Origin of the sequence: Ralstonia sp. UNC404CL21Col (assembly GCF_000620465.1) — a bacterium.
GTDB classification, from domain to species: Bacteria; Pseudomonadota; Gammaproteobacteria; order Burkholderiales; family Burkholderiaceae; genus Ralstonia; species Ralstonia flatus.
This window is the reverse complement of the sequence record NZ_JIBE01000007.1, coordinates 55278-168528: the sequence shown is the minus strand read 5'-3', so window position 1 is coordinate 168528 and position 113251 is coordinate 55278. Positions and strand designations below refer to the sequence as shown.

Below are 113251 nucleotides of genomic sequence, written 5' to 3'. Positions count from 1 at the left end.
CGAGCTGGTGAAGAAGCTGGTGGAAGCCGGCGCGGAAGCCGAAGCCAAGTAAGTGCAGGTCTCGCGTGCCGCATCCGGTACGCGATAGAGGCTGGCAAAGGGAGATTTCCCGGCGCCAGCCTTTTTGCGCTTGTGGGACCGGTTGTTGAGCGATCCCGAAATCACGCTGTAAGTATTGTTGAAGTCTCTTTGCCGGGTTTTCCGGCAGCCGGCCTGGACAAGGCCAGCAGAGGTCAAACATCAGTGGCACACTAGGCAGTTCGCAGTCCGCTGATGTTTGTCTTCTGAACCGACTGCAGAAGGCAAGTTTGGTCGGGTACTCCCCCGTCCGTAGCATGGGCTCCATGGGCCCATGTGCGGGCGGCGCGCGCAGTACCGTCAGCCAGAGGTTGGTAGCGGCCAACCGCCAAATCCCGTCACCAGTCGCTGAACACCTCAAGTGTCAGGCGTGCCTTATCGCCTTAAGTCCGTCGCGCGCACTTGCGATGATTCGGAGATCCCATGGCGTACAGCTTTACCGAGAAAAAGCGTATTCGCAAGAGTTTCGCGAAACGCGCAACGGTTCATCAGGTTCCCTTCCTGCTTGCCACCCAGATTCAATCGTATGCCCAGTTCTTGCAGGAGAACGCTCCTGTTGCACAACGCAAGAGCGAAGGTCTGCAAGCGGCGTTCAACGCCATTTTCCCCATCGTGTCGCACAATGGTTTGGCACGCATGGAGTTCGTGTCGTACCACCTGTCCAACCCGCCGTTTGACGTCAAGGAATGTCAGCAGCGTGGTCTGACCTTCCACTCGGCGCTGCGCGCAAAAGTGCGCTTGATCATCAACGACCGCGAGAATCCCACCAAGGTCAAGGAGATCAAGGAGCAGGAAGTCTACATGGGCGAAATTCCGCTCATGACGTCCACCGGTTCGTTCGTGATCAACGGTACGGAACGTGTGATCGTGTCCCAGCTGCACCGTTCGCCTGGCGTGTTCTTCGAACACGACAAGGGCAAGACGCACAGCTCGGGCAAGCTGCTGTTCTCGGCGCGGATCATTCCGTACCGCGGCTCGTGGCTCGACTTTGAATTCGACCCGAAGGACATCCTGTACTTCCGCGTTGACCGCCGCCGCAAGATGCCGGTGACGATCCTGCTGAAGTCGATCGGCCTGACGCCGGAACAGATCCTGGCGCACTTCTTCGTGTTCGATAACTTCACGCTGAAGACCGAAGGCGCACTGATGGAATTCGTGCCCGAGCGTCTGCGCGGTGAAGTCGCTCGCTTCGACATTTCCGACAAGAACGGCAAGGTCGTCGTCGAGAAGGACAAGCGCATCAACGCCAAGCACATCCGCGACCTGGACTCGGCTGGCACCAAGCTGATCAGCGTGCCGGAAGACTACCTGCTGGGCCGCGTGCTGGCGAAGAACATCGTCGATCCGGATACCGGTGAAGTCCTGGCCAACGCCAACGACGAACTGACCGAAGGCGTGCTCGAGAAGCTGCGCGACGCCGGCGTGAAGGAAATCCAGACGCTGTACACGAACGACCTGGATCAAGGTCCGTACATGTCGGCCACGCTGCGCACGGACGACACGGCCGACCAGACCGCCGCGCGTATCGCGATCTACCGCATGATGCGCCCGGGCGAGCCGCCGACCGAAGACGCCGTCGAAGCGCTGTTCCAACGTCTGTTCTACAGCGAAGACTCGTACGACCTGTCGCGCGTTGGCCGCATGAAGGTCAACAGCCGCCTGAACCGCTCGACCGGTACCGGCCCGATGGTGCTGACCGACGAGGACATCCTCGACACGATCAAGCTGCTCGTGAACCTGCGTAACGGCAAGGGCGAAGTGGACGATATCGACCACCTCGGCAACCGTCGTGTGCGTTGCGTCGGCGAACTGGCGGAAAACCAATTCCGCGCCGGTCTGTCGCGCGTTGAGCGTGCCGTGAAGGAACGTCTGGGCCAGGCCGAAACGGAAAACCTGATGCCGCACGACCTGATCAACTCGAAGCCGATTTCGTCGGCGATTCGCGAGTTTTTCGGTTCGTCGCAGCTGTCGCAGTTCATGGACCAGACCAACCCGCTGTCGGAAGTCACGCACAAGCGTCGTATTTCGGCACTGGGCCCGGGCGGTCTGACGCGCGAGCGTGCGGGCTTTGAAGTCCGTGACGTGCACCCGACCCACTATGGCCGCGTGTGCCCGATCGAAACGCCGGAAGGTCCGAACATTGGTCTGATCAACTCGCTGGCGCTGTATGCACAGCTGAACGACTACGGCTTCCTCGAAACGCCGTACCGCAAGGTTGAAAACGGCAAGCTGACCGACCAGGTGGATTACCTGTCGGCCATCGAGGAAGGCAAGTACGTGGTGGCGCAGGCCAACGCGACGCTGGACAAGGACGGCAACCTGATCGACGAACTGGTCTCCGCGCGTGAAGGCAGCGAGCGTGAAACCCGTATGGTCACGCCGGACCGCGTGCAGTACATCGACGTGGCACCGTCGCAGATCGTGTCGGCTGCAGCATCGCTGGTGCCGTTCCTCGAGCACGATGATGCAAACCGTGCACTGATGGGCGCAAACATGCAGCGTCAGGCCGTGCCTTGCCTGCGTGCGGACAAGCCGCTCGTGGGTACGGGCGTCGAGCGCACCGTGGCAGTGGACTCGGGTACCGCCGTGCAGGCAACCCGTGGCGGCGTGGTCGACTATGTTGACGCGAACCGCGTGGTGATCCGAGTGAACGACGACGAAGCCGTGACCGGTGAAGTCGGCGTGGACATCTACAACCTGATCAAGTACACGCGTTCGAACCAGAACACGAACATCAATCAGCGTCCGATGGTGAAGGTGGGCGACATCGTTGCCCGCGGCGACGTGATTGCCGACGGCGCCTCGACCGACATGGGCGAGCTGGCGCTCGGCCAGAACATGCTGGTCGCGTTCATGCCCTGGAACGGCTACAACTTCGAAGATTCGATCCTGATCTCGGAGCGTGTCGTGGCTGAAGACCGCTACACCTCGATCCACATCGAGGAGCTGTCGGTCGTTGCCCGTGACACCAAGCTCGGACCGGAAGAAATCACGCGCGACATCTCGAACCTGGCCGAAGCCCAGCTGGCCCGCCTGGACGAGTCGGGCATCACGTACATCGGCGCCGAAGTAGAAGCCGGTGACGTGCTGGTCGGCAAGGTCACGCCCAAGGGCGAGACCCAGCTGACGCCGGAAGAGAAGCTGCTGCGTGCGATCTTCGGTGAGAAGGCGTCCGACGTGAAGGACACCTCGCTGCGCGTGCCGTCGGGCATGAGCGGTACCGTGATCGACGTGCAGGTCTTCACGCGTGAAGGCGTGGTGCGTGACAAGCGCGCCCAGTCGATCATCGACGAAGAGCTGAAGCGTTACCGCCTGGACCTGAACGACCAGCTGCGTATCGTGGAAGGCGATGCCTTCCAGCGTCTGGAGCGTCTGCTGGTGGGCAAGGTTGCCAACGGCGGCCCGAAGAAGCTGGCCAAGGGCACCGCGCTCACGAAGGAATACCTGGCCGATCTGGACAAGTGGCACTGGTTCGACATCCGCCCGGCAGAAGACGAAGTCGCACTGCAGCTGGAAGCCGTGAAGGTCGCCATCGAGCAGAAGCGCCACGACTTCGACCTCGCGTTCGAAGAGAAGCGCAAGAAGCTCACGCAAGGCGACGAACTGCCGCCGGGCGTGATCAAGATGGTCAAGGTGTACCTGGCCGTGAAGCGTCGTCTGCAGCCTGGCGACAAGATGGCTGGTCGTCACGGTAACAAGGGTGTTGTGTCGAAGATCACCCCGATCGAAGACATGCCCTACATGGCCGACGGCACACCTGCTGACATCGTGCTGAACCCGCTGGGCGTGCCTTCGCGGATGAACGTGGGTCAGATTCTCGAAACCCACCTGGGCTGGGCCGCGCGCGGTCTGGGCGAGCGCATCGGCAACATGCTCAAGGCGCAAGCCAAGGCTGCCGAGATCCGCAAGCTGCTGGAGCAGATCTACAACGAAAGCGGCAAGGTTGAAGATCTGGATAGCCTGTCCGACGCTGAAATCCTCGAGCTGGCCGAGAACCTGAAGAAGGGCGTGCCGTTCGCGACGCCGGTGTTCGATGGTGCGCATGAGGATGAAATCCGCCGCATGCTGGACCTCGCCTATCCGGAAGACATCGCGAAGGAGAAGGGCCTGACCGCTTCCAAGCAGCAGGTCACGCTGTTCGATGGTCGCACCGGTGAAGCCTTCGAGCGTCCGGTCACGCTGGGCGTGATGCACATGCTGAAGCTGCACCACTTGGTCGACGACAAGATGCACGCGCGTTCGACCGGTCCGTACTCGCTGGTGACGCAGCAGCCGTTGGGCGGTAAGGCCCAGTTCGGTGGCCAGCGTTTCGGTGAAATGGAAGTGTGGGCACTCGAAGCGTACGGCGCGTCCTACGTGCTGCAGGAAATGCTGACCGTGAAGTCGGATGACGTGAACGGCCGGACCAAGGTGTACGAGAACATCGTCAAGGGCGAGCACTCGATCGATGCCGGCATGCCGGAATCGTTCAACGTGCTGGTGAAGGAAATCCGCTCGCTGGGTATCGACATCGACCTCGAGCGCAACTAAGCGCCGATGCGGTGAGGGCGTGGCGGCAACATCGCCATGCCCTGGTAACAGCAGCCATTGACGAAGATTTAGGGCTGGCGCCTTTGGGTCACACCAAGGCGCCAGCCTCAAACTCAAGGAGTTTGGAATGAAAGCATTGCTCGACCTATTCCGTCAGGTACAGCAAGAAGAGCAGTTTGACGCGATCAAGATCGGCCTCGCGTCGCCTGAGAAAATCCGTTCGTGGTCGTTCGGCGAAGTCAAGAAGCCTGAGACCATCAACTACCGTACGTTCAAGCCCGAGCGTGACGGTCTGTTCTGCGCCAAGATCTTCGGCCCGATCAAGGACTACGAGTGCCTGTGCGGCAAGTACAAGCGCCTGAAGCACCGTGGCGTGATCTGCGAGAAGTGCGGCGTTGAAGTGACGCTGGCCAAGGTGCGCCGTGAGCGCATGGGCCACATTGAACTGGCTGCGCCGACCGCGCACATCTGGTTCCTGAAGTCGCTGCCGTCGCGTCTGGGCATGGTGCTCGACATGACGCTGCGCGACATCGAGCGCGTGCTGTACTTCGAAGCATTCGTCGTGGTGGAGCCGGGCATGACCGCGCTCAAGAAGAGCCAGATCATGTCGGAAGACGACTACCTGGCCAAGTGCGACGAGTACGGTGAAGGCGAATTCGTCGCCATGATGGGCGCCGAAGGCATTCGCGAGCTGCTGCGCGGCATCGACATCGAGAAGCAGATCGAGACGATCCGCGCCGAGCTGCAAGCTACGGGCTCGGAAGCCAAGATCAAGAAGTTCGCCAAGCGCCTGAAGGTGCTCGAGGCATTCCAGCGTTCGGGCATCAAGCCGGACTGGATGATCCTCGAAGTGCTGCCGGTGCTGCCGCCCGAGCTGCGTCCGCTGGTGCCGCTGGACGGCGGCCGTTTCGCCACGTCGGACCTGAACGACCTGTATCGCCGCGTGATCAACCGGAACAATCGTCTGAAGCGTCTGCTCGAGCTGAAGGCGCCGGAGATCATCGTGCGCAACGAAAAGCGCATGCTGCAGGAAGCGGTGGACTCGCTGCTGGACAACGGCCGTCGCGGCAAGGCGATGACCGGCGCCAACAAGCGTCCGCTGAAGTCGCTGGCTGAAATGATCAAGGGTAAGGGCGGCCGTTTCCGTCAGAACCTGCTGGGCAAGCGCGTGGACTACTCGGGCCGTTCGGTCATCGTGGTGGGCCCGACGCTGAAGCTGCACCAGTGCGGCCTGCCCAAGCTGATGGCGCTCGAGCTGTTCAAGCCGTTCATCTTCCACAAGCTCGAAACGATGGGCATCGCCACCACGATCAAGGCGGCGAAGAAGGAAGTGGAAAGCCAGACGCCGGTGGTGTGGGACATCCTCGAAGAGGTGATCCGCGAACACCCGGTGATGCTGAACCGTGCGCCGACGCTGCACCGTCTGGGTATCCAGGCGTTCGAGCCGGTGCTGATCGAAGGCAAGGCCATCCAGCTGCACCCGCTGGTCTGCGCGGCGTTCAACGCCGACTTCGACGGTGACCAGATGGCTGTTCACGTTCCGCTGTCGCTCGAAGCGCAGATGGAAGCGCGCACGCTGATGCTGGCGTCGAACAACGTGCTGTTCCCGGCCAACGGCGATCCGTCGATCGTGCCGTCGCAAGACGTGGTGCTGGGTCTGTACTACACGACCCGCGACAAGATCAACGGCAAGGGCGAGGGCATGACCTTCGCTGACATCTCGGAAGTGATCCGCGCCTACGAGAACAAGGAAGTCGAACTGGCTTCGCGCGTGAACGTGCGGATCACCGAGTATGAGCTGGTGAACCCGGAAGCCGACGGCGACGCCCGTTTTGCACCGAAGATCACGCTGCAATCGACCACGGTCGGCCGCGCGATCCTGTCGGAGATCCTGCCGAAGGGTCTGCCGTTCTCGGTGCTGAACAAGCCGCTGAAGAAGAAGGAAATTTCGCGCCTGATCAACACGGCATTCCGCAAGTGCGGTCTGCGCGAAACCGTGATCTTCGCCGACAAGCTGCTGCAGTCGGGCTTCCGCCTGGCAACGCGCGCCGGTATCTCGATCGCCATCGACGACATGCTGGTGCCGCCGGCCAAGGAGAAGATCATCTCCGAGGCAGCCGCCAAGGTGAAGGAATACGACAAGCAGTACATGTCGGGTCTGGTGACGGACCAGGAGCGTTACAACAACGTCGTGGACATCTGGGGCGCCGCCGGCGACCAGGTGGGCAAGGCGATGATGGAGCAGCTCCAGACCGAAGACGTGGTCGACCGCAACGGCAACACCGTCAAGCAAGAGTCGTTCAACTCCATCTACATGATGGCCGACTCGGGCGCACGGGGTTCCGCAGCGCAGATCCGTCAGCTCGCCGGTATGCGTGGCCTGATGGCCAAGCCGGACGGCTCGATTATCGAGACGCCGATTACCGCGAACTTCCGCGAAGGCCTGAACGTTCTGCAGTACTTCATCTCGACCCACGGTGCACGTAAGGGTCTGGCGGATACGGCACTGAAGACCGCGAACTCGGGTTACCTGACCCGTCGTCTGGTCGACGTGACGCAGGATCTGGTGGTGGTGGAAGACGATTGCGGCACCTCCAACGGCGTGGCCATGAAGGCCCTGGTCGAAGGCGGTGAAGTGATCGAAGCCCTGCGCGACCGTATCCTGGGCCGCGTGGTCGTCAACGACGTGGTGAACCCGGAAACGCAGGAAACCGCGATCGAAGCCGGCACGCTGCTCGACGAAGACATGGTGGACCTGATCGACGCGCTCGGCGTGGACGAGGTGAAGGTCCGCACGCCGCTGTCCTGCGACACGCGTTACGGCCTGTGCGCCAAGTGCTACGGTCGCGACCTCGGCCGCGGTGTGCTGGTGAACTCCGGTGAAGCAGTCGGTGTGATCGCTGCTCAGTCGATCGGTGAGCCGGGCACGCAGCTGACGATGCGTACGTTCCACATCGGTGGTGCGGCATCGCGTGCGGCAGTGGCATCGAGCGTGGAAGCGAAGGCAACCGGTACCGTGCGTTTCACGGCGACCATGCGTTACGTCACCAACGCGAAGGGCGAGCAGATCGTCATCTCGCGTTCGGGCGAAGCCCTGATCACCGACGACCACGGCCGTGAGCGTGAGCGCCACAAGATCACGTACGGCGCGACGCTGCTGGTCAAGGATGGTCAGTCCATCAAGGCCGGCACGCAGCTCGCCACGTGGGATCCGCTGACGCGTCCGATCATTTCGGAGTACTCGGGCACCATCAAGTTCGAGAACGTCGAAGAAGGCGTGACCGTCGCCAAGCAGATGGACGAAGTGACCGGTCTGTCGACGCTGGTGGTGATCGATGCGAAGCGTCGTACCGCTGCCACGAAGGGCATCCGGCCGCAGGTGAAGCTGCTCGACTCGTCGGGCGCCGAAGTGAAGATCCCGGGCACGGACCACTCCGTGACCATCGGCTTCCAGGTGGGCGCGCTGATCACCGTGAAGGACGGTCAGCAAGTGCACGTGGGTGAAGTGCTTGCACGTATCCCGACCGAATCGCAGAAGACGCGTGACATTACCGGTGGTCTGCCGCGTGTGGCCGAACTGTTCGAAGCCCGTTCGCCGAAGGACGCCGCCGTGCTGGCGGAAGTCACCGGTACGGTTTCGTTCGGTAAGGACACCAAGGGCAAGCAGCGCCTGGTGATTACGGATCTCGACGGCAATGCCCACGAGTTCCTGATCGCCAAGGAAAAGCAGGTGCTGGTGCACGACGGCCAGGTGGTCAACAAGGGCGAAATGATCGTCGAAGGCCCGGCCGACCCGCACGACATCCTGCGTCTGAAGGGCGTGGAAGAGCTGGCGACCTACATCGTCGACGAAGTGCAGGACGTGTACCGTCTGCAAGGCGTGAAGATCAACGACAAGCACATCGAAGTGATTGTTCGTCAGATGCTGCGCCGCGTGCAGATCGTCGATACCGGCGACACCCGCTTCATCCCGGGTGAACAGGTGGAGCGTTCGGACCTGCTCGACGAGAACGACAAGGTGATCGCGCTGGGCAAGCGTCCGGCGACCTACGAAAACCTGTTGCTGGGTATTACGAAGGCATCGTTGTCGACCGACAGCTTCATCTCGGCGGCGTCGTTCCAGGAAACCACGCGCGTGCTGACCGAAGCCGCCATCATGGGCAAGGTCGACGACCTGCGTGGTCTGAAGGAAAACGTCATCGTCGGCCGTCTGATCCCGGCCGGTACCGGCTTGGCCTACCACCGCGCCCGCAAGGCGAAGGAAGTGGCCGACCGCGACCGCGCTGCAGCGATTGCCGAAGAGGAAGCCGCTTCGATCTTCGAAACGCCTGCTGTTCAGCAAGAAGGCGACGCGTAAGCGATCGCTTGCAACACCATCAAAGCCCGGCCACGTGCCGGGCTTTTTTTTTGCCCGTATTTTGGCTAGGCGCTGTGTGCAGACGCTACGCAACACCGGCGTCGCCCGATTCGTATTTTCTTGAGACGTTAACCCGCCTTAACATGCCAACCGCTATGATTTCGCGGTTATAGACCGGCACTTTTTACAATCTGCGCGCCCTCCAGCGGAGCAGGTTCCTGCAAGTCGCCGGCCCCTCCAGTCTTGCCGACGATTCCTCCATGAAGCTCACACGCAAGCAGATCGCCGTTGGTGCGGTCGCCCTGGTCGTTGCCGGCGCGGCGGTGGTGCAGATGGTCTGGCACCCATTTGGCCGCACGCGCGCGCTGCACGCCCGCCAGGTCCAGCTCGACCTCACCTATCCCGACGCCCTGATCGACAGCCAGAGCCTGTCGCAACTGCCGCGCGACGTGCTGCGTGTGCCGCTGCTGCGCGACGTGCTGACCGAAGATTTCGTCGCCTATTACGAAGGCAACGAAGACCGCCTCTCGGTGGCCGGTGCGCTGCGCCGCCTGGCGTACGAGCAGAAGCTCGACCTGGCCGAGACGGTGCTCAAGCACGTGTTTGACGAGCCCGCGCGCGTCATGCTGTGGCGTGGCCCGGACGACAAGCTGCGCTACTGGGTGCTCTCGATGCAGCGCAACGGCCTGGCCAAGGCGCTGGAAGCCGTCGCCACCGTGGCGACGAGCGATGCGCAGCTCAGCAAGGTCGCCGATGGACTGGGTGATTCGGGCGCGCCGGTCTATGCGCTCAGGCTTTCAGCCACGCGTTCGATCCTGATTGCCAGCAAGGGCGACCGGCTGATCGCGCTGTCCGAGCCGGGCATGCTGCTGGACAAGGACGGCAAGCCGATTTCCAAGCAGGCGAACGCGCTGGCGGCGCTGTTCTCTGACGATGCCGGCAAGCGCAATGTGCAAGGCACGGCGTACGCACTGCCCGCGCAGGAGCCGACGGGCCATCACGTCGTGGTGAGCGCCAACTATCTGTCTTTCGGTTATCAGCAGTATTTCCCCGGCATTGAAGCGTTGCGTTTCGACTTCGGTACGGCCAAGGACGGCGCGGGCAACGGCTGGCAGAGCGCCGCGCTCATCGACCCGGCCCGGCTTTCTGCCAAGTGGGACAACGCCGGGCTCTGGCGTGCCCTGCCGTCTGACCCTGCCGCGTGCGCGACGCTGCCGGTTGACTGGAAAGCCGCTGGCACGCTGCTGAAGTCCGTGGCCGGCGATGCCAAGGAGATCAGCGAAGCCGCCGCGCATGTCGGCGATGCATTTGCGGGCCCGGCGGCTGCGTGCTGGTACGGCAAGTCGTCGCTGGTGGCGCCGTTGTTCGTGGCGAAGCTGTCGTCGGCGTCGCAGGCTGAGGCGGTCAAGCCGGCGCTGGGCGCGCTGTTCGGCCAGATTGTCGGTTCGTACGAAGCCAAGGCGCAGGCGGACGACAAGTCCGGTCCGTACAAGCGCCTGCCGGTGACGACAAAGCAGGGGCCCGCCAACGCCACGCTGTGGCAGCGCCCGGTCAGCGCGCGCTACGGTACGGCGCAATCGGCCGGAGCCCCGTTTGCGGCGCAGCTGTCGGCCGATCGCTACTTCCCCGTCACGCTGGCGATTGCGGGCGATGTGGTGGTGTTTTCGCCGGACGCGCGTCTCGTCGAAGACGCCCTGGCGGTGCTCGCCAAACGCTTCCCCGCCGTGGCCGATAGCCTGCCGAAGGACAAGACCGATCGCATCGTCCTGACGATGACGCCCGCGTCGCTCGCGCCGCTCGTTCGCCGCGAAGCCGGGGCCGCGCTGCCCGCCGATCAGGAAGCGGTGTTCCTGAACGCCGCGCAGACGCATCTGTTCCCGAAACTCAAGGCGTTGTCGCGATATGCGCCGGTATCGCTGGCGCTGGACGGCGGTGTGCCGTCGGCGCGCGGTTGGGTGCCGGTGACGTGGCTTTCCAGCGGACGCGGCCTGCCTGCCGGTGGAGACGGAACGCCGCCGCCGGCTGACGCAACGGCAGCGCAAGCCCCTGCGGCGCTCGCCTCCGAAGACAACACCAGCACGCAGCAATGACCTTGCGCGCCCAGGCCGCCGCGTTGAACCGCCGCCGTTGGTTGACGGCGGCGGGCGCCTGCCTGCTCGCTCCGTCTGTACATGCGCTGTCGGGCTGGGCCGACACGGCGCCCGCCGATACCGATGCCCTTACTGCGGACCAATCGAGCGTGTTTCGCGCGTGGTTCGTGCGCATCGTCAACGAGCAGCTCCGCCAAGGCCCGACCCCGCGCTGGACGCACCGTGACTGCGCCGGCCTCGTACGCTTTGCCGCCGGCGAGGCGCTGCGCCCGCACGACACCCGCTGGCTGCGCGCCAACGGCATGCGCGACGCGGAATCCACACGGCAACTGCCGCCCGAGCTGAATCTCACGCCCGCCCAGCGCACGCTCACGCAGCGGTGGGCACGCTTCGATGGCAGCACCGGTGCGTATGTCTCGGCGCTTGGGCTCATCCAGCAGAACAGCCGCTTCGTCGCCAAGGACGTCAACCAGGCGCTCCCGGGCGATCTGCTCTTCTTCGATCAAGGCGACGACCAGCATCTGATGATCTGGATGGATCGCTACATCGCTTACCACACCGGCACCGTCACCCGCACCGACAACGGCCTGCGCGCGGTCCCGGTTTCTGAACTGATGCAATGGAAAGACTCGCGCTGGCAGCCGCAGAGCGGCAACCCCAACTTCATCGGCGTGTTTCGTCTGGCCTTTTTGACACGGTAGAAAAACTCATGCGCAACCGTTGGCTGTCGTTCAATCTCGTTGCCGCCGTCTGCGTGACGGTGCTGGCGTTGGTCACTTCGGTGCCCGCAGCGCACGCGGCTGACGCGCCGGAAGCGCCGAACCCAACGCTGTTCGACGTACCGGGCAGCGGCTACGAGCCGATCAAGGGGCAGCCGTTCTTCCTGCTGTCGGATGCGAGCTACGGCACCGATCAGGAAGCGCTGGTCCGCCTCGAAGCCCCGGGCCGCGAATACAAGGACGAACTCTCCCGCTACGGCGGCGCAGACATCCTCGTCTACCGCGTGCCGCAGCCGCTGGAGTTTCTGAAGGCGCAGAAGAACCTGCACCGCATCGACGTCAAGGCCAACTACACGGGCGAAGGCCTGGCCAACACGCTCGCCTATCTGTGGGACAACTGGACGCGCCAGGCCCGCCGTGCCTGGCAGCGCGTGTTGTCGTTCGCCACACGCAGCAAGGCCGTGGAGACCGCGCCGCAGTTCAGCATGGGCGACCAGATGACCGCGCCCACGCGCTTCTCGAACAACCCGCAATACGCGCCGCTCAAGGGCTACGAGCTGCTGGGCCGCTTCCGCTACCCGATCTGGGATGCCAAGCCGATCGCGCCGCCCAAGGACGTGAAGCTCGAAGGCAGCAGCAGCGAATGGATGCCGCAGAACGCCGGCAACGTGATGATCCCGGTCGGCAAGCTGCCAGCGGGTCTGTACATCGTTGAAGCCGTGATTGGCGCGTACCGTGCGCATACGCTGCTGTTCGTGTCGGACACCGTGGCCGTCACCAAGGGCACGTCGCAAGGGATGATGGTGTGGACGGCCGAGCGCAAGAGCGGCAAGCCGGTCAGCGGTGCATCGGTGAACTGGACAGACGGCGTAGGCGTGCTGGCCTCAGGCACCACCGAAGCGGACGGCACGGCCGACCTGCGCCACGTGTCGCCTGAACGCAGCTACGTGATCGGCAGCGACCGCGCGGGCGGCGTGTTCATCTCCGAGAATTTCTATTACGACAGCGAGATCTACAACACCAAGCTGTACGCCTTCACCGATCGCCCGCTGTATCGCCCGGGCGACGAAGTCAGCGTCAAGTTCATCGGTCGCAACTTCAAGAACGCAACCGAGTCGACCGCGCCGGCGGCCGGCGACATCAAGCTGCAAGTGCTCGACCCGAATGGTGCGCCGGTGGCTACGACGACCACGCGCCTGACGGGCGAGACGGGCGCTGACGCGCGCTTTACGCTGCCGTCCAACGCGCCGGCCGGCGGCTACTCGCTGCGCTTCGACTACAACGGCGGCACATACGGCGGCGCCTTCCGCGTGGCCGAATACATCAAGCCGCACTTTGACGTGAACCTGTCGCTCGACAAGGCCAGCTACGGCACGGGCGAAGCGGTCAAGGGCAAGATCAGCCTGCGCTATCCGGACGGCAAGCCGGTCAAGAACGGCAAGGTGTCGGTCAGCCTGCGCGCGCAACAGGTGACGATGGTGGAAGGCGAGCTGCGTTACGCGGGCCTGTTCCCCGTCAAGCTGGAGCAGCAGGAGCTTGTCACCGATGGCGACGGCAACGCCAAGCTGGAACTGCCCGCCGCCAAGGAACCGAGCCGCTACGTCGTGACCGTGTTTGCCAACGATGGCGCGGCGTACCGCGTGAAGGTCACGCGCGAATTGCTGATCGCCCGTGGCGCAACGCCGTACAAGCTGTCGACCACGTCGAACTTCACCACGCCGGGGCAGAACGTGTCGTTCACGCTCACGCCGATGCCGGTGGTGGGTGGCGCAAGCGGTGCCAGCGCGCCGCCCGCCAAGTGGGACCTGGTGCGCCTGGAAACGCGTACCCGCACCGAAGGCACGCTCGCGCCGGATGCCAAGGGCAACGCCACGTTCCCGGTCAAGTTTGACCAGCCGGGTTCGTACACGCTGTCGGTGCGTGATGCTGCTGGCAACCTGCTCGCTGCATCGAGCCACTGGGTGGCGGGCGACGGCGTGCAGACCGTGCCCGGCAACATCGAGATGGTGTTCGACCGCGATCGCTACCAGATTGGCGACACGGCCGAGGCGCTGATCACGTTCCCCCTGCCGGTGGACGACGCGCTGCTCACGCTCGAGCGCGACAAGGTCGAGCGCCACGCGCTGCTCACGCGCGGCGGCGAATGGCTGAGCCTGCAGAAGGTCACGCCGTCGCAGTACCGCGCGCGCATCAAGATCGGTGCAGAGTTCGCGCCCAACATGACGTTCTCGGTGCTGTACGTGCGCGACGGCGACATGGTGTTCCAGAACGCCGGCATCGTCGTCACGCAACCGACGCTGGACCTGGGCGTGCATGCGGACAAGGCCGTCTACGCGCCGGGCGAGACCGTCACGCTGGACCTGACCAGCGCGCTGGCGGGCAAGCCTGTGCCGGCCAACCTGACTGTCTCGGTGGTCGACGAAATGATCTACGTGCTGCAGCCTGAAGTGGCGCCCAGCATCGTCGACTTCTTCTATCACCCGCGCCGCAACAGCGTGCGCACCACGTCGAGCCAGAGTTTCATCAGCTATGACCTCGCGCTCGCCTCGCTGCCGGGCAAGCCGGGCGGCACGTACGGCCGTCACAACGAGCGTGGCGTGAAGGTGCTCGAACGCCCGCGCCGCGACGAGAAGGACACCGCTGCCTGGGTCGCCAACCTGCAGACCGGCGCCGATGGCCGTGCGCGCATGACCTTCAAAATGCCGGATTCGCTGGCGCGCTGGCGCATCACGGTGCGCGCGGTGTCCACGACCGGCGCATCGGACGGCATCGTTGGCCAGCGCACGGCGAGCATCCGCTCCGACAAGCCGCTGTACCTGAAGTGGACCGGCCCGCAGCGCTTCCGCGAAAGCGATCAGCCGCGCCTGGACATGGTCGCCTTTAACCAGACCGACAAGGACATCACCGCCGACTGGATCGTCTCGGGTGCTGGCCTGAACATCAACCAGCGCGTGACGCTCAAGCGCGGCGCCAACTACCTGCACGCGCCCGTCACGGCGCTGCAGGCGGGTGTGGTGAATGCCGAGCTGAAGCAGGACGACAAGGTTTCGGACCGCCTGCAGACCACGCTCAAGCTGGATGCGACCGGCTGGCTGGCGGACCGCGAAAACGTCGTCCCGCTCACGCAGCTGCAAGGCACGCACCTCCCGCTGGGCCTGCCCGCCGATGCGCGCGACGTGCGTCTGCGCGTGGTCGGCAACACGGCCAGCCAGTTTGCTCGTGTGGCCGATGACCTCATCGAATATCCGTACGGTTGCGCCGAGCAGACCGCCAGCCGCCTGATCCCGCTGGCACTGGCCCAACAGAGTCTGGCGGCCACCGGCACGCGCCTCGGCGACGGCGGCCCAGCCGGCACACAAGGCGTCGACGCGCTGCTGCGCACGCAACGCCAGCGTCTGGCACTGCTGGCCGGCACCAACGGCACCTTCGGCTGGTGGGGCGAGCTGACCACCAGTAGCGCGCTGATCACGTCGTATGCGTATTACGCGGATTGGCTTGCCAGCCGCTCGGTCGGCATCAGCCTGCCGGCAGACAACTGGAAGCAGGTGCTCGAAGCCTACAAGCGCACCAGCCAGAACGAGCCGCTGCTGCACCGCGCGCTGGCGCTGTGGTTTGCCAACGAGATGGGCTTGCCCGTGGCGACGCCGCTGTCGGGCGTGGCGAACGAGCTTGCACCCAGCGGCGGCAAGGCCGCCAAGGCGTCGGCCGACGCCGACCCCGCCGCGGGCGACAGCCTGATCTTCGTGGCGCCGGATTCGCCGCGCGGCCGTCAGGTGGCGACGGTGCTGACGGCACAGCTGATGCGCCAAGTCGGCCAGCCGGTGCCGGAAGCGCTGGTCTCCGCTGACATCGCGGCGCGCAATGCGTTGGCTGCCGACAATTCCCCGCTGGTGCAAAGCCTGCTGCTGATGGGCGGTGGCCGCTCGGCTGCCGACCCGGCACCGCTGCTGGCCCGCGCCAGCGCCGCCATGCCGACGATGGATCGCGCGGTGGCGCTGGTCTGGCTGCAGAAGGGTTTGGGCGGCCTGCAAGGCGCCAGCGTTGCGACCCTCCAGCCGGCCGTCTCGGCGGGCGGCTGGCAGGCGACGCGCTCGCCGGTCGGTGTGCCGACGTGGCGCTGGACCGGCGCGCAAGCCCCCGCCGCGCTGGACCTGACGACGGCGCCGACCGATGTGACCACGCAATCGGCCATCGTGTCGTACCGCAGCCGCGCCGCCGAGGCCTCCAAGCTGCCGATCACGGTGGAGCGCAAGCTGTACCGTCTGGAGCCGATCGATTCGGCACCGGCCAAGCCGGACCCGAAGGCGCCCAAGCAGCCGGCGGCCGACACCAGCAGCAGCGGCATCGCCTTTACCGCCAAGCCGGTCAAGCCGGGCGACACGCTCGACAGCAACGCGCTCTACGTCGACGAGGTCGTGCTGACGCCGCGCCAGGGCACGTACCGCTACGGCCTGGTCGAGGTGCCGCTGCCGCCGGGCGCCGAAGTGGAAGCCACCACGTGGGGCATCCAGATCGACGGGCTGAAGGGTGAGCCGAACGAAGGCAACGGCGCGCAGGCGTTCGAGCGCAAGGCCGCGTATGAAATGGGCCAGCTCTCGTACAACCAGCCGGTGCCCGCCCTGGAGCGCCCGACCGTGCTGCGCCAGCTGGTGCGCTTCTCGCTGCCGGGCCGCTTTGCGCTGCCGCCGGTGCGCTACTTCCGCATGTACCAGCCGGAAGCCAAGGCGTTCCAGGGCGACGGCAAGACGGCCAGCTATCCGTTCAAGGTGGAGTGATCGGCGATGCTTTCCCGCCTGCTCGCGCGTGGTGTGCTGACCGGCCTGCTCTGGGCTGCCGGCGCCTGCGCGCTTGGCGGGCAGGCTGGGCACGCTGTCGCCGCGCCGGTTGGCCAGCCGATTCCGCCACTGAAATATGCCGCGTTGCAGGGCGATGACGCCAAGCTCTGGCAGTTCAGCGCTGACCCTGCCGGCGGCGTGCCGCAAGCCACCGCGTTGCCGCGCGACACCGAAACACCGCTCGGCAGCGTCTGGAAGCTTTTCGTCTACAGCTACCTCGTCTCGCGCCGCCTCAGCACGCCCGACTACACGTGCCACGGTAACGACCCCGAAGAGGTCTACTGCTGCACCGCCGGCAACAGCATCGACCGCGAGCGCGCGCTCATCCAGTCGTGCGGACGCTATTTCGAACCGGCGCGTCTCGGGCTGGACCGCGCGGATTGGCGGCGCTTCTGGCAGCAAGCCGGGTCGCCAACGTGGCTGCGCGAGCTGCGTGCCATGCAGCCGACGCATCGCGTGCCGGTCGCCGATCTGCTCACCGCGCTGCGCAGCGTTCCGGCCGATGGGCGCGAAACGGCTGCGCAAACGCTCGTCTCTGTGCTGACCGTGGGGCGTGGCGAGGGCACGGTGTCGGACTTCGGCGGGCTGCTGCGCGCCAAGACCTGGACGATGCCCGACCCGCAGCGGCCCGGCGCGTCGATCGGCGGGGCAGCAGGCTGGCTGGCCGACGGCACGCCCGTCTGGCTCGGCGGTGCCGGGTCGAGCAACCAGGTGCTGGCCGCTGCCGCACCGCGCTTGACGCCGCTGATCGAACAGACGCCCGTGCCCGACGACGATGCCTGTGTCGTGGTGGACTTCTTTGCGCGCTATCCGATTCGCGAGGTGCGCGACGCCAGCGGCAAGCCGGTCGCCGCCGGTCGCCTGGAAGGCCGCTACGCCGTGCGCTTCGTCAACGGCAACACGTTGCCGATCGAGAGCCGGGGCGAGTTGACGCTCGCGCGCCCGAACAACGTGCCTGTCATCACTGGCCGCCTGGGCATGAACGACTACGTGGCGCGTGTGGTCGAGCGCGAAGGCGAGCTTGCCGAGCCCCAGGCCGCGCGTGCGTTGGCCGTGGCGGCGCGCAGCTACCTCGTGCAGCACGCCTCGCGTGACAAGGGCTGCTACCGCATCGCCGACAGCTCGCGCACGCAGCGCGTGCTGCCGCGCCCGCCGCAGGCCGCTGCGCGCAACGCAGCCGAATTTACCGATGCGCTGGTGCTGACCGGCCAGTCCGTGCAGTACCACGGCACCATCAGCGCGCGCGGCCAGATGAGCTGGACCGCGGCGCGCGCCGCCGCGCAACGCGGCCAGGGGTTCGACGCGATCCTCGCGCAGTGGTGGCCGCAGGCGACGCTCACGTCGTTCCAGAGCCCGGTGGCCGGCGATTGCTCGCCGGTGGCGGGTGCGCAGCAGTGGCTGCAGGCGCGCGCGCCGGGTTGGTCGGCCCGCCTGGCTGCCGAGCCAGGCTACGAGGCACCGCCGCTGCCCGCCGTGTGCGTCGTGCATGAGGGCCGGCCGTACGCTGATGCACGCCGCAATCGGCTCTACGTGCACCGGCTCGCGACCGAGGAAGACCGCATCGCGCTGACGCACGAATATCTGCACCTTGCCTTTGCGCGCCACCCGCGCGGGCAGGACGAACAGTTTGTCGAGGCGATGGCGCGTCGCCTGATCCGAGGGGAGGGTTTGCTGTGAAGAGTGGGATGACGCGCTTGGCGCTGGGCACCATTGCGCTGCTGCTGGCCGCTTCGGCACTGGCTGAGCCGGTGGCCGATCTGGAAGGGCCGATCGGCGGATGGCGCAACAGCAAGCTGACCAACGAGCTGGAGCAATACACCGCGGCGTATCCAAAACCGCCCGTGGACCGCGGCGCGCAAAAGTACCGCACGCTCATCGCCGGACGCATTCGCGCGGCCGGCAGGCAGCGCCGCCCGCCGGTGCTTGTCGTCAACGGCAACGCCATGCCGCTGTATGGCGATGGCGAAGGCCGCTTCGCCCGTCCCTGGGCGTTCGGCCCCGGCTCGAACAGCGTCGAAATCGTCAGTGCCGACGGCCAGTCGCGCCAACGCCTGCAGTTCTACGAGGCCGACACCACCAAGACGTCGGCCAAGCTGCGCGCCGTCCTCACGTGGGACGACCCGCGCGCCGAGGTCGACATGCACGTCATTTCGCCGATTGGCGATCACGCGTTCTGGGCGCAACCGCTGCTGTCCGACGGCGGCGGCCTTGACGTGGACAGCGTCGACGGCGCCGGGCCGGAGATTTTCTCGACCGCCGCGCCGCGCCCCGGCGTCTGGCTGTTCTACGTGAACTACTGGGGCAACTTCAACGCCGGCGGCTACAACTTCGACGAAAAAGCGCACGACCGCGATCTCATCACCGCGCAACTGACGCTGATCTATAACGAGAACACGCCCAACGAGCGGCGCGAGTTCGTCAGCGTGCCGCTGCGCAAGATCGGCGAGCTGGCGCTGATGAAATCGATCCGCTTCTGACGTGACCCACATGACGCCTTCCACTTTCCGTCTCGCCGTCGCCATTGCGCTGGCCACGTTTGCGGCCGCGGGCAGCGTGCTCGCGCAAACCGACACCGGCAATGTCGAGATCGCCGCGCCGCTCAACGGCTGGCGCAATTCGGCGGGCGACGAATCCCGCTACACGCAGGACGTGCATTACCCGGCGGTGTCGGTGTCCGCGCCGCAAGGGCAGGGCGTTGCGTCGATGATCGCCGGGCGCATCCGCAACCAGCCGAAGGCGGCCGCAGCAACCGACGAGAACAAGCCGCGTCGCCGCCGTGGCGCCGATGGCTCGTCGGTCGGTACGCTGATCGTCAACGGCGTGGCCATGCCCCAACGCATCGAGGCCGACGGCGCGTTCTCGCGTCCGTACGCATTTGGCGCGGGCAGCAACAGCGTCGAGGTGCGCAGCGCGCGCGGCGACGCCAAGCGCGTGCAGTTCTACGACAGCTACACCGGCAAGCAGCGTCCGCGTTTGCGCGTGGTCCTTGCGTGGGACACCGACGCCACTGATCTCGACCTGCATGTCATCTCGCCCGACGGTCAGCACGCCTGGTACGGCAACCGCGTGGTTGAAAACGGCGGCGCGCTCGACGTGGACGTCACCACCGGCTACGGGCCGGAGATCTATTCGAACCCGGCGCCGGTGCCCGGCACGTACCTCGTCTACGTGAACTATTACGGCAGCGGCAACGACCGCAGCGCAATCACCACCGCCACCGTCACCATCATCACCGACGAGAACACGCCGTCCGAACGCCAGCAGACGTTTGTTGTGCCGATGCGCAAGGCCGGCGATCTGACGCTGCTACGCAGTTTCACGATGAAGTAGCCCACACGACCGGAGTCGCCATGGACACGCAGACCGTTGCCGCCTACGACGCGCTCGCCGAAACCTTCGCGCAGGAATGGCGCGACCAGCCGGCGCCTGAAGACCTGTACGCGCTGCTGCGCCGCGAGTTCAAGGCAGGCGGTGCCACCGCCGACATCGGCTGCGGCGCGGGGCGCGAGGTGGCGTGGCTCAACGCCAACGGTTACCCGGCGGTCGGCTACGACGCGTCCGCCGCGCTGCTGGAAGCGGCACGCGAGCAATATCCGGGGCTGTCGTTCCGGCAGGCGCTCTTGCCTGAATTGGTCGGCATTGCCGAAGGCGCGTTCGACAACGTCATCTGCGAGACCGTCATCATGCATCTGCCGCCCGAGCAGATTGGTGCGGCGGTGCAGCGGCTGGTGTCGTTGCTGCGCCCGGGCGGCACGCTGTATCTGAGCTGGCGCGTCACGCCCGACGCCGACCAGCGCGATGGGCGCGGCCGGCTGTTCACGTCCTTCGATGCGGCGCCCGTGCGCGAGGCGCTGGCCGGCACTGAAGTGGTTTTCGACGAAGCGGCCGTTAGCCAATCGTCGGGGCGGACAATCCATCGCATCGTTGCGCGCAAGGTCTGAGCGCAGCGTTTCCGACAATCCGACTGTCCTGATTGACCGCCCCTCGGCGGGGTTTGTCACAATAGCGGTTTCGCCCAGCCCGCGCGTGACACCGCGCGCACCCGCCGTCCCGATGTACGACTCTCCCGCCATAGACCACGCGCTGCAGGCGCTGCCCGAAGACACCGCCGCCGCCACGCACGCGGTGCTGCACGATGTGTTCGGCTACAGCGCCTTCCGCGGCCCGCAGGCGGAAATCGTCGCGCACGTCGCCGACGGCGGCGATTGCCTCGTGCTGATGCCGACCGGCGGCGGCAAATCGCTCTGTTACCAGATTCCGGCGCTCGTGCGGCACCGCCGCGGGCAGGGCGCCGGCATCGTCGTGTCGCCGCTGATTGCGCTGATGCAGGACCAGGTGGCCGCGCTGGAAGAGGCGGGCGTGCGCGCCGCGTACCTCAACTCCGCGCTGACGGGCGCCGAGGCCGCGCAGGTCGAGCGCGATCTGGCGGCCGGGCGGCTGGACCTCGTCTACGTGGCGCCCGAGCGGTTGATGACGCCGCGCTTCCTCGAGTTGCTTGAGCGATCGCGCATCGGCCTGTTCGCCATCGACGAAGCGCACTGTGTGTCGCAGTGGGGGCACGATTTCCGGCCCGAGTACATCCAGCTTTCCGTGCTGCACGAGCGGTTCCCGCACGTGCCGCGCATTGCGCTCACCGCCACGGCCGATGCCGTCACGCGCGACGAAATCGTCGAACGGCTGGCGCTGACGGATGCGCGCGTCTTCCTCTCCAGCTTCGACCGCCCGAACATCCGCTACACCATCGTCGAGAAGGACAGCGCGCGTCAGCAACTGCTGCGGTTCATTCGCGCCGAGCACATGGACGGCGACACCTGCGACGCCGGCATCGTCTATTGCCTGTCGCGCAAGAAGGTGGAAGAGACCGCGCAGTGGCTGGCCGAGCAGGGCATCCGCGCGCTGCCGTATCACGCCGGGATGGATTCCGAAGTGCGCGCCCGCCATCAGGCGATCTTCCGCAAGGAGGAGGGCGTCGTGATGGTGGCGACCATCGCTTTCGGCATGGGCATCGACAAGCCGGACGTCCGCTTCGTTGCGCACCTCGATTTGCCCAAGAGCCTGGAGGGCTACTACCAGGAGACCGGCCGCGCCGGCCGCGACGGCCTGCCCGCCAACGCGTGGATGGCCTACGGCTTGGCCGACGTGGTGCAGCAGCGCCGCATGATCGACGAGTCCGATGCGGACGACGTGCACAAGCGCGTATCAACCGCCAAGCTCGAAGCGCTGCTTGGCTTGTGCGAAGCGGCAACCTGCCGCCGCGTGGCGCTGCTTGCGTACTTCGGGGAAAGCAGCCAGCCCTGCGGCAACTGCGATACGTGCCTCACGCCGCCGCAAACCTGGGATGCCACGCGCGAGGCACAGATGGCGCTGTCGTGCGCATACCGCGTCCAGCAAGCCAGCCGCGTGAGTTTTGGCGCGGGCCAGCTCATCGACATCCTGCGCGGCAACGCAACCGAGCGCATCAAGCAGTGGCATCACGAAACGCTGTCCACCTTCGGCATCGGCAGCGATCTGTCCGAAGCCGCTTGGCGCAGCGTATTCCGCCAATTGGTTGCGCAGGGCTTGTTTGCGGTGGACCACGGCGGCCATGGCGCGCTGATCCTGACCGACGCGGCGCGCCCCGTGCTCAAGGGCGAGCAGCCGGTAATCCTCCGTCGTCAGGCCGAGAAGGTGCGCGGCGCGTCGTCATCGTCGACGAAGAAGGAGCGTCGCGCCGATCCGGCCGCCGAGCTTTCCACCGAGGCGCAGGTGCGCTGGCAGGCGTTGCGGGCCTGGCGGACGCAGGCCGCGCGCGAGCACAGCGTGCCGGCGTATGTGATCTTCCACGACGCCACGCTCGCGCGCATCGCGGAGACCGATCCGGATTCGCGCGAGGCGCTCGGCGAGCTGCCGGGTATCGGCATGGCCAAGCTGGACCGCTACGGCCAGGCGCTGCTCGACGTGCTGGAGAAGTGCCGCGAGCAAGCCTAGGCGGACGGCGGCAATGGCCCCATCACGCCGGTGCGGCTCAGGTGATCGCCCAGAAAATCGACAAACGCCCGCACCTTCGGCAGCAGATGCACGCGTTGCGTGAAGACGGCGTGCAGGGGCACCTCGCGCGCTGTGTAGCTCGTCAGCACCGCCTGCAGCCGGCCGGCCGCAATATCGTCGCGCACGAGATACGCCGGCCCAAGCGACACGCCGAGCCCTGAACGCGCCGCCTCGCGCAGCACGAGGCTGTTGTTGGCGAGCATTGAGCCGGTGACGTGTGCGACGTGACGCTGGCCAGCAGCGTCTGTCAGCACCCAGTCGTACGGCCCGTCGTAGTTGGCGTAGACGAGGCAGTTGTGGTCGCGCAAATCCTCCGGCGACTGCGGAATGCCCCGCACGCGAAAATACGACGGCGCGCCGTAGATAGCGTGCGCGCAGTCCGCCAGCCGCCGCGCCACCAGCGACGAGTCCTCCAGCATGCCGATGCGGATCGCCACGTCGATGCGCCCGGCGACCAGATCCGCGTAGCGGTCGTTCATGTCCAGATCGACCTGCACGGCTGGGTAGCGCGCCTGGAATGCGCCCAGCAGCGGCGCCAGCAATGTCACCGCAAACGAGGCCGGCGCCGACACGCGCAACGTGCCGCGCGCCTCATCGCGCAAGGCGCTCACGGCCTGCTCCGCTGCATCGACGAGCGCCAGGCCTTCGCGGCTTTTCTCGAAGAACGCCGCGCCCGCTTCGGTGAGCGACAGGCGCCGCGTCGTCCGTTGCAGCAGACGCGTCTGCAACCGCGTTTCCAGCCGGGCAAGCGCCTTGCTGATCACCCCGCGCGACATCCCCATCGCATCGGCCGCCGCCGACAGGCTGCCGCGCTCCACCACCTGCACGAAGACCACCACGTCAGAAAGCCGATCCATATTTGCGCACGTATGGAAACAATATGGCGACAGAGGCTACCTTAATCTGCGCGAATCGACTGGCTAGGATGGGGTCTCCGACTCTTCGTCCCGCTCATCATGACCACCGAAGCCCCAGCCATTCCCAACACGTCCCTCGCCGACGCGCTCCCTCGCGGCGCCACGCCGCTGTTTGCCGCCGCCGTCGGGCTCATCGTCATCAACCTGTTCGGTATCCAGCCGCTGGTCGCCGAGATCGCCGCGAGCATCGGCTGGACCACGGCCGCCACCGGGCTGCTCGTGACCGCCACGCTGGTCGGCTACGGCATCGGCCTGTTGCTGCTGATGCCGCTGACCGATCTGCAGGACAACCGCGCGCTCGCCTCGCGCACGCTATGGGGCGCGGTGGCGTCGCTGGCGCTGACCACGGTCGCGCAGAGCGGCCAAGTGCTGATGCTGGCCGCCTTCGCCATCGGCCTGACGTCGACGGTCATTCAGATGCTGATCGCGCTGGCGGGGCGCCTGTCCGCAGACCATCGGCGCGGCCGCGTGCTCGGCGACATCATGATCGGCCTGAACCTAGGCATCCTGCTGTCGCGCCCGGCGGCCAGCCTGATCGCGGCGCAATGGGGCTGGCGTGCGTTCTACGGCGCGTCGGCGGTGGCGATTGCCGTGCTGGCCGTCCTTCTGCCGCGCGTGATGCCGACCTTCGTGCCGCCGCGTGCGCTGTCGTACGGTGTGCTGCTCAAGTCGTATGGCCATCTTCTGCGCAGCGAACCGGTATTGCGTCGCCGCGCCGCCACGCAAGCTTTGCTGATGGCGGCCTTCACGCTGTTCTGGACGGCTGTTGCACTGCGGCTGGCGGCCGCGCCGTTCCATCTTTCGCAGAACGGCATCGGCATCTTCGCGCTGTGCGGCGCGGCCGGCGTCGTGGCGGCGCCAATCGCCGGACGGCTGGCGGATCGCGGCTTGGTGCGTGTGGGCACGCTGCTCGCGCATGGCAGTGCGGCGACGGGTCTGCTGTTGGCGCTCGCTTCGGCGCTGCTGCCGGGCCTGAGCGTCCCTGTCATGTTGGTGATGCTGGCCGCCGCAGCGTTGTTGCTCGACTTTGGCGCCATCGGCGACCAGGCGCTCGGCCGCTACATGGTCAACACGCTGTCGCCCGAGGTCCGGGGGCGCGTGAATGGTCTGTACACCGGGGCGTTCTTCTTTGGCGCGGCTGCAGGCGGCGGTTTGGCCGGTGCGGCCTGGGCGCGCGCCGGCTGGATCGGTGTATCGGTTCTCGCGCTTGGGTTTGTGGTGGCCGCTGCACTCGTTTTCGTATGGCCAGCTGGTGCGCAGCGTGCCATCGGCGCCACACCGCGCCGCTGCTGACCGACTCGCCCGTCGCCAGACTGGCGGCGTGCTTGACGCTTGCAAGACAGCCCGCTATAGTGCCAGATTCGAGTTTTTGGCTTCTGGTTTCGCGCGTCCATGCCCGGCAAATGCTGTGCAAGGCATCTGAAATCAGACGGGCTCGCGCTCTTTGGTCTTGATCTGTTCCCGCAGGTCCTCCCTTCAGAGCGTTCTGCTCGCCACTTCCATAAAACCCGATTGCGCCGTCCGCCTCACATATGAGGCGTTCACGTTATGTGAGCCGGCGATTTTTCAAAAACCAAGCTGGATTGAACAATGCCAACCATCAATCAACTGGTTCGCAAGCCCCGCGTCTCGGAAAAGCTGAAGAGCAAGAGCCCGGCACTTGAGAACTGCCCGCAGCGTCGCGGCGTGTGCACCCGCGTGTACACCACGACGCCGAAGAAGCCGAACTCGGCACTGCGTAAGGTCGCCAAGGTGCGCCTGACCAACGGTTTCGAAGTCATTTCGTACATCGGCGGTGAAGGCCACAACCTGCAAGAACACAGCGTCGTGCTGATCCGCGGCGGTCGTGTGAAGGACTTGCCGGGTGTGCGTTACCACATCGTGCGCGGCTCCCTTGACCTGCAAGGCGTCAAGGACCGTAAGCAAGCGCGTTCGAAGTACGGCGCGAAGCGTCCGAAGGCGGCCTAAGTCGCCAGTGAGATCGCGCCGCTTTTGCGGTCACGGTCTTGTCATGAGCAGGCGGTACAACGGTGCGTTTTTTGACCGCACTGGCACCGTCGAGTAAGTGGTCACCCGGCTCAGATTGTTGGAAGACAAGCTAGTTGGTGGCCGGAGAACCGAAGCGGTTCTCAACTGAACAGAGAAGGAAAGAAGATGCCACGTCGTCGTGAAGTCCCCAAGCGGGAAATTCTGCCGGACCCGAAGTTCGGCAATGTGGAAGTCGCCAAGTTCATGAACGTCCTGATGCTGGACGGCAAGAAGTCGGTGGCTGAACGTATCGTCTACGGTGCGTTCGACCAGATCGAGAAGAAAGCAGGCAAGGCGCCGATCGAGGTGTTCACGCTGGCTATCGGCAACATCAAGCCGGTGGTCGAAGTGAAGAGCCGTCGTGTTGGTGGCGCCAACTATCAGGTGCCGGTCGAAGTCCGGCCGTCGCGTCGTCTGGCATTGGCGATGCGTTGGCTGCGGGAAGCTGCGAAGAAGCGCAGCGAGAAGTCGATGGCCCTGCGTCTGGCTGGTGAGCTGCTCGAAGCCTCGGAAGGCCGCGGCGGCGCCATGAAGAAGCGCGACGAAGTGCACCGCATGGCTGAAGCCAACAAGGCGTTCTCGCACTTCCGCTTCTAAGCGACGCGAGACGTTGTTGGTTGCTGGGCGGGCTGTGTGCGCACATCTCGCCCATTTGTATTAGGGGCGCTTGGCCGTGGGCCAGCGCCCCGTTGACGAATCTGAGGATTAACCGTGGCTCGTAAGACCCCCATTGAGCGCTACCGTAACATCGGTATTTCCGCTCACATCGACGCCGGCAAGACCACCACGACCGAGCGGATCCTGTTCTACACCGGTGTGAACCACAAGATCGGTGAAGTGCATGATGGCGCTGCCACCATGGACTGGATGGAGCAGGAGCAAGAGCGCGGCATCACCATCACGTCCGCTGCTACCACCGCCTTCTGGAAGGGCATGGGCGGCAACTACCCCGAGCACCGCTTCAACATCATCGACACCCCGGGCCACGTGGACTTCACCATCGAGGTGGAGCGTTCCATGCGTGTGCTGGACGGCGCGTGCATGGTGTACTGCGCGGTGGGTGGCGTGCAGCCGCAGTCGGAAACCGTCTGGCGTCAGGCCAACAAGTACAAGGTGCCGCGTCTGGCGTTCGTCAACAAGATGGACCGTACCGGCGCGAACTTCTTCAAGGTCTACGACCAGCTGAAGACCCGTCTGAAGGCCAACCCCGTGCCCGTCGTGGTGCCCATCGGCGCTGAAGACGGCTTCCAGGGCGTCGTCGATCTGCTGGAAATGAAGGCGATCATTTGGGACGAAGCCAGCCAGGGCGTGAAGTTCGAATACCACGACATCCCGGCCAATCTGGTTGACGTCGCGAACGAGTGGCGCGAGAAGATGGTCGAGTCGGCTGCTGAAGCCAGCGAAGAGCTGATGGAAAAGTACCTGGGCGGCGAAGAGCTGTCCCGTGCTGAGATCGTCAAGGCACTGCGCGACCGTACCATCGCCTGCGAAATCCAGCCGATGCTGTGCGGCACCGCGTTCAAGAACAAGGGCGTGCAGCGCATGCTCGACGCCGTGATCGACTTCCTGCCGTCGCCGGTCGACATTCCGCCGGTTCAGGGCATCGACGAAAACGACGAAGAGAAGAAGCTCGAGCGCAAGGCTGACGACAACGAAAAGTTCTCGGCACTGGCGTTCAAGATCATGACCGACCCGTTCGTTGGTCAGCTGATCTTCTTCCGCGTCTACTCGGGCAAGATCAACTCCGGCGACACCGTGTACAACCCGGTGAAGCAGAAGAAGGAGCGTCTGGGCCGTATTCTCCAGATGCACGCCAACCAGCGCGAAGAAATCAAGGAAGTGCTGGCCGGCGACATCGCCGCTGCGGTGGGCCTGAAGGACGCCACCACGGGTGACACGCTGTGCGACCCGAGCGCTCCGATCATTCTCGAGCGCATGGTGTTCCCGGAGCCGGTGATCTCGCAGGCTGTCGAGCCGAAGACCAAGGCTGACCAGGAAAAGATGGGCATCGCCCTGAACCGCCTGGCTGCTGAAGATCCGTCGTTCCGCGTGCGTACCGATGAAGAATCGGGTCAGACCATCATTTCGGGTATGGGTGAGCTGCACCTCGAAATTCTGGTCGATCGCATGAAGCGCGAATTCGGCGTGGAAGCCAACATCGGCGCCCCGCAAGTTGCCTACCGCGAAACCATCCGCAAGAAGGTTGAAGACGTCGAAGGCAAGTTCGTCAAGCAGTCCGGCGGTCGCGGTCAGTACGGTCACGCTGTGATCACGCTGGAACCGGCGGACGACGAGGCGAAGAAGGCTGGCAAGAACTTCGAATTCGTCGACGCCATCAAGGGCGGTGTGATTCCTCGCGAATACATCCCGGCGGTCGAGAAGGGCATCGTCGACACGCTGCCGTCCGGTATTCTGGCGGGCTTCCCGGTGGTGGACGTGAAGGTCACGCTGACGTTCGGTTCGTACCACGACGTGGACTCGAACGAAAACGCGTTCCGCATGGCCGGTTCGATGGCTTTCAAGGAAGCCATGCGCCGCGCCACTCCGGTTCTGCTGGAGCCGATGATGGCTGTGGAAGTGGAAACGCCGGAAGACTACACGGGTACCGTGATGGGCGACTTGTCGTCCCGCCGCGGCATCGTGCAGGGCATGGATGACATGGTGGGCGGCGGCAAGATCATCAAGGCCGAAGTCCCGCTGTCGGAAATGTTCGGTTATTCGACGTCGCTGCGCTCGCAGACGCAAGGCCGCGCCACGTACACCATGGAATTCAAGCAATACGCTGAGGCACCGAAGAACATCGCCGAAGCTGTGATGGCTGCCAAGGGTACGAAGTAATCAACGTGTTTTGGCGGCGCGCGCGTGCGTGCCGCCTGCATCCCAAATCTAGTAATTAGCCGATTCCGAATTGAGGAGCTGACATGGCAAAGGAAAAGTTCGAGCGGACCAAGCCGCACGTGAACGTTGGTACGATTGGTCACGTTGACCACGGCAAGACGACGCTGACCGCAGCGATCGCAACCGTGCTGTCGAGCAAGTTCGGTGGTACCGCGAAGAAGTACGACGAAATCGACGCAGCGCCGGAAGAAAAGGCACGCGGCATCACGATCAACACCGCGCACGTCGAGTACGAAACGGCTAACCGCCACTACGCGCACGTTGACTGCCCGGGCCACGCCGACTACGTCAAGAACATGATTACCGGTGCCGCCCAGATGGACGGCGCCATCCTGGTGTGCTCGGCCGCTGACGGCCCGATGCCGCAAACGCGTGAGCACATCCTGCTGGCCCGTCAGGTCGGCGTGCCGTACATCGTCGTGTTCCTGAACAAGTGCGACATGGTGGACGACGCTGAGCTGCTGGAGCTGGTCGAGATGGAAGTGCGCGAACTTCTGTCGAAGTACGACTTCCCGGGCGACGACACCCCGATCATCAAGGGTTCGGCCAAGCTGGCGCTGGAAGGCGACAAGGGCGAACTGGGCGAAGTGGCCATCATGAACCTGGCCGACGCACTGGACACCTACATCCCGACGCCGGAGCGCGCTGTTGACGGTACGTTCCTGATGCCGGTGGAAGACGTGTTCTCGATCTCGGGTCGCGGCACCGTGGTGACCGGCCGTATCGAGCGCGGCATCATCAAGGTCGGCGAAGAAATCGAAATCGTCGGTATCGCCATGGACGGCGACAAGCCGAAGATCGACAAGACGACCTGCACGGGCGTGGAAATGTTCCGCAAGCTGCTGGACCAAGGTCAAGCAGGCGACAACGTCGGTATTCTGCTGCGCGGTACGAAGCGCGAAGACGTCCAGCGCGGCCAAGTGCTGGCCAAGCCGGGCTCGATCAAGCCGCACACCGAATTCACGGGCGAGGTCTACATCCTGTCGAAGGACGAAGGCGGCCGTCACACGCCGTTCTTCAACAACTACCGTCCGCAGTTCTACTTCCGTACGACGGACGTGACTGGCTCGATCGCCCTGCCGGAAGGCAAGGAAATGGTCATGCCGGGCGACAACGTGTCGATCACCGTCAAGCTGATCGCGCCGATCGCCATGGAAGAAGGCCTGCGCTTCGCTATCCGTGAAGGCGGCCGTACCGTGGGTGCTGGCGTCGTTGCCAAGATCCTGAAGTAAAAGGCGGATCGATGCGCTGTTCCTCGTAAGGGGTGCGGCGCATCGCCTGTAGCATCGCTCTTTCAATCTACCGGCGGCCTGGCCGCCATGCTCTTTAAGGAAACATCATGCAGAACCAGAAGATCCGTATCCGCCTGAAGGCTTTCGACTATCGCCTGATCGACCAGTCGGCCGCTGAAATCGTCGAGACCGCCAAGCGCACCGGCGCGATCGTCAAGGGCCCGGTGCCCCTGCCGACCCGCATCCAGCGTTTCGACGTTCTGCGTTCGCCGCACGTCAACAAGACCAGCCGCGACCAGTTCGAAATCCGCACGCACCAGCGCCTGATGGACATCGTCGATCCGACGGACAAGACCGTCGACGCGCTGATGAAGCTGGACCTGCCGGCTGGCGTAGACGTCGAGATCAAGCTGCAGTAAGCAAGACAACGCTGCCGGGTCACTCCGGTAACGGGCAAACGGCGAGCCAAGTGCTCGCCGTTTTGCTTTTACGCGGCAGATGTTGCATTGCACACGACGTCCGGGCGCTATCCGGCAATCGGCCTTGCATATTGTTCGTAACCGGGATATATTGTAGGGCTACCCCTTTAGTCAGGGGAGTGGGCTGGCCATTTGGCCTCGCGCTGTCTCTTTAGGCGCAGTCCAGTTCAAGATTCGTAGTATCAATCAGCCCCGGCCAATCGCAGCTGGGAATGGAGCAAACCATGAGCCTTGGCCTTGTAGGTCGCAAGGTTGGCATGACCCGTATTTTCACGGACGACGGCGATTCGATTCCCGTCACCGTGCTCGAGGTCGGCGACAACCGCGTGACGCAAATCAAGACGGACGAGACCGACGGTTATACCGCGGTTCAAGTCACCTTCGGCACCCGACGCGCCAGCCGCGTCACCAAGCCGCTGGCGGGTCATCTCGCCAAAGCCGGCGTGGAAGCGGGCGAAGTCATCAAAGAATTCCGAGTGGATGCCGCTCGTGCCGCTGAATTCCAGCCTGGCGCGAACATCAGCGTCGACCTGTTCGAAGTCGGTCAGAAGATCGACGTTCAGGGTGTGACGATTGGTAAGGGCTACGCCGGTACCATCAAGCGTTACAACTTCTCGTCGGGCCGCGCCTCGCACGGTAACTCGCGCTCGCACAACGTGCCGGGCTCGATCGGTATGGCGCAGGATCCGGGTCGCGTGTTCCCGGGTAAGCGCATGACCGGTCACATGGGTGACGTCACCCGTACCGTCCAGAACCTGGAAATCGCCAAGATCGACGCAGAGCGCAAGCTGCTGCTGGTCAAGGGTGCGATTCCGGGCGCCAAGGGCGGTCAAGTCATCGTCACGCCGGCCGTGAAGGCCCGCGCCAAGAAGGCATAAGGAGCAAACGCATGGAACTGAAGCTGCTCCAGGACAACGGTCAACTCGGCGCCGGCGTTGCTGCCTCGCCGGAAGTGTTCGGCCGTGACTACAACGAAGCCCTCGTTCACCAAGTCGTCGTCGCTTACCAGGCCAACGCTCGCAGCGGTAACCGTAAGCAGAAGGACCGTGAAGAGGTCAAGCACACGACCAAGAAGCCGTGGCGTCAAAAGGGTACGGGCCGCGCCCGTGCAGGTATGAGCTCCTCCCCGCTGTGGCGCGGGGGTGGTCGTATCTTCCCGAACAGCCCGGAAGAAAACTTCTCGCAGAAGGTCAACAAGAAGATGTACCGCGCCGGCATGCGCTCGATTTATTCGCAGCTCGCCCGTGAAGGTCGCATCAACGTCGTTGACAGCCTGTCCGTCGACGCGCCCAAAACCAAGCTGCTGGCCGACAAGTTCCGCGCCATGGGCCTGGATTCGGTGCTCGTGATTACCGATAACCTGGACGAAAACCTCTTCCTGGCATCGCGCAACCTGGCGCACGTGCTCGTGGTTGAGCCGCGTCACGCCGACCCGCTGTCGCTCGTGCACTACAAGAAGGTGCTCGTGACCAAGGCAGCCGTCGCGCAGATCGAGGAGTTGCTGAAATGACGCAAGTTGCCAAGAACGACCATCGCCTGATGCAGGTGCTGCTGGCGCCTGTGGTGTCTGAAAAGGCAACCCTGGTGGCCGAGAAGAACGAACAGGTCGTGTTCGAAGTGGCTCGCGACGCCAACAAGGGCGAAGTGAAGGCTGCTGTCGAGCTGCTGTTCAAGGTCGAAGTCGAGTCCGTCCAGATCCTGAACCAGAAGGGCAAGCAAAAGCGCTTCGGTCGCTTCATGGGTCGTCGTGACCACGTGAAGAAGGCCTATGTCTCGCTGAAGCCGGGCCAGGAAATCAATTTTGAAGCGGAGGCCAAGTAATCATGGCACTCGTCAAAACCAAGCCGACATCGCCGGGCCGCCGCTCGATGGTGAAGGTCGTTAACCCCGATCTTCACAAGGGCGCGCCGCACGCTCCGCTGCTGGAAAAGCAAATCCAGAAGTCGGGTCGTAACAACAACGGCCACATCACCACCCGTCACAAGGGCGGTGGTCACAAGCATCACTATCGCATCGTCGACTTCAAGCGTAACGACAAGGACGGTATCCCGGCCAAGATCGAACGCCTGGAATACGATCCGAACCGTAGCGCCAACATCGCGCTCGTGCTGTTCGCTGATGGCGAGCGCCGCTACATCATCGCCCCGAAGGGCGCTGTGGTTGGCCAAGCCATCGCCAACGGCTCGGAAGCGCCGATCAAGGCCGGTAACAACCTGCCGATTCGCAACATCCCTGTCGGTACGACGATCCACTGCGTGGAAATCCTGCCGGGCAAGGGCGCTCAAGTTGCCCGTTCCGCCGGTACATCCGCCGTGCTGCTGGCTCGCGAAGGCATCTACGCTCAAGTGCGTCTGCGCTCGGGTGAAGTGCGCCGCGTGCACATCGAGTGCCGCGCGACCATCGGTGAAGTCGGCAACGAAGAGCACAGCCTGCGCCAGATCGGCAAGGCCGGTGCAACCCGTTGGCGCGGTATTCGCCCGACCGTTCGCGGTGTGGTGATGAACCCGGTCGATCACCCGCACGGTGGTGGTGAAGGTAAGACTGCTGCTGGCCGTGATCCGGTGTCCCCGTGGGGCACGCCGACCAAGGGCTACCGCACCCGTCGTAACAAGCGCACTGACAGCATGATCGTTCAGCGCCGTCACAAGCGTTAATCGGTAGGTAGGAGCTTAGATATGACTCGTTCCGTAAAAAAGGGTCCTTTCATTGACGCCCACCTGCTGAAGAAGGTTGAGGCGGCAGTGCAAACGAAGGACAAGAAGCCCATCAAGACTTGGTCGCGTCGTTCGACCATTCTGCCGGACTTCATCGGCCTGACGATCGCCGTTCATAACGGTCGTCAGCACGTGCCCGTGTATGTCACGGAAAACATGGTTGGCCACAAGCTCGGCGAATTTGCGCTCACGCGTACGTTCAAGGGCCACGCTGCCGACAAGAAAGCGAAGCGATAAGGGGCAATCATGGAAGTTAAAGCGATTCATCGCGGCGCCCGTATCTCCGCACAGAAGACGCGCCTGGTTGCTGACCAGATCCGCGGCCTGTCGATCGAGCGCGCGCTCAACGTGCTGACGTTCAGCCCGAAGAAGGCGGCTGGCATCGTGAAGAAGGTGGTTGAGTCCGCCATCGCGAACGCCGAGCACAATGAAGGCGCCGATATCGACGAGCTGAAGGTCAAGTCGATCTACATCGACAAGGCCACGTCGCTCAAGCGTTTCACGGCGCGTGCGAAGGGCCGTGGCAACCGCATCGAGAAACAAACCTGTCACATCACTGTGACGCTGGGCAACTAAGGGGTCACGATGGGACAGAAGATTCATCCGACTGGCTTCCGTCTGGCTGTCAGCCGTAACTGGGCATCGCGTTGGTACGCGAGCAACACCCAGTTTGCCGGCATGCTCAAGGAAGACATCGAGGTTCGCGAGTTTCTGAAGAAGAAGCTGAAGAACGCGTCGGTGGGCCGCGTGGTCATCGAGCGTCCGGCCAAGAATGCTCGTATCACCATTTACAGCTCGCGTCCGGGCGTGGTGATCGGCAAGAAGGGCGAAGACATCGAACTGCTGAAGGCTGAGCTGCAGCGTCGCATGGGCGTGCCCGTGCACGTGAACATCGAAGAAATCCGCAAGCCGGAAGTCGATGCGCAGCTGATCGCCGATTCGATCACGCAGCAGCTCGAGCGCCGCATCATGTTCCGTCGCGCAATGAAGCGCGCGATGCAGAACGCGATGCGTCTGGGTGCCCAAGGCATCAAGATCATGAGCTCGGGCCGTCTGAACGGCATCGAAATCGCCCGTACCGAGTGGTACCGCGAAGGCCGTGTGCCCCTGCACACGCTGCGCGCCGATATCGACTACGGCTTCTCCGAAGCGGAAACCACCTACGGCATCATCGGTGTCAAGGTGTGGGTGTACAAGGGCGACCATCTCGGCCGCAACGACGCACCCGTCGTGGAAGAGCCGCAAGAAGAGCGTCGCAAGCGTCCGGGTCGCCCGGAAGGTCGTCGCCGTGAGGGCGAAGGTCGCCCGGCCGGTCAGCGCCGCGGTGCTGGTGCAGGTGCCCGTCGTGGCGCCGACGCCAAGACTGGAGAATAAACATGCTGCAACCTAAGCGCAGGAAGTACCGCAAGGAGCAGAAGGGCCGTAACACCGGTATCGCGACGCGCGGCAACGCAGTCTCGTTCGGCGAGTTCGGTCTGAAGGCGATGGGCCGCGGCCGTCTGACCGCGCGTCAGATTGAGTCGGCCCGTCGTGCGATGACCCGTCACATCAAGCGTGGCGGCCGCATTTGGATCCGGATTTTCCCGGACAAGCCGATCTCGAAGAAGCCTGCCGAAGTCCGTATGGGTAACGGTAAGGGCAACCCGGAATACTACGTGGCTGAAATTCAGCCGGGCAAGATGCTGTACGAAATGGACGGCGTTGGCGAAGAACTGGCACGCGAGGCATTCCGCCTGGCCGCTGCCAAGCTGCCGATCGCGACCAGCTTCGTGGTGCGTCAGGTCGGAACGTAAGGAGCACACACCATGAAAGCATCCGAACTGCGCGACAAAGATGTCGCCGGGCTGAACCAGGAGCTCTCCGAGCTGCTGAAGGCCCAATTTGGCCTGCGCATGCAAAAAGCGACGCAACAGCTGCAGAACACCAGCCAGCTGAAGAAGGTGCGTCGTGACATCGCGCGTGTCCGCACCGTGCTGGGCCAGAAGGGGAACCAGAAATGACTGAAGCCGCAACGTCCCTGAAGCGCACGCTCGTCGGTCGCGTTGTCAGCAACAAGATGGACAAGACCGTCACGGTCCTGATCGAAAACCGCGTCAAGCATCCGCTGTACGGCAAGTACGTGGTGCGCTCGAAGAAGTACCACGCGCACGACGAAGCCAACCAGTACAACGAAGGCGACAAGGTCGAGATCACGGAATCGCGTCCGCTCTCCCGCACCAAGTCGTGGGTGGTGTCGCGTCTGCTTGAAGCTGCGCGCGTGATCTAAAACAACAGCGAGCAGTTTGCTGTTGCAAGACCGAGATTATGTGATATAGTCTCGGTCTTTCCCTTTGTGAGGGTGGCCGGCAAATATGCTGGTGGCTCGGGTGAAGGGGAAAAGCGAATGGGCCAGGCGGCAATCGCCGTCGGGCAGCTACCGACTTCAAGTTGATCAACCCAATCGCAGTTGGCGCAATGCCAGCAGCCGGCGGGACCAAGACTGATCGCCTCTGCGCATTGTGCGTTTGGCGAATTAAGTTGGGACGAGAACACCATGATTCAGACAGAAAGCCGGCTCGAAGTGGCCGATAACACGGGTGCGCGTGAAGTCATGTGCATCAAGGTGCTGGGCGGTTCGAAGCGCCGCTACGCCAGCGTCGGCGACATCATCAAGGTCAGCGTCAAGGATGCTGCCCCGCGTGGTCGCGTGAAGAAGGGCGATATCTACAACGCCGTGGTGGTGCGTACCGCCAAGGGCGTGCGCCGTCCCGACGGCTCGCTCATCAAGTTCGACGGCAATGCCGCCGTGCTGCTGAACACCAAGCTTGAGCCGATCGGCACCCGTATCTTCGGGCCGGTCACTCGCGAACTCCGTACCGAGCGCTTCATGAAGATCGTGTCGCTCGCGCCGGAAGTGCTGTAATCGGAGGCCGCATGAACAAGATTCGCAAGGGCGATCGCGTCATCGTCCGTACCGGTAAAGACAAGGGCAAGCAGGGTACCGTGCTGGCCGTACTCGCCGAGCATGTGACGGTTGAAGGCGTGAACGTTGCCAAGAAGCACGTGCGCCCGAACCCGATGCTGGGTACGACGGGTGGTGTGGTCGACAAGGTCATGCCCATCCATATTTCGAACGTTGCGCTCGTGGATGCCAATGGCAAGCCGTCGCGCGTCGGCATCAAGGTTGAAGGCGGCGTGAAGACGCGCGTGCTGAAGACCACTGGTGCTGCCGTCGGCGCTTGATTCTGGGCAATAGAGAGGAGTTGAGCATGACTGCACGTCTGCAAGAGTTTTACAAAGAGAAGGTTGTGCCCGAGCTGATCAAGCAGTTCGGCTACAAGTCTGTGATGGAAGTGCCGCGCATCACCAAGATCACCCTGAACATGGGTCTTGGCGAAGCCATCAATGACAAGAAAGTCATCGAGCACGCCACGGGCGACCTGATCAAGATCGCTGGCCAGAAGCCCATCGTGACGAAGGCCCGCAAGGCTATCGCCGGCTTCAAGATTCGCCAGGGTTACCCGATCGGTACGATGGTCACGCTGCGTGGCCAACGTATGTATGAATTCCTGGACCGCTTCATCACTGTGTCGCTGCCCCGCGTGCGCGACTTCCGTGGTGTGTCGGGTAAGGCGTTCGATGGTCGTGGCAACTACAACATCGGTGTGAAAGAGCAGATCATTTTCCCCGAGATCGAATACGACAAGATCGACGCACTCCGTGGTCTGAACATCAGCATCACGACGACTGCGAAGAACGACGAGGAAGCGAAGGCGCTCCTCAACGCGTTCAAGTTCCCGTTCCGTAATTAAGGGGTTACCGTGGCTAAATTGTCTCTGATCGAACGCGAGAAGAAGCGTGCCAAGCTCGTGGCCAAGTACGCTGAGAAGCGCGCCGCTCTCGAAGCCATCGTGGCCGACCAAAGCAAGTCGGAAGAAGAGCGCTACGAAGCGCGTCTGAAGCTGCAAGCGCTGCCGCGCAATGCAAATCCGACTCGTCAGCGCAACCGCTGCTCGATCACCGGTCGTCCCCGCGGTACGTTCCGTAAGTTCGGCCTGGCGCGTAACAAGCTCCGCGAGATCGCCTTCAAGGGCGAGATCCCGGGTCTGACGAAAGCCAGCTGGTAATCACGCACAGGCTACAGGAGAAACAGTATGAGCATGAGCGATCCGATCGCCGATATGCTGACGCGTATCCGCAACGCGCAAGCGGTGGAAAAAGCGTCGGTGGTCATGCCGTCGTCGAAGCTGAAGGTGGCAATCGCCAAAGTCCTGAAGGACGAAGGCTACATCGACGAATTCGCCGTGACCGAGCAGGGTGGCAAGTCCACGCTGACGATTGGTCTGAAGTACTACGCTGGCCGCCCGGTCATCGAGCGCCTGGAGCGCGTCTCGAAGCCTGGTCTGCGTGTGTACAAGGGCCGTAATGAAATCCCGCAAGTGATGAACGGCCTGGGTGTCGCCATCATCTCGACCCCGCAGGGTCTGATGACGGACCGCCGCGCCCGCGCAACCGGTGTCGGTGGCGAAGTCATTTGCTACGTCGCCTAAGGGAGGGGAACCATGTCTCGCGTAGGTAAGGCTCCCATCGCGCTGCCCAAGGGCGCCGAAGTCAATTTCGCTGGTGGTCTGCTGACCGTGAAGGGCCCGCTGGGCACCCTGACGCAGCCGATCCACTCGCTGGTCAAGGTCACCACCGACAACGGCACGATCACGTTCGCGCCGGCAGATGAGTCGCGTGAAGCCAATGCGCTGCAAGGTACGATGCGCGCCCTGACGGCCAACATGGTCAAGGGTGTGACGACGGGCTTCGAGCGCAAGCTGAACCTGGTCGGCGTGGGTTACCGTGCTTCGGTTCAGGGCACCGCTCTGAAACTGCAACTCGGTTTCTCGCACGACGTGATCCATGAGATGCCGGAAGGCGTGAAGGCGGAAACGCCGACGCAGACCGAAATCATCATCAAGGGTTCGGACAAGCAAAAAGTTGGTCAGGTCGCCGCCGAAGTGCGTGGTTATCGTCCGCCGGAGCCCTACAAGGGCAAGGGTGTGCGCTACGCCGATGAGCGTGTGATCCTGAAGGAAACCAAGAAGAAGTAAGGGTGCACATCATGAACAAAAATGACTCGCGTCTGCGCCGTGCACGTCAGACCCGCCTGAAAATTGCGGAACTGAGCGTCGCCCGTCTGGCTGTGCACCGTACGAACCTGCACATTTATGCGCAGGTCTTCTCGGAAGATGGCACCAAGGTCCTGGCTTCGGCCTCGACTGCGGAAGCCGAAGTCCGCAAGGAACTGAACGGCAACGGTGGTAACACCGCTGCTGCCACCCTGGTGGGTAAGCGTATCGCTGAGAAGGCGAAGGCTGCCGGCATCGAAGCCGTGGCGTTCGATCGCTCGGGTTTCCGTTATCACGGTCGCGTGAAGGCTCTGGCCGACGCGGCACGCGAAGCTGGCCTGAAGTTCTAAGCCGGCATAGAGGATATCGTCATGGCAAAAATTCAACCTAAGGTCCAAGGGGACGAACGCGACGACGGTCTTCGCGAGAAGATGATCGCGGTCAACCGTGTGACCAAGGTGGTCAAGGGCGGCCGGATTCTCGGTTTCGCTGCTCTGACTGTGGTCGGCGACGGCGACGGCCGTATCGGCATGGGCAAGGGTAAGGCTAAGGAAGTCCCGGTGGCCGTGCAGAAGGCAATGGACGAAGCCCGTCGCAAGATGGTCAAGGTCCCGCTGAAGAACGGTACGCTGCAGCACGAAGTGGTTGGCAAGCATGGCGCCGCAAAGGTGCAGATGATGCCCGCGAAGGACGGTACCGGCGTGATCGCTGGCGGCCCGATGCGCGCCATCTTCGAAGTGATGGGCGTGACGAACATCGTGACCAAGTCGCACGGTTCGACCAATCCTTACAACATGGTGCGCGCAACGCTGGATGGCCTGCGCAAGATGAGCACCCCGGCCGAAGTTGCCGCCAAGCGTGGCAAGTCGGTCGAAGAGATCCTCGGCTAAGCCGAAGGGATAGGTGAACGATATGTCGCAGAAAACCGTGAAAGTCCAACTCGTGCGCAGCCTGATCGGTACGCGCGAAGACCACCGCGCCACGGTGCGCGGCCTGGGCCTGCGCCGCATGAACTCGGTGTCCGAATTGCAGGACACGCCCGCAGTGCGCGGCATGATCAACAAGGTGTCCTACCTGGTCAAGGTCATCGGCTAAGGCAAGACGGAGAAGAACATGCAACTGAATAACCTGAAGCCGGCAGCCGGCTCCAAGCACGCCAAGCGCCGCGTTGGTCGCGGTATTGGTTCGGGCCTGGGCAAGACGGCTGGTCGTGGTCACAAGGGTCAGAAGTCGCGTTCGGGTGGTTTCCACAAGGTCGGCTTTGAAGGCGGCCAGATGCCCCTGCATCGTCGTCTGCCCAAGCGTGGTTTCACCTCGCTGACCAAGGAATTCACCGCTGAAGTGCGTCTGGGCGACCTGGCGGGCCTGCCGATCGAAGAAATCGATCTGCTGTCCCTCAAGCAAGCCGGCCTCGTTGGCGAGATGGTCAAGAGCGCCAAGGTGATCCTGTCGGGCGAAATCGACAAGAAGGTAACTCTGAAGGGTATCGGCGCGACGGCTGGGGCGAAAGCTGCAATCGAAGCGGCTGGTGGCTCGCTGGCCTAATAGCTTGCTGTTTTACACTGACGGAGCATCCGTTTGGCCACGGCGAAACCTAATGTGATGGCCCAGGCCAAGAACACGGCCAAGTACGGCGATCTTCGCCGTCGGCTGGTGTTCCTGGTTCTGGCACTGCTGGTGTACCGGATCGGCGCGCACATTCCTGTGCCGGGTATCGATCCGGATCAACTGGCGCAGCTTTTCCAACGGCAGTCGGGCGGCATCCTGGGGATGTTCAACCTGTTCTCCGGCGGCGCGCTGTCGCGTTTCACGGTGTTTGCGCTGGGGATCATGCCGTACATCTCGGCGTCGATCATCATGCAGCTGCTGACGATCGTGTTGCCGCAGCTGGAATCGTTGAAGAAGGAAGGCCAAGCCGGCCAGCGCAAGATTACGCAGTACACGCGCTACGGCACGGTCGTCCTGGCAACGTTCCAGGCGCTGGGAATTGCAGTGGCACTCGAAGCGCAGCCGGGTCTGGTTTTGGATCCGGGTCTGATGTTCCGGGCCACCGCTGTGATTACGCTGGTGACGGGCACGATGTTCCTGATGTGGCTGGGTGAGCAGATCACCGAGCGTGGTCTGGGCAACGGGATCTCGATCATCATTTTCGGCGGGATTGCTGCAGGGCTGCCCAACGCGATCGGCGGGTTGTTCGAGCTGGTACGTACGGGGTCGATGGGGATTTTCTCGGCGATCCTGGTCGTGGCGATTATTGGTGCGGTGACGTTCCTGGTCGTGTTCATTGAACGTGGTCAGCGCAAGATCCTCGTCAACTACGCCAAGCGGCAGGTTGGTAACAAGATTTATGGCGGGCAGTCGTCGCATTTGCCGCTGAAGTTGAATATGGCTGGGGTGATTCCGCCGATCTTCGCATCGTCGATCATTCTGTTCCCGGCCACGATCGCGGGCTGGTTTACAGCCGGTAACTCGACGAATCCGGTTGCACGGGTCGTCAAGGACTTGGCGGCGACGCTGTCGCCCGGTCAGCCGGTGTACATCCTGCTGTATGCAGCGGCGATCATCTTCTTCTGTTTCTTCTACACCGCGCTGGTCTATAACAGCCGGGAAGTGGCGGATAACCTGAAGAAGAGTGGGGCGTTCATTCCGGGCATCCGTCCGGGCGAGCAAACCACGCGGTATATCGACAAGATTCTGGTGCGTCTGACCTTGGCGGGTGCGATCTACATCACGCTGGTGTGTCTGTTGCCGGAGTTCTTGGTGCTGCGCTGGAACGTGCCGTTCTACTTCGGTGGGACGTCCCTGTTGATCATCGTGGTCGTTACGATGGACTTCATGGCACAAGTGCAGTCCTACGTGATGTCTCAGCAGTACGAGTCTTTGATGAAGAAGGCGAATTTCAAGGGAAACCTGACGCTCCGCTAGGAGTGATCGCACGAACCTGAAGGGACATGGCTAAAGATGACGTGATCCAGATGCAGGGCGAGGTGCTGGAAAACCTCCCCAACGCAACGTTTCGCGTCAAGCTAGAGAACGGCCACGTAGTGTTAGGCCATATTTCCGGCAAGATGCGTATGCATTACATCCGCATCTTGCCCGGGGACAAGGTGACGGTCGAATTGACCCCGTATGATCTGTCCCGCGCGCGCATCGTATTCCGGGCGAAGTGAGCGGACTGGAATTGAAGGAAGAGGAAAATCATGAAAGTGCTGGCTTCTGTTAAGCGCATTTGCCGCAACTGCAAAATCATCAAGCGCAAGGGCGTGGTGCGTGTGATCTGCTCGACGGACCCGCGTCATAAGCAGCGCCAAGGCTAATTTCGCAAAGAGGATTGACGAATGGCACGTATCGCAGGGGTCAATATCCCCAACCACAAACATACCGTGATCGGCTTGACGGCGATCTACGGTATCGGCCGCTCGCGCGCTCAGAAGATTTGCGAGGCTACTGGCATCCCGACCGACAAGAAGGTCAAGGACCTGACGGATCCGGACCAGGACGCGCTGCGTAAGGAAATCGAGAAGTTCCTCGTTGAAGGCGATCTCCGCCGCGAAACGACGATGAACATCAAGCGCCTGATGGATCTGGGCTGCTACCGTGGCGTGCGCCACCGCAAGGGCCTGCCGATGCGTGGTCAGCGTACCCGCACCAATGCCCGTACCCGCAAGGGTCCGCGCAAGGCCGGCGTCGCGCTCAAGAAGTAATCCGTCGGGTAAAGGATAGGAACTATGGCAAAAGCAGCGAATACCGCCGCCCAGCGCGCGCGTAAGAAGGTTCGCAAGAACGTCGCCGACGGCATCGCGCACGTTCACGCGTCGTTCAACAACACGATCATCACGATCACCGACCGTCAGGGCAACGCTCTGTCGTGGGCGACTTCGGGTGGCCAAGGCTTCAAGGGCTCGCGTAAGTCGACGCCGTTCGCCGCCCAGGTGGCTGCTGAGAGTGCTGGCCGCGTGGCGCAGGACCAAGGCATCAAGAACCTGGAAGTGCGCATCAAGGGCCCGGGCCCGGGTCGTGAATCGGCTGTCCGTGCACTGAACAACCTGGGTATCAAGATCCAGTTGATCGAAGACGTGACGCCGGTGCCGCACAACGGCTGCCGTCCGCCGAAGCGCCGTCGCATCTAAGCGATTCGACCGATCGCGCCGCTGTTGGCGAGGTTGGTCTGCGGGTGCTATACTTGCCCGCTTGCCTGTCTTCCGGTTTTTCCGGAAGGCGGGTTTCGTCTTTTCATAAGCCCACTGTTCGCTGCGGTCCTGTTGCTGGGACTGAGCAAGCGAACCATCCGAGGCCTCTGCGCTCCGGATGACTGATAACGAAGGAACACAACGTGGCACGCTATACCGGCCCCAAGGCGAAACTGTCTCGCCGCGAAGGTACTGATCTTTTCCTGAAGAGCGCACGCCGCTCGCTCGCCGACAAGTGCAAGCTGGACAGCAAGCCTGGTCAGCACGGCCGCACTTCCGGCGCTCGCACCTCCGACTACGGCAACCAGCTGCGTGAAAAGCAGAAGGTCAAGCGCATCTACGGCGTGCTGGAACGTCAATTCCGCCGCTACTTCGCAGAAGCCGATCGCCGAAAGGGCAACACGGGCGAAACCCTGCTGCAACTGCTGGAGTCGCGTCTGGACAACGTCGTTTACCGCATGGGCTTCGGCTCGACGCGCGCAGAAGCTCGTCAGCTGGTGTCGCACAAGGCGATCCTGGTGAACGGCCAAGCTCTGAACGTTCCGTCGGCTCAGGTCAAGTCGGGCGACGTGATCGCGATCCGCGAAAAGTCGAAGAAGCAAGTGCGTATTGCTGAGTCGCTGACGCTGGCTGAGCAGACTGGCTTCCCGATCTGGGTGAGCGTGGATGCCAAGAAGATGGAAGGCGTCTTCAAGCAGGCTCCGGATCGTGCAGATATCGCTGGCGATATCAACGAAAGCCTGATCGTCGAACTGTATTCGCGTTAATGACGACGCCCGTACCGCAAGGTGCGGGTTCGTGTGCCTTTCTGGGGACGCTCATCGTCAACGACATTGCGTTCTTGCGCCGGCAGTACTCCGGTGCAGAGCCGATCCGATTCGTTACGTGCCGCAACGCGATTGCGGCACGTGCGTCTTCCGTCGCAATGTTTGTGATGGAACCTTTCCAGTCCAATCCGTCAGCCTTATCGGTGTAACGAGCCGAGGGTATTGAAATAGGACAACCTAATGCAAACAGCACTCCTGAAGCCCAAAATTATTGCGGTTGAGCCGCTTGGCGATCATCACGCGAAGGTCGTCATGGAACCGTTCGAGCGCGGCTACGGCCACACGCTCGGTAACGCGCTGCGCCGCGTGCTGCTGTCGTCGATGGTCGGCTATGCCCCGACCGAAGTCACGATCGCTGGGGTCGTCCACGAATATTCCACCATCGATGGCGTGCAGGAAGACGTCGTCAACCTGCTGCTGAACCTGAAGGGCGTGGTGTTCAAGCTGCACAACCGTGATGAAGTCACGGTGTCGCTGCGCAAGGAAGGCGAAGGTGTGGTGACCGCCGCCGATATCGAGCTGCCGCACGATGTCGAAATCATCAATCCGGGTCACGTCATCGCGAACCTGTCGGCAGGTGGCAAGCTGGACCTGCAACTGAAGGTCGAGCAAGGCCGCGGCTACGTGCCGGGTAACGTTCGCAAGTTCGGCGATGAGTCGAGCAAGGTCATCGGCCGCATCGTGCTGGACGCCTCGTTCGCCCCGGTGCGCCGTGTGTCGTACGCAGTTGAGTCTGCCCGTGTGGAGCAGCGTACTGACCTCGACAAGCTGGTGATGAACATCGAGACCAACGGTGTGATCTCGCCGGAAGAAGCGATTCGCCAGTCGGCTCGCATTCTGGTTGATCAACTGTCGGTGTTTGCTGCACTGGAAGGTACCGAGAGCGCTGCCGAGGCGGCCGCCGCTCGTGCGCCGCAGATCGATCCGATTCTGCTGCGTCCGGTCGACGATCTGGAACTGACCGTGCGTTCGGCCAACTGCTTGAAGGCCGAAAACATCTACTACATCGGCGACCTGATCCAACGTACCGAGAACGAACTGCTCAAGACCCCGAACCTGGGTCGCAAGTCGCTCAACGAGATCAAGGAAGTCCTCGCATCGCGTGGCCTGACGCTCGGCATGAAGCTCGAGAACTGGCCGCCGGCAGGTCTCGAGAAGTAAGTTGTCATTGTCGGCCGGTGCGAGAGCATCGGCCGGTTTTCCGCCATCGCTGTTTGGGTGGCTTATTGTTAAGGCTACCGGCCCGCGCCACGCCATGTTGTATGAGCGGCGGCGATAGAAGAGCTGGTTAAACACTTTTAAGAAGGAATCATCATGCGTCACCGTCATGGTTTGCGGAAACTGAACCGCACCTCGTCGCACCGTCTCGCGATGCTGCGCAACATGTCGAACTCGCTGCTGCAGCACGAGCTGATCAAGACCACCCTGCCGAAGGCCAAGGAGCTGCGCAAGGTTGTCGAGCCGCTGATCACGCTGGCCAAGAAGGACACCGTTGCCAACCGCCGTCTGGCATTCGCCCGCCTGCGTGACCGCGACATGGTCACCAAGCTGTTCAACGAACTGGGCCCGCGTTTCGCTACCCGTCCGGGCGGCTACACCCGTATCCTGAAGTTCGGCTTCCGCCAAGGCGACAATGCGCCGATGGCACTGGTCGAGCTGCTCGATCGTCCGGAAGTTGCCGAAGCTGTGGAAGTCGACGGCGCAGCTGAATAAGCTTTGCCCAGGTTTGCCAGTGCGACATGGCGTCGCGCTGGGCAACCTGCAAGATGCGTGCTTCTGCGCGCATTACAATGAAGCCAGGATTCACATCCTGGCTTTTTTGTTGCCCATTTTTTGCGTTTGCCTGTCGGAAAGCATCCGTGGAGTATCTATGTCTGCCGGAACCGAAGTGCTGCTGGTGCTGACCAACCTACCCGATGCCGACAGCGCGGATCGCGTAACCAAGGCCGTCCTGGAATCGCGTGCAGCAGCGTGCGTCAATCGCTTGCCAGCTTGTGCGTCGACGTATTGGTGGAATGGTGCGATCGAGCACGCCGCCGAGATTCCTCTGCTGATCAAGACCACGCGTGCAGCCTATCCGGCATTGGAAACCGCGCTGCGCGAGGCCCATCCGTACGAGGTGCCTGAGATCATCGCTGTGCCGCTCGCTGCCGGGTTGCCCGCGTATCTCGCGTGGGTTGCCGATGAAACGCGCCTGCGCTCCAACTGATGTCGATTGCCGTTGATATGACTTTCTCTTCGTTCCGGTCCGTGCGGCGCATGGTGCAGTGCCTATTGCTGCTGGTCGCAATGGCGACAGTGCACGTGTCCGCGCATGCTGCCGACGATTTCCTGCCGCCTGAACAGGCATTTCGCTTTTCGGCCGCGCAAGTCGATGGCCAAACTGTCGAAATCAAATTCGCTATTGCCGATGGCTACTACATGTACCGCGAGCGTTTCGCGGTCGCGGCGGATCCGGCAACCACCACGCTGTCGCTTTCCGACATGCCGGCGGGCAAGGTCAAGTTTGACGAGACGTTCAACAAGGACGTCGAAACCTATCGCCATGAAGTCGCATTCCATGTAAAGGCGCAGAACGCGACGGCGCCGTTCACATTGATCGTCACGTCGCAGGGATGCGCGGATCAGGGCCTGTGTTATCCGCCGATGAAGAGCCGATTCCATGTCGAGCCCGCCGCAGTGTCGCCGGGCGCGTCGTCCGTGGGCGGTGGCGAGACCAGTTCCGGCGACGCACTCGGCCGCATCGCCAGCACGCTGGGCAGCGGCAACCTCGGCGCGATTGCGGCGTTGTTCTTCGGGCTCGGGCTGTTGCTGACCTTCACGCCGTGCGTGCTGCCGATGTTGCCGATCCTGTCGGCGATCGTTGTCGGCGAGCACGCGACGCGTTCCCGCGCCGCTTTCGTGTCGATTGCGTACGTGTTGGGTATGGCCGTGGTCTATACCGCGGTGGGCGTGGCAGCGGGCTTGGCGGGACAGGGCCTGCAAGCTGCGTTGCAGAACGCTTGGGTGCTGGGCGCATTCGCCGTATTGATGGTGGTGCTGTCGCTGTCGATGTTCGGTCTGTATGAATTGCAGTTGCCGGCGGCCTGGCGCGATCACCTGACAAAAGCCTCCAGCAGGCATGGTGGTGGCGAGATTGTCGGGGCAGTCGTGATGGGCGCGCTTTCGGCGTTGATCGTGTCGCCGTGCGTCACACCGGCATTGGCCGGCGCACTGGCCTATATCGCGCAGACCGGCAACGCTGCGATCGGCGGTATGGCGCTGTTTGCAATGTCGATCGGCATGGGCGTGCCGCTTGTGCTCGTGGGTGTGGGGGCGGGCAATTTGCTGCCGCGCGCCGGTCATTGGCTGATCGTCACCAAGGCTGTGTTCGGTTTCATCTTGCTGGCTGTGGCGTTGTGGATTGTGCAGCCCGTGTTGCCTGCGTGGGCAGTGATGGTCGCGTGGGGCGGGTTGCTGATCGGCGCCGCCGTGTTTCTGCGGACCTTCGATTCGTTGCCCGACGGCGCAGGCAACGTGCAGCGCCTGGGCAAGGTTGCGGGTGTGGTGCTTGCGCTGGCGGGCGCCGCGCAACTGGTCGGTGTCGCCGCCGGCGGCCGCGATCCGCTGCAGCCGCTGTCCGGACTGGTTCGCGCGTCGGCAGGGACATCGGCGCAAGCCGACACCCAGGGCGTGACCTTCAAGCGCGTCAAGAGCATCACCGAACTCGATGCCGAAGTGCGCAATGCGAGCGCGTCCGGCCGTGCGGTGATGCTCGATTTCTATGCCGACTGGTGCGTGAGCTGCAAGGAAATGGAGCGCCTGACCTTTACCGATGCGCGGGTGCGCAAGGCGCTTGCCGATGTGGTGCTGCTGCAGGCCGACGTGACGGCCAACAATGCGGATGATCAAGCGCTGCTCAAGCGCTTCGGCTTGTTCGGCCCACCGGGCACAATCTTCTTCGATACGCAGGGTCGCGAACTGAAGGCTCGCGTGGTGGGCTTTGAGCGCGCGGACACGTTCCTGGAAAGCCTGCGCCGCGCAATCGGCACGACGCAGGCGGTCAAGCCCACGGCTTGATTACGCGCGCAGCAGGCGCGCAGCGTCCAGCGCGAAATACGTCAGGATGCCGTTTGCGCCAGCGCGCTTGAACGCCAGCAGCGATTCCAGCACGACCTTGTCGTGATCCAGCCAGCCGTTCTGCGCGGCGGCTTTCAACATCGCGTATTCACCGCTGACCTGGTAGACGTACGTCGGAAAGCGGAACTCGTCCTTCACGCGTCGCACGATATCGAGATACGGCATGCCGGGCTTGACCATCACCATGTCGGCGCCTTCGGTGATGTCGAGCGCCACTTCGCGCAGCGCCTCGTCCGAGTTGGCCGGGTCCATCTGGTAAGTCATCTTGTTGCTCTTGCCCAGATTGGCCGCCGAGCCCACCGCATCACGGAACGGGCCGTAGAACGCTGAAGCGTACTTTGCCGCGTAGGCCATGATGCGCGTGTAGATGTGATCGTCGTTCTCCAGCGCCAAGCGGATCGCGCCGATGCGGCCGTCCATCATGTCCGACGGTGCGACGATGTCCACGCCCGCCTCGGCTTGCACCAGTGCCTGGCGTATCAGAATGTCGACGGTCTCTTCGTTGAGCACGTAGCCGTTGGCGTCGAGCACGCCGTCCTGGCCGTGGCTCGTGTACGGATCGAGTGCCACATCGGTCAGGATGCCCAATTCAGGAAAGCGCGCCTTGAGCGCCTTCACCGCACGCGGGATCAGGCCATCCGCATTCGTAGCCTCGATACCGTCCGGCGTCTTGAGCGACGGCTCGATGACGGGGAACAGCGCCAGCACCGGAATGCCAAGCTGCACACACTGCTCGGCCACGCTCAGCAACACATCGATCGACACGCGCTCCACGCCCGGCATCGACGGCACGGCCTGGCGCACGTTGGTGCCTTCGAGGATGAAAACGGGGTAGATCAGGTCGTCGGGAGTGAGGCGCGATTCGCGCATCATGCGGCGGGAGAAATCGTCGCGGCGCATGCGGCGCGGACGATGGTCGGGGAAGCTCGCGATCATTTCAGCAGACCCTAAGAACACACTGTGAAGTTTCGAAACCTTTGTCGCGATTATCCATCCTATGCACGGACAATGCGCCAGCGACGCTGATGCGGCGTCCCCCGCGGCTCCTCCCTGACGCGGGTTCCCATCGATGGCTCGATGGGGTCGTTACCCCCGTTGCGCGTTTGGCGACGGGGTTTTTTTTGCCTGTTCGGCTTGCAGCTGGGGCTCCAGCGCCTCGGGCAGGCACAGCCAGCCCGCGACAATTCGCTGCGCCTCTTCGATGCCGCGACGCTTCAAGCTAGAGAACAGCTGCACCGTCAGCGACACATCACCGTCGATCTGTGCGCGGTAATCGGCCAGCACCTTGCGTGCCGCCATGAGCGCGCGCGAGGCGTCGTTGTTGGTCAGCTTGTCCGCCTTCGTGAGCAGCACGTGGATCGGCTTGCCCGTTGGCAGGAACCACTCGACCATCTGGCAATCGAGGTCGGTAAACGGACGGCGCGCGTCCATCATGATGACGAGCCCGGCAAGTTGCTGGCGCGCCTGGACGTAGTCGCCGAGCAGGTGAACCCAATGCGATTTGGTCTCGCCGGGGGCTTCGGCATAGCCGTAACCGGGCAGGTCGACCAGGAAGCCGAGCGGGTCCTCCGCCTTGGCGGGCATCACCGAGAAGTAGTTGATGTGCTGCGTGCGGCCGGGCGTCTTGCTGGAAAAAGCCAGCCGCTTCTGGTTGCACAGGATGTTGATCGCGGTGGATTTGCCCGCGTTGGAGCGGCCCGCAAACGCGACTTCCGGCACGGCGGTCGCCGGTAAATCACGCAGATGATTGACGGTGATGAAGAAACGGGCTTGATGCAGGAGCGACATGCGCGGCAGTACCTGTAAACTGCAGTTCAGAACTGCGTGGTTGCTGCGCCGCGAGGTCGCATTGCAGAGGTGTTATTGTACAATACGCCGGTTTACGGACGTCCCCACCAGATCCGTCGCAGGACCGCCCCGAGGCCCGGGCCGGTCCGTTTTCATGCGCGGGACTGGCACGAGGAGAAGGGGGCGCCCGGCGCCGCAGGGTCCCGCATAGGGCGGCGCACGCAGCATTCGAAAACAATCTAAACAAGGTGTGCGAATGAACCGCATCGCGAACGTTTTTGCTGTCGCAGCGCTGTCCCTGGCATCGGCCTTCACCGTGGCCCATGCCGAAGAGCAAAAAGTCGCCAAGGCCGACGCCGCGCGCGGCGAAACGATCTTCAACACCGGTGTGCCGGCCAATGGCGTGCCCGCGTGTACCAGTTGTCATGGCGCCGGCGGCAACAGCGCCATGAACGTCAACCCGAAGCTGGCCGGCCAGCACGCCGAATACATCGAAAAGCAGCTCAAGGATTTCAAGGCCAAGACCGACCGCAACCAGCCGGTCATGTCGCTGTATGCCGGCGCGCTGTCGGATCAGGACATGAAGGACATTGGCGCCTATCTGGGCAAGCAGCCGGCTTGGAAGCCGGGGTCGGCCAAGAGCAAGGACACCATCGAACTGGGCCAGAAGCTGTATCGCGGCGGTGACGCCAAGCGCGGTATCGCCGCGTGCGCAGGCTGCCACGGCCCGACGGGTGCCGGCATCCCGGCGCAGTATCCGCGTATCGCAGGTCAGTTCTCTGAATACACCGAGGCTCAACTGGTTGCGTTCCAGAGCGGCACCCGCAAGAACAGCGTACAGATGCACGACCTGGCCGGTCGCATGACGGCCCAGCAGATCAAGGCGGTGGCCGACTACATTGCCGGCCTGCGCTAATCTGCCGCACCCGGCCGTCATGTGACGGTCGCACAATCAATAAGAAGAACAGGGTGGCAATGCGCCTGGCATCGCCACCCTGTTTTCGTTTCTGAACAGGTTTCTTCCCCGCATGCCTTCGGTCTCCACTTCCGGCGTCCAGATCCGCTCCCGCCGTCGCGCGCTGCGCGAAACGGTCGAGCTGCTGTCGTCGATGCGCTTTGCGATCAGCCTGCTGACGGTGATCGCCATCGCCAGCGTGATCGGCACGGTGCTCAAGCAGAACGATCCGTATCCGAACTACGTCAACCAGTTCGGGCCGTTCTGGGCCGATGTATTCCGCTCGCTGACGCTGCCGACCGTCTATAGCGCGTGGTGGTTTCTGCTGATCCTGGCGTTCCTGGTGGTGTCGACCTCGCTGTGCATCGTGCGCAACGCCCCGAAGATGCTGGCCGACATGCGGGCCTGGCGCGAGAACGTGCGCGAGGGCAGCCTGCGCGCGTTCCATCATCGGGACGAATTCGATTCCTCCGTGGATACGGCGACCGTGACCGCACGCCTAGCCGCGCTTGCGCAGAACCGCGGCTTCCGTATCAAGGCGTTCGCCCGCGATGGCGGAGCGACGCTCATCACGGCAAAGGCGGGAGCGGGCAACAAGATCGGCTACATCCTGGCGCATACGGCCATCGTCGTGATCTGCATCGGCGGCTTGCTCGACGGCGACATGATGATCCGCGCGCAGATGTGGTTTGGCGGCAAGTCGCCCATCAAGGGCAATGCGGTCATCAGCGACATCGGGCCGGAGCATCGGCTGTCGACGTCGAACCCGGGCTTTCGCGGCAACGCTTTCGTGCCGGAAGGTTCGACGGTCAGCACGGCGATTCTGAACATTGCGGACGGCGCGCTGATCCAGGATCTGCCGTTCATGATCACGCTCAAGAAGTTCACCGTCGAGCATTACTCGACCGGCATGCCCAAGCTGTTCGCCAGCGACATCGTCGTGACGGACCGCCGCACCGGCAAGCAGACCGCTGCGCGCGTGGAGGTGAACAAGCCGTTTGTGTATGACGGCGTGGCGATCTATCAGTCGAGCTTTGAAGATGGCGGCTCCAAACTCAAGCTGATCGGCTATCCGATGCACGGTGACAACGCCAAGACGTTCGACATGTCGGGCGTCGTGGGCGAAAGCTCGAAGCTCACTGGCAAGGGCGGCGACTACACGGTCGAGTTCTCCGACTTCCGCCTGATGAATGTGGAAACGGTGACCGACGCCTCGGGCAAGCAGGACGCGCGCGGTGTCGGCAAGAAGGGCGGTGCGGAAAATGGTCTGCGCGCGGAGCTGGGCAACGTCACCAAGATGACGCGCGACCGCGATCTGCGCAACGTCGGCCCGTCCGTGCAGTACAAGCTGCGCGACGCCAACGGCCAGGCGCACGAGTTCAGCAACTACATGCTGCCGGTCACGCTCGATGGGCAATCGGTGTTCCTGGCCGGCATGCGCTCGCAGCCGGACGAGCCGTTCCGCTATCTGCGCATTCCCGCCGATGCGCAAGGCACCGTCGCCGACTGGATGCGCCTGCGCGCCGCGCTGCAGAATCCGGCGATGCGCGGCGAAGCGGCGCGCCGGTTTGCGCTGCTCTCCATGCCCGGCGAAGAGCGCGCGGAACTGCGCAAACAATTGACGGAAAGTGCGCGTCGCGCGCTCGACCTTTTTGCCGGCGCTGCCGATGCCAAGGACGGCGCCTCCGCCGGTGCGCAGGGTGGTTTTGCCGCGGTCGCCACGTTCCTGCAGAAGTCGGTGCCCGAGGGCGAGCGAGAGAAGGCCGCCGATGTGCTGATGAAGATCATCAACAGCTCGATGTGGGAACTGTGGCAACTCGCCCGCGCGCAGGACGGCCAGCCTGCGCCCACCGTGGATGCCGCGAGCAGCCAGTGGTTGCAGAGCGCCATCAACGCGCTGTCGGACAATGTCTTCTACGGCGCACCGGTCTATCTGCAGTTGAGCGACTTCCAGCAGGTGCAGGCCAGCGTGTTCCAGCTCACACGTGCGCCGGGCAAAAACATCGTGTATCTTGGGTCGTTGCTGCTGGTGCTGGGCGTGTTTTCCATGTTCTACGTGCGAGAGCGCCGCTGGTGGCTGTGGATCCGGCCGCAATCCGGCCAGGCCAACGAAAGCGCCTCCGGCGCACATGTGCTGACCGCCATGTCGACCATGCGCCGCACGCTCGACTTCGACCGCGAGTTCGAGCGCCTCAAGCACGATATCCGTGCCGCGGCGGGCGCCCCGGCCGCACCCGATGCCGCCAGTGCAGCGAGCATCGACCCCAAACCAACGAAGTGAGCAGGTGATGGAAGCGACCAATCCCCAAACGACCGTGGCGAGCGCTGATCTGGGTGCGCTGCAGCGTCCGTCGTATTTCCGCCGCCTGGGCTGGTTTGACTGGCTGTTTGCTGCAATGCTGGCCGCCGGCGCCGGTTATGCCTTCTCGCGCTACGGCGCCTACATGGACGGCTACGAGCGCGGCATTCTCGTTGCTGCCGTGCCCGCCTTCGCATGGCTGGGCTGGACGTGGAAGCCGGTGCGCGTGCTGATGATCGGCATCGCCGTGTTGTCGCTGTTCGGCATCTCGCAGTACGCCGGCGCCAATGGCCCGGATCTCGCCCGCGCCGAACACGCCTTCTTTCTGAAGTACTTCCTCGCCAGCCAGTCGGCCATCCTGTGGATGAGCGCGCTGATCTTCCTGTCCACGCTGTTTTTCTGGACGGGGCTGGCGCTGCGCTGGGAAGCGGGCGGGGCCATCGGCAGCAAGCTGTGCTGGGCAGCGGTGGTGCTGGGTCTGACCGGCATGCTGGTGCGATGGTACGAGTCGTACCTGGTCGGCGCCGACATTGGCCACATCCCCATCTCGAATCTGTACGAGGTGTTCATCCTCTTTACGTTGATCACCTCGCTCTTCTATCTGTACTACGAGCAGCGTTACAAGACGCGCGCGCTGGGCCCCTTCGTGATGCTGGTGGTGTCGGCCGCCGTGGGCTTTCTGTTGTGGTACACGGTGTCGCGGGGCGCGCAGGAGATCCAGCCGCTGGTGCCGGCACTACAGAGCTGGTGGATGAAGATCCACGTGCCCGCCAATTTCATCGGTTACGGCACGTTCGCCCTGTCGGCCATGGTGGGCTCCGCTTATCTGCTGAAGGAGCGTGGGGTGCTGGCCGATCGTCTGCCGTCGCTCGAAGTGCTGGACGACGTGATGTACAAGGCCATCACCGTCGGCTTCGCGTTCTTCACCATCGCCACGATTCTCGGTGCGCTGTGGGCGGCCGACGCCTGGGGTGGCTACTGGAGCTGGGATCCGAAGGAAACCTGGGCGCTGATCGTCTGGCTGAACTACGCGGCGTGGCTGCACATGCGCCTGATGAAGGGGCTGCGAGGTCGCATGGCCGCCTGGTGGGCGCTGATCGGCCTGTTGGTGACGACGTTCGCCTTTCTGGGCGTGAACATGTTCCTCTCGGGCCTGCACAGCTACGGCGAGCTGTAAGCCGTCAGTCACAAAAAAATCTCAGCGGACTGGAATAAAGACGCGCCTGGCGTGTTTACTGCTCAGTGAGGGCGCGATCGGCGTGCCCCTCCATCCAAGGAGAACAAGATGAGCCAGTCCGCAGCTTCCCAGAAGTGGTTCAATTCGCGCACCGCGCTAGCCAGCGCCGCGCTGCTCGCCGCCCTCGGTTTGGCGGGCTGCAGCGGTATGGGCATGGGGGCGTCGTCCACGCCGTCCGCCGTCAAGGTGACCAACGGCACGCTCACCGATCAACACGGCATGGCGCTCTACACGTTCGACCGCGACGCCACGGCCGGCAAGAGCGCCTGCAACGGCAAGTGCGCCGACAACTGGCCGCCGCTGGCTGCCAATGACGCCGACAAGCCCTCCGGCGACTACACCATCATCACGCGCGACGACGGCAAGAAGCAGTGGGCCTATCGCGGCAAGCCGCTTTACCTCTGGACCAAGGACAAGATGCCGGGCGACCAGACCGGCGACGGCTTCATGAACGTTTGGCACATCGCCAAACCGTAAGCACGCCGCCGTCGCTCACGCCGCTATGTCCGATCTGGCCAGCCGGCTGATTGCGCTCACGCCACGCCTGCGCCGACACGCACGCGGCCTCGTGCGTGACGCGAGCCGTGCCGACGACCTCCTCCAGGACACGTTGGAACGCGCCTGGCGTTACCGCTGGCGCTTCCAGCTGCGGCCGAGGTTGGGCCCCCTCGGCGCGATCGGCGCGATGGGCGCGAAGGATGAGAGCGACGGGCTGTTTGCCTGGCTGCTGACGATCATGCACCGGCTCCACCTGAATGCCGTGCGCCGGCCCGACCGGATCGAGCTGAGCGACGCACCGCCGGAGATTCCCGTCGATGACGACCCCGGCGTGCGCCGCGACCTGCTGCGCGCGCTGGCGACGTTGCCCGAAGATCAGCGCGCCGTATTGCTGCTCGTCGGTCTGGAGCAATTCGCCTACAAGGAAGCCGCCGACGTGCTTGGCGTGCCGGTCGGCACGGTGATGTCGCGGCTGTCGCGGGCGCGCGAGCGGATGCGTGTCGCGCTCGAGGGAGCGCCCGCCGCATCGGGTGCAATTGCGGCATCCGGCGATGCCAGCAGCGCAATGCTGCACCGCGTGAAGTGAGGCTCGCCATGTCCTCCAATTCCATTCATATCGACGAACTTCATGCGTATGCCGACGGCCGTCTGCCTGCGGCGCGCCGTGCTGCGGTGGAGGCCTATCTTGCCGCGCACCCCGGGGTCGCGGCTGAAGTTGCGGCTTGGCGCGAGACGGACGCGCAATTGCATCGCGCGCTTGATCCGCTGCTCAACGAACCGGTGCCGCAGCGTCGCATTCCGGCAGCGATCCTTGCGGCAGCACGTCGCCCCACGGCCGGCGGCTTCGGCGCGATGCGCGGCTGGAGCGTGGCGGCGCTGAGCGTGGCGTGTCTGGCCATCGGTTCCGGGGCGGGCTGGCTGAGCCGAGGCGCCGTTGAGCGCACCCTGCCCATGCAACGGTTCGCAAACGATGCCCTCGTTTCGCACGTCGTCTTTTCGCCGGAGTCCAAACACATCGTGGAAGTGCCGGCCGACGAGGAGGCGCATCTGGTGACGTGGCTGTCGCGCCGGCTTGACGCACAACTGCACGTGCCTGATCTGACATCGCTGGGCTACCGGCTCATCGGCGGGCGCCAGACGGTGGTAGCCGATGCGCCCACGGCCATGCTGATGTACGAGGGGCCGGGCGGCACGCGCATCTCCGTGCAGCTGCGGCGCATGCCGAACAACCGCGATACCGGCTTCCGGCTGGAGACGCTCGCGCCCGACAACCGTGTGCTGCAAGCAATCCATCCTGCGGTCGATCACCCGCCGCCGATGGCGTTCTATTGGGCCGATCACGGCCTGGGATTTGCGGTCGCCGGCCCGCTTGCCCGGGCGCAGTTGCTGGAAGTGGCGCAAGTCGTCTTTCGGCAGTACAGCGAATTCACCGGCCCGGCACCGCGCAAGAAATAGCGCTACATTTTTTTCGCTACGCGCTGTCAGGTCGGCAGCGCTGGCACGACCAACGCACATGGGACAGCGTTCCCGCACAACGAGGACCACGAATCATGTTGATCAAGACTGACCGCTGGCTGCGTGGCGACGACATCCCCGCCAGCGAGATCACGCCGCAGCACATCTTCGAGCAGCGCCGCCGTTTCTTGGCCGCTGCCGCCATGGGTGCGGCCGGCGCGACGCTGGCGCCGTGGGCATCGCGCGAGGCTTTTGCCGCCAACCCTTCGCTGGCCAAGTTGCCCGGCAAACCGAATCCCGCGTACACGACCGTGGAGAAAGCCACCCCGTACGACCAGGTCACCACGTACAACAACTTCTACGAGTTCGGCACCGACAAGGCTGACCCGGCGCGCTATGCCGGCACGCTGCGCCCGCACCCCTGGCAAGTCAGCGTGGAGGGTTTGGTGAAAACCCCCAAGACCTACGACCTGGACGACCTGATGAAGCTCGCGCCGATGGAAGAGCGCGTCTACCGCCTGCGTTGCGTCGAGGGCTGGTCGATGGTGATTCCGTGGGTGGGCTTCCCGCTGGCCGAGTTGATCAAGCGGGTGGAGCCCCAGGGCAGCGCCAAGTACATCCAGTTCATCTCGCTGGCCGACAAGCGGCAGATGCCCGGCATCAGCAGCCCCGTGCTTGAGTGGCCCTACAGCGAAGGCTTGCGCCTGGACGAGGCGATGCATCCCCTGGCGCTGCTCACGTTCGGCCTCTACGGCCAGGTGCTGCCGAACCAGAACGGTGCGCCCGTGCGTGTGATCGTGCCGTGGAAGTATGGCTTCAAGAGCGCGAAGTCCATCGTCAAGATCCGCTTTGTCGACAAGCAGCCCCCGACGAGCTGGAACATTGCCGCGGCCAATGAATACGGCTTCTATTCCAACGTGAACCCGACCGTGGACCATCCGCGCTGGAGCCAGGCCACCGAACGCCGCATCGGCGAGGACAAAGGCGGTTTCGGTGGCCTGTTCGCGCCCAAGCGCAAGACGCTGATGTTCAACGGTTACGACCAGGTGGCCCCGCTGTACGCCGGCATGGACCTGCGTAAAAACTTCTGAGGCCGACATGACATTGCTGCCGCCGATGTTGGCGCCCAAGCCATTGCGTGTGGTGAAGGCGATCGCATGGATCGTGGCGCTGCTGCCGTTCCTGCGCATCGTCTTCCTGGGCGCGACAGACCAGTTCGGGGCCAACCCTCTGGAGTTCGTCACGCGCTCGACCGGTACGTGGACGCTGGTGCTGCTCTGCTGCACGCTGGCCATCACGCCGCTGCGCCGCATCACGGGCATGAACTGGCTGATCCGGCTTCGCCGCATGCTCGGGCTGTACACGTTTTTCTACGGCACGATCCACTTCCTGATCTGGTTGCTGGTCGATCGCGGACTCGATCCGGCGTCGATGTTGAAGGACATCGTCAAGCGGCCCTTCATCACCGTCGGCTTTGCGGCGTTCGTGTTGATGATTCCGCTGGCGGCCACGTCGACCAACGCGATGGTGCGCAGGCTCGGCGGCAAGCGTTGGCAGTGGCTGCACCGGCTTGTCTACGTGACGGGCGTGCTGGGCATCCTGCATTACTGGTGGCACAAGGCCGGCAAGCATGACTTTGCCGAGGTGTCGATCTACGCCGCAGTGATGGCGGTGCTGCTGGGCCTGCGGGTGTGGTGGGCGTGGCGCTCGCAGCGCAGTGCGATGACCGGAGCCGCGATGCCAGCCCGCGATTGATGCCGATCGCGCCCACAAAAAAGCCGACGTTTGCGCGTCGGCTTTTTCTTTTTGCGATGCGGGCTTACGCCGGGAACAGGTGCTCGCCGCGGATCAGGTCTTCAAAGCATTCGCGTTCACGCGCCAGATGGACTTTGTCGCCATCGACGATGACCTCGGCCGCGCGATTGCGCGTGTTGTAGTTCGAACTCATCGTGAAGCCGTACGCGCCGGCCGACAGGATCGCCAGCACATCGCCCGGCTGCACCGCCAGCGAACGGTCGCGGCCCAGCCAGTCGCCGGATTCGCACACCGGGCCCACCACGTCGTACACGACCGGCGCGCTTTGGCTGTCGCGTACCGGCACGATGTGGTGATACGCCTCGTACATTGCCGGGCGGGCCAGGTCATTCATGGCCGCATCGACGATGCAGAAGTTCTTGCTCGCGCCGGGCTTGAGGTATTCGACGCGCGTGAGCAGCAGGCCGGCGTTGCCCACCAGCGACCGGCCCGGCTCGAACAGCACAGCGCGATCGCCAAAGCCGCGCTGCTCGACGCGGTCCAGCAGCGTGCGCGCGAAGGCGGTGATGTCCGGCGGCGTCTCGTCCGTGTACGTGATACCCAGACCGCCGCCCACATCGATGTGCGCGAGGCGGATGCCCTCGGCGTCGAGCTGCGTCACCACGTCGAGCACCTTGTCGAGCGCATCCAGATACGGCGACACCTCGGTGATCTGCGAGCCGATATGGCAGTCGATGCCGACCACGCGCAGGTTCGGCATCGCGGCGGCTGCGCGGTAGGTCGGCAGCACTTCGTCAAACGCCACGCCGAACTTGTTGCCCTTCAGGCCCGTCGAGATGTACGGGTGCGTCTTGGCGTCGACGTCCGGGTTGATGCGCAGCGACACGGGCGCGACCTTGCCCATCGATGCGGCCACGTCATTCAGGCGGTGCAACTCGGGAATCGACTCCACGTTGAAGCACGCCACGCCGACTTCCAGCGCGAACCGCATTTCGTCCGCGCTCTTGCCCACGCCCGAGAACACCACCTTCGAGGCCTGTGCGCCAGCGGCCAGCACGCGCTTCAGTTCGCCGGCGGAAACGATGTCAAAGCCTGCGCCCAGCTGTGCGAACACCTGCAGCACGGCGAGGTTCGAGTTGGCTTTCACGGCGTATTGCACATGCGCGTTGCGGCCCTCGCACGCGGCGGCGTAGGCGCGATAGTTGGCCGTGAGGGCGGCGCGCGAGTACACGTAGGTGGGCGTGCCGAACTGCGCGGCAATCGCGTCGAGCGCGACGCCTTCGATCATCAGCGCGCCTTCCTGGCGGATCAGGGACTCGGACATGAGTGGGAACATTCTGGGCGTCGCACTGGATAAGGGCGTCGCCGGTTGAGCAAAAAGGACGGGATCAGCGGTTCGCGGGCACCGCGCTGGCTGCATCTGCGGCTGCGGGTTTGGCGCCCGGCACCGGGGGCTGCGGCACGGCGTTCGGGCCGGCGATGCCAGGGTCGGTGGTTTGCGGCGCGGTTGGCGCCGGCGGCACCTTGGGCATGTACAGCGGCCCGCGAATTCCGCAGCCGGATAGGCCTGCGACCGTCAGGGTCAGGCCGACAGTGGCTACAATGGCGGCGGTTCGTATCATCGGATGATGGTGCAGAAAGGATGCCCCAGGGGTGTGGCCCTTGCGGCGATCGGAGTCATATGGGACGAGGCGCCTGCTGGTCAGGACGGGCCGGAAATGGCCGCCACGCAACGTCCGCGCAAGATTTTGGAGTGTAGCATGCCCCCCCTGAGCGAATCGGAGTTCCTGGCGCTGGCCGAGGCGGAACTCAGCCGCATCGAAAGCATCGTTGAAACGGCGGCCGACGAGGCCGATGCCGACATCGAGGTCAACCGCACCGGTAACGTGCTGACCCTTGAATTCGACGATGGCTCCAAGATCATCATCAACAGCCAGGCGCCGATGCAGGAGCTGTGGGTGGCGGCGCGTGCGGGCGGTTTCCATTTCCGCCGCGGCGACGACGGCCGCTGGGTCGACACGCGCAGCAAGGAAGAGCTGTATGTGGCGCTCTCGCGCTATGTCAGCCAGCAAAGCGATGTGGATGTGACATTGGCGGCCAGCTGAGCGCAGCGCTCTCCTTGGATGCCAAAACAAAAGCCGCCCCGAAGGGCGGCTTTTTCATGGGTGCGACGACGTTCAGTTGCCGCGGAACATGTCGAGAATCTTCTGTTTCTCCTGTTCCTGCGTCGGCGCCAGGTTGATGCCAGGCTGTTGTGACGGGTCGCCGCCCGGCGCCGAGGCTCCCGGCAGCGCATCGCCCAGGCCCACCGACGCCACGCCCTGACCGTTGGCGTATTCCTCGTAGGCCCAGTCGCCCGCCATCTGCACGACGCCTTCGGGCGGCTGGCGCTCGGTCTGCGGTTCGCCCTTCAGTGCGTAGCTCATGTAGTTGATCCAGATCGGCAGGGCCAGGCCGCCGCCGGTTTCGCGATCCCCGAGGCTGCGCGGGTTGTCGTAACCCATCCAGGCCACGCCGACCAGCTTGGGCGTGTAGCCGCAGAACCAGGCGTCGAACGAGTCGTTGGTGGTGCCGGTCTTGCCTGCCATGTCATTGCGGCCCAGTTTGACCTTGGCCTGGTAGCCCGTGCCGTTCGATACCACGCTGCGCAGCAGCGAATCCATGATGAAGTCGTTGCGCGGATCGATCACGCGCACGGCATCCTTGCCGGCGGTCATCGGATGGCTTTGCTGCACGACCGTGCCGCGCGCATCGACCACGCGATCGATGATGTACGGGTTCACGCGGTAGCCGCCGTTGGCAAACACCGAGTAGCCGCTCGCCATCTGCAACATCGTCACCGAGCCGGCGCCCAGCGCCATGGGCAGATAGGCGGGGTGCCGATCGGCATCGAACCCGAAGCGCGTGATGTACTGCTGCGCGTACTGCGTACCGATCGCCCGCAGGATGCGCACCGACACCAGGTTCTTCGATTTCTGCAGCGCGCGGCGCATCGTCATCGGGCCGTCATAGCCGCCGCCGTAGTTCTTCGGCTCCCACACCTGGCCGCCGGTGTCGCCCGTCGGGATCGAGAGCGGCGCGTCATTGATGACGGTAGACGGCGAGAAACCCTTGTCCACCGCCGCCGAGTAGATGAACGGCTTGAAGCTCGAACCCGGCTGGCGCCAGGCCTGCGTGACGTGGTTGAACTTGCTGCGGTTGAAATCGAAGCCGCCGACCATCGAGTAGATCGCGCCCGTCTGCGGATCGAGCGAGACGAAGCCCGAGGCCACTTCCGGCAACTGCGTGATTGACCACTTCTGCGTCTTCGGATCTTCGATCACGCGGATCACCGCGCCCGGGCGGAGCTTGATCTTGGGCTGCGCGTTGTTCGACAGCGCGGCCTGTGCAAAGCGCAGGCCGTCGCCGGCCAGGTCGATCGTCTCGCCGGTCAGCATCGTCGCGCGCACCAGCTTGGGTGTCACGCTCACCACCACGGCCGATTGCAGATCGTCGCTGTTCGGATGTTCCAGCAGGGCGTCATCGATGGCCTGTTCGCGTTCCTCCGCATCGGAGGGCAGGTCGATGAACGCTTCAGGGCCGCGATAGCCGTGACGGCGCTCGTAGTCGAGAATGCCGCGGCGCACGGATTGATATGCGACGTCCTGATCCGCCTTGCGCAGCGTCGTGTAGACGTTCAGCCCGCGCGTGTAGGTTTCTTCGCGGTATTGCGCGTACATGAGCTGGCGCACCATTTCAGCCACGTATTCGGCGTGCACGTCGAATTCATGGCCTTCGCCACGCACCGGCAGTTGCTCATTGATGGCCTGCGTGTACTGCTCCGGCGTGATGTAGTGCAGGTCGCGCATGCGCTGCAGGATGTATTCCTGACGCACCTTGGCGCGCTTCGGGTTCACCACCGGGTTGTACGCTGACGGCGCCTTCGGCAGGCCGGCCAGCATGGCCGCTTCGGCCAGGGTGATGTCCTTGATGTTCTTGCCGAAGTAGATCTGCTCGGCGCTCGCAAAGCCGTACGCGCGCTGGCCCAGGTAGATCTGGTTCATGTACAGCTCGAGAATCTGATCCTTTGTCAGGCTCGCCTCGATCTTGTACGAGAGCAAGATCTCGTAGATCTTGCGCGTGTACGTCTTCTCGCTCGACAGGAAGAAGTTGCGCGCCACCTGCATCGTGATGGTCGACGCGCCTTGCGACAGCCCGCCATGCAGGTTCGCCAGGCCCGCGCGCAGCACACCGATGAAGTCGACGCCGCCGTGCTCGTAGAAGCGGTCATCTTCGATGGCCAGGACCGCGCGCTTCATCACGTCGGGCATCTGCGTGATCGGCACGAAGCTGCGGCGCTCTTCACCGAATTCGCCGATGAGGACGTTGTCGGCGGTGTAGACACGCAGCGGAATCTTCGGGCGGTAATCGGTGATGGCGTCGAGCGACGGCAGGTTGGGCGCGGCGACGAGCAGGGCATAGCCCAGCAGCAGCGCGCCGACGACCCCCATGGCAACGAACAGGCCGAGCATCCAGAGAAGCAGTCGCGCCCACAGTGGGCGACGGGCCTTGGGCGGCTTGGGCGAAGCTGGGGTGGTTTGGGCAGTAGCCATTACAGGTGGGCACCGGGGGTGTCAGTCAGCGTGGCGGCGATTATATCGTTGAGGCTTCGGCGGTCCGGCTGCCTCGGACGTAACAGCACGTAACCACTGTCACCTCAGCGGATGAGCCGGCACTTGTGCGCCGCGCCATGCCCCTTTCAGGCGTAGATTGTGCGCCGGCGGTATCTTGATTCAAGGCGGCTAAGAATCCGCCGTTAGAAGTAGACGGAGCGGAAATCAAGTCAGACGAAAGGGGTATCCCCCGACCGTGGGGTTTTGACAACGCTTTCGGAAGGGCATGGCGCGAAATGCATCGCGGTCTGCCTGAGCGTTTGCCTGTTCTAAAGGATTTTGTGAGAATCCAGCAGCAAATCTAAGCAGGCTATGGCGCACGTTGGATTTGCGACGGGCGCCAGGGTTCAAAAAACTATAAACGGTGGGGTGTCTCTGTGCGACGGGGTTTGTTGTCCGGCCTGCTGCGCCGCAATATCGTCGGGATAGATATCGGGTCTTCCAGCGTCAAGGTGGTGGAGTTGTCCGCCAACGGCAAGCAGGGGGATTTCCGTCTCGAAAAATGCGCCAGCGAGCTGATTGAACGCAGTGCCGTCGCTGACGGCAATCTGGTGAATATCGATGCGGTGGGCAATGCGCTCAAGCGCGCCATCGCCAAGGCCGGCATTCGCGGTAAGGAAGCCGTGCTTGCCATTCCCGCGAGCCTGACGGAATCGCAAACCGTCAGCCTGCCCGACAACCTGACTGAAGACGAACTCTTCGTGCAGGTCGAGAGCGAAGCCAACCGGCTGTTTCCGCCCTCGCAGAACGTCAATTTCGACTATGTCGTGATCGGCCCGTCCGAAACCGAAGGCGGGATCGGCGTGCGCGTCACGGCAACGGTGTCCGAGCGTGTGACCGAGCGCGTGACCGCCGCCGAGATGGCCGGTCTGAAAGCAATCGTCATGGACGTGGAAGAAAACGCCATCCAGCGCGCCATGACGCACATGCTGGCCGTCAAGCCGGACGCCACCGAAACGGAGACGCGCGACATGCCGGTCGTGGCGATGTTCCACCTGGGCGGTGCGCGCTCGCACGCATTGTTCTACCAGGGCTGGAAGGAGTTGTACGAGCAGCCGATGTCGGGCTCGGGCGACCAGCTTACGCAGAGCATTTCGCGCCTGTTCTCCCTCGATCTGCTCAAGGCCGAGGTGAAGAAGCGCAAGAACACGCTGCCCGACGAATACCGCAGCCAACTGCTCAAGCCGTCGCTTGAGACGCTGGCCATGGAGGTCGGTCAGGCCATCCAGAATTTCCTGTCAACCTCGAGCGTCGGCCGCGTCGACGAGATCGTGCTGTCGGGCGGCCACGCATCGTTGCTGGGCGTGCAGACCGCCATCCAGCAGCAGACGCAGATCAATACGACGCTGGCCAATCCGTTCGCCAATATGGGCGCGGCCAAGAACGTCAACGCGCGCTATCTGCAGCGCGATCTGCCGGCCTACATCGTCAGCGCGGGCCTCGCCCTGCGCGGGCTGCAATAAGGAGCTGACGATGGCCAATGAAAGCGCACATGCCGTGAATGCGCTCCCGAGCGTGAACCTGCTGCCGTATCACGCGGAGCGACGCGCCGGTAAGCGCAAGAAGGTATTCATGAGCCTCGGCGCCGCCGCTGCCGTGGGTGCGGTGGTGGTGTTCCTGGGCGGCATGGTGATCGATCACCAGACCGAAGAGGCGCAACGCATCAACGACATCCTCACGCAGAAGAACGCGGAGATGGACAAGCAGATCGCCGAGGTCAACACCCTCAAAAAGGACATCGACGACCTGCTGCAGCGTCAGCAGGCCGTGGAAAGTCTGCAAAACCAGCGCAACCGCCCGGTGCAGCTGCTTGAAGAATTGGTGCGCCAGGTGCCGGACGGCATCTATCTCACCTCGCTGAAGCAGGAAGGAGACCGTTACACGGTATCCGGTGTGGCGCAGTCGAACGAGCGCGTGTCGGACCTGCTGCGCAACCTGGGTGCGGTGCCCTGGCTCGATCATGCCGAACTGGGCGAATCGGTGGCCACCACCATGACGAACAACCTGAAGGAACAGCGCCGCCTGTTCAACTTCACCATCCGCTTCCAGTGGAAGGCCGAACCGGCAACGCCGGCCAAGCCCGGTGCGGCCACGGCGGGGAAATAACCATGGCGCTCTCGACCGAAATTTCGTTGGAAGACCTGGTCAGCCAGTTCCGTGGCCTGAACCTGAACGAGCCGGAAACGTGGCCGATCGCGCCGCGCATCCTGTTCATGATTCTCTCCGCCGTGCTGGTAATCGGCCTGGGCTGGCAGTTCTATTGGAGCGGCAAGTTCGACGAACGCGACGCCAAGCGCACCGAGCAGGACAACCTCAAGGCGGCATACCAGAGCAAGCTCGCGCAGGTAGTGAACCTCGAAGCCCTGCGCAAGCAGAAGGCCGAGGTGGAGCAGCGTGTCGCGAAGCTCGAACTGCAACTGCCCAACAAGACCGAGATGGATGCGCTGCTGGCCGACGTCAACCATGCCGGTATCGCGCGTGGGCTGACCTTCGACCTGTTCCGCCCGTCCGGCGCCGTGATCAAGCCTTACTACGCCGAGATCCCGGTGGCGGTGAAGGTGAATGGCCGCTATCACGACATGGCGCTCTTCGCTGCCGACGTGGCGGCGCTCTCGCGCATCGTCACGCTGCAGAACATCTCGCTGACAGGCACCAAGGATGGCGGCATGGTGATGGAAACGCGCGCCGAGGCCTACCGGGCGCTCGACGCCGACGAGCAGGCTGCACAGCGCAAGGCGAATGCAGCCGCCAAGGGAGGCGCCAAATGAGGGGCCGCATCGTGAGCCGTCGCCGCATGTCGCACGTTCTGCGTCTGTCGCCGCTGTGCCTGGCCGTCGTGCTGACGGCCTGCGGCGCGAGCGAAGACGATGAATTGCAGCAATGGATGCAGCAAGCGCGCCAAAGCGTCAGTACGACCGTGCCGCCGCTGCCCGAGCCCAAGCCTTACGCGCCGCGCGAATACACGACCACCAAGCAGACTGATCCGTTCAGCGTGCAGAAGGTGGCAGAACTGTCGCGCGCGCAGAACGAATCGCCGGAACCGAATCGCCGTCGCGAGCCGCTGGAAGACTATCCGCTGGAAGCCTTCAGGCTGGTCGGGACGATGAAGCGCAATGGCGAGACGGAAGGTGTCCTGTCTGTCGGGGACAAGACGCAGCATGTGCATGTGGGGCAGTACATCGGACAAAACTATGGTCGCATCGTCCGCATCGGAGACCAGGAACTCACCCTGCGTGAGCTGGTGCGCGAAGGCACGACCGAATGGAAAGAAAAAATGACGACCCTGAAAGTTCAGGAGAGCGCGCAATGACGATGCGTCTTGTGAAGGGCGGCCTGTCGCAGGCAGCCCGAGTGGCCCGGGGGGGCGCGGTGGCATGGCTTTCGCTGTGCCTGTTCATGGTGGCCGGTCAGGCCGCCGCTCAGCAGGCGGCGCCTGCAGCGGCCGTCTCCGGCAACACGATCGAAAAGGTGGAGCAGGCCACGGCCGGCGAATCCACCGTGGTGACGGTCACGCTCAAGAGCGCGCCGACCCAGAAGCCGGTGGAGTTCAGCACGCAGCAGCCTGCGCGCATCGCCATCGACTTCTTCGGGGCCAGCTTCGCGCAGGGCCGCGCCAATTACCAATACGGCGGCAAGCTGCTGCGTTCGGCGAACGTGGTGCAGATCGGCGACCGTACCCGCGTTGTGCTCGATCTCGCGCGCCAGACGCAGTACAAGTCGGAAGTGCGCGGTAACCAGTACGTGCTGACGCTGGAAGCTGCGCCCGTGGCCGCGGCTGTCGCGGCACCGACCTTCTCGGCCCCGGCCCCCGTCGCAGGCGCCGAGCGCCCGGCGGTGCGCAACGTTGACTTCCGCCGTGGCGAGGATCTCGCAGGTCGCGTCGTGGTCGACCTGTCGACTGCCAACTCGGCGATCAACATCGCCCAGCAAGGCCAGAACCTCGTCGTGGACTTCGTCGGTGCGACGCTGCCGCAGTCGCTGCGCCGTCGTTACGACGTGAGCGATTTCGGCACGCCCGTGCAGGCCATGCGTGCCACCGACAACGGCACCGGCGCCCGCCTGATCATCGAGCCGCGCGGCAACTGGCAGTACAGCTCGTATCAGACCGACACGCAGTTCGTCGTGGAAGTGCGTCCGACCAAGGAAGACCCGAACAAGCTGATTTCCGGGCCTGGCTACCGCGGTGAGCGCCTGTCGCTGAACTTCCAGAACATCGATGTGCGTTCGTTGCTGCAGGTCTTCGCAGACTTCACGAACCTCAACATCGTGACCAGCGACAGCGTGACGGGCACCCTTTCGCTGCGTCTGAAAGATGTGCCCTGGGATCAGGCACTGCAGATCGTGCTGGACTCGAAGGGCCTGGCGTCGCGTCGCAATGGCAACGTGCTGTGGGTCGCCCCGCGCGGTGAGCTGGCCACGAAGGAAAAGGCCGAGCTTGAGTCGCAGCAGCAAGTGACCGAGTTGGAGCCGTTGCGTAGCCAAGTGTTCCGCCTGAACTACCAAAGTGCTGGCGATGTGCGGAACATGCTGCTGGGTACCGGGGCTGCCGGCGGGGCAGGTGGTGCTGCCGGCGGTACGACTTCTCGAATCCTGTCCAAGCGCGGCTCGCTCACGGCGGATACGCGTACGAACCAGCTGTTCGTCTCGGACATCCCGAGCAAGCTGGAGGAAGTGCAGGCGTTCCTGCTGAAGATCGACATTCCGGTGCGCCAGGTGATGATCGAAGCGCGCATTGTCGAGGCGGACGACACGTTCAGCCGCAACCTCGGCGCCAAGCTTGGCTTTGCCTCCAAGACCAACGGTGCCGGTTACGGCAATACCTACACCAACGTCGTGTCGCCTGTGACGCAAAACGCCACGTGGGACAACAGCCCCGCGATCAGCTTCCCGGCCAATGGCATCAACGGCGTGAACGCGGCAAGCGTGGCCGTGAGCCTGTTCAATGCCGGTGCCGGCCGCTTCCTGGCGCTGGAGCTGTCTGCGCTGGAAGCTGACGGCCGCGGCAAGATCGTATCAAGCCCGCGCGTGGTCACAGCCGACAACATCAAGGCGCTGATCGAGCAAGGTACTGAGATTCCGTACCAACAGGCGACGTCTTCCGGTGCGACTTCGGTGCAGTTCAAGAAGGCCAACCTGAAGCTGGAAGTGACGCCCAAGATCACGCCGGACGGCAACATCTTCCTGGATGTGGACGTCAACAAGGACAGCGTAGGTATCCAGACCACCAACGGCTTCGCCATCGACACCAAGCACGTGCAGACGCAGGTGCTGGTCGAGAACGGCGGCACGGTCGTGATCGGCGGTATCTACACGCAGAATGAGCGGACCGACATCAACAAGGTGCCGCTGCTGGGCGACATTCCGGTGCTGGGCAACCTGTTCAAGAGCACCAACAAGATCAACAACCGCACCGAGTTGCTGGTCTTCCTGACGCCGCGTGTGCTCTCCGATCAACTGTCGCTGAAGTAACCGACGGCGGCGTTTCGATCAAAAAGCCCGGCCTCCTGAATGGAGCGCCGGGCTTTTTTGTGTCCTGCGGCGGGGTTTGTGCAGGATGGTGACCAAATGCCACTACAATCAGGCTCAAATTCCTGATTTCACGCGATTTTGTCTGTTTCGAACGTATTTTTCGTCGGCTTGATGGGCGCGGGCAAGACCACGGTCGGCCGGGCGGTGGCGCGTCGGCTCGATCTGCCGTTCTTCGACTCCGACCATGAGATCGAAGCGCGCTGCGGTGTGCGGGTGCCGGTCATTTTCGAGCACGAAGGCGAGGTCGGTTTTCGCGATCGCGAAACCCACATGATCGACGAGCTGACCGCGCGCGACGGCGTGGTCATCGCCACGGGCGGGGGCGCCGTGTTGCGGGCCGAAAACCGGGCGTTCCTGCGCGAACGCGGTACGGTGATCTACCTGCGCGCCAATCCGCATGACCTGTATCTGCGCACGCGCCACGACAAGAACCGGCCGCTGCTGCAGACAGAGAACCCGCGCGCCAAGCTGGAGGAACTGCATGCGATCCGCGATCCGCTGTACCGTGACGTGGCGCATTTCGTCATCGAAACCGGCAAGCCCACCGTCGCGCAGCTTGTTAATATGGTTCTGATGCAACTCGAAGTGGCCGGCATTGTGGCTCCGCCCGCAGGCTCTTCCACCTCCTCGCAAGTCTCCTCTCAGTCATGATTACCGTTGATGTTGACCTTGGCGATCGCGCCTATCCGATCCATATCGGCTCGGGGCTGCTGTCCAAGGCTGAGTTGTTTGCCCCCCACATTCGCGGCGCGCGTGCTGTGATCGTCACCAACGAGACCGTCGCACCGTTGTATGCGGCCAAGGTCGAAGCGGCCGTTCGTTCGCTCGGCAAGGCGGTCGACACGGTCGTGCTGCCTGATGGCGAATCGTTCAAGAAGTGGGACACGCTCAATCGCATCTTCGACGCGCTGTTGACCGCGGGCGCAGATCGCAAGACCACGCTGATCGCCCTGGGTGGCGGCGTGATCGGCGACATGACGGGCTTTGCCGCTGCCTGCTACATGCGCGGCGTGCCCTTCATCCAGGTGCCGACGACGCTGTTGTCGCAGGTCGATTCTTCGGTGGGTGGCAAGACGGGCATCAACCACCCGCTGGGCAAGAACATGATCGGCGCGTTCCACCAGCCGCAGGCGGTGCTGGCCGATATCGATACGCTGCGCACTCTGCCGGCGCGCGAGCTGGCTGCGGGCATGGCCGAGGTCATCAAGCACGGCGCGATTGCCGATGCCGATTACTTTGCGTGGATCGAACAGAACATCAAGGGCCTCAACGACTGCGATACGGATTTGATGACCGAGGCCGTGCGAGGCTCGGTGCGTATCAAGGCCGCAGTCGTGGCACAGGATGAGCGGGAGACCGGTCTGCGTGCCACCCTCAATTTCGGTCACACCTTTGGCCACGCCATCGAAGCCGGTCTGGGCTATGGCGAATGGCTGCACGGCGAGGCCGTCGGCTGCGGCATGGTGATGGCGGCGGACCTGTCGCATCGCTTGGGCTTTATCGACATCGAGACGCGCAACCGCATCGCGGCGCTCACGCGTGCCGCCGACCTGCCGACGGTGGCGCCGGACCTTGGCGTGGATGGGTTCATCGACCTGATGCGCGTCGACAAAAAGGCCGAAGCCGGCGAGATCAAGTTCGTACTCCTGCGCAAGCTGGGCCAGGCCTTCGTGACCACGGTGCCCGACGCTGACTTGCGCGCCACCTTGCAGCACGCCGTGCTGCGACCGCCGACCGAGGCGCCCGTCGCCTGAGACAAGACGAGATGGCCCGATGAACGACCGATTTGATGTGCCGTCTGCGCCGTTCGATCTCGAAGGCCCTCTCGCTCCCTACGCCGCGCATTCGGCGCAGACGCGCGGCCGCGTCCACGCCGAGCCGCCATCCACATCGCGCACCGAGTTCCAGCGTGACCGCGATCGCATCATCCACAGCACCGCTTTCCGCCGGCTCGAATACAAGACGCAGGTCTTCGTGAATCACGAGGGCGACCTGTTTCGGACGCGGCTCACACACAGCCTGGAAGTCGCGCAGATTGCCCGTTCGATCGCGCGCAGCCTGCGCCTGAACGAGGATCTCGTCGAAGCGATTTCGTTGGCACATGATCTGGGCCACACGCCGTTCGGCCATGCCGGGCAGGATGCGCTCAACGATTGCATGAAGCCGTACGGGGGGTTCGAGCACAACCTGCAGAGCCTGCTCGTGGTCGACCAGCTGGAAGAGCGCTACGGCGGTTTCGACGGGCTGAACCTGACGTTCGAAACGCGCGAGGGCATCCTCAAGCATTGCTCCCGCAATAACGCGGCGACGCTGGGTGACCTGGGGCGGCGCTTTCTCGAGGGGCAGCAGCCATCACTCGAAGCGCAGCTTGCCAACCTCGCCGATGAGGTCGCGTACAACAACCACGATATCGACGACGGCCTGCGCTCCGGCCTGATCACGCTGGAGCAACTCGAAGACGTGCCGCTGTGGGCCATCCATCGGCGCGAAGCCGAGGCGGCATTTCCGGACGTCAGCGGCCGACGCCTGATCAACGAAACCATTCGTCGCATCATCAACGCGCTGATCGTCGATCTGATCGGCACCACGCGCGTGGGCATCGCTGAAGTGGCGCCGCAATGTATCGACGATGTGCGTGCCGCGCCGGCGCTCGCTGCGTTTTCGGAGCCGATGCGCGAAGAGGCGCGCGCGCTCAAGCGCTTCCTGTTCGATAACCTGTATCGGCATTACCTCGTGATGCGCATGGCCGCCAAGGCACGCCGCATCATCGACGATCTGTTCGGCGCGTTCATGGATGATCCGCGTCTGCTGCCGCCGCAATATCAGGCGAAAGCCAACCCTGAAGAGCAGCCGCGCTGGATTGCGCATTACATTGCCGGCATGACGGATCGCTATGCCATCAAGGAGCATCGCCGCATCTTTGCGGTGGATGCAGTTTGAGCGACGGCGCCGGCGGAGCGCTACTCGCTTGCCTACCTCCCCGAACATCCGGCGGCTGATCTAAACCGAGCGCCCAAAAAAAATGCCCGGCCGCCCCAACGCATGCCGGGCCGAACGCGCCAACCACCGCCGACGAGCGCCCCCGCCGTCGACGGCCCCTGCGGCACGTCGGTAAAAGTCGATCAGGACAGTGTCGGTTCGCTGATCGTCCTCCCTTAAAAGCGATAGCCCAGGCCGACGCCCAGCAGCCACGGGTCAACCTTGACCTTGCTGATGGTCTGGCCAGCCATCTTCACGTCGGCGCTGATCCAGGTTTTCTTCAGGTCGACGTTGAAGTAGAGGCGTTCGGTCAGGCGATAGTCGAAGCCCACCTGCAGCGCCGGGCCGAAGCTGTTCTTACTGAGGTCGAGCGGACCCACGCCCGGCACCTGCAGATTCACATTGGAAATGCGCGTGTAGTTGATGCCTGCACCCACGTACGGCTTGAAGCGCGACTCGGGCGTGAAGTGATACTGCATCGTCAGAATCGGCGGCAGGTGGCGGAAGTTGCCGATCTTGGTCGGGCCGCCCAGCGCACTTTGCATGACGGTCACGTCGTGCTGCTGCGGGTACGTCAGGATCAGCTCGGCCGCGAGGTGCGGCGTGAAGAAGTACGAGATATCCAGCTCAGGCAAAACCTTGTTGTTGATCTGAATGGCATCCGCCGGAATGGCAAGCGCCGGCACGGCGTCGGACTTATTGGCGGCTGTCAGGCTGACGGCGCGCAGGCGCACCATCCAATTGCCGGTGGCGGGCGCCAAATCGGTGCTCTGCGCAAATGCGGCCTGGCTGAATCCGGCGGCAAACATGCCGGCGGCTGCGGCGACTGCGGCTAGGCGGTAAAAAGCCATGAAACGCTCCCTCTCGTGTTGTCTCGTGATGTGATGGGAGCCAGTCTCGCGGGGAAGTTGCCTGGCCGATTTGCTTGGGATCAAGTTGGGCCGGTCGTCGATGGCGCATCGGGCCGCCGATTTGACGGCGCGCAAACTTCGCCGTTGCGGTCCGACGACAACGTCATGCAAGCGTTTGCGCTCTAAAAATTGGGGACAGATTCGCGCGCTCCGGCTACGATGGCGCTTTTCTTCCCCCGTTTTTTCCCATGGCTCGCCTGCCTCGTCTCAGTCCAATCGATGTCCCGGTGCACGTGTTGCAGCGCGGCAACAATCGCCAGACCGTCTTTCGCGGCGACGACGACTACGCGTTCTATCTCGACACGCTGCGCATGGCTGCCCGCGAGCATGACTTCGCAATCCATGGGTTTTCGCTGATGCCGAATCACGTCCATCTGGTGGGAACACCCAAGGTGGCGGACAGCCTCTCGCGAACGCTGCAGGCTGTGGGACGGCGCTATACGCGCTACTTCAACGCTGCGGCGGATCGCAGCGGCACGTTGTGGGAAGGGCGTTTCCGATCGACGGTACTGGACCCCGCCGAGTGGGTGCTGCCGATCCTGTTGTACGTGGAATCGAACGCCACACGCGCAGGCCTCGTCAGCACGCCGGAGGAAGATCGATGGAGCACGTATCGTCACCACGTCGGCATCCAGTCCATTCCGTGGGTGAGTGACCACTATTGCTATTGGCGGCTTGGCAACACGCCGTTCGAGCGGCAGTCGCGATACCGGACGTTGTGGCACGAAGGTCTGGGCTCAGACCAGCTAACGGAGATCCGCCAGCATGTGCACAGCGGTTGGCCACTTGGCAACGAGGCGTTTCTCGCCACCTTGGCACGCACCGGAGGCCGTCGGGTTGCCCCATTGCCCAAGGGGCGACCGCTTCGTCGCACCGCAGAAGTGGGAACGGAGAACAGCGCGCGCATCGAATAGCGGCGGCGACGCCGTCATGCAGACGACATCAATCGCACCGATTTTGATCTGTCCCCATTAATAAACCCGCACTGATGTCGTGCATTTATTAATTTGTTCCGACCCCATTTAAAAAATTTTGCCTGTTACGGGCCACTCTTTTATATTCGTTTCACCCCGCATTCATGGTGCGGCGCGCCATTGCCTGTCTGCCACCGCATCCGCACCATCGCGAGGGCCTTCCACGGCGCGTTGCACCTACAACCTCGGAAGATCGCCGTGGAACAACATTCCTTCCCCATCACGCCGTCGGCGCCGTCGGCCCAGGGTCTGTACGACCCGACCAATGAACACGACGCTTGCGGCGTCGGCTTCGTCGCCCACATCAAGGGCAATAAGAGCCACGAGATCGTCCAGCAAGGCTTGCGCATCCTGCACAACCTCGACCACCGGGGCGCCGTCGGTGCCGACCCGCTGATGGGCGACGGGGCAGGCATCCTGCTGCAGATTCCCGATCAGTTCTTCCGCGAAGAGATGGCCAAGCAGGGCATCAACCTGCCGCCGGCCGGCGAATACGGCGTCGGCATGATCTTCCTGCCGAAGGAACACGCCTCGCGCCTCGCCTGCGAACAGGAACTTGAGCGCACCGTGCGTCTGGAGGGCCAGGTTGTGCTGGGTTGGCGCGACGTGCCGGTCGACAAGACCATGCCGATGTCGCCCACGGTGCAGAAGACGGAGCCGGTGATCCGCCAGATCTTCATCGGGCGCGGCCGCGACATCATGACCACCGATGCGCTGGAGCGGAAGCTGTACGTGATCCGCAAGACCGCCAGCCACGCCATCCAGGCGCTCAAGCTCAAGCACGGCAAGGAATACTTCGTGCCGTCGATGTCGGCGCGCACGATCGTCTACAAGGGTCTGCTGCTGTGCGAACAGGTCGGCCGCTACTACCAAGACCTGGCAGACCCGCGCACGGTCTCGGCGCTGGCGCTGGTGCACCAGCGTTTCTCGACCAACACGTTCCCCGCATGGGAACTGGCGCACCCGTACCGCATGGTTGCGCACAACGGCGAAATCAACACCGTCAAGGGCAACGTCAACTGGATCAACGCGCGTACGGGCGGCATCTCGTCGCCGGTGCTGGGCGATGATCTGCCGAAGCTGTGGCCGCTGATCTATCCGGGTCAATCGGATACGGCTTCGTTCGACAACTGCCTCGAACTGCTGACAATGGCCGGCTATCCGCTGGCCCAGGCGATGATGATGATGATTCCGGAAGCGTGGGAGCAGCACACGCTGATGGACGACAACCGTCGCGCTTTCTACGAATACCACGCCGCAATGATGGAGCCGTGGGACGGCCCCGCCGCCATCTGCTTTACCGATGGCCGCCAGATCGGTGCAACGCTCGATCGTAACGGCCTGCGTCCGGCGCGTTATTACGTCACCGACGACGACATGGTCGTGATGGCGTCGGAAGCCGGCGTGCTGCCGATTCCCGAGTCGCGCATCGTCAAGAAGTGGCGTCTGCAGCCGGGCAAGATGTTCCTGATCGACATGGAGCAGGGCCGCATCATCGACGACAAGGAACTCAAGGACAACCTGGCCAACGCCAAGCCGTACAAGAGCTGGATCGACGCCGTGCGCATCAAGCTCGACGAGCTGGAAGCCAAGCCGGAAGACGTGGCCGCCGAAACCAAGCCGGCCGCCAAGCTGCTGGATCGCCAGCAGGCCTTCGCCTACACGCAGGAAGACGTCAAGTTCCTGATGGCCCCGATGGCCGCCAACGGTGAAGAAGCCGCCGGCTCCATGGGCAACGACAGCCCGCTGGCCGTGCTGTCCTCCAAGAACAAGACGCTCTACAACTACTTCAAGCAACTGTTCGCGCAGGTCACGAACCCGCCGATCGACCCGATCCGCGAAAACGTGGTGATGTCGCTCGTCTCGTTCATCGGGCCGAAGCCGAACCTGCTTGAGCTGAACAACATCAACCCGCCGATGCGTCTTGAGGTGAGCCAGCCCGTGCTGGACTTCAAGGACATGGCGAAGATCCGCAACATCGAGCACTACACCGGCGGCAAGTTCATGGCTTACGAGCTGAACATCTGCTACCCGGTGGCCTGGGGCAAGGAAGGCATCGAAGCGCGCCTGGCGTCGCTGTGCGCCGAGGCCGTCGATGCGGTCAAGTCGGGCTACAACATCCTGATCGTGTCCGACCGCGCGGTCGACGAGAAGCAGGCTGCCATTCCGGCGCTGCTCGCTACGTCGGCCATCCACCATCACCTGGTGGAGAAGGGCCTGCGCACGAGCACGGGTCTGGTTGTCGAGACGGGTTCGGCCCGCGAAGTGCATCACTTCGCCCTGCTGGCCGGCTACGGCGCGGAAGCCGTGCATCCGTACCTGGCAATGGAGACGCTGGCCGAACTGGCACCGGGTCTGGGCCTGACCGCAGAGAAGGCCATCTACAACTTCACCAAGGCGATCGGCAAGGGCCTGCACAAGGTGATGTCCAAGATGGGCATCTCGACGTACATGTCGTACACCGGCGCGCAGATCTTCGAAGCGATCGGCCTGTCGCGTGAGCTGGTCGACAAGTACTTCCAGGGCACCGCATCCAACGTGGGCGGCATCGGCATCTTCGAGGTGGCTGAAGAAGCGCTGCGCCTGCACCGCGACGCCTTTGGCGATGCGCCGGTGCTGGCCAACATGCTGGACGCCGGCGGCGAATACGCCTACCGCGTCCGCGGCGAAGAGCACATGTGGACGCCGGATTCGATCGCCAAGCTGCAACATGCGACGCGCGCGAATTCGTACCAGACGTACAAGGAATACGCGAACCTCATCAACGATCAGAGCAAGCGCCACATGACGCTGCGCGGTCTGTTCGAGTTCAAGGTGGATCCGGCGCGCGCGATTCCGCTGGAAGAAGTCGAGCCGGCCAAGGAGATCGTCAAGCGCTTTGCGACGGGCGCCATGTCGCTGGGTTCGATCAGCACGGAAGCGCACACCACGCTTGCCGTGGCGATGAACCGTATCGGCGGCAAGTCGAACACGGGCGAAGGCGGTGAAGACGAGCGTCGTTATCGCAACGAACTGCGCGGCATCCCCATCAAGCAGGGCACGAAGCTGTCGGACGTGATCGGCCGCGAAGTGGTCGAGCGCGATCTGGAACTGCAAGAGGGCGATTCGCTGCGTTCGAAGATCAAGCAGGTGGCGTCGGGCCGTTTTGGCGTGACGGCCGAGTACCTGGCGTCGGCCGATCAGATCCAGATCAAGATGGCGCAGGGCGCGAAGCCCGGCGAAGGCGGCCAGCTGCCCGGCCACAAGGTGACGGATTACATCGGCAAACTGCGTTACGCGGTGCCGGGCGTGGGCCTGATCTCGCCGCCGCCGCACCACGACATCTATTCGATTGAAGACCTGGCGCAGCTCATCCACGACCTGAAGAACGTGAACCCGCGTTCGGACGTGTCGGTCAAGCTGGTGTCGGAAGTCGGCGTGGGCACGGTGGCTGCAGGTGTCGCCAAGGCCAAGGCAGACCACGTGGTGATCGCGGGTCATGACGGCGGCACCGGTGCTTCGCCCTGGTCGTCGATCAAGCATGCAGGCACGCCGTGGGAACTGGGCCTGGCCGAGACGCAGCAGACGCTGATGCTCAACGGCCTGCGCAACCGCATCCGCGTGCAGGCCGACGGCCAGATGAAGACCGGCCGTGACGTCGCGATCGGCGCGCTGCTGGGCGCCGACGAGTTCGGCTTTGCGACCGCCCCGCTGGTCGTTGAAGGCTGCATCATGATGCGCAAGTGCCACCTGAACACCTGCCCGGTCGGCGTGGCGACGCAGGATCCGGTGCTGCGCAAGAAGTTCTCGGGCAAGCCCGAGCACGTGGTGAACTACTTCTTCTTCGTGGCCGAGGAAGTGCGCGAAATCATGGCGCAACTGGGCATCCGCACGTTCAACGAACTGATCGGCCGCGCGGATCTGCTCGACACGAAGGCCGGTATCGAACACTGGAAGGCTCGTGGTCTGGACTTCGCGCGCATCTTCTACCAGCCGGCGAAGAAGGAAGGCGAGCCGTGCTACCAGGTCGACGTGCAAGACCACGGTCTGGATCGTGCGCTGGATCACCAGCTCATCGAGAAGTCCAAGGCTGCGCTGGAGAAGGGCGAGCGTGTCTCGTTCATCCAGCCGGTGCGCAACGTCAACCGCACGGTCGGCGCGATGCTGTCGGGCGAGGTCGCCAAGCGTTATGGCCACGAAGGTCTGCCCGATGATTCGATCCACGTGCAGATGCAGGGCACGGCCGGCCAGTCGTTCGGCGCGTTCCTGGCGCATGGCATCACATTGGACCTCGTGGGCGACGGCAACGACTACGTGGGCAAGGGCCTGTCGGGCGGCCGCGTGATCGTGCGCCCGCCGCACGAGTTCCGCGGTGAGCCGACGTCCAACATCATCGTCGGCAACACCGTGCTGTACGGCGCGCTGGCCGGTGAGGCGTTCTTCAACGGCGTGGCAGGCGAGCGCTTTGCGGTGCGCAACTCCGGCGCCACCACGGTGGTGGAAGGCACGGGCGACCACGGCTGCGAATACATGACCGGCGGCACAGTCGTCGTGCTCGGCGCTACCGGCCGCAACTTCGCGGCAGGCATGTCGGGCGGCGTGGCCTACGTCTATGACGAAGACGGCCTGTTCGACAAGCGCTGCAACACGGCGCAGGTCGCACTGGAATCCGTGCTGTCGGCGGCCGACCAGGAGAAGGCGCACACGCCGTCGACCTGGCACAAGGTGAACGGCGAGCGCGTGCTCGACGAGCAACTGCTCAAGGCGCTGGTGGAAAAGCACTTCCGCTACACCGGCTCCGAGCGTGCCAAGGAACTGCTGGCCGACTGGAACAACGCGCGCCGCCGCTTCGTCAAGGTCTTCCCGACCGAGTACAAGCGCGCGCTGGCCGAGATGTACGAACGCGAACAGGAAGCCGGCCGCGAGCAGATCGCTGCCTGATTCCAATCGACTGGGCGAATGGCTGATCCGCTGATCGGCCGTTCGCCACCACCGAATACAACGCAACCTCACAAGACAGGCCCGACTGCCTGGCTAGCACGACTGTGCCGGCAGAGCAGCATCGGGTCAGGAAGGACACCATGGGCAAGGCGACTGGTTTTCTCGAATTTCCCCGCCAGAACGAGGCATACGAAGCGCCCGAAGCGCGCGTGAAGCATTACAAGGAATTCGTGTTCGCGCTGGCGGACAACGAAGCCAAGATCCAGGGCGCGCGCTGCATGGACTGCGGCATTCCGTTCTGCAACAACGGCTGCCCCGTCAACAACATCATCCCGGACTTCAACGACCTGGTGTATCGCCAGGACTGGAAGACCGCGATTGAGGTGCTGCACTCGACCAACAACTTCCCCGAGTTCACGGGCCGCATCTGCCCGGCACCGTGCGAAGCAGCTTGCACGCTGGGCATCAACGAACTGCCGGTGGGCATCAAGTCGATCGAGCACGCCATCATCGACAAGGCCTGGAAAGAAGGCTGGGTCGCGCCGCAAGTGCCGAAGCACAAGACTGGCAAGACCGTGGCCGTGGTCGGCTCGGGCCCGGCTGGCATGGCGGCAGCGCAGCAACTGGCGCGCGCCGGTCACGATGTGACGCTGTTCGAGAAGAACGACCGCATCGGCGGCCTGCTGCGCTACGGCATCCCCGATTTCAAGCTGGAGAAGGCGCAGATCGACCGCCGCATGCAGCAGATGGAAGCCGAGGGCGTGACGTTCCGCACCGGCGTGATGGTGGGCGACAAGACGGTTCCGGCCGGCATCACCAACGACGCACGCGAGACCATCGCCGCGGAAGAGATCCTCAAGCAATTCGACGCCGTCGTGCTGACGGGCGGTTCGGAAGTGCCGCGCGATCTGCCGGTGCCGGGCCGTGATCTGGACGGCGTGCATTACGCGCTCGAATTCCTGATCCCGCAGAACAAGGAAGTGGCCGGCGATGCGCCGAACCCAATCCGCGCCGACGGCAAGCACGTTATCGTCATCGGCGGCGGCGACACGGGTTCGGACTGCGTTGGCACGTCCAACCGCCATGGCGCCGCATCGGTCACGCAGTTCGAACTGCTGCCGCGTCCGCCCGAAGAAGAGAACAAGCCGCTGGTGTGGCCGTACTGGCCGATCAAGCTGCGCACGTCGTCTTCGCATGACGAAGGTTGCGAGCGCGACTGGTCGGTCGCCACCAAGGCGCTGATCGGCGAGAACGGCCGCGTGACGGGCCTGACCGCCGTTCGCCTCGAGTGGAAGGACGGCAAGATGAGCGAAGTCGCGGGCAGCGAATTCACCCTCAAGGCCGATCTGGTCCTGCTGGCGATGGGCTTTACCAACCCGGTCGGCGGCGTGCTGGATGCCTTTGGCGTGACCAAGGATGCGCGCAACAATGCGCGTGCCTCCACCGAAGGCGACAACGCCTACGCCACCAACGTGCCGAAGGTGTTTGCCGCCGGTGACGTGCGGCGCGGCCAGTCGCTCGTCGTGTGGGCCATCCGCGAAGGCCGCCAGGCCGCCCGCGCAGTCGACGCGTTTCTCATGGGCCATTCGGAACTGCCGCGCTGACCACGTGGTGGAATCGATTGGCTCAGGCCCGCCTCGGCGGGCCTTTTTGTTTGGTGTGTCCATCATGGCGCGGGCGGGCGCGCCTTCATGGTTTACATCGACATGGTTTACATGAGTGCAGGGCGGGCGGGCCGGTTTCTAGAATGAAATCCTCCCCGTGATCCCAGCACCGCCCATGCGCAACTGCGCCAGCGACATGCCCGCAGAAGTGACCGACGCGCCCAATCGGCAGCGGCGCCGCGCCTTGGCCTGGCTGGGTGTGCTGCCGGCGGTGCTCGCGTCTCCGGCGCATGCGCTGTTGCGCGGATACCCCTCGCACCCTATGCGCCTTGTGGTGCCGGCCGCCGAGGGCAGCGCTTTCGATGCGCTCGCCCGTGCGCTCGCCGCGCAGCTCCAGGCGCAGGTGGGCCGGCAGGTCGATGTAGAGGACCGCCCCGCCGGCAATGGCATGGCCGCCGGCGAGACGGTCACGCGTGCGCCGTCCGACGGGCATACCTTGCTGCTCCACCAAACCACGTTTGTTGCCCAGCCAGCGCTGGAGGCGGCGTCGTACGATCCGCTGCGCGACTTCCAGCCGGTCGCCATGGTTGCGACGCTGCCGCTCTTTCTTGCGGTCGATGCGCGGCTGCCGTTCTCTTCTGTGACGGAACTGCTCGCGCAGGCCCGCGCCGACACGGTCACCGTGAATTGCGGGTCGGATGTCGCCGGCACCTGGTCACACCTCGTCGCCGAGCAGTTTGTCCGCGATTACGCCTTTCACGCGCCGCACGTGGCCGTCCGCGGAGAAGCCGGCCTCGTGCAGCAGGTCCTGGCGGGCCGCATGGCCGCCTGTTTCGCCTGCTATCCGAGCGTGGCGGCGGCAGCGGCCAACGGCCAGCTGCGGTTGCTCGGCGTCACGGGCGATGTGCGTTCGCGCCTGGCACCGGCTGTGCCGACGCTGCGCGAAAGCGGCCTCGCCGGATTTGATCGCAGTGCGTGGATCGGTGCCTTCATGCCGGCGCGCACGCCGCGCCTGCTGTCGTTGCGCGCCGCGGCGGAGTTACGTCGCGCGATCTCGGCAAGCGACGTACGCGACACGTTGCGGGCCGGGGGCTTCGAGCCGGAATGGGACGCGCCCGACACGTTCGCGCAGGCCGTCCGGCGCGACGCCACGCATTGGCAAGGGGTGATTCGCCAAGCCGATCTGCGGCTGGATAGTGGCGAATAAGCCGCTTTCTCGCAGCGTGTGCACTGTCTTCCGCCACCTGCAAGGGTCGCGTGCGGGCAGCGCGGCGCCCAAGCCACACACCGTGTCGGTAAGCGCAGCGTGACCGGCGGGGCACGCGGGTTTCCCCCTATAATGGCGGGCCGCGCCAAGCTGGTGCGGCAGCCAAGACAACAAGATGCGGCCCTGCATAGCCGCCAACCCGTCGAGCCCTCTGCACCGAACTCCACCGTGTCCACCCAGCCTTCCAACGCCGTTGTCGAACTCGATCAGGTCGATTTCGCCTACCAGCCAGGTGCGCGGCGCATCCTGTCCGGCCTGTGCATGCGCGTGCCGAAGGGCAGCGTGGTGGCCGTCATGGGCGGCTCCGGCTGCGGCAAGACGACGATTCTCCGGCTGATTGGCGGCCAGGTGAGCGCCGCCGCGGGCACTGTGCGCGTGCACGGCCAGGACATCGGCGCCATGGACAAGCGCGCGCTGTACGACGCCCGCCGCCAGATGGGCATGCTGTTCCAGTTTGGGGCGCTGTTTACCGATCTGTCCGTGTTCGACAACGTGGCATTTCCGCTGCGCGAACATACCGAGCTGCCTGAGCCGCTCATCCGCGATCTGGTGCTGATGAAGCTGAACGCCGTCGGCCTGCGCGGGGCGCGCGACCTGATGCCCTCGGAGATTTCCGGCGGCATGGCGCGGCGCGTGGCGCTCGCCCGCGCGATTGCGCTGGACCCGTCGCTCATCCTCTACGACGAGCCGTTCGCCGGGCTGGACCCGATCTCGTTGGGCCTGACTGCCTCGCTGATCCGCAAGCTGAACGACGCGCTGGGCGCCACGAGCATCATCGTCTCGCACGACGTACAGGAAACGTTCCACATTGCCGATTACGTCTATTTCATTGCCAACGGTGGCATTGCCGCCGAGGGCACGCCGGCCGAGCTGACCGCATCGACCGATCCGTTCGTGCGCCAGTTCGTGCACGGCGAGGCAGACGGCCCCGTGCCGTTCCACTATCCCGGGGCGCCGCTGGCCGATGACTTCGGTCTGGGCAAGGACGGAGGTGCGCGATGATTTCCACCATCGGCCGCTTCGTTCTGGTGCTGATCAGCCGCTTCGGCTACGCCGCACGCACGTTGATTTCACTGATTGCCGCTTCCGGCGATGTGCTGCGCCGCCCGCGTCTGGTCGTTGAGCAGTTGCGCTTCGTCGGCAACGATTCGTTCATCATCATCGCGGTGTCGGGTCTGTTCGTCGGTTTCGTGCTCGGCTTGCAGGGGTACAACACGCTCAACCGCTACGGCTCCGAACAGGCGCTGGGCCTGCTGGTGGCGCTGTCGCTGGTGCGCGAGCTGGGCCCGGTGGTGACGGCCTTGTTGTTTGCCGGTCGCGCCGGCACCTCGCTCACCGCCGAGATTGGCCTGATGAAAGCCGGCGAACAGCTGATCGCCATGGAAATGATGGCCGTCGATCCGCTGGCCCGCGTGCTGGCGCCCCGCTTCTGGGCGGGCTTCATCGCCATGCCGCTGCTGGCGGCGATTTTCAGTGCCGTTGGTATTCTGGGCGGATACTTCGTCGGCGTGGGGCTGATTGGTGTGGACCCGGGCGCGTTCTGGTCGCAGATGCAGGCTGGTGTCGATGTCATGGACGACGTGCTGAACGGCGTCATCAAGAGTTTCGTGTTTGGTGTGGCGGTCACCTTCATTGCCCTGTATCAGGGGTATGAGGCCAAGGCCACGCCGGAAGGCGTCTCCCGCGCGACCACCCGCACGGTGGTGATCGCGTCGCTCACCGTGCTGGCGCTGGATTTCGTGCTCACGGCGCTGATGTTCAGCTGAGCCGCCGGTTGTCGTTAGCGTTCAACGAGAAAAGATCATGCGTAAAAGCGTCCTCGATTTCTGGGTCGGCCTGTTCGTTCTGGTAGGCATCATCGCGCTGCTGTTCCTGGCGCTCAAGGCGGGCAATATGAGTTCGTTCTCGTTTGCCAAGACCTACCAGGTGAAGGCGGCGTTCGACAACATCGGCGGGTTGAAGGTGCGTGCCCCGGTCAAGAGTTCGGGCGTGGTGGTCGGCCGTGTGTCGCAAATCCTGTTCGACGACAAGAGCTATCAGGCGATTGCCGTGCTGGAGATGGACCAGCGCTATCAATTTCCGAAGGACAGCTCGGCCAAGATCCTGACATCGGGTCTGCTGGGCGAGCAGTACGTGGGCATCGAGCCGGGCGGCGATTCGGCCATGCTGGCCAGCGGCAGCAAAATCACCATGACGCAGTCGGCGGTGGTGCTGGAAAACCTGATCAGCCAGTTCCTCTACAGCAAGGCAGCGGATGCCGGCGCTGGCAGCGGAAATGGCGGTGCCGGCGCAGCCAAGCCGGCCGAGGGCAGTGGGAGCAAATAAACCATGAAAACAACAACATCTATCCGTACGTTGCGCTGCTTTGCGCTGGCCGTGGCCGCAGGCGCCACGCTGCTGGCCGGCTGTGCCACCGGGCCGAATGCGAATCCGGCAGACCCGCTGGAACCCTTCAATCGCGAAGTCTTCCGCATCAACGAAGACCTCGACAAGGGCGTGTTGAAGCCCGTTGCCCAGACGTACGTCGATGTCGTGCCGTCGCCGGCGCGCACTGCGGTATCGAACTTTTTCTCGAACGCGGGCGATGTCTATTCGGCCGTCAACAACCTGCTGCAATTGAAGGGCACGGCGGCGCTGGAAGACACCATGCGCGTGGCGATCAACACCGTGCTGGGTCTGGGTGGCCTGATCGACATTGCATCGGACGCCGGCCTGCCCAAGCACAAGGAAGACTTCGGCCAGACGCTGGGCGTGTGGGGTGTGCCATCCGGCCCGTACGTCGTGTGGCCGTTGCTCGGCCCCAGCACCGCGCGTGACACCGTGGGTTTCCTGGTCGACTGGCAGATGGATCCGCTCACGTACTGGCACGACAGCACGATCACCTATTCGCTGGCCGCGCTGCGTGTGATCGATGTGCGTGCCAATCTGCTCGGCGCGAGCAATGTGTTCGAGCAGGCCGCGGTCGACAAGTACACCTTCCTGCGCGACGCCTACCTGCAGCGCCGCCGCTACCTGATCTATGACGGCAACCTGCCGGAGGATCAGGACAGCAAGACGTCGCCGGATACCGGTGACGCCACGGTTTCGCCGTATCAGCGCTTCACGCCGAACTGGCCGGTATTCCGCCGCTGAGCGGACCACGTAACACCGTCGCCACAATGGTGACAAGGCGTAAAACAGGCCGTGCCGCGCGAACTTGGCAGCGGACGGTCTGTTCTAATCGCCAGCAAGATTGCAGTGAATGTGCTGCAAGCGACCCGAAAATCACACTATAAGGACGCGATATGTTGAACAAGCTTCTCCGCTCCCTCTTCGTAGGCCTCACGCTGACGGCAGCCGTGGCAGCTGCCCCGGTTCATGCTCAAGAAGCCGACGCACAAGCGACCGTCAAGACGGCTGTGGACGATGTGCTCACCACCATCAAGAGCGATCCGGAACTCCGCAGCGGCAACATGGCCAAGGTGTTCCAGCTGGTCGATCAAAAGATTGTGCCGCGCGCCGATTTCAAGCGCACCACGCAGATCGCCATGGGCCGCTTCTGGACCCAGGCGTCGCCGGAGCAGCAGCAACAGATCCAGGAAGGCTTCAAGACCCTGCTGATCCGCACTTACGCCGGCGCGCTGTCGAACGTGAAGAATCAGACCGTTTCGTACAAGCCGTTCCGTGCGGCCGCCGACGACACCGACGTCGTGGTGCGCTCGACCGTGAACAACAACGGCGAGCCGGTGGCCTTGGACTACCGCCTCGAGAAGACGGCCGGTGGCTGGAAGGTGTACGACATCAACATCAGCGGCCTGTGGCTGTCGGAAACCTACAAGAACCAGTTTGCCGATGTCATCAGCAAGCGCGGCGGGGTGGCTGGCCTGGTGAGCTTCCTGAACGAGCGCAACGCGCAGCTTGAGAAGGGCCCGGCAAAGTAAGCCGCCTTCCGGTAGAATCGACACAGCGGTCAGCTCTGGCCGCTGTTTCTTTTTCTGGTGCCCCCATTTCCGCCATGTTGACCTTGTCCGGCCCGCTGACTCACCGCGAAGCGCCGCGCGTTCTGCGCGAGGGCGAGGCGCAGCTTGGTCAGGCGCGCGAAGCCGGCATTGCCGCGTTGCACGTCGATTGCGCCGGCTTGTCGCAGGTCGATTCGTCTGCGCTGGCGGTGCTGCTGTCGTGGCAGCGCACGGCGCAGGATGCCGGTATCGCACTCGATATCGCAGGCGCTCCGCGAGCGCTGTCCAACCTCGCCGCGCTGTACGGCGTGGAATCTCTGCTGGCCCTTGCGCCGGCCACTGCCGACCACCATCACGCACGACATTGAGGCGGCGTCCGGTGCAGGGCGCAGGGCGATTGCCCTGAACCCGACATCGCGATGCCGCGCTCCGGCCGGGGCGTCGCGGGCGTCCCTGGCATTCGCGGTTCGGCGTCTTCAGTGGTGACGCCGTGAGTTGGTCCAGTTCCCCTATAATTCTGGGTTTGTCGCTCTGCCGTCGCCGTGTGCGGCGTCCGCTGCCGTGATCGCCACGTCGATTCATGGCAACGATATGCGCAGAGTAGTTCACTTTGTCGGCCATGAAAGCCATCGAAATCGCTGACGTCCGCAAGCGCTACAAGTCGTTGCAAGCGCTCAAGGGCGTGAGCCTGTCTGTCGAGCAGGGCGAGTTTTTCGGCCTGCTGGGCCCCAACGGCGCGGGCAAGACCACGCTGATCTCCATCCTCGCGGGCCTGAATCGTGCCGATTCCGGCAGCGTGCGCGTGCTTGGTCACGACGTCGTTTCCGACTACCGCACCGCGCGGCGCAAGCTCGGCGTGGTGCCGCAGGAACTGGTGTTCGATCCGTTCTTCACGGTGCGCGAAACGCTGCGCCTGCAGTCGGGCTATTTCGGCTTGACCAAGAACGATGACTGGATCGACGAGGTCATGGCCAACCTGGACCTGACCAACAAGGCCGACGCCAACATGCGCGCGCTGTCGGGCGGCATGAAGCGTCGCGTGCTGGTGGCGCAGGCGCTGGTACATCGCCCGCCCGTGATCGTGCTGGACGAGCCGACCGCCGGGGTGGACGTCGAGTTGCGCCAGACGCTGTGGAAATTCATCTCGCGCCTGAACCGCGAGGGCCACACCGTCGTGCTGACCACGCACTATCTGGAAGAGGCCGAATCCCTGTGCGACCGCATTGCCATGCTCAAGTTTGGCGAGGTGGTTGCACTCGATCGCACGGCGAATCTGCTGTCGCAATTTGCCGGGCTGCAATTGGTGCTGAGCTTTGCGAAGGGCGCGCTGCCGGCATCGCTCGAAAGCCTGCGCCTGCCTGGCAACCACGGCGAGCGCGGTGTGCGTCTGCGTCTGTCGGGCTACGGCGAGGTCGAACAGATTCTCTCCACGTGCCGCCTTGCCGGCTGCGAGATCGACGACATGGAAGTCGCCAAGGCCGATCTGGAAGACGTGTTCGTGCAGATCATGCGCCGCGAAGGCGGATTGCCCGTCGGCCCCCAAACGCCTGCCATTCCCGATTCTGCGCTGGAGCCCGCTGCATGAATGCCATTCCCGAGAGCTTGCCGGGCCGTTGGGTCGGTTTCCGCACGCTGCTGTACAAGGAAGTCCTGCGCTTCTGGAAGGTGAGCTTCCAGACCGTCGCCGCGCCGGTGCTGACGGCGCTGCTGTATCTGCTGATCTTCGGCCACGTGCTCGAAGATCGCGTCAAGGTGTTCGACCAGTTGAGCTACACCGCCTTCCTGGTGCCGGGCCTGGTGATGATGAGCGTGCTGCAGAACGCATTCGCAAACAGCTCGTCGTCGCTCATCCAGTCGAAGATCACCGGCAACCTGGTGTTCATCATGCTGCCGCCGCTGTCGCACTGGGAGATGTTCGGCGCGTATGTGTGCGCCTCCATCATTCGCGGGTTGGCGGTGGGGACCGGTGTGCTCGTCGTGACGACCTTGTTTGCGCACCTACACTTCGCGCAGCCGCTGTGGATCATCGTGTTTGCCGTGCTGGGCGCGAGCGTGCTGGGCACCTTGGGGCTGATCGCCGGTATCTGGGCTGAAAAGTTCGACCAGCTCGCTGCGTTCCAGAACTTTCTGATCGTGCCGGCCACCTTCCTGGCGGGCGTGTTCTATTCCATTCATTCACTGCCGCCGTTCTGGCAGGCGGTGTCCCACGCCAACCCGTTCTTCTACATGATCGACGGCTTCCGCTACGGCTTCTTCGGCGTGTCCGATGTGCCGGTGGCGACGAGCCTCGGCGTGATGCTGATCGCGCTGGTCGTGGTGGGGGGAGTGGCCCTGCAGATGCTGCGCACGGGCTACAAGCTGCGCCATTGACGCGTCGATAACAAAACGAACGACGCTCACCCTAACGTTTTGCAGGAGAAGGGACGGCCATGTTGCCCACACCCGAACAAGTCAAGCAGTACATCGAAACCGGCCTGCCGTGCGAGCACCTCGAAGTCGAGGGCGACGGCCAGCACTTTTTTGCCACCATCGTCAGCGCGCAATTTGAAGGCAAGCGGTTGATCCAGCGTCACCAGCTCGTCTACGCCGCGCTGGGTGAGCGGATGCGCGCCGAAATCCACGCGCTGTCCATGAAGACGCTCACCCCGGCGGAGTGGCAGTCCTGATGGCCGAGCTTGATCCCACCCCGGTTACCGTTTCAACCGATTCCGACCTTGCGCTCGCCGAGCGCCCCTCCCACAGTGATCGACGAGACGTCTCGCTCATGGACAAACTGCTGATCGAAGGCAATGGCCCGCTGTCGGGCGAAATCCGCGTGTCTGGTGCCAAGAACGCCGCGCTGCCCATCATGTGCGCCGCACTGCTGACGGCCGAGCCGCTGGCGCTGAGCAACGTGCCGAACCTGCAGGACGTGCGCACGATGCTCAAGCTGCTGCGCCAGATGGGCGTGGAAGGCGTGCTTGACGGTCACAACCTCACGCTCGACGCTGCGACCATCCATACGCCCGAAGCTTCGTACGACCTAGTGAAGACGATGCGTGCATCGATCCTGGTGCTGGGCCCGCTGCTGGCGCGCTTTGGCCATGCGCGTGTGTCGCTGCCGGGCGGTTGCGGCATCGGCGCGCGCCCGGTCGATCAGCACATCAAGGGCCTGCAGCTGATGGGCGCCGAGATCGTGATCGAACACGGCTACATCGAAGCCAAACTTGCTGATGGCGCCAAGCGCTTGCGTGGCGCCCGCATCGTCACCGACATGGTGACGGTCACGGGCACTGAAAACCTGCTGATGGCAGCCGCACTGGCCGACGGCGAAACGGTGCTCGAAAACGCCGCACGCGAGCCGGAGGTCACCGACCTCGCCAATCTGCTCGTGAAGATGGGCGCGCGCATCGACGGCATCGGCACGGACCGCCTCGTCATCCAGGGCGTGGAAGCACTGCATGGCGCCGCCCACACCGTGATTGCCGATCGCATTGAGGCCGGCACGTTCCTGTGCGCTGTGGCAGCAGCCGGCGGCGATGTGACGCTGCGCGGCGTGCCGCCGGGCATCCTCGATGCCGTGCTCGACAAGCTGCGCGAAGCCGGCGTGACGCTCACCACGGGCGACGACTGGATCCGTGTACAGATGACGGGCCGCCCCAAGGCCGTGAGCTTCCGCACGTCGGAGTACCCGGCGTTCCCGACCGACATGCAGGCGCAGTTCATGATGCTCAACGCCATTGCGGAAGGCTCTGCCACGGTAACGGAGACCATCTTCGAAAACCGCTTCATGCACGTGCAGGAACTGAACCGCCTGGGCGCCAATATCGTGATCGACGGCAAGACGGCCGTGGTGACGGGCGTCGAACAATTGTCGGGCGCGACCGTCATGGCAACCGACCTGCGCGCCTCGGCCAGCCTCGTCATCGCCGGGTTGATTGCGCAGGGCGAGACGCTGGTCGATCGCATCTATCACCTTGATCGCGGCTACGACCGCATCGAAGACAAGCTGTCCGCTGTCGGCGCCAAGATCCGCCGCATTCAAGCGTAAGGTAAGGAACCCGCCGGTCATGAACGCATTCCAGTCCGCCTCCAACCAGCTCACGCTGGCGTTGTCCAAAGGGCGCATCTTTGAAGAGACGCTGCCGCTGCTGAAGGCCGCCGGCATCGAGGTGACCGAAGATCCGGAAACCTCGCGCAAGCTGATCCTGCCGACCTCCGACCCTGCGCTGCGCGTGATCATCGTGCGCGCTTCCGACGTGCCCACCTACGTGCAATACGGCGCGGCGGACTTCGGCGTGGCCGGCCGCGACGTGCTGATGGAGCACGGCATGGCGGGCCTGTATGCGCCCATCGACCTGAACATCGCCCGCTGCCGCATGTCGGTGGCGGTGCCCAAGGGCTTCGATTACGCCAACGCGGTGCGCCAGGGCGCGCGCCTGTCGGTCGCGACGAAGTATCTGAATACCGCGCGCGAGCACTTCGCCAAGAAGGGCGTGCACGTCGACCTGATCAAGCTGTACGGCTCGATGGAGCTGGGCCCGCTGGTGGGCCTGGCTGACGCCATCGTCGACCTCGTCAGCACGGGCGGCACGCTGCGCGCGAACAACCTCGTCGAGGTGGAGGAGATCGTGCAGATCTCGTCCCGACTCGTTGTCAACCAGGCCGCGCTGAAACTCAAGCGTGACCGGCTGGCGCCCATCCTCGACGCTTTCGAGCGCGCCTCCGCCCAGGACGAGCGTGCTGGGGAACCCGCATGAGCCTGACCATTCGTAAGCTGGATTCGGCCGACGCCGGATTCGCGGCGCAACTGCGCCAGGTGCTCGCGTTCGAAGCGAGCGAAGACGAAGCCATCGACCGCGCCGCTGCGCAGATCCTGGCCGACGTGAAGGCGCGCGGCGATGCTGCCGTGCTGGAAGCCACGCACCGCTTCGACCGCATCGAAGCCGACAGCGTAGCCGCGCTGGAACTGTCGCCGACCGTGCTGCAGGCTGCGCTGGACGGCCTGGAGCCCAAGCGCCGCGCGGCGCTGGAAGCCGCCGCCGCCCGCGTGCGTGCGTATCACGAGAAGCAGAAGATCGAGTGCGGCACGCACAGCTGGGAATACGCCGAGGCCGATGGCACGGTGCTTGGCCAGAAGGTGACGCCGCTCGACCGCGTAGGCATTTACGTGCCGGGCGGCAAGGCGGCATACCCGTCGTCGGTGCTGATGAACGCGATCCCGGCACGCGTGGCGGGCGTCAAGGAAATCATCATGGTTGTGCCCACGCCCGGTGGCGTGCGCAATGACCTCGTGCTGGCTGCGGCGTGCATCGCCGGGGTGGACCGCGTGTTCACCATCGGCGGCGCGCAGGCTGTGGGTGCGCTGGCTTACGGCACGGAGACCGTCCCCGCCGTCGACAAGATCGTCGGCCCCGGCAACGCCTATGTGGCGGCGGCCAAGCGCCGCGTGTTCGGCACGGTTGGGATCGACATGATTGCCGGTCCATCGGAAATCCTCGTCATCTGCGATGGCACGACCGATCCGGACTGGGTGGCGATGGACCTGTTCTCGCAGGCCGAGCACGACGAGCTGGCTCAGTCGATTCTGCTGTGCCCGAACGCTGAGTTCATCGCGCAGGTGGAAGCCAGCATCAACCGTCAGCTCGAAGACATGCCGCGCCGGAGCGTGATTGCCGAGTCGCTGTCGGGCCGCGGTGCGCTCATCAAGGTGCGCGACATGGAAGAGGCGTGCGACATCGCCAACGACATCGCGCCGGAGCATCTGGAGATTTCGGCAGAGAACCCGCGCCAGTGGGCCGAGCGTATCCGCCACGCCGGCGCGATCTTCCTCGGCAAGTACACCAGCGAATCGCTGGGCGACTACTGCGCAGGCCCGAACCACGTGCTGCCCACGTCGCGCACGGCGCGCTTCTCGTCGCCGTTGGGCGTGTACGACTTCATCAAGCGCTCGAGCCTGATCGAGGTGAGCGAAGCCGGCGCGCAGATGCTGGGCGAGATTGCTGCCGAGCTGGCCTACGGCGAAGGCCTGCAGGCGCATGCCCGCAGCGCCGAATATCGCCTGCAACGCCCTACGTCCGAATAACCTCCGCCGCACGACGATGACCGCCACCGCTTCGGCCCAAGCCTCTCTGGATGACCTGCTCGCGCGCATCGTGCGCGACGACGTTCGCGCCATGGGCGCGTACCACGTGCCCGACGCGACCGGCAGGGTCAAGCTGGACGCGATGGAAAACCCATATCTGCTGCCGGCGATGCTGCGCGACGCGTTGGGCAAGCGCCTGGCTGAAGTCGCGCTCAACCGCTACCCGGTACCGACCGCCGACGCACTGAAGGCGCAGCTCAAGCAGGTGATGCACGTGCCGGCCGGCGCCGAGGTGCTGCTGGGCAACGGCTCGGACGAGATCATCAGCCTGATCGCCATTGCCGCGGCCAAGCCGGGCGCGACCGTGCTGGCGCCAGTGCCGGGCTTCGTGATGTACGCGATGTCGGCGCAGCTGCTGGGCCTGAACTTTGTCGGCGTACCGCTCAAGGCGGACCTGACGCTCGACCGTGAAGCGATGCTGGCGGCCATGGCCGAACACCAGCCCGCCGTCATCTACCTGGCGTATCCGAACAACCCGACGGGCAACCTGTTCGACGCGGCCGACATGGACGCGATCATCCGCGCCGCACGCGGCCCGGTGTGCCAGAGCCTGGTGGTGGTCGACGAGGCCTACCAGCCGTTCGCGCAACACAGCTGGATGCCGCGCCTGCGCGATTTCGATCACCTTCTGGTGATGCGCACCGTCTCCAAGCTGGGCTTGGCCGGCATCCGCCTCGGCTACGTGGCCGGCCACCCAAAGTGGATCGCCGAACTGGACAAGGTGCGCCCGCCGTATAACGTGAATGTGCTGACCGAGGCGACCGCCCAGTTCATGCTCGAACACGTGGACGTGCTCGATGCCCAGGCAGCCACCCTGCGCGCCGAGCGCACCAAGCTCATCGATGTGCTGTCGGCGCAGCCGGGCGTGACGGTGTTCCCCAGCGCGGCGAATTTCATCCTGCTGCGCGTGCCGAATGCCGCCGCCTTGTTCGAGCGCCTGCTCAATCGGCGGATTCTGATTAAAAACGTCAGTAAAATGCACCCGTTGTTGACCAATTGTCTGCGCGTGACGGTCAGCAATCCCGAAGAAAACGCGCAATTTATCGATGCCTTTGTCGCATCGATGCAGGAAGCCCCATGAGCCGCCGTGCCGAGGTCACTCGCAACACCTCTGAAACGCAGATCCGCGTCGCCCTTGATTTGGACGGCACGGGCAAGCAGACGCTGAACACCGGCGTCCCCTTCCTCGACCACATGCTCGACCAGATCGCCCGTCACGGCATGGTCGACCTGGACGTCTCGGCCACCGGCGACACCCATATCGACGATCACCACACCGTGGAAGACGTCGGCATCACGCTGGGCCAGGCCGTCGCCAAGGCCATCGGCGACAAAAAGGGCATCGTGCGCTACGGCCACAGCTACGTGCCGCTGGACGAAGCCCTGTCGCGCGTGGTCATCGATTTCTCCGGCCGTCCGGGCCTGGAGTTCCACGTGCCGTTCACGCGCGCGCGCGTCGGCAATTTTGACGTGGACCTGTCCATCGAGTTCTTCCGCGGGTTCGTCAACCATGCCGGCGTGACGCTGCATATCGACAACCTGCGCGGCGTCAACGCGCACCACCAGATCGAGACTGTCTTCAAGGCCTTCGGCCGCGCGCTGCGCATGGCGGTCGAGATCGATCCGCGCGCAGCCGGCACGATTCCGTCGACCAAGGGCGCCCTGTAAATCACTGCGTCGGCCTGGCCGCGCCTACCCGACTCCAAAACCGGCCGCCGATCCGATGGATCTGACCAAAAGCTTTTTCTCGCTGCTCGCGCTGATCAACCCGATCGGCGCGATCCCGTTCTTCATCAGTCTGACCGAGAGCCAGACGGATGAGGAGAAGCGCCGCACCATCAAGGTCGCGTCGATTTCGGTGGCGATCGTGATCGGCCTGTCGGCGTTGCTGGGCGAGCAGATCATCGGCTTTTTCGGGTTTTCGGTAGGTTCGCTGCAGGTTGGCGGCGGGATCATCATGATCATGATCGCGCTGAACATGCTGAATGCGCAGACCAGCCGCACCAAGGCGACGCCCGAAGAAGAGGACGAGGCCGGTGCCAAGGCCAGCATTGCGGTTGTGCCGCTGGCGATTCCGCTGCTCACGGGCCCCGGCTCGATCAGCACGGTCATCGTCTACGCCGGCAAAACCAAGCACTGGTGGGACCTGTTTCTCCTGGCGGGCGTCGGTGTGGCGATTGCAGCTGTGGTCTGGATCGTGTTGCGCGCGGCCGAGCCGATCGCCCGTGTGATCGGCCGCACCGGCATCAACGTCGGGACGCGGTTGATGGGCCTGATCCTGGCGGCGCTGGCCGTGGAATTCATCGTTGATGGGCTGAAAACCCTGTTGCCCGTACTTCGGGCCTAAGTTAAGTCATGACTAAGATCGCAATCGTCGATTACGGCATGGGCAATCTGCGCTCGGTGGCGCAAGCCCTGATGGCCGTTGCTCCCCAGGCCGATGTGCGCATCAGTGCGCAAGCGGATGAAATCCGCGCCGCTGATCGCGTGGTGCTGCCAGGGCAAGGCGCCATGCCCGACTGCATGGCGGCCTTCGACCAATCCGGCCTGCGCGACGCGGTGCTGGAGGCATCGCGGAGCAAGCCGATGCTCGGCGTATGCGTAGGCGAGCAGATGTTGCTGGAGCGCAGCACCGAGGCGCGCCCCGGCCAGCAATACACCGAAGGTCTGGGTCTCATCAAAGGCGATGTGGTCCGCTTTGATCTGGATGGCCAGTTGCAGCCGGACGGCTCACGGTACAAAGTGCCTCAGATGGGCTGGAACCGCGTGCACCAGAGTCGTGCCCACGCCCTCTGGGAAGGGGTGCCAGACCAGAGCTACTTCTATTTCGTGCATAGCTACTACGCGCGGCCCGCCAATGCCGACGAATCGGTCGGAGAGACCGAATACGGCGTGCGGTTTACCTGCGCCATCGCCCGGGATAATATTTTTGCAACACAGTTTCACCCGGAAAAAAGTGCGCAAGCCGGCCTGCAGATCTACCGGAACTTCGTGCACTGGAATCCGTGACGCCCGCCGTGGCGTCGCAATCGAATCCATTTTTCGCCCTTTTAAATTTTCCCCCTCAACTCTGTCGTCACGCTTATGTTGCTCATCCCGGCCATCGACCTGAAGGACGGTCAGTGTGTGCGCCTCAAACAAGGCGATATGGATCAAGCCACCGTGTTCTCGGAAGACCCGGCCGCCATGGCGCGGCACTGGGTCGAACAAGGCGCGCGCCGGTTGCATCTGGTCGATCTGAACGGCGCTTTCGCCGGCAAGCCTCGTAACGAGGCGGCCGTCAAGGCCATCCTCGCCGAGGTGGGTGACGAGATCCCCGTGCAACTCGGCGGCGGCATCCGCGACTTGGGCACCATCGAGCGCTGGCTCGACGACGGCCTGTCGTACGTGATCATCGGTACGGCGGCGGTCAAGGACCCGGGTTTTCTGCGGGACGCCTGCACGGCATTCGGCGGCCATATCATCGTTGGGCTCGATGCCAAGGACGGCAAGGTGGCGACCGACGGCTGGAGCAAGCTGTCTGGCCATGAAGTCGTGGACCTCGCCAAGAAGTACGAAGACTACGGCGTCGAAGGCATCATTTACACCGACATCGGCCGCGACGGCATGCTGCAGGGCATCAACATCGATGCCACCGTCAAGTTGGCGCAGTCGGTGAAGATTCCGGTCATTGCCAGCGGCGGCCTGTCGAACCTGAAGGACATCGACCATCTGTGCGCGGTCGAAGAGCATGGCGTGGAAGGCGTGATCTGCGGCCGCGCCATTTATTCGGGCGACCTGAACTTCAAGGAAGCGCAAGCCCTTGCGGACAAACTCGGCGCGGCCTGATCGTTGATCCAGCCGTGCACAACGGGCGCTCCGGCGCCCGCCTCATCATGCTAGCCAAACGAATCATCCCCTGCCTGGACGTGACCAACGGCCGGGTGGTCAAGGGCGTCAACTTCGTCGAATTGCGCGACGCCGGCGACCCCGTCGAAATCGCACGCCGCTACGACGAGCAGGGCGCCGACGAAATCACCTTCCTCGACATCACGGCCACGTCCGACGGGCGCGACCTGATGCTGGGCATCATCGAGGCGGTGGCTTCGCAGGTGTTCATTCCGCTGACGGTGGGCGGCGGTGTGCGCGCGCTGGAAGACGTGCGCCGGCTGCTCAACGCCGGTGCGGACAAGATCAGCATGAACTCGTCGGCGGTGGCGAATCCGCAACTCGTTTCGGACGCCAGCGCCCGCCATGGCGCGCAATGCATCGTCGTGGCCATCGACGCCAAGAAGGTGTCGGCCGAAGGCGAGGCCCCGCGCTGGGAAGTCTTCACGCACGGCGGCCGGAAAGGCACGGGCCTGGATGCCGTGGCGTGGGCGCGTGAAATGGCACAGCGCGGCGCCGGCGAAATCCTGCTGACCAGCATGGACCGGGACGGCACCAAGGCCGGCTTCGATCTGGAGTTGACCTGCGCCGTGTCGGACGCCGTGCCGGTTCCGGTCATCGCCTCGGGCGGCGTGGGCAACCTGCAGCATCTAGCTGACGGCATCCAGCAAGGCCACGCCGATGCAGTGCTCGCGGCGAGCATCTTCCATTACGGCGAATACACCGTCGGCCAGGCCAAGCAATTCATGGCAGAGCAGGGCATTCCAGTACGGATCGGACTATGAGCAAGAAGTGGCTGAACAAGGTCCACTGGGACGACAACGGCCTGGTGCCGGTGATCGTGCAGGAGCAGGGCAGCAACGACGTCCTGATGTTCGCCTTCATGAACCGCGAGGCGCTTCAGAAGACAGTGGAAACGGGCGAGGCCGTGTTCTGGTCGCGCTCGCGCAAGCGTCTGTGGCATAAGGGCGAGGAGTCCGGCCACATCCAGAAGGTGCACGAAATCCGCCTCGACTGCGATGAAGACGTGGTCCTGCTGCGTGTCACACAAGTCGGCGGTATCGCCTGCCATACTGGCCGCCACGCCTGCTTCTTCCAGAAGTTCGAAGGCAATGTGGAAGACGGCGACTGGCACACCGTCGAGCCCGTGCTCAAGAATCCCGACGACATCTACGCCGGCAAGCCCGGCCACAATCATGAGTGACACCCTGCGCCGCCTGGGCGAGGTGCTCGAATCCCGCAAGCTCGCCAATGGCGGCGACCCGGAGAAGAGCTACATCGCCCGCCTCTTCAACAAAGGCGACGATGCGATCCTCAAGAAGATCGGTGAAGAAGCCACCGAGACCGTCATGGCCGCCAAGGACGCCCGCGCTGCCGGCATGACCGACGAGGCACGCAGCAAGGTCGTCTACGAAGTGGCCGATCTGTGGTTCCACACGATGGTGCTGCTGTCGCATTTCGGTCTTACCCCGGACGATGTTGTAAGCGAACTGGCGCGCCGCGAAGGGCTTTCCGGTCTGGAAGAAAAAGCGCTGCGCAAGTCGCAGGCGCGCGACGCAGCGGGTGACTGAACACGGTGGCGAATCGTCGCAGGGAGGTGGCGTGGACAAATACGGAGCAGCAGTGGTGGTGACGGACGACGCGGAGCGCCTGGCCGGTTTGCGTCGCCTGACGCATATTCTGTATGCCCTCTACGCCATTTTTTGGCTGACCGGCGGTATCACTGCATTGATTGCCATCATCGTCGGGTATGTTAAGCGCGACGATGTGCGCGGCACCCTGTATGAGTCGCACTTTCGGTGGCAGATCCGTTCGTTCTGGTGGTGCGTACTGTGGGGTGTGGTCGGTGTGCTGCTCATTCCCGTCGCCTTCATCGGCTTTGCCGTGCTGTGGGCTCTGGGCATCTGGATGCTGTATCGTATTGTGAAGGGTTGGCTGTATCTGAATGACAGCAAGCCGATGTACGCAAATCCGTAAACTCAACCAATGGCGCCGCCATCGTTGCGGCGCCGCCAGCCGTATTTACGTGGGAGTAGGACATGGGTTCCTTTAGCATTTGGCACTGGCTGATCGTGCTGGTGATCATCATGATGGTGTTCGGCACGAAGAAGCTGCGCAACATCGGTTCGGATCTGGGCAGCGCCGTGAAGGGCTTCAAGGACGGCATGAAGGAAGGGGCGGAAGACAAGCCCGCAGCACCGCAGCAGACGGCCAGCCAGCCGCCGCGCGAGCTGCACGATTCGACGACGATCGACGTCGAAGCGCGCGACAAGTCCAAGCAAGGCTGAGCATCGACGCGCGCTGACCGATGATCGATCTCGGCATTTCCAAGCTGGCGCTGATTGGCATGGTGGCGCTCGTCGTCATCGGGCCCGAGCGTCTGCCCAAGGTGGCGCGGACCGCTGGCGCCCTGCTTGGCCGCGCACAGCGCTACATCGCCGACGTGAAGGCCGAAGTCAGCCGCGAAATCGAGCTTGAGGAGTTGCGCAAGATGCGCACCGACTTCGAGCAGGCCGCGCGCAATGTCGAGCAGACCATCCACCAGGAGGTCAGCAAGCACACGACCGAGATCAACGAGCGCCTGAACGAGGCGCTGGGTGACCCGGCCCAGACGTCGACCTCCGCGCCCGACTGGCGCCCCGCGCCGGGCAAGTCGCGCAACGGCCGTAACAGCTGGCGCAACAAGCAGCTCTCGATGCCCAAGTGGTACCGCCAGAAGCAGGGCGTGCGCATGTGGGCGCAATCGGGTGCGGCACGCGTCAAGCGCCACCGTCCGCCCATCGTTGCCGCACAGTCGCGTGCGCGCTCCTTCTTCGAATGATCTTCCGGGCGCGAGCCGTGTTTGCGGTGCCGCGTCCTGACTTCCCCCTTTCCCACCCGACATGAGTGCCGCTCCGCTCGATCCGCAAGAGTCGCCCGAGGACGGCGCGCAGGAAACCTTCATTTCGCACCTGGTCGAATTGCGTGAGCGCATCGTCAAGGCCGGTGCCGGCGTGCTGCTGATCTTTCTGGGCCTGGTCTACTGGGCGCCGGATATTTTCAATCTGTTCTCGCGGCCGCTGATCCAGGCGTTGCCCAAGAACGGCCACATGATCGTGACGGACGTCACAGGTTCGTTCTTCGTGCCGATGAAGGTGACGCTGCTGGCTGCCTTCCTGATCGCACTGCCGTGGGTCCTGTACCAGATCTGGCGGTTCGTGGCGCCGGGGCTCTACACGCATGAGAAGCGGATGATCATGCCGCTGGTGGTGAGCACCTACGTGTTGTTCCTGTGCGGTGTGGCGTTTGCGTATTTCCTGGTGTTCCCGACGGTGTTCAAGGTCATGGCGCACTACAACGCGCCGCTGGGTGCCGAGATGTCCACCGACATCGACAAGTACCTGAGCTTCGCCATGACCACGTTCCTCGCCTTCGGCATCACCTTCGAGGTACCGGTAGTCGTGATGGTGCTGGTGCGCTTTGGCATCGTGAGCCTGGAGAAGCTGCGACAGGCGCGGCCGTACGTCGTGGTGGGCGCCTTCGTGATCGCCGCGGTGGTGACGCCGCCCGACGTGATGTCGCAGCTGTTGCTGGCGGTGCCGCTGTGGCTGCTGTATGAGCTGGGGTTGATCTTGGCGGCCATCTTTATCCGTAACACCACGGCACCGGAGAACAATCCGGAGCACTTGCCCGTGGTGAAGGACTGACGGATCGATCCCGCATCAGCCAAAGAAAAAGGCAGCCGAGGCTGCCTTTTTTTGTTGCCGACGAATCTGCTGTTGCTGCGTTTTTCAGGCGGCGTACAGCCAGAACTGTTCGCGCGGGAAGGTCAGCGCGTACTTGCCGTCGCTCGGGGCGCTGGCGGAGTAGGCGCGCAGGCCTGTGCCCGTTGCGCCGCTGTCGTCGGTGGCGCGGAACAGGCATTCCCAGCGGTCGCCCAGGTACATGCGCGTCGCGAGCGGCAGGTGGATGGTGTTGTCGGCGTTGTCGACGCCCACGCGCACCTGCTCCAGGCGGATCACGCCGTGCGCCGACGCGCCCGGCTTCAGATCGCCGCGCGCCACGCCCCACAGCGACCAACCTCCGGTCTCGTCCACCAGCCGGGCCATGCCGTCGCGCACTTCGGCGATCTTGCCGTTGATGCGGTTGTTGCTGCCCATGAACTCGGCGGTAAACAGCGTCTGCGGCGCACCATACATCTCTTCGGGCGTGCCTTGCTGCTCGATCACGCCGTTGTTCAGCAGCAGGATGCGATCGGACATGGCCATCGCCTCGCTCTGGTCGTGGGTGACCATCAGCGCGGACAGGCCCAGGCGCACGATCAGTTCGCGCAGGAAGGCACGCGCTTCTTCGCGCAGCTTGGCGTCGAGGTTGGAGAGCGGCTCGTCGAGCAGGATCACAGGCGGGTTATAGACCAGGGCGCGCGCGATGGCCACACGCTGCTGCTGTCCGCCGGACAGCTGACTCGGGAAGCGCTCGCCGAGATGGCCGAGGCCCAGTTGCTGCAGCACAGCCTGCACGCGTTCCTTGATCTGCGCGGCGGGCGTCTTGCGCAACTTGAGCGGGTAGGCGACGTTTTCGGCCACAGTCTTGTGCGGCCACAGCGCGTAGGACTGGAAGACCAGGCCCAGGTTGCGCCCTTCGGCCGGCACGTCGAGCTTCTTGGCGCCGTCGAACATGACCCGATCGCCGATCTTTACGCTGCCCTGGCTGGCCTGTTCGAGGCCGGCGACAGCGCGCAGCAGCGTGGTCTTGCCCGAACCGGACGGGCCCAGCAGCGAGACGACCTCGCCCTTCTGCAGCTGCATCGAGACACCCTTGAGAACCGGGTTGTTGCCGTATTGCAGGTGCAGGTCGTTGACAGTGAGTTCAATCATGGAGCTTCACTCCGAAACGCAGTGCGATGCCGAGGCCAACGGCCACCAGCACGATATTGACGAAGGACAGCGCGGCGACGATATCGATGGCGCCGCCCGCCCACAGGGAAACCAGCATCGAGCCGATCGTCTCGGTGCCCGGCGACAGCAGGTACACACCGGTCGAGTACTCGCGCTCGAAAATCAGGAAGATCAGCAGCCATGCGCCGAGCAAGCCGTAGCGCGTGAGGGGTACCGTCACGTCGCGCGTGGTGCGGGCGCGTGTGGCGCCCACCGAGCGTGCGGCTTCTTCCAGTTCCGGACCCACTTGCAGCAGCGCGGCCGAGATCAAGCGAAGGCCATAGGCCAGCCACACCACGGTGTAGGCGATCCACACGCTGAAGATCGTGCTGCGCAGGTCGCGCAGGCTCGGCACGATGTTTTCGATGATCCAGTTGGCGAAGGGCAGGCCGCTGTCGGTCAGTCCGGTCTCGATCCAGTTCGGCACGAACAGGAACACCCACAGGAACGCCAGGCCGGCCAGCAGACCCGGAATGGCACGGGGCACCAGCACGCTGTAATCGAGGAAGCGCGTCCAGCCATCCGGCTTGCGGTGCATGGCCAGGCCGATGCAGGTGTAGCAGCCCACCGCCAGCGCGCCGCCGATCACGCCGATCAGCACCGTGTTGACCATCGCCCGCAGAAACTGCGGCTGCGCGAAGATCTGCTGGAATGCCGTGGTCGAGAAGGCCTCCACCAGCGAGACGCCTTCACCCCAGTTCGACACGAAGGCGCGCAGGGCGATACCCGAGAGCGGCACCACCACCGTCACGAAGAACCACAGCACCACCACCGCCCACGCCGGCCAGCGCCAGCTGCCCAGGGGAAGCGGGCGGCTGCGCGTGACCTTGCCCTTGACGGTAACGAAGCGGTTGGCCGACTTCAGCATGTAGCGTTGCAGCAGCACCAGCGGGAACGTCACCATCACGAGGCAGACCGCCACGGCGGCCATCAGGTGGTACGCCGGCGTGCCGAGCTTGTTGGTCAGCTTGTACAGATACGTCGCCAGCACAAGGTGACCTTCCGGATCGCCCAGCACGAGCACCAGGCCGAACACCTCGAAGCCCAGGAATGTCACCAGCACGGCGGCGTACAGCAGGGCGGGGCGCACCATCGGCAGGCTCACGTTCAGCGCCACCGACAGCGGCGATGCCCCCGCGATACGCGCGGCTTCTTCCACGTCCGAACCGAGACTGCGCAGCGCCGACGAGACGTACAGATACACGTGAGGCACGTGCGTCAGGCCGGCAATGATGATGATGCTCGTGAACGAATACACGTTCCACGGCGCGCCGCCAAACAGGCTCTTGAACCACACCGTGTAGAAGCCCACGGGGCCGGCGGACACCACGTAGCCGAACGCCAGCACCATCGGCGAGACGAACACCGGAATCATGAGCAGCGGTTCGAGAATGCGGCGGCCGGGCAGGTCCGAACGCACCATCAGGAATGCCAGGATGCCGCCCAGCGGCACCGAGATCACCGCCAGGCCGAACGCCAGCGCGGCGGATTTCTCGAAGGCGTGCCAGAAATCCGAATCGGTAAAGATGAAGCGATACGCATCCAGCCCCGCCAGCGCGTCGGGCATGAAGAACGGCGCGGACAGAAAGCTCTGGTAGAAGATCAGCGCCAGCGGCGTGAAAATCGCCAGCGCGGTAAGCAGAATGACCACGCCGCGCGGCAAAGCCTGTCCCACACGCGTCCAGGGCGAGCGCTTGGGAGAGACTTGGCGAGCGGCGGCACGGTCTTGCGCTAGAGAACGCATGGTGCCTCCAGGAGGAACCGGCGCCAGGTACGGATGGCGCCGGCAGGTCGGTCAGATGAGTGGAGTGCCGATGATCAGCGGATCAGGTCAACGGCCGGCGGCGGTGCGCCATTGCTTGATGAAATCCAGACGCTTCTTCGGTTCCAGGAACGCCAGGATCGATTCGTCCACCGGAATCGGCTTGATCGTGTTGCCCAGAACCTTCTTCAGGCCGGCGGCGGTGGCTTCGCCCGTCACGTCTTCGCGCAGCGAGTGCAGATCCGACTTGTTGGCGAGGATTTCCTGGCCGCGCTTGGACAGGATGTAGTCCAGCCAGAGCTTGGCCGCGTTCGGGTTCTTGGCCTTCTTGGCGATCATCGCCACGCGCGACACCACGAGCGTGTAGTCCTTCGGATAGACGATGCCGATCGACGGATCTTTCTTGGCGCGTGCAATCGCGTACGAACCGAGGATGTTGTACGCCACCAGGTTTTCGCCCGAGGCCACGCGCTCCATCATCGTGCCGGTGGAGGACTGCAGCACAAGGTTCGGGCCCACGGCCTTGACGAAGTCGAAGTACTGCGGCGAGTCGACGTTGTCCTGCGCGGCCATCATGAAGCCGACGGCGGACTTCTCGATGTCGTACGTCGTGACCTTGTTCTTGAAGCGTTCGGGCTGGCTGGCCACCAGCTTGGCGAAGTCGGCGTGCGTCTGCGGGACTTCGCTGTCCTTGATCAGGCGCTTGTTGTACAGGAACACGGCCGGCTCGTACGTGGTGCCGTAAGCCAGGCCCTTGTAGACGGCCCACTTCGGCAGGTTCTGCACTTCCGGCGAGTCGTACTTCATCGCGTAGCTCTGCGCCAGCTTGAGCTGCGAGTCCATCGACGAGTTCCACATCATGTCAGCCGACGCGCCGCCTGCAGCCTGCTCACTGATGAAGCGGTTGTACAGCTCGCTGCTGTTCATGTCGTTGTACTCGACCTTCACGCCGGGGTAGAGCGACTCGAAATCCTTGATCAGCGGATCGGCGGCCTTGGTGTCGGTCGTCGCGTACACGACCACCTTGCCTTCCTTCTTGGCGGCGGCGATGGTGTCGGCGTAGTTGGCGGGATAGCCGGCCGGGACTTGCGCGACGGCGGCGGTGCTGAGGGTCAGTGCGGCAGCGGCAATTGAAGCGAGAGCGGCGTGCGCGGGCGTAAAGCGGCCACGAAGCATGGGTTTGTCTCCTGTTTGCTTGTGATGGTGTGGGGCCGGCTACTTATGGCGTGGTGCGTGTAGCTCGGGCGGATGGCCCCAGGTGCGGCGGATTATAGAAATCGCGCGCTTTCGTCACGCTTTCATTGCGGCTGCTGCGTCGCAGCATGTTCGGCAGACGCAGCGGCGCCTGCCAGCGGTACGCGAATCCGCGCAGACAAACCGACGCCGCCGTGCTCGTTCGGCTCCCCGTCGGCCAATTCGATTTGCCCGCCGCTACGCGCTGCATAGGCACGTGCGATGGCCAGACCGAGGCCGGAGCCCTCAGCGGCATAGCGGGCATCTTTGGGCGCGTCTTTGGGTTTACCCGAGCGACTTACGCCCTCGTGTGCGCGGCGGAAACGCTGGAACGCATGCGCGCGCTCTTCGGCGCTCATGCCGGGCCCGGTGTCGTCCACGCAGACCAGTGCGGTATCGCCGTCAGCCGTGACGCGCACGGTGACGCGGCCGCCGGCTGGCGTGTAGCGGATGGCGTTGTGCACGAGGTTCGAGAGCGCCTCGCGCAGGAACGCCGGATAGCCGATGACGGGCAGCGTCATGACGAGGCCGCCGTCGTCCCAGCCGAGATCCTGCTGTTTTTCGCGCGCCAACGGCAGCGCATCGACCACCACGTCGCGAGCCAATTCACCCAGGTCGAAGGTTTCAGCCGGCGCGTCCTGTCCCGCATGCCGTGCGCGGGCGAGGGCGAGCAATTGCGTGGTCAGCCGGTTTGTCGACTGCAGGCGCGCGATGATGGCGGACAGGCTTTCGCGCACGCGCGCCGGGTCGGTCTCGCGCAGCGCGTATTCGGCTTGCGTAAGCAGCACAGCCAGCGGCGTGCGCAGCTGGTGCGACGCATCGGCAAGGAACTGGCTTTGCGCCTCCGCAAGTTCGGCGTAGCGATGAATGTGGTGGTTGATCGCCTCCACCAGCGGGCGGACTTCGGCAGGCACATCGGTGGCGTCCAGCGGCCGGAGATCATCCGATGCGCGCACGCCGATGCTGCGTGCCAGACGATTGAGAGGCCGCAGCGCGACGGTCACGCCGAGCCACAGCAGCGCCGCGCTGACCGCCACCAGCGCCGCATCGCGCAGCAGCGTGCCGCGCCACACCGCCTGCTGCAGCGCGCGCCGCGTCTCGATGGTTTCCGCCACCTGAATGACGATGCGCGCCGGCAGCCCCGGCTGATACAGCGGCTTGGCCACGGCGGCCACGCGTACGGGCTCGTCGTGGTACGTCGCATCGTAGAAGAGCGGGGTGTCGTTTTCCAGCCGCCGGGCGGGCAACGGCAGATCGTCGTAACCGGTCAGCGCGGCTTCGGGCGCCTTGCCCGGCAAGGGCTCGAAAGCGACGCGGTAATAGACGTTGCTCTGCGCGGTCGATTCGAACATGGACAACGCCACGTACGGCACGTTGACCTGCACTTGCCCACGCTCGATCGTCACGCCGTTTTCGATGGCGCGCACCGAGCCGAGCAGCGCGCGGTCATACGCGCGATCCGTTGCGCCGCGCAGCGCCTGGTACGCCGAAACGATGTCGATGGCCAGCACCCCCACCAGCCCCGGCAGCAACAACCAGAGCAGCGTGAGTTTGAGGCTGCGCGGCAGCCGAAGCCGGGCGAGCCGCTGCATCATGCGCTGCTGTCGCCCGCGGCTGGCGTTTCACCGTCGCCGGCTTCGAGCATGTAGCCCAGTCCCCGCACAGTGACGATCTGTACGCCCATGCCAGCCAGCTTCTTGCGCAGGCGGTGCACGACCACCTCCACTGCGTCTGGACTCGAATCGCTGTCCAGGTTGAAGACCTTGTCGAACAAATGCACCTTGCTGATCGGCTGGCCGGTCTTGTGCAGCAGTGCCGACAGCGCGGCGTGCTCACGCGGCGTGAGCGCCAGCGGCTCGCCCGACAGCAGGAATGCCTTGCGCCCGGTGTCGAACTCCAGCGGCCCGCAACGCAGACGCGGGAACGCCCGGCCGCGGCTGCGGCGGATGAGCGCCATCAACCGCGCTTCCAGCTCAGACAGCGCGAACGGCTTGGTGAGGAAATCGTCCGCGCCGGCATTGAGCCCGCGCACGCGTTCATCCAGCGCGCCCTGCGCCGTTAGGATCAGCACCGGCGTGCGGTCGTCACGCGCGCGCATGTCGGCCAGCACGGCAAAGCCATCCTTGCGCGGCAAGCGCAGGTCCAGCACCACCGCATCAAATTCTCCGGAGCCGAGGAAGGCTTCCGCGATGACGCCATCGGCAGCACGCTCGATCACGAAGCCGCTCTGCGCCAGCGCACGCGCCAGCCAGGCCGCCAATTCGTCCTCATCCTCCACCAGCAAAATCCGCATCGGGTGTCTCTCAATATCGTTCTGACTACTTTTTCATGATAATGCGTGGCGCCCGCATCTCGATCTCCCTGTCTACGGGATGCGGCTCCCGTAGCGCTTCAACCGGCATGTCGTTCATCCTAAATTCCCGTCGCCGCTGGCTTTGTCAGACCGCCGCATTGCTGGCTGCAAGCGGCGTGGTTGCGCGAGGGGCGCATGCCCAGTGGCTGGCGAGATCGACGCCGGAGCTGCCGTCGTACTATCCGCGCGACTACGGCGCGATGGTCGACGCCGCGCGCCGCGAAGGCCGTGTCACGGTGTATTCGACGACGGATTTCTCGGCAGCGTACCCGCTGATCCGCGCCTTTGAAACGCGCTACCCTGGCATCACCGTCGATTACCGCGAGCAGAACAGCGACGACCTCTACCGCCGCTTCCTCGCGGAATTTGCCGCCAGGTCACCCGGCGCCGACGTGGTCTGGAGTTCGGCCATGCCCGAGCAGTTCAAGCTTGTGAACGACGGGCACGCACTCCCGTATGCCTCGCCCGAGCGGCCTTACCTGCCGTCGTGGGCCATCTGGAAGAACGAGGCGTACGGCACGAGCTACGAGCCGGTCGTCTTCGTCTACAACGCGCGCCAGTTGCCGGCGGAGTTGATTCCTTCCACTCACGCCGACTTCGCCCGCATTCTGAATGGCCATCGGGACTTGCTGCGCGGGCGCGTCGCCTCGTACGACATCGAGCACTCCGGCTCAGCCTTCCTTTTCGCCGCCGAAGATGCGCGCACAACGCCGGTGTTCTGGGATGTTGCCAAGGCATTGGGTGGGGTCAACGTCAACCTGTACATCACCACGGCCGCGATGCTGGAGCGCGTCGCCTCGGGCGAAAGCCTGCTCGCCTACGACGTGATCGGTTCCTATGCCGCGCGCTACGCCGATCGCAATCCGGCGCTGGCCATCAAGATGCCCACCGACTACACGCTGGTCGCGACGCGGGTCGCCTTTATTGCACGGCGCGCCGCTCGCCCGAATGCCGCACGCCTCTGGCTCGACTTCATGCTCTCGCGCGACGGCCAGAGCGTGATGGCGGACCGCGCGTTCCTGTTTTCGCTGCGCCAGGACGTTGAGACAGGGCTCACTGCGAAGCGCCTGCTCGCCGAGCTTGGCAACACGCATCGGCCCATCCCGGTCGGCCCGGGTTTACTCGCCCATCAAGATCAGCTCCGCCGTGCCGATTTCCTGAAGAGATGGCGCGCCGCCCTTGGTCGATAAAAGAGAATTAAAAGTCACTTATCGTCATAACGTGGCGCGAAGGCGACAAATCGGAGCGGCCGTCGATTGCCAAATTTGGTGCGCGGGAAAGGAGGCGCAATCGCCCGCCAGCCCCTGTGCCACCGCGCAAAAAGCGGGTTGCGCCCCCCTTCCCGAGGGGTTCGGCGCGTGTTGCCCATGAGCAACAACTTGGCCGCAAATCGCGGCCCAGAGCCAGAAAGGGTTTCCGGAATCCGTCAACGCTGGCACATAATGCGGTCAGACGTGAGGTATCTGCGTCGTCCATAAGGACAGTCAAGATTTCCCAATCAGTTGACAAGGAAAGTGTCGATATGAAGATGAAACTGTTTGCAGCTGCTGTCGCAGCTCTGGCCGCCGGTGGCGCCTATGCACAATCCTCCGTGACCCTGTACGGCGTGGTCGACGCTGGTCTGACCTACGCAAACAAGGTGCCGGGCGCAACCGCTGGTTCGAGCGGCTCGCGTTTTGGCCTGGATTCGGGCGGCCTGTCGGGCTCGCGTTGGGGCCTGCGTGGCGTTGAAGACCTGGGCGGTGGCCTGAAGGGTATCTTCAACCTGGAAAGCGGCTTCAACCTGGACACCGGCACGTCGGGTCAAGGTGGTCGTCTGTTCGGCCGTAACGCTTACGTCGGTCTGCAAGGCCAGTGGGGTCAACTGACCCTGGGTCGTCAGCAAAACCTGCTGTACGACTTCTCGCTGATCTATGACCCGATGGCAATCGCCACGCGTTACTCGCTGGCCTCGCAAGACCAGTTCTTCGCTGGCCGTGCTGACAACTCCGTCAAGTACATCGGTACGTTCGGTGGCCTGAGCGTCTCGGCTCTGTACTCGTTCAACTACAACGGCAACGAAGTCGCTGGCAGCAACAAGACCGGCCGTGAGTGGAGCCTGGGTGCTAACTACGCTGGCGGCCCGCTGGGTATCGGCGCAGTGTACGACCAAACCAACTCGACGACCGTTGGTAGCGACAACAAGGAACAACGCGCCACGATCGCTGGCACGTACGCCTTCGGTCCGGCCAAGCTGTACGCTGGCTACCGTTGGTACAAGGCTAACTACGCAACTGTTGCTGGCAACGGCAACCTGCGTTCGAACCTGTACTGGGCTGGCCTGGGTTACCAAGCTACTCCGGCTCTGTCGCTGACGGGTACGGCTTACTACCAACAGTTCAAGAACAGCGGTACGGGCAACCCGTGGCTGTTCGTGGTCGGCACCGACTACGCTCTGTCGAAGCGCACCGACGCGTACTTCAACCTGGCCTATGCTAAGAACAGCGGTGGCTCGGGTCTGGGCGTGATCGGCCTGAACGACGCTAGCTACGCTGGCACGACGCTGACGAACGGCAGCCAAGTGTTCTCGGGCCCGAACAACAGCAACAACCAGTTCGGCGCTACGGTTGGCCTGCGTCACAAGTTCTAATTTGACGCGCTCGTAAGGGCGCATCGAATTAAACGGTTAAACGCCGATCCCGAAAGGGGTCGGCGTTTTTCTTTGGGTGGACGATTTGCAGCGCACATGCATGGCTGAAACTGTGCCGGGAGTCGGCTTGGCTGGCATGCGAGCTTCAGCGGGTGAGATCGGCGTACAGGCGAAGCAGGGGCAAGGGGCGCTTGCTGCCTTACGACGGGCATACGTTCAGGGCGGGCAGCGAAGGTGCGGGGCGAGGGTAGCTCGACGTACGTAGCGCAGCTTTTGGTACGTTGGATCGATTGTTCGTTGAGCAGGGAATGAAGCCAAAGTGGCCCTTTCCTCGCCAACGAGTCGGCTTGACGCTCAGCGTGCGGGCATAAAAAACGGCGGCACATGTGGCCGCCGTTTGCTTATTCCGACACCTGCGTTTTACTGCTGTTCTTCGTCGTCCTGCGAGGGCATCGGCACGTTGCGACGCGTAGGCGCGGGCCGTTTGCCAACAACGATGGTCAATTCCACTGCCTTGCCCTTGCGCGACACGGTGACCTTGGCTTCCGCGCCGGGTTTCAGCTGCGCGATGCTGTTGAGTAGCGCCGTCGTATCCAGGATCGGCTCACCGTTCACGCTGGTGAGAATGTCCCCGGGGCGCAGGCCTGCCTTGTCCGCTGGGCCGCCTTGGACCACGGCGGCAATCAGCGCGCCATCCTTGCGTGACAAGCCAAACGACTCGGCGATTTCCGGCGTCACATCCTGCGGCTCGACGCCGATCCAGCCGCGGACCACGCTACCCGTCGAGATAATCGACTCCATCACCTGCTTGGCAAGCGAGACCGGAATCGCGAAGCCGATGCCCAACGAGCCACCCGAGCGCGAGTAGATCGCCGTGTTGATCCCGAGGAGGTTGCCGTCAGCGTCGACGAGCGCACCGCCCGAGTTGCCGGGGTTGATCGCGGCGTCGGTCTGGATGAAGTTTTCGAAGGTGTTGATGCCCAAATGGCTGCGGCCCAGCGCAGAGACAATGCCCATCGTCACCGTCTGGCCCACGCCGAACGGGTTGCCAATCGCCAGCACCACGTCGCCGACGCGCACATTCTCCAGCCGGCCCAGCGTAATGGCGGGCAGATTCGGCAGGTTGATCTTGAGGACGGCCAAGTCGGTTTCCGGATCGGAGCCGACCACCTTGGCGTTGGCCTTGCGGCCGTCGGTCAGGGCGACCTCGATTTCGTCAGCGCCGTCGACCACGTGGTGGTTCGTTAAAATGTAGCCTTCCGAGCTGACGATCACACCTGAGCCGAGGCTGGCCGTGGGTTCCTGGCGTTGCTCAGGGGCGCGGTCGCCGAAGAAGAAGCGGAACCACGGATCTGCGCTGGCTTGAGGATTGCTGCCGCGCTTCGGCGCGTTCTTGCTGCTGAAGATGTTGACCACCGCCGGCATCGCGACCTTGGCGGCTTCCGCGTAGGAGTTGCTGGAGGTGCCGCCGTGGCCGATCGGCGCGACTTCCTTGAGCGCGACGATGGGCGAGCCGGATTGCACTGCGACCTTGCCACGCTGCAGCCAATCAGGCTTGAGCGTGGCGATCACAAACCAGACGGCCAGGACGACCGTGACGGCTTGCGCAAAAAACAGCCAAAAGCGGCGCAACATAGAGCGAAATTGAGTCCAAATGGATCGAAAAGAACTTGAATTGTACTTGAACGACCTGTTGCAGGCGCCCCGTTTTCGGGACTATTGCCCCAACGGTCTACAGGTGCAAGGGCGCGAAACCATTACGCACATCGTGACGGGGGTCACGGCCAGCCTGGCCTTGATTGAGGCCGCCATCGAAGCGCGTGCCGACGCCATCCTCGTGCACCACGGTTACTTCTGGAAGGGTGAGGACGGCCGTGTCGTGGGCCAAAAGCATGCGCGCCTGAAGCAACTCCTGGCACACGATCTCAACTTGTTCGCGTATCACCTGCCGCTCGATGCGCACCCTGATCTGGGTAACAACGCGCAGTTGGGCGCGTTGCTCGGCATCACGCCACAAGGCCGGTTCGGCGACGATGAACTGGGCTGGATTGGCGCGCTTCCCGAGGCGACCACGCTAGGCGCTTTCGCGCAGACGGTGTCGGCAAAGCTGAATCGGGCGCCGCTCGTGATCGGCGACGACAATCGTCCGGTGCGTACCGTCGGCTGGTGCACGGGCGGTGCTCAAGGCTGGTTTGATGCCGCCGTGGCCGCCGGTGTGGACGTGTATCTGAGTGGTGAAGCGTCGGAGCAGACCACGCATCTGGCGCGTGAATCGGGTGTGGCCTATATCGGTGCCGGCCACCACGCCACCGAGCGCGGCGGCGTGCGAGCTCTCGGCAATCATCTCGCCGAGCGTTTTGGCGTACATCACACCTTCATCGATATCCCGAATCCGGTGTGAAGCCCGCTCCAATTACGACTTGTTCTTGAGGCTGTCGCGAATCTCGCGCAGCAGCTGGATGTCTTCCGGCGTTTCGGCGGGGGCCGTCGGCGGGTTGGCATCGATCACGCGCGTGACGGCGCGCACCATCAAGAACACGATAAACGCCAGAATCAGAAAATTGACCGCCACGGTGATGAAGTTGCCGTAGGCGAAGACTGGCACGCCGGCCTTCTTCAGATCAACCAAGGTATGAGGCACGCCCGCGGGTGCCTCTGCCAGCTGGATGAACAGATTCGAGAAATCCAGCTTGCCAACAATACGGCTGATCAGCGGCATGATCAGATCATTGACAAGCGAATCGACGATTTTGCCGAACGCCGCGCCGATGATCACGCCCACCGCGAGGTCGATCACGTTGCCGCGCATCGCGAATTTCTTGAAGTCTTGCATCAGTGCCATCGGTTTTCTCCGGATTGTTTGATTCGAGACAAACGGTCAAGCTAGCGAACGGTTGACCTGAATTGTTGAAAGCGAGGTTGCAAGAGACATGCCGAAGCCTTGCCTGGACTGGGCTGGCGGGCAATCGGTGCGTCCACTATATCCGCAACGGACGCCCCCCGCGACCGCTACCGTTGGCCAGGTACGCTCGGGTATAATTTTTGGTTGACGCGAATCTATCTTGATTTCTCACCCTGGGGTCTTGAATGAGTGACCAGCAAAACGTGGACAAGGGTCGCCGCAATCTATTGATTGCGACGTCCGTGGCTGGTGGTGTGGGAGGGGTTGCAGTTGCGGCCCCTTTCGTTTGCACATTCGCACCATCTGAAAAAGCCCGTGCAGCGGGCGCGCCCGTAGAGGCGGACGTGAGCGACCTGGCCCCGGGCCAGATGAAGGTGGTGGAATGGCGCGGCAAGCCGGTCTGGCTGCTCAAACGCACGCCCGACATGCTGGAATCGCTCAAGAAGACCGATAACGAAGTCGCCGACCCCAAGTCCGACGTGCCCTTCACCATGAAGACGCCGGACTACTGCAAGAACGAAACCCGCTCCCGTGCCGAGCATAAAGACCTGCTGGTCGTGGTCGGCATCTGCTCCCATCTTGGCTGCTCCCCGTCCGGTCCGTTTCCCGCAGGTGCCAACGTGCAGCTTGCCGGAGACCCCGGCTTCGTCTGCCCGTGCCATGGCTCCACGTTCGACCTGGCTGGCCGCGTGTTCAAGAACAAGCCCGCGCCGCAGAACCTCGACGTTCCGCCGTACATGTTCCTGTCCGACACGAAGCTGGTGATCGGTAAAGACGAGAAAGGAGAGGCTTGATCATGGCCGAGAAGAAGGTGGAGACAACCGGGCTGCTGGGCTGGATCGACGCACGCTTCCCGGCATCGGAGCTGTGGAAGGCGCATCTGTCCGAGTACTACGCGCCGAAGAATTTCAACTTCTGGTATTTCTTCGGGTCGCTGGCGCTGCTGGTGCTGGTGATCCAAATCGTCACGGGCATCTTCCTGGTGATGAACTACAAGCCGGACGGCACGCTCAACGCCGCCGGCATCCCCGTCGCCTATGCGAGCGTGGAGTTCATCATGCGGGAGGTGCCGTGGGGCTGGCTGGTGCGGTACATGCACTCGACCGGCGCGTCGGCGTTCTTCATCGTCGTGTATCTGCACATGTTCCGCGGCATGCTGTACGGCTCGTACCGTAAGCCGCGCGAGCTGGTCTGGATCTTCGGCTGCCTGATCTTCCTGTGCCTGATGGCCGAAGCCTTCATGGGCTATCTGCTGCCGTGGGGCCAGATGTCGTATTGGGGCGCGCAGGTCATCGTGAACCTGTTCTCTGCCATTCCGCTGATCGGCCCGGACCTGTCGCTGTGGATCCGGGGTGACTACGTGGTGTCGGACGCGACGCTGAACCGCTTCTTCTCGTTCCACGTCATCGCCGTACCGCTGGTGCTGCTGGGCCTGGTGGTGGCGCACATCATCGCGCTGCACGAAGTGGGTTCGAACAATCCGGACGGCGTCGAGATCAAGGCCAAGAAGGACGAGCGCGGCATTCCGCTCGATGGCATTCCGTTCCACCCGTATTACTCGGTGCACGACATCGTCGGCGTGGCGGTGTTCCTGTTCATCTTCAGCGCGATCGTGTTCTTCGCGCCGGAAATGGGCGGCTACTTCCTGGAAGCCAACAACTTCATCCCGGCAGACTCGCTGAAGACGCCGCCGCACATTGCGCCGGTCTGGTACTTCACGCCGTTCTACTCGATGCTGCGCGCGACCACGTCGGACTTCCTGCCGTGGCTGTGGGGCTTCATCGCAATCATGCTGGGGCTGCTGTTCGTGCGCTCCAAGAGCATGAAGGTCAAGGGCGTGGCGGTGGCTGTGGCCGTGATTCTGGCGCTGGGCTTCGCGTTCATCGACGCGAAGTTCTGGGGCGTGGTCGTGATGGGCGGCTCGGTGGTGATCTTCTTCTTCCTGCCGTGGCTGGACCAGTCGCCGGTCAAGTCGATCCGTTATCGCCCGGGCTTCCACAAGACGCTGCTGATCGTCTTCGTGATCGCCTTTGCGGTGCTGGGCTACCTGGGCATTCAGCCGCCGAGCCCGGTCGGTTCGATCGTTTCGCAGATCGGCACCATTCTGTACTTCGCGTTCTTCCTCGCGATGCCGATCTGGAGCCAGATCGGGACCTTCAAGCCAGTGCCTGAGCGCGTCACGTTCACGCCGCACTGATAGAGCCCGCGCACAAGGACCCATGAAGGACACAAGAATGAAAAAGCTGCTTGCGATTTTCGCCTTGGCCGGTCTCGTGTTTGCCGCGCCCGTGATGGCCAATGAGGGCGGCGTGCCGCTCGATCCGGCGCCCAACCAGTCCAGCGACACGTCTGCGCTGCAGCGCGGCGCCAAGCTGTTCGTCAACTACTGCCTGAACTGCCACGGCGCCAGCGCCATGCGCTACAACCGTCTGCGCGACATCGGTTTGAGCGAGGAGCAGATCAAGCAGAACCTGCTGTTCTCGTCAGACAAGGTCGGCGACACGATGCACATCGCCATGGACCGCGAGGACGCCAAGAAGTGGTTTGGCGCTGTGCCTCCGGACCTTTCCGTGATTGCCCGGGCGCGCGGCAGCGACTGGCTCTACACCTATCTGCGCACGTTCTACCGTGACGACACGCGTCCGACCGGCTGGAACAACCTCGTCTTCGACAAGGTCGGCATGCCGCATGTGCTGTGGGAGCTGCAAGGCCAGCAAGTGCCGAAGTACGCCGAAGTGAAGTCCGAGCACGGCGAAGCCGAGAAGAAGCTCGTCGGCTTTGAGGTGTCGGTGCCAGGCAAGATGAACAAGGTCGAATATGACCAGGCGGTGGCCGATCTGGTCAGCTATCTGGACTGGATGGCGGAGCCCGCCGGCAACCTGCGCAAGCGCCTCGGTGTGTGGGTATTGTTGTTCATTGGCGTGTTCTTCGTGCTGGCCTGGCGCCTGAATGCGGCCTATTGGAAGGACATCAAGTAAAATCCGTGTTTTCCGGGCAAGGGCTAGGCCGGTGGAGAACTGGCTCTAGCCCTTTGCCTTTTCGCTTTTTGTGCCGTGGCGATGTCATTTGTCGTCACGGTTGTACCGTCATCGGGCCGCCCCCGGCCCATGCGCCAAGGAACTACAACCATGATGGTCTTGTACTCGGGCACCACTTGCCCGTTCTCGCAGCGTTGCCGCCTCGTCCTGTTCGAAAAGGGCATGGATTTCGAGATTCGCGACGTCGATCTCTTCAACAAGCCGGAAGATATCGCGGTGATGAACCCGTACGGCCAGGTGCCCATCCTGGTTGAGCGCGATCTGATTCTGTACGAGTCGAACATCATCAACGAATACATCGACGAGCGCTTCCCGCACCCGCAGCTGATGCCGGCTGATCCGGTGCAGCGCGCCCGCGCCCGCCTGTTCCTGTTCAACTTCGAAAAGGAACTGTTCACGCACGTTTCCGTGCTCGAGAACGAAAAGGGCAAGGCCGCCGAGAAGAACCACGAGAAGGCGCGTGCAGCCATCCGTGACCGCCTCACGCAGCTGGCTCCGATCTTCCTCAAGAACAAGTACATGCTGGGCGAAGA

At 63.7% G+C, this 113251-nt stretch carries 113 protein-coding genes (2 of these 113 only partly in view); 99 read left to right on the top strand and 14 right to left on the bottom strand.

Annotated elements, in window-relative coordinates; genetic code table 11:
- From rplL to recQ, 11 genes are all read left to right on the top strand, one after another.
- Nucleotides 1–52, top strand: the 3' end of a protein-coding gene (gene rplL, locus N511_RS0116415; RefSeq protein WP_004634456.1) for a 50S ribosomal protein L7/L12. 323 nt of this gene lie to the left of the window's left edge; the window shows 52 of its 375 coding nt (coding positions 324–375); its start codon lies off the left edge, out of view; its stop codon occupies nt 50–52.
- Between the two features lie 449 nt (nt 53–501).
- Nucleotides 502–4608: a DNA-directed RNA polymerase subunit beta gene (rpoB, locus tag N511_RS0116410; RefSeq protein ID WP_027680285.1), complete on the top strand. Its 4107-nt coding sequence runs from the start codon at nt 502–504 to the stop codon at nt 4606–4608.
- A 127-nt stretch (nt 4609–4735) separates the two neighbouring features.
- Entirely contained in the window at nt 4736–8965 is a 4230-nt protein-coding gene (gene rpoC, locus N511_RS0116405) for a DNA-directed RNA polymerase subunit beta' (protein WP_009241878.1), read from the top strand.
- Between the two features lie 260 nt (nt 8966–9225).
- Entirely contained in the window at nt 9226–11055 is a 1830-nt protein-coding gene (locus tag N511_RS0116400; RefSeq protein ID WP_027680284.1) for a DUF2138 domain-containing protein, read from the top strand.
- A complete protein-coding gene (locus N511_RS0116395) occupies nt 11052–11756 on the top strand; it encodes a DUF1175 domain-containing protein (protein WP_027680283.1) in 705 nt (234 codons plus the stop codon). The genes N511_RS0116400 and N511_RS0116395 overlap by 4 nt, the downstream gene beginning before the upstream one ends.
- An 8-nt stretch (nt 11757–11764) precedes the next feature.
- On the top strand, nt 11765–16549 hold the full coding sequence (locus N511_RS0116390; protein ID WP_027680282.1) for an alpha-2-macroglobulin family protein: 4785 nt from the start codon (nt 11765–11767) through the stop codon (nt 16547–16549).
- Nucleotides 16550–16555: 6 nt separating this feature from the next.
- Complete coding sequence (locus tag N511_RS0116385) at nt 16556–18286, top strand: YfaQ family protein (protein WP_027680281.1); 1731 nt, start codon at nt 16556–16558, stop codon at nt 18284–18286.
- 8 nt (nt 18287–18294) lie between these two features.
- The gene (locus N511_RS0116380) at nt 18295–19086 is read left to right on the top strand and encodes a YfaP family protein (RefSeq protein ID WP_027680280.1); all 792 of its coding nucleotides are present in this window, start codon (nt 18295–18297) and stop codon (nt 19084–19086) included.
- A 10-nt stretch (nt 19087–19096) separates the two neighbouring features.
- Complete coding sequence (locus tag N511_RS0116375; RefSeq protein WP_027680279.1) at nt 19097–19939, top strand: YfaP family protein; 843 nt, start codon at nt 19097–19099, stop codon at nt 19937–19939.
- Nucleotides 19940–19959: 20 nt separating this feature from the next.
- Nucleotides 19960–20550, top strand: a complete 591-nt coding sequence (locus tag N511_RS0116370) for a class I SAM-dependent methyltransferase (protein ID WP_027680278.1) — start codon at nt 19960–19962, stop codon at nt 20548–20550.
- 112 nt (nt 20551–20662) lie between these two features.
- Nucleotides 20663–22576: a DNA helicase RecQ gene (recQ, locus tag N511_RS0116365; protein WP_027680277.1), complete on the top strand. Its 1914-nt coding sequence runs from the start codon at nt 20663–20665 to the stop codon at nt 22574–22576.
- On the opposite strand, the gene N511_RS0116360 is transcribed toward recQ, so the two are convergent.
- The gene (locus tag N511_RS0116360; RefSeq protein WP_027680276.1) at nt 22573–23493 is read right to left on the bottom strand and encodes a LysR family transcriptional regulator; all 921 of its coding nucleotides are present in this window, start codon (nt 23491–23493) and stop codon (nt 22573–22575) included. The two genes, recQ and N511_RS0116360, sit on opposite strands and share 4 nt — an antisense overlap.
- A 99-nt stretch (nt 23494–23592) precedes the next feature.
- Between N511_RS0116360 and N511_RS0116355 the strand changes: the two genes are divergently transcribed.
- The 36 genes from N511_RS0116355 (at nt 23593) to dsbD (ending at nt 47073) form a co-directional block, all read left to right on the top strand.
- Nucleotides 23593–24846: an MFS transporter gene (locus N511_RS0116355; protein ID WP_027680275.1), complete on the top strand. Its 1254-nt coding sequence runs from the start codon at nt 23593–23595 to the stop codon at nt 24844–24846.
- Nucleotides 24847–25143: 297 nt separating this feature from the next.
- Nucleotides 25144–25521: a 30S ribosomal protein S12 gene (rpsL, locus tag N511_RS0116350; RefSeq protein WP_003265519.1), complete on the top strand. Its 378-nt coding sequence runs from the start codon at nt 25144–25146 to the stop codon at nt 25519–25521.
- 186 nt (nt 25522–25707) lie between these two features.
- Complete coding sequence (rpsG, locus tag N511_RS0116345) at nt 25708–26178, top strand: 30S ribosomal protein S7 (protein WP_004634470.1); 471 nt, start codon at nt 25708–25710, stop codon at nt 26176–26178.
- A gap of 114 nt (nt 26179–26292) precedes the next feature.
- Entirely contained in the window at nt 26293–28419 is a 2127-nt protein-coding gene (fusA, locus tag N511_RS0116340) for an elongation factor G (RefSeq protein WP_027680274.1), read from the top strand.
- 83 nt (nt 28420–28502) lie between these two features.
- Nucleotides 28503–29711 carry an elongation factor Tu gene (tuf, locus tag N511_RS0116335; RefSeq protein WP_027680273.1) on the top strand — a complete coding sequence of 403 codons (1209 nt, stop codon included), beginning with the start codon at nt 28503–28505 and terminating at the stop codon, nt 29709–29711.
- Between the two features lie 107 nt (nt 29712–29818).
- Nucleotides 29819–30130, top strand: a complete 312-nt coding sequence (gene rpsJ / locus N511_RS0116330) for a 30S ribosomal protein S10 (RefSeq protein ID WP_004634473.1) — start codon at nt 29819–29821, stop codon at nt 30128–30130.
- Nucleotides 30131–30414: 284 nt separating this feature from the next.
- Nucleotides 30415–31068, top strand: a complete 654-nt coding sequence (gene rplC / locus N511_RS0116325) for a 50S ribosomal protein L3 (protein ID WP_004634474.1) — start codon at nt 30415–30417, stop codon at nt 31066–31068.
- Between the two features lie 11 nt (nt 31069–31079).
- Complete coding sequence (gene rplD, locus N511_RS0116320) at nt 31080–31700, top strand: 50S ribosomal protein L4 (RefSeq protein ID WP_004634475.1); 621 nt, start codon at nt 31080–31082, stop codon at nt 31698–31700.
- Entirely contained in the window at nt 31697–32011 is a 315-nt protein-coding gene (rplW, locus tag N511_RS0116315; RefSeq protein WP_004634476.1) for a 50S ribosomal protein L23, read from the top strand. Before rplD ends, rplW begins: the two co-directional genes overlap by 4 nt.
- Before the next feature lie 2 nt (nt 32012–32013).
- On the top strand, nt 32014–32844 hold the full coding sequence (gene rplB, locus N511_RS0116310) for a 50S ribosomal protein L2 (RefSeq protein WP_009241891.1): 831 nt from the start codon (nt 32014–32016) through the stop codon (nt 32842–32844).
- 21 nt (nt 32845–32865) lie between these two features.
- Complete coding sequence (gene rpsS / locus N511_RS0116305) at nt 32866–33141, top strand: 30S ribosomal protein S19 (RefSeq protein ID WP_004634478.1); 276 nt, start codon at nt 32866–32868, stop codon at nt 33139–33141.
- A 9-nt stretch (nt 33142–33150) separates the two neighbouring features.
- A complete protein-coding gene (rplV, locus tag N511_RS0116300) occupies nt 33151–33480 on the top strand; it encodes a 50S ribosomal protein L22 (RefSeq protein ID WP_004634479.1) in 330 nt (109 codons plus the stop codon).
- Between the two features lie 9 nt (nt 33481–33489).
- A complete protein-coding gene (gene rpsC, locus N511_RS0116295) occupies nt 33490–34278 on the top strand; it encodes a 30S ribosomal protein S3 (RefSeq protein ID WP_009241892.1) in 789 nt (262 codons plus the stop codon).
- A gap of 2 nt (nt 34279–34280) precedes the next feature.
- Nucleotides 34281–34697: a 50S ribosomal protein L16 gene (gene rplP, locus N511_RS0116290; protein WP_003264123.1), complete on the top strand. Its 417-nt coding sequence runs from the start codon at nt 34281–34283 to the stop codon at nt 34695–34697.
- A gap of 12 nt (nt 34698–34709) precedes the next feature.
- Nucleotides 34710–34904: a 50S ribosomal protein L29 gene (rpmC, locus tag N511_RS0116285; protein ID WP_004634481.1), complete on the top strand. Its 195-nt coding sequence runs from the start codon at nt 34710–34712 to the stop codon at nt 34902–34904.
- A complete protein-coding gene (rpsQ, locus tag N511_RS0116280) occupies nt 34901–35170 on the top strand; it encodes a 30S ribosomal protein S17 (protein ID WP_004634482.1) in 270 nt (89 codons plus the stop codon). Before rpmC ends, rpsQ begins: the two co-directional genes overlap by 4 nt.
- A 267-nt stretch (nt 35171–35437) precedes the next feature.
- Nucleotides 35438–35806, top strand: a complete 369-nt coding sequence (gene rplN, locus N511_RS0116275; protein WP_003264129.1) for a 50S ribosomal protein L14 — start codon at nt 35438–35440, stop codon at nt 35804–35806.
- An 11-nt stretch (nt 35807–35817) separates the two neighbouring features.
- The gene (rplX, locus tag N511_RS0116270; protein ID WP_009241893.1) at nt 35818–36126 is read left to right on the top strand and encodes a 50S ribosomal protein L24; all 309 of its coding nucleotides are present in this window, start codon (nt 35818–35820) and stop codon (nt 36124–36126) included.
- A gap of 26 nt (nt 36127–36152) precedes the next feature.
- Nucleotides 36153–36695, top strand: coding sequence for a 50S ribosomal protein L5 (gene rplE, locus N511_RS0116265; protein ID WP_009241894.1), 543 nt, complete (start codon nt 36153–36155; stop codon nt 36693–36695).
- A 9-nt stretch (nt 36696–36704) separates the two neighbouring features.
- Complete coding sequence (gene rpsN, locus N511_RS0116260) at nt 36705–37010, top strand: 30S ribosomal protein S14 (RefSeq protein ID WP_004634486.1); 306 nt, start codon at nt 36705–36707, stop codon at nt 37008–37010.
- Nucleotides 37011–37037: 27 nt separating this feature from the next.
- Nucleotides 37038–37433: a 30S ribosomal protein S8 gene (gene rpsH / locus N511_RS0116255; protein WP_004634489.1), complete on the top strand. Its 396-nt coding sequence runs from the start codon at nt 37038–37040 to the stop codon at nt 37431–37433.
- Nucleotides 37434–37445: 12 nt separating this feature from the next.
- Nucleotides 37446–37979 carry a 50S ribosomal protein L6 gene (gene rplF, locus N511_RS0116250; protein WP_012763152.1) on the top strand — a complete coding sequence of 178 codons (534 nt, stop codon included), beginning with the start codon at nt 37446–37448 and terminating at the stop codon, nt 37977–37979.
- Between the two features lie 11 nt (nt 37980–37990).
- Entirely contained in the window at nt 37991–38347 is a 357-nt protein-coding gene (rplR, locus tag N511_RS0116245; protein ID WP_004634492.1) for a 50S ribosomal protein L18, read from the top strand.
- 21 nt (nt 38348–38368) lie between these two features.
- Nucleotides 38369–38887, top strand: a complete 519-nt coding sequence (rpsE, locus tag N511_RS0116240) for a 30S ribosomal protein S5 (RefSeq protein WP_004634493.1) — start codon at nt 38369–38371, stop codon at nt 38885–38887.
- 22 nt (nt 38888–38909) lie between these two features.
- The gene (rpmD, locus tag N511_RS0116235; protein WP_003264137.1) at nt 38910–39092 is read left to right on the top strand and encodes a 50S ribosomal protein L30; all 183 of its coding nucleotides are present in this window, start codon (nt 38910–38912) and stop codon (nt 39090–39092) included.
- An 18-nt stretch (nt 39093–39110) separates the two neighbouring features.
- On the top strand, nt 39111–39542 hold the full coding sequence (rplO, locus tag N511_RS0116230; protein WP_024977880.1) for a 50S ribosomal protein L15: 432 nt from the start codon (nt 39111–39113) through the stop codon (nt 39540–39542).
- A gap of 57 nt (nt 39543–39599) precedes the next feature.
- A complete protein-coding gene (secY, locus tag N511_RS0116225) occupies nt 39600–40922 on the top strand; it encodes a preprotein translocase subunit SecY (protein WP_037027069.1) in 1323 nt (440 codons plus the stop codon).
- 26 nt (nt 40923–40948) lie between these two features.
- Nucleotides 40949–41167, top strand: a complete 219-nt coding sequence (infA, locus tag N511_RS0116220; protein WP_003264140.1) for a translation initiation factor IF-1 — start codon at nt 40949–40951, stop codon at nt 41165–41167.
- A gap of 30 nt (nt 41168–41197) precedes the next feature.
- Entirely contained in the window at nt 41198–41314 is a 117-nt protein-coding gene (gene rpmJ / locus N511_RS0116215) for a 50S ribosomal protein L36 (protein ID WP_027680271.1), read from the top strand.
- Nucleotides 41315–41335: 21 nt separating this feature from the next.
- Nucleotides 41336–41701 carry a 30S ribosomal protein S13 gene (rpsM, locus tag N511_RS0116210; RefSeq protein WP_004634501.1) on the top strand — a complete coding sequence of 122 codons (366 nt, stop codon included), beginning with the start codon at nt 41336–41338 and terminating at the stop codon, nt 41699–41701.
- 24 nt (nt 41702–41725) lie between these two features.
- Nucleotides 41726–42127: a 30S ribosomal protein S11 gene (gene rpsK / locus N511_RS0116205; RefSeq protein WP_003264143.1), complete on the top strand. Its 402-nt coding sequence runs from the start codon at nt 41726–41728 to the stop codon at nt 42125–42127.
- Between the two features lie 203 nt (nt 42128–42330).
- Nucleotides 42331–42954, top strand: coding sequence for a 30S ribosomal protein S4 (gene rpsD, locus N511_RS0116200; protein ID WP_027680270.1), 624 nt, complete (start codon nt 42331–42333; stop codon nt 42952–42954).
- 240 nt (nt 42955–43194) lie between these two features.
- Nucleotides 43195–44175, top strand: a complete 981-nt coding sequence (locus N511_RS0116190; RefSeq protein ID WP_004634508.1) for a DNA-directed RNA polymerase subunit alpha — start codon at nt 43195–43197, stop codon at nt 44173–44175.
- A 153-nt stretch (nt 44176–44328) separates the two neighbouring features.
- Nucleotides 44329–44727 carry a 50S ribosomal protein L17 gene (gene rplQ, locus N511_RS0116185; RefSeq protein WP_024977878.1) on the top strand — a complete coding sequence of 133 codons (399 nt, stop codon included), beginning with the start codon at nt 44329–44331 and terminating at the stop codon, nt 44725–44727.
- A gap of 157 nt (nt 44728–44884) precedes the next feature.
- Nucleotides 44885–45223: a divalent-cation tolerance protein CutA gene (gene cutA, locus N511_RS0116180; protein WP_027680268.1), complete on the top strand. Its 339-nt coding sequence runs from the start codon at nt 44885–44887 to the stop codon at nt 45221–45223.
- A 17-nt stretch (nt 45224–45240) separates the two neighbouring features.
- On the top strand, nt 45241–47073 hold the full coding sequence (gene dsbD, locus N511_RS0116175; protein WP_027680267.1) for a protein-disulfide reductase DsbD: 1833 nt from the start codon (nt 45241–45243) through the stop codon (nt 47071–47073).
- Here the strand turns inward: dsbD and hemB are convergent, their stop codons facing one another.
- Nucleotides 47074–48069 (bottom strand): porphobilinogen synthase, encoded by a 996-nt coding sequence (gene hemB, locus N511_RS0116170; protein ID WP_037027067.1) that lies wholly within the window; start codon nt 48067–48069, stop codon nt 47074–47076.
- 150 nt (nt 48070–48219) lie between these two features.
- A complete protein-coding gene (gene yihA / locus N511_RS0116165; RefSeq protein WP_027680265.1) occupies nt 48220–48921 on the bottom strand; it encodes a ribosome biogenesis GTP-binding protein YihA/YsxC in 702 nt (233 codons plus the stop codon).
- Between the two features lie 256 nt (nt 48922–49177).
- On the opposite strand from yihA, the gene N511_RS0116160 reads away from it, so the two are divergent.
- The 8 genes from N511_RS0116160 (at nt 49178) to msrQ (ending at nt 57120) form a co-directional block, all read left to right on the top strand.
- The gene (locus N511_RS0116160) at nt 49178–49837 is read left to right on the top strand and encodes a c-type cytochrome (RefSeq protein ID WP_027680264.1); all 660 of its coding nucleotides are present in this window, start codon (nt 49178–49180) and stop codon (nt 49835–49837) included.
- 112 nt (nt 49838–49949) lie between these two features.
- Entirely contained in the window at nt 49950–52157 is a 2208-nt protein-coding gene (locus N511_RS0116155; protein WP_027680263.1) for a cytochrome c biogenesis protein ResB, read from the top strand.
- Between the two features lie 7 nt (nt 52158–52164).
- Nucleotides 52165–53352, top strand: coding sequence for a c-type cytochrome biogenesis protein CcsB (gene ccsB / locus N511_RS0116150; RefSeq protein ID WP_027680262.1), 1188 nt, complete (start codon nt 52165–52167; stop codon nt 53350–53352).
- 108 nt (nt 53353–53460) lie between these two features.
- On the top strand, nt 53461–53889 hold the full coding sequence (locus tag N511_RS0116145; RefSeq protein ID WP_027680261.1) for a COG4315 family predicted lipoprotein: 429 nt from the start codon (nt 53461–53463) through the stop codon (nt 53887–53889).
- 25 nt (nt 53890–53914) lie between these two features.
- Entirely contained in the window at nt 53915–54496 is a 582-nt protein-coding gene (locus N511_RS0116140) for an RNA polymerase sigma factor (protein ID WP_027680260.1), read from the top strand.
- An 8-nt stretch (nt 54497–54504) separates the two neighbouring features.
- Nucleotides 54505–55365, top strand: coding sequence for an anti-sigma factor family protein (locus N511_RS0116135; RefSeq protein WP_027680259.1), 861 nt, complete (start codon nt 54505–54507; stop codon nt 55363–55365).
- Nucleotides 55366–55460: 95 nt separating this feature from the next.
- Nucleotides 55461–56456 (top strand): protein-methionine-sulfoxide reductase catalytic subunit MsrP, encoded by a 996-nt coding sequence (gene msrP, locus N511_RS0116130; protein ID WP_027680258.1) that lies wholly within the window; start codon nt 55461–55463, stop codon nt 56454–56456.
- 7 nt (nt 56457–56463) lie between these two features.
- Nucleotides 56464–57120, top strand: a complete 657-nt coding sequence (gene msrQ / locus N511_RS0116125; RefSeq protein WP_037027064.1) for a protein-methionine-sulfoxide reductase heme-binding subunit MsrQ — start codon at nt 56464–56466, stop codon at nt 57118–57120.
- Nucleotides 57121–57184: 64 nt separating this feature from the next.
- Here the strand turns inward: msrQ and lysA are convergent, their stop codons facing one another.
- Entirely contained in the window at nt 57185–58444 is a 1260-nt protein-coding gene (gene lysA / locus N511_RS0116120) for a diaminopimelate decarboxylase (protein WP_027680256.1), read from the bottom strand.
- Between the two features lie 64 nt (nt 58445–58508).
- Nucleotides 58509–58742, bottom strand: a complete 234-nt coding sequence (gene lptM / locus N511_RS0116115) for an LPS translocon maturation chaperone LptM (protein WP_004634541.1) — start codon at nt 58740–58742, stop codon at nt 58509–58511.
- Between the two features lie 138 nt (nt 58743–58880).
- Here lptM and cyaY point away from each other — a divergent pair, with 138 nt between their 5' ends.
- Complete coding sequence (cyaY, locus tag N511_RS0116110; RefSeq protein WP_027680255.1) at nt 58881–59225, top strand: iron donor protein CyaY; 345 nt, start codon at nt 58881–58883, stop codon at nt 59223–59225.
- 72 nt (nt 59226–59297) lie between these two features.
- Here cyaY and N511_RS0116105 read toward each other — a convergent pair whose 3' ends face one another.
- A complete protein-coding gene (locus tag N511_RS0116105) occupies nt 59298–61712 on the bottom strand; it encodes a penicillin-binding protein 1A (protein ID WP_027680254.1) in 2415 nt (804 codons plus the stop codon).
- A 452-nt stretch (nt 61713–62164) separates the two neighbouring features.
- On the opposite strand from N511_RS0116105, the gene pilM reads away from it, so the two are divergent.
- The 8 genes from pilM (at nt 62165) to N511_RS0116065 (ending at nt 70241) form a co-directional block, all read left to right on the top strand.
- A complete protein-coding gene (pilM, locus tag N511_RS0116100; protein ID WP_027680253.1) occupies nt 62165–63235 on the top strand; it encodes a type IV pilus biogenesis protein PilM in 1071 nt (356 codons plus the stop codon).
- 10 nt (nt 63236–63245) lie between these two features.
- Nucleotides 63246–63878 carry a PilN domain-containing protein gene (locus N511_RS0116095; RefSeq protein ID WP_027680252.1) on the top strand — a complete coding sequence of 211 codons (633 nt, stop codon included), beginning with the start codon at nt 63246–63248 and terminating at the stop codon, nt 63876–63878.
- Between the two features lie 2 nt (nt 63879–63880).
- Nucleotides 63881–64540: a type 4a pilus biogenesis protein PilO gene (locus N511_RS0116090; protein ID WP_027680251.1), complete on the top strand. Its 660-nt coding sequence runs from the start codon at nt 63881–63883 to the stop codon at nt 64538–64540.
- Nucleotides 64537–65082 carry a pilus assembly protein PilP gene (locus N511_RS0116085; RefSeq protein WP_027680250.1) on the top strand — a complete coding sequence of 182 codons (546 nt, stop codon included), beginning with the start codon at nt 64537–64539 and terminating at the stop codon, nt 65080–65082. Before N511_RS0116090 ends, N511_RS0116085 begins: the two co-directional genes overlap by 4 nt.
- Before the next feature lie 2 nt (nt 65083–65084).
- The gene (pilQ, locus tag N511_RS0116080) at nt 65085–67241 is read left to right on the top strand and encodes a temperature dependent type IV pilus secretin PilQ (RefSeq protein WP_331280479.1); all 2157 of its coding nucleotides are present in this window, start codon (nt 65085–65087) and stop codon (nt 67239–67241) included.
- Nucleotides 67242–67379: 138 nt separating this feature from the next.
- Nucleotides 67380–67952 (top strand): shikimate kinase, encoded by a 573-nt coding sequence (locus tag N511_RS0116075; protein WP_027680248.1) that lies wholly within the window; start codon nt 67380–67382, stop codon nt 67950–67952.
- On the top strand, nt 67949–69055 hold the full coding sequence (gene aroB, locus N511_RS0116070; RefSeq protein WP_027680247.1) for a 3-dehydroquinate synthase: 1107 nt from the start codon (nt 67949–67951) through the stop codon (nt 69053–69055). Before N511_RS0116075 ends, aroB begins: the two co-directional genes overlap by 4 nt.
- Nucleotides 69056–69074: 19 nt before the next feature.
- Nucleotides 69075–70241, top strand: a complete 1167-nt coding sequence (locus N511_RS0116065) for a deoxyguanosinetriphosphate triphosphohydrolase (protein ID WP_027680246.1) — start codon at nt 69075–69077, stop codon at nt 70239–70241.
- Between the two features lie 215 nt (nt 70242–70456).
- Here the strand turns inward: N511_RS0116065 and N511_RS0116060 are convergent, their stop codons facing one another.
- The gene (locus N511_RS0116060; protein ID WP_027680245.1) at nt 70457–71131 is read right to left on the bottom strand and encodes an OmpW/AlkL family protein; all 675 of its coding nucleotides are present in this window, start codon (nt 71129–71131) and stop codon (nt 70457–70459) included.
- A 248-nt stretch (nt 71132–71379) separates the two neighbouring features.
- On the opposite strand from N511_RS0116060, the gene N511_RS0116055 reads away from it, so the two are divergent.
- From N511_RS0116055 to tatC, 28 genes are all read left to right on the top strand, one after another.
- Nucleotides 71380–72105, top strand: a complete 726-nt coding sequence (locus N511_RS0116055; protein ID WP_027680244.1) for a transposase — start codon at nt 71380–71382, stop codon at nt 72103–72105.
- 258 nt (nt 72106–72363) lie between these two features.
- Nucleotides 72364–77085 (top strand): glutamate synthase-related protein, encoded by a 4722-nt coding sequence (locus N511_RS0116050; RefSeq protein WP_027680243.1) that lies wholly within the window; start codon nt 72364–72366, stop codon nt 77083–77085.
- 140 nt (nt 77086–77225) lie between these two features.
- Entirely contained in the window at nt 77226–78689 is a 1464-nt protein-coding gene (locus tag N511_RS0116045) for a glutamate synthase subunit beta (RefSeq protein WP_027680242.1), read from the top strand.
- A 175-nt stretch (nt 78690–78864) separates the two neighbouring features.
- A complete protein-coding gene (locus N511_RS0116040; protein WP_051530958.1) occupies nt 78865–79896 on the top strand; it encodes a Bug family tripartite tricarboxylate transporter substrate binding protein in 1032 nt (343 codons plus the stop codon).
- A 228-nt stretch (nt 79897–80124) separates the two neighbouring features.
- Nucleotides 80125–80958: an ABC transporter ATP-binding protein gene (locus N511_RS0116035; protein ID WP_027680240.1), complete on the top strand. Its 834-nt coding sequence runs from the start codon at nt 80125–80127 to the stop codon at nt 80956–80958.
- On the top strand, nt 80955–81722 hold the full coding sequence (gene mlaE / locus N511_RS0116030; protein ID WP_027680239.1) for a lipid asymmetry maintenance ABC transporter permease subunit MlaE: 768 nt from the start codon (nt 80955–80957) through the stop codon (nt 81720–81722). Before N511_RS0116035 ends, mlaE begins: the two co-directional genes overlap by 4 nt.
- A gap of 37 nt (nt 81723–81759) precedes the next feature.
- On the top strand, nt 81760–82281 hold the full coding sequence (mlaD, locus tag N511_RS0116025) for an outer membrane lipid asymmetry maintenance protein MlaD (RefSeq protein ID WP_027680238.1): 522 nt from the start codon (nt 81760–81762) through the stop codon (nt 82279–82281).
- Between the two features lie 3 nt (nt 82282–82284).
- Nucleotides 82285–83088: an MlaA family lipoprotein gene (locus N511_RS0116020; protein WP_027680237.1), complete on the top strand. Its 804-nt coding sequence runs from the start codon at nt 82285–82287 to the stop codon at nt 83086–83088.
- A 152-nt stretch (nt 83089–83240) separates the two neighbouring features.
- Nucleotides 83241–83876, top strand: a complete 636-nt coding sequence (locus N511_RS0116015) for an MlaC/ttg2D family ABC transporter substrate-binding protein (protein WP_027680236.1) — start codon at nt 83241–83243, stop codon at nt 83874–83876.
- Nucleotides 83877–83950: 74 nt separating this feature from the next.
- Nucleotides 83951–84262: an STAS domain-containing protein gene (locus N511_RS0116010; RefSeq protein ID WP_027680235.1), complete on the top strand. Its 312-nt coding sequence runs from the start codon at nt 83951–83953 to the stop codon at nt 84260–84262.
- 251 nt (nt 84263–84513) lie between these two features.
- On the top strand, nt 84514–85479 hold the full coding sequence (locus N511_RS0116005; RefSeq protein ID WP_027680234.1) for an ABC transporter ATP-binding protein: 966 nt from the start codon (nt 84514–84516) through the stop codon (nt 85477–85479).
- Nucleotides 85476–86264 (top strand): ABC transporter permease, encoded by a 789-nt coding sequence (locus tag N511_RS0116000; RefSeq protein ID WP_027680233.1) that lies wholly within the window; start codon nt 85476–85478, stop codon nt 86262–86264. The genes N511_RS0116005 and N511_RS0116000 overlap by 4 nt, the downstream gene beginning before the upstream one ends.
- Nucleotides 86265–86323: 59 nt before the next feature.
- A complete protein-coding gene (locus N511_RS0115995) occupies nt 86324–86560 on the top strand; it encodes a BolA family protein (protein ID WP_024542178.1) in 237 nt (78 codons plus the stop codon).
- Nucleotides 86561–86658: 98 nt separating this feature from the next.
- Nucleotides 86659–87924, top strand: coding sequence for a UDP-N-acetylglucosamine 1-carboxyvinyltransferase (gene murA, locus N511_RS0115990; RefSeq protein WP_027680232.1), 1266 nt, complete (start codon nt 86659–86661; stop codon nt 87922–87924).
- Nucleotides 87925–87943: 19 nt separating this feature from the next.
- Nucleotides 87944–88633, top strand: coding sequence for an ATP phosphoribosyltransferase (hisG, locus tag N511_RS0115985; RefSeq protein ID WP_004634593.1), 690 nt, complete (start codon nt 87944–87946; stop codon nt 88631–88633).
- Nucleotides 88630–89958 carry a histidinol dehydrogenase gene (gene hisD / locus N511_RS0115980; RefSeq protein WP_027680231.1) on the top strand — a complete coding sequence of 443 codons (1329 nt, stop codon included), beginning with the start codon at nt 88630–88632 and terminating at the stop codon, nt 89956–89958. The genes hisG and hisD overlap by 4 nt, the downstream gene beginning before the upstream one ends.
- 16 nt (nt 89959–89974) lie before the next feature.
- Nucleotides 89975–91099 carry a histidinol-phosphate transaminase gene (gene hisC, locus N511_RS0115975; RefSeq protein ID WP_027680230.1) on the top strand — a complete coding sequence of 375 codons (1125 nt, stop codon included), beginning with the start codon at nt 89975–89977 and terminating at the stop codon, nt 91097–91099.
- Nucleotides 91096–91686 carry an imidazoleglycerol-phosphate dehydratase HisB gene (hisB, locus tag N511_RS0115970; RefSeq protein WP_004634601.1) on the top strand — a complete coding sequence of 197 codons (591 nt, stop codon included), beginning with the start codon at nt 91096–91098 and terminating at the stop codon, nt 91684–91686. The genes hisC and hisB overlap by 4 nt, the downstream gene beginning before the upstream one ends.
- Before the next feature lie 55 nt (nt 91687–91741).
- Entirely contained in the window at nt 91742–92365 is a 624-nt protein-coding gene (locus N511_RS0115965; RefSeq protein WP_027680229.1) for a MarC family protein, read from the top strand.
- 8 nt (nt 92366–92373) lie between these two features.
- Nucleotides 92374–93027 (top strand): imidazole glycerol phosphate synthase subunit HisH, encoded by a 654-nt coding sequence (gene hisH / locus N511_RS0115960; protein WP_027680228.1) that lies wholly within the window; start codon nt 92374–92376, stop codon nt 93025–93027.
- 75 nt (nt 93028–93102) lie between these two features.
- Nucleotides 93103–93846, top strand: a complete 744-nt coding sequence (gene hisA / locus N511_RS0115955) for a 1-(5-phosphoribosyl)-5-[(5-phosphoribosylamino)methylideneamino]imidazole-4-carboxamide isomerase (RefSeq protein ID WP_004634607.1) — start codon at nt 93103–93105, stop codon at nt 93844–93846.
- 47 nt (nt 93847–93893) lie between these two features.
- Nucleotides 93894–94670, top strand: a complete 777-nt coding sequence (gene hisF / locus N511_RS0115950; RefSeq protein WP_037027077.1) for an imidazole glycerol phosphate synthase subunit HisF — start codon at nt 93894–93896, stop codon at nt 94668–94670.
- A complete protein-coding gene (gene hisI, locus N511_RS0115945) occupies nt 94667–95089 on the top strand; it encodes a phosphoribosyl-AMP cyclohydrolase (protein ID WP_027680226.1) in 423 nt (140 codons plus the stop codon). The genes hisF and hisI overlap by 4 nt, the downstream gene beginning before the upstream one ends.
- Nucleotides 95082–95456 carry a phosphoribosyl-ATP diphosphatase gene (locus tag N511_RS0115940; protein ID WP_027680225.1) on the top strand — a complete coding sequence of 125 codons (375 nt, stop codon included), beginning with the start codon at nt 95082–95084 and terminating at the stop codon, nt 95454–95456. Before hisI ends, N511_RS0115940 begins: the two co-directional genes overlap by 8 nt.
- A gap of 31 nt (nt 95457–95487) precedes the next feature.
- Nucleotides 95488–95862, top strand: a complete 375-nt coding sequence (locus N511_RS0115935; RefSeq protein ID WP_027680224.1) for a DUF4870 family protein — start codon at nt 95488–95490, stop codon at nt 95860–95862.
- 62 nt (nt 95863–95924) lie between these two features.
- Complete coding sequence (tatA, locus tag N511_RS0115930; protein WP_027680223.1) at nt 95925–96173, top strand: Sec-independent protein translocase subunit TatA; 249 nt, start codon at nt 95925–95927, stop codon at nt 96171–96173.
- A gap of 20 nt (nt 96174–96193) precedes the next feature.
- The gene (tatB, locus tag N511_RS0115925) at nt 96194–96706 is read left to right on the top strand and encodes a Sec-independent protein translocase protein TatB (protein ID WP_009241948.1); all 513 of its coding nucleotides are present in this window, start codon (nt 96194–96196) and stop codon (nt 96704–96706) included.
- A gap of 61 nt (nt 96707–96767) precedes the next feature.
- Nucleotides 96768–97571: a twin-arginine translocase subunit TatC gene (tatC, locus tag N511_RS0115920; protein WP_009241949.1), complete on the top strand. Its 804-nt coding sequence runs from the start codon at nt 96768–96770 to the stop codon at nt 97569–97571.
- 84 nt (nt 97572–97655) lie between these two features.
- Here the strand turns inward: tatC and N511_RS0115915 are convergent, their stop codons facing one another.
- The 5 genes from N511_RS0115915 to N511_RS0115895 all read right to left on the bottom strand — a co-directional run bounded on the left by N511_RS0115915 (nt 97656) and on the right by N511_RS0115895 (nt 104089).
- Nucleotides 97656–98741, bottom strand: coding sequence for an ABC transporter ATP-binding protein (locus N511_RS0115915; RefSeq protein WP_027680222.1), 1086 nt, complete (start codon nt 98739–98741; stop codon nt 97656–97658).
- On the bottom strand, nt 98734–100545 hold the full coding sequence (locus tag N511_RS0115910) for an ABC transporter permease (RefSeq protein WP_027680221.1): 1812 nt from the start codon (nt 100543–100545) through the stop codon (nt 98734–98736). Before N511_RS0115910 ends, N511_RS0115915 begins: the two co-directional genes overlap by 8 nt.
- Before the next feature lie 87 nt (nt 100546–100632).
- The gene (locus N511_RS0115905) at nt 100633–101739 is read right to left on the bottom strand and encodes an ABC transporter substrate-binding protein (protein ID WP_027680220.1); all 1107 of its coding nucleotides are present in this window, start codon (nt 101737–101739) and stop codon (nt 100633–100635) included.
- A gap of 122 nt (nt 101740–101861) precedes the next feature.
- On the bottom strand, nt 101862–103391 hold the full coding sequence (locus N511_RS0115900) for a sensor histidine kinase (protein WP_027680219.1): 1530 nt from the start codon (nt 103389–103391) through the stop codon (nt 101862–101864).
- Nucleotides 103388–104089: a response regulator gene (locus tag N511_RS0115895; RefSeq protein ID WP_027680218.1), complete on the bottom strand. Its 702-nt coding sequence runs from the start codon at nt 104087–104089 to the stop codon at nt 103388–103390. Before N511_RS0115895 ends, N511_RS0115900 begins: the two co-directional genes overlap by 4 nt.
- Nucleotides 104090–104196: 107 nt before the next feature.
- On the opposite strand from N511_RS0115895, the gene N511_RS0115890 reads away from it, so the two are divergent.
- A complete protein-coding gene (locus N511_RS0115890; protein WP_027680217.1) occupies nt 104197–105339 on the top strand; it encodes an extracellular solute-binding protein in 1143 nt (380 codons plus the stop codon).
- Between the two features lie 332 nt (nt 105340–105671).
- Nucleotides 105672–106778: a porin gene (locus tag N511_RS0115885; RefSeq protein ID WP_027680216.1), complete on the top strand. Its 1107-nt coding sequence runs from the start codon at nt 105672–105674 to the stop codon at nt 106776–106778.
- Between the two features lie 420 nt (nt 106779–107198).
- On the opposite strand, the gene N511_RS0115880 is transcribed toward N511_RS0115885, so the two are convergent.
- Nucleotides 107199–108413: a Do family serine endopeptidase gene (locus tag N511_RS0115880; protein WP_027680215.1), complete on the bottom strand. Its 1215-nt coding sequence runs from the start codon at nt 108411–108413 to the stop codon at nt 107199–107201.
- A gap of 19 nt (nt 108414–108432) precedes the next feature.
- Between N511_RS0115880 and N511_RS0115875 the strand changes: the two genes are divergently transcribed.
- Nucleotides 108433–109179 (top strand): Nif3-like dinuclear metal center hexameric protein, encoded by a 747-nt coding sequence (locus N511_RS0115875; protein WP_027680214.1) that lies wholly within the window; start codon nt 108433–108435, stop codon nt 109177–109179.
- A gap of 12 nt (nt 109180–109191) precedes the next feature.
- Here the strand turns inward: N511_RS0115875 and mscL are convergent, their stop codons facing one another.
- Nucleotides 109192–109620, bottom strand: coding sequence for a large conductance mechanosensitive channel protein MscL (gene mscL, locus N511_RS0115870; RefSeq protein WP_027680213.1), 429 nt, complete (start codon nt 109618–109620; stop codon nt 109192–109194).
- A gap of 245 nt (nt 109621–109865) precedes the next feature.
- Between mscL and petA the strand changes: the two genes are divergently transcribed.
- The 4 genes from petA to N511_RS0115850 all read left to right on the top strand — a co-directional run.
- Nucleotides 109866–110474, top strand: coding sequence for a ubiquinol-cytochrome c reductase iron-sulfur subunit (gene petA / locus N511_RS0115865; RefSeq protein WP_009241960.1), 609 nt, complete (start codon nt 109866–109868; stop codon nt 110472–110474).
- Nucleotides 110474–111877: a cytochrome b gene (locus N511_RS0115860; protein ID WP_027680212.1), complete on the top strand. Its 1404-nt coding sequence runs from the start codon at nt 110474–110476 to the stop codon at nt 111875–111877. Before petA ends, N511_RS0115860 begins: the two co-directional genes overlap by 1 nt.
- A gap of 37 nt (nt 111878–111914) precedes the next feature.
- Nucleotides 111915–112658, top strand: coding sequence for a cytochrome c1 (locus tag N511_RS0115855; protein ID WP_027680211.1), 744 nt, complete (start codon nt 111915–111917; stop codon nt 112656–112658).
- 150 nt (nt 112659–112808) lie between these two features.
- On the top strand, nt 112809–113251 hold the 5' portion of the coding sequence (locus tag N511_RS0115850; protein ID WP_004634649.1) for a glutathione S-transferase N-terminal domain-containing protein. 169 nt of this gene lie beyond the right edge of the window; the window shows 443 of its 612 coding nt (coding positions 1–443); it begins with the start codon at nt 112809–112811; its stop codon lies beyond the right edge, outside the window.

Bases quoted from the DNA above. Each gene is read 5' to 3' on its own strand.
- rpoB (WP_027680285.1), top strand. From the start codon at position 502: ATGGCGTACAGCTTTACCGAGAAAAAGCGTATTCGCAAGAGTTTCGCG.
- rpoC (WP_009241878.1), top strand. From the start codon at position 4,736: ATGAAAGCATTGCTCGACCTATTCCGTCAGGTACAGCAAGAAGAGCAG.
- N511_RS0116400 (WP_027680284.1), top strand. From the start codon at position 9,226: ATGAAGCTCACACGCAAGCAGATCGCCGTTGGTGCGGTCGCCCTGGTC.
- N511_RS0116395 (WP_027680283.1), top strand. From the start codon at position 11,052: ATGACCTTGCGCGCCCAGGCCGCCGCGTTGAACCGCCGCCGTTGGTTG.
- N511_RS0116390 (WP_027680282.1), top strand. From the start codon at position 11,765: ATGCGCAACCGTTGGCTGTCGTTCAATCTCGTTGCCGCCGTCTGCGTG.
- N511_RS0116385 (WP_027680281.1), top strand. From the start codon at position 16,556: ATGCTTTCCCGCCTGCTCGCGCGTGGTGTGCTGACCGGCCTGCTCTGG.
- N511_RS0116380 (WP_027680280.1), top strand. From the start codon at position 18,295: ATGACGCGCTTGGCGCTGGGCACCATTGCGCTGCTGCTGGCCGCTTCG.
- N511_RS0116375 (WP_027680279.1), top strand. From the start codon at position 19,097: ATGACGCCTTCCACTTTCCGTCTCGCCGTCGCCATTGCGCTGGCCACG.
- N511_RS0116370 (WP_027680278.1), top strand. From the start codon at position 19,960: ATGGACACGCAGACCGTTGCCGCCTACGACGCGCTCGCCGAAACCTTC.
- recQ (WP_027680277.1), top strand. From the start codon at position 20,663: ATGTACGACTCTCCCGCCATAGACCACGCGCTGCAGGCGCTGCCCGAA.
- N511_RS0116360 (WP_027680276.1), bottom strand. From the start codon at position 23,493: ATGGATCGGCTTTCTGACGTGGTGGTCTTCGTGCAGGTGGTGGAGCGC.
- N511_RS0116355 (WP_027680275.1), top strand. From the start codon at position 23,593: ATGACCACCGAAGCCCCAGCCATTCCCAACACGTCCCTCGCCGACGCG.
- rpsL (WP_003265519.1), top strand. From the start codon at position 25,144: ATGCCAACCATCAATCAACTGGTTCGCAAGCCCCGCGTCTCGGAAAAG.
- rpsG (WP_004634470.1), top strand. From the start codon at position 25,708: ATGCCACGTCGTCGTGAAGTCCCCAAGCGGGAAATTCTGCCGGACCCG.
- tuf (WP_027680273.1), top strand. From the start codon at position 28,503: ATGGCAAAGGAAAAGTTCGAGCGGACCAAGCCGCACGTGAACGTTGGT.
- rpsJ (WP_004634473.1), top strand. From the start codon at position 29,819: ATGCAGAACCAGAAGATCCGTATCCGCCTGAAGGCTTTCGACTATCGC.
- rplC (WP_004634474.1), top strand. From the start codon at position 30,415: ATGAGCCTTGGCCTTGTAGGTCGCAAGGTTGGCATGACCCGTATTTTC.
- rplD (WP_004634475.1), top strand. From the start codon at position 31,080: ATGGAACTGAAGCTGCTCCAGGACAACGGTCAACTCGGCGCCGGCGTT.
- rplW (WP_004634476.1), top strand. From the start codon at position 31,697: ATGACGCAAGTTGCCAAGAACGACCATCGCCTGATGCAGGTGCTGCTG.
- rplB (WP_009241891.1), top strand. From the start codon at position 32,014: ATGGCACTCGTCAAAACCAAGCCGACATCGCCGGGCCGCCGCTCGATG.
- rpsS (WP_004634478.1), top strand. From the start codon at position 32,866: ATGACTCGTTCCGTAAAAAAGGGTCCTTTCATTGACGCCCACCTGCTG.
- rplV (WP_004634479.1), top strand. From the start codon at position 33,151: ATGGAAGTTAAAGCGATTCATCGCGGCGCCCGTATCTCCGCACAGAAG.
- rpsC (WP_009241892.1), top strand. From the start codon at position 33,490: ATGGGACAGAAGATTCATCCGACTGGCTTCCGTCTGGCTGTCAGCCGT.
- rplP (WP_003264123.1), top strand. From the start codon at position 34,281: ATGCTGCAACCTAAGCGCAGGAAGTACCGCAAGGAGCAGAAGGGCCGT.
- rpmC (WP_004634481.1), top strand. From the start codon at position 34,710: ATGAAAGCATCCGAACTGCGCGACAAAGATGTCGCCGGGCTGAACCAG.
- rpsQ (WP_004634482.1), top strand. From the start codon at position 34,901: ATGACTGAAGCCGCAACGTCCCTGAAGCGCACGCTCGTCGGTCGCGTT.
- rplN (WP_003264129.1), top strand. From the start codon at position 35,438: ATGATTCAGACAGAAAGCCGGCTCGAAGTGGCCGATAACACGGGTGCG.
- rplX (WP_009241893.1), top strand. From the start codon at position 35,818: ATGAACAAGATTCGCAAGGGCGATCGCGTCATCGTCCGTACCGGTAAA.
- rplE (WP_009241894.1), top strand. From the start codon at position 36,153: ATGACTGCACGTCTGCAAGAGTTTTACAAAGAGAAGGTTGTGCCCGAG.
- rpsH (WP_004634489.1), top strand. From the start codon at position 37,038: ATGAGCATGAGCGATCCGATCGCCGATATGCTGACGCGTATCCGCAAC.
- rplF (WP_012763152.1), top strand. From the start codon at position 37,446: ATGTCTCGCGTAGGTAAGGCTCCCATCGCGCTGCCCAAGGGCGCCGAA.
- rplR (WP_004634492.1), top strand. From the start codon at position 37,991: ATGAACAAAAATGACTCGCGTCTGCGCCGTGCACGTCAGACCCGCCTG.
- rpsE (WP_004634493.1), top strand. From the start codon at position 38,369: ATGGCAAAAATTCAACCTAAGGTCCAAGGGGACGAACGCGACGACGGT.
- rpmD (WP_003264137.1), top strand. From the start codon at position 38,910: ATGTCGCAGAAAACCGTGAAAGTCCAACTCGTGCGCAGCCTGATCGGT.
- rplO (WP_024977880.1), top strand. From the start codon at position 39,111: ATGCAACTGAATAACCTGAAGCCGGCAGCCGGCTCCAAGCACGCCAAG.
- secY (WP_037027069.1), top strand. From the start codon at position 39,600: ATGGCCCAGGCCAAGAACACGGCCAAGTACGGCGATCTTCGCCGTCGG.
- infA (WP_003264140.1), top strand. From the start codon at position 40,949: ATGGCTAAAGATGACGTGATCCAGATGCAGGGCGAGGTGCTGGAAAAC.
- rpmJ (WP_027680271.1), top strand. From the start codon at position 41,198: ATGAAAGTGCTGGCTTCTGTTAAGCGCATTTGCCGCAACTGCAAAATC.
- rpsM (WP_004634501.1), top strand. From the start codon at position 41,336: ATGGCACGTATCGCAGGGGTCAATATCCCCAACCACAAACATACCGTG.
- rpsK (WP_003264143.1), top strand. From the start codon at position 41,726: ATGGCAAAAGCAGCGAATACCGCCGCCCAGCGCGCGCGTAAGAAGGTT.
- N511_RS0116190 (WP_004634508.1), top strand. From the start codon at position 43,195: ATGCAAACAGCACTCCTGAAGCCCAAAATTATTGCGGTTGAGCCGCTT.
- rplQ (WP_024977878.1), top strand. From the start codon at position 44,329: ATGCGTCACCGTCATGGTTTGCGGAAACTGAACCGCACCTCGTCGCAC.
- cutA (WP_027680268.1), top strand. From the start codon at position 44,885: ATGTCTGCCGGAACCGAAGTGCTGCTGGTGCTGACCAACCTACCCGAT.
- dsbD (WP_027680267.1), top strand. From the start codon at position 45,241: ATGACTTTCTCTTCGTTCCGGTCCGTGCGGCGCATGGTGCAGTGCCTA.
- hemB (WP_037027067.1), bottom strand. From the start codon at position 48,069: ATGATCGCGAGCTTCCCCGACCATCGTCCGCGCCGCATGCGCCGCGAC.
- yihA (WP_027680265.1), bottom strand. From the start codon at position 48,921: ATGTCGCTCCTGCATCAAGCCCGTTTCTTCATCACCGTCAATCATCTG.
- N511_RS0116160 (WP_027680264.1), top strand. From the start codon at position 49,178: ATGAACCGCATCGCGAACGTTTTTGCTGTCGCAGCGCTGTCCCTGGCA.
- N511_RS0116155 (WP_027680263.1), top strand. From the start codon at position 49,950: ATGCCTTCGGTCTCCACTTCCGGCGTCCAGATCCGCTCCCGCCGTCGC.
- ccsB (WP_027680262.1), top strand. From the start codon at position 52,165: ATGGAAGCGACCAATCCCCAAACGACCGTGGCGAGCGCTGATCTGGGT.
- N511_RS0116145 (WP_027680261.1), top strand. From the start codon at position 53,461: ATGAGCCAGTCCGCAGCTTCCCAGAAGTGGTTCAATTCGCGCACCGCG.
- N511_RS0116140 (WP_027680260.1), top strand. From the start codon at position 53,915: ATGTCCGATCTGGCCAGCCGGCTGATTGCGCTCACGCCACGCCTGCGC.
- N511_RS0116135 (WP_027680259.1), top strand. From the start codon at position 54,505: ATGTCCTCCAATTCCATTCATATCGACGAACTTCATGCGTATGCCGAC.
- msrP (WP_027680258.1), top strand. From the start codon at position 55,461: ATGTTGATCAAGACTGACCGCTGGCTGCGTGGCGACGACATCCCCGCC.
- msrQ (WP_037027064.1), top strand. From the start codon at position 56,464: ATGACATTGCTGCCGCCGATGTTGGCGCCCAAGCCATTGCGTGTGGTG.
- lysA (WP_027680256.1), bottom strand. From the start codon at position 58,444: ATGTCCGAGTCCCTGATCCGCCAGGAAGGCGCGCTGATGATCGAAGGC.
- lptM (WP_004634541.1), bottom strand. From the start codon at position 58,742: ATGATACGAACCGCCGCCATTGTAGCCACTGTCGGCCTGACCCTGACG.
- cyaY (WP_027680255.1), top strand. From the start codon at position 58,881: ATGCCCCCCCTGAGCGAATCGGAGTTCCTGGCGCTGGCCGAGGCGGAA.
- N511_RS0116105 (WP_027680254.1), bottom strand. From the start codon at position 61,712: ATGGCTACTGCCCAAACCACCCCAGCTTCGCCCAAGCCGCCCAAGGCC.
- N511_RS0116095 (WP_027680252.1), top strand. From the start codon at position 63,246: ATGGCCAATGAAAGCGCACATGCCGTGAATGCGCTCCCGAGCGTGAAC.
- N511_RS0116090 (WP_027680251.1), top strand. From the start codon at position 63,881: ATGGCGCTCTCGACCGAAATTTCGTTGGAAGACCTGGTCAGCCAGTTC.
- N511_RS0116085 (WP_027680250.1), top strand. From the start codon at position 64,537: ATGAGGGGCCGCATCGTGAGCCGTCGCCGCATGTCGCACGTTCTGCGT.
- pilQ (WP_331280479.1), top strand. From the start codon at position 65,085: ATGCGTCTTGTGAAGGGCGGCCTGTCGCAGGCAGCCCGAGTGGCCCGG.
- aroB (WP_027680247.1), top strand. From the start codon at position 67,949: ATGATTACCGTTGATGTTGACCTTGGCGATCGCGCCTATCCGATCCAT.
- N511_RS0116065 (WP_027680246.1), top strand. From the start codon at position 69,075: ATGAACGACCGATTTGATGTGCCGTCTGCGCCGTTCGATCTCGAAGGC.
- N511_RS0116060 (WP_027680245.1), bottom strand. From the start codon at position 71,131: ATGGCTTTTTACCGCCTAGCCGCAGTCGCCGCAGCCGCCGGCATGTTT.
- N511_RS0116055 (WP_027680244.1), top strand. From the start codon at position 71,380: ATGGCTCGCCTGCCTCGTCTCAGTCCAATCGATGTCCCGGTGCACGTG.
- N511_RS0116045 (WP_027680242.1), top strand. From the start codon at position 77,226: ATGGGCAAGGCGACTGGTTTTCTCGAATTTCCCCGCCAGAACGAGGCA.
- N511_RS0116040 (WP_051530958.1), top strand. From the start codon at position 78,865: ATGCGCAACTGCGCCAGCGACATGCCCGCAGAAGTGACCGACGCGCCC.
- mlaE (WP_027680239.1), top strand. From the start codon at position 80,955: ATGATTTCCACCATCGGCCGCTTCGTTCTGGTGCTGATCAGCCGCTTC.
- mlaD (WP_027680238.1), top strand. From the start codon at position 81,760: ATGCGTAAAAGCGTCCTCGATTTCTGGGTCGGCCTGTTCGTTCTGGTA.
- N511_RS0116020 (WP_027680237.1), top strand. From the start codon at position 82,285: ATGAAAACAACAACATCTATCCGTACGTTGCGCTGCTTTGCGCTGGCC.
- N511_RS0116015 (WP_027680236.1), top strand. From the start codon at position 83,241: ATGTTGAACAAGCTTCTCCGCTCCCTCTTCGTAGGCCTCACGCTGACG.
- N511_RS0116010 (WP_027680235.1), top strand. From the start codon at position 83,951: ATGTTGACCTTGTCCGGCCCGCTGACTCACCGCGAAGCGCCGCGCGTT.
- N511_RS0116005 (WP_027680234.1), top strand. From the start codon at position 84,514: ATGAAAGCCATCGAAATCGCTGACGTCCGCAAGCGCTACAAGTCGTTG.
- N511_RS0116000 (WP_027680233.1), top strand. From the start codon at position 85,476: ATGAATGCCATTCCCGAGAGCTTGCCGGGCCGTTGGGTCGGTTTCCGC.
- N511_RS0115995 (WP_024542178.1), top strand. From the start codon at position 86,324: ATGTTGCCCACACCCGAACAAGTCAAGCAGTACATCGAAACCGGCCTG.
- murA (WP_027680232.1), top strand. From the start codon at position 86,659: ATGGACAAACTGCTGATCGAAGGCAATGGCCCGCTGTCGGGCGAAATC.
- hisG (WP_004634593.1), top strand. From the start codon at position 87,944: ATGAACGCATTCCAGTCCGCCTCCAACCAGCTCACGCTGGCGTTGTCC.
- hisD (WP_027680231.1), top strand. From the start codon at position 88,630: ATGAGCCTGACCATTCGTAAGCTGGATTCGGCCGACGCCGGATTCGCG.
- hisC (WP_027680230.1), top strand. From the start codon at position 89,975: ATGACCGCCACCGCTTCGGCCCAAGCCTCTCTGGATGACCTGCTCGCG.
- hisB (WP_004634601.1), top strand. From the start codon at position 91,096: ATGAGCCGCCGTGCCGAGGTCACTCGCAACACCTCTGAAACGCAGATC.
- N511_RS0115965 (WP_027680229.1), top strand. From the start codon at position 91,742: ATGGATCTGACCAAAAGCTTTTTCTCGCTGCTCGCGCTGATCAACCCG.
- hisH (WP_027680228.1), top strand. From the start codon at position 92,374: ATGACTAAGATCGCAATCGTCGATTACGGCATGGGCAATCTGCGCTCG.
- hisA (WP_004634607.1), top strand. From the start codon at position 93,103: ATGTTGCTCATCCCGGCCATCGACCTGAAGGACGGTCAGTGTGTGCGC.
- hisF (WP_037027077.1), top strand. From the start codon at position 93,894: ATGCTAGCCAAACGAATCATCCCCTGCCTGGACGTGACCAACGGCCGG.
- hisI (WP_027680226.1), top strand. From the start codon at position 94,667: ATGAGCAAGAAGTGGCTGAACAAGGTCCACTGGGACGACAACGGCCTG.
- N511_RS0115940 (WP_027680225.1), top strand. From the start codon at position 95,082: ATGAGTGACACCCTGCGCCGCCTGGGCGAGGTGCTCGAATCCCGCAAG.
- tatA (WP_027680223.1), top strand. From the start codon at position 95,925: ATGGGTTCCTTTAGCATTTGGCACTGGCTGATCGTGCTGGTGATCATC.
- tatB (WP_009241948.1), top strand. From the start codon at position 96,194: ATGATCGATCTCGGCATTTCCAAGCTGGCGCTGATTGGCATGGTGGCG.
- tatC (WP_009241949.1), top strand. From the start codon at position 96,768: ATGAGTGCCGCTCCGCTCGATCCGCAAGAGTCGCCCGAGGACGGCGCG.
- N511_RS0115915 (WP_027680222.1), bottom strand. From the start codon at position 98,741: ATGATTGAACTCACTGTCAACGACCTGCACCTGCAATACGGCAACAAC.
- N511_RS0115910 (WP_027680221.1), bottom strand. From the start codon at position 100,545: ATGCGTTCTCTAGCGCAAGACCGTGCCGCCGCTCGCCAAGTCTCTCCC.
- N511_RS0115905 (WP_027680220.1), bottom strand. From the start codon at position 101,739: ATGCTTCGTGGCCGCTTTACGCCCGCGCACGCCGCTCTCGCTTCAATT.
- N511_RS0115900 (WP_027680219.1), bottom strand. From the start codon at position 103,391: ATGATGCAGCGGCTCGCCCGGCTTCGGCTGCCGCGCAGCCTCAAACTC.
- N511_RS0115895 (WP_027680218.1), bottom strand. From the start codon at position 104,089: ATGCGGATTTTGCTGGTGGAGGATGAGGACGAATTGGCGGCCTGGCTG.
- N511_RS0115890 (WP_027680217.1), top strand. From the start codon at position 104,197: ATGTCGTTCATCCTAAATTCCCGTCGCCGCTGGCTTTGTCAGACCGCC.
- N511_RS0115885 (WP_027680216.1), top strand. From the start codon at position 105,672: ATGAAGATGAAACTGTTTGCAGCTGCTGTCGCAGCTCTGGCCGCCGGT.
- N511_RS0115880 (WP_027680215.1), bottom strand. From the start codon at position 108,413: ATGTTGCGCCGCTTTTGGCTGTTTTTTGCGCAAGCCGTCACGGTCGTC.
- N511_RS0115875 (WP_027680214.1), top strand. From the start codon at position 108,433: ATGGATCGAAAAGAACTTGAATTGTACTTGAACGACCTGTTGCAGGCG.
- mscL (WP_027680213.1), bottom strand. From the start codon at position 109,620: ATGGCACTGATGCAAGACTTCAAGAAATTCGCGATGCGCGGCAACGTG.
- petA (WP_009241960.1), top strand. From the start codon at position 109,866: ATGAGTGACCAGCAAAACGTGGACAAGGGTCGCCGCAATCTATTGATT.
- N511_RS0115855 (WP_027680211.1), top strand. From the start codon at position 111,915: ATGAAAAAGCTGCTTGCGATTTTCGCCTTGGCCGGTCTCGTGTTTGCC.